At 59.0% G+C, this 115,343-nt stretch carries 49 protein-coding genes and 1 pseudogene (1 of these 50 only partly in view); 22 read left to right on the forward strand and 28 right to left on the reverse strand.

Annotated elements, in window-relative coordinates; genetic code table 11:
• On the reverse strand, positions 1–996 hold the 5' portion of the coding sequence (locus tag J3U88_RS08040; RefSeq protein WP_207858148.1) for a glycosyltransferase family 9 protein. 60 nt of this gene lie to the left of the window's left edge; only the first 996 of its 1,056 coding nucleotides appear in the window; the start codon lies at positions 994–996; its stop codon lies beyond the left edge, outside the window.
• 339 nt (positions 997–1,335) lie between these two features.
• On the opposite strand from J3U88_RS08040, the gene hrcA reads away from it, so the two are divergent.
• The 4 genes from hrcA (at position 1,336) to dnaJ (ending at position 6,340) form a co-directional block, all read left to right on the forward strand.
• Positions 1,336–2,367, forward strand: a complete 1,032-nt coding sequence (gene hrcA, locus J3U88_RS08045) for a heat-inducible transcriptional repressor HrcA (RefSeq protein WP_207858149.1) — start codon at positions 1,336–1,338, stop codon at positions 2,365–2,367.
• A gap of 65 nt (positions 2,368–2,432) precedes the next feature.
• Positions 2,433–3,086 (forward strand): nucleotide exchange factor GrpE, encoded by a 654-nt coding sequence (locus J3U88_RS08050; RefSeq protein ID WP_207858151.1) that lies wholly within the window; start codon positions 2,433–2,435, stop codon positions 3,084–3,086.
• 61 nt (positions 3,087–3,147) lie between these two features.
• Positions 3,148–4,968 carry a molecular chaperone DnaK gene (dnaK, locus tag J3U88_RS08055; RefSeq protein WP_207858152.1) on the forward strand — a complete coding sequence of 607 codons (1,821 nt, stop codon included), beginning with the start codon at positions 3,148–3,150 and terminating at the stop codon, positions 4,966–4,968.
• A 250-nt stretch (positions 4,969–5,218) separates the two neighbouring features.
• Positions 5,219–6,340 (forward strand): molecular chaperone DnaJ, encoded by a 1,122-nt coding sequence (gene dnaJ, locus J3U88_RS08060; RefSeq protein WP_207858154.1) that lies wholly within the window; start codon positions 5,219–5,221, stop codon positions 6,338–6,340.
• Positions 6,341–6,549: 209 nt separating this feature from the next.
• On the opposite strand, the gene J3U88_RS08065 is transcribed toward dnaJ, so the two are convergent.
• Both J3U88_RS08065 and J3U88_RS08070 read right to left on the reverse strand, forming a co-directional pair.
• The gene (locus J3U88_RS08065) at positions 6,550–7,911 is read right to left on the reverse strand and encodes an ankyrin repeat domain-containing protein (protein ID WP_207858156.1); all 1,362 of its coding nucleotides are present in this window, start codon (positions 7,909–7,911) and stop codon (positions 6,550–6,552) included.
• A gap of 189 nt (positions 7,912–8,100) precedes the next feature.
• Positions 8,101–10,890 (reverse strand): sensor domain-containing protein, encoded by a 2,790-nt coding sequence (locus tag J3U88_RS08070; protein WP_207858157.1) that lies wholly within the window; start codon positions 10,888–10,890, stop codon positions 8,101–8,103.
• A gap of 153 nt (positions 10,891–11,043) precedes the next feature.
• Here J3U88_RS08070 and J3U88_RS08075 point away from each other — a divergent pair, with 153 nt between their 5' ends.
• The 7 genes from J3U88_RS08075 to J3U88_RS08105 all read left to right on the forward strand — a co-directional run bounded on the left by J3U88_RS08075 (position 11,044) and on the right by J3U88_RS08105 (position 62,402).
• Entirely contained in the window at positions 11,044–11,541 is a 498-nt protein-coding gene (locus tag J3U88_RS08075; protein ID WP_207858158.1) for a hypothetical protein, read from the forward strand.
• Positions 11,542–11,777: 236 nt separating this feature from the next.
• Positions 11,778–12,020, forward strand: a complete 243-nt coding sequence (locus tag J3U88_RS34600; protein ID WP_207858159.1) for a CDGSH iron-sulfur domain-containing protein — start codon at positions 11,778–11,780, stop codon at positions 12,018–12,020.
• Between the two features lie 153 nt (positions 12,021–12,173).
• Entirely contained in the window at positions 12,174–12,689 is a 516-nt protein-coding gene (locus J3U88_RS08085) for a hypothetical protein (protein WP_207858160.1), read from the forward strand.
• Between the two features lie 92 nt (positions 12,690–12,781).
• Positions 12,782–13,777 (forward strand): GTP 3',8-cyclase MoaA, encoded by a 996-nt coding sequence (gene moaA, locus J3U88_RS08090; protein WP_207858161.1) that lies wholly within the window; start codon positions 12,782–12,784, stop codon positions 13,775–13,777.
• Between the two features lie 449 nt (positions 13,778–14,226).
• Positions 14,227–37,173, forward strand: coding sequence for a LamG-like jellyroll fold domain-containing protein (locus J3U88_RS08095; protein WP_207858162.1), 22,947 nt, complete (start codon positions 14,227–14,229; stop codon positions 37,171–37,173).
• Positions 37,174–37,875: 702 nt separating this feature from the next.
• Positions 37,876–60,774: a LamG-like jellyroll fold domain-containing protein gene (locus J3U88_RS08100; RefSeq protein WP_207858164.1), complete on the forward strand. Its 22,899-nt coding sequence runs from the start codon at positions 37,876–37,878 to the stop codon at positions 60,772–60,774.
• Between the two features lie 680 nt (positions 60,775–61,454).
• Entirely contained in the window at positions 61,455–62,402 is a 948-nt protein-coding gene (locus J3U88_RS08105; RefSeq protein ID WP_207858166.1) for a transposase, read from the forward strand.
• A gap of 841 nt (positions 62,403–63,243) precedes the next feature.
• On the opposite strand, the gene J3U88_RS08110 is transcribed toward J3U88_RS08105, so the two are convergent.
• Together J3U88_RS08110 and J3U88_RS08115 are read right to left on the reverse strand one after the other, a co-directional pair.
• Positions 63,244–65,187, reverse strand: a complete 1,944-nt coding sequence (locus tag J3U88_RS08110; RefSeq protein WP_207858168.1) for a thiamine pyrophosphate-dependent enzyme — start codon at positions 65,185–65,187, stop codon at positions 63,244–63,246.
• A gap of 72 nt (positions 65,188–65,259) precedes the next feature.
• The gene (locus J3U88_RS08115; protein ID WP_207858170.1) at positions 65,260–66,873 is read right to left on the reverse strand and encodes a glutamate synthase-related protein; all 1,614 of its coding nucleotides are present in this window, start codon (positions 66,871–66,873) and stop codon (positions 65,260–65,262) included.
• Between the two features lie 393 nt (positions 66,874–67,266).
• Here J3U88_RS08115 and J3U88_RS08120 point away from each other — a divergent pair, with 393 nt between their 5' ends.
• Positions 67,267–67,806, forward strand: coding sequence for a hypothetical protein (locus J3U88_RS08120; RefSeq protein ID WP_207858172.1), 540 nt, complete (start codon positions 67,267–67,269; stop codon positions 67,804–67,806).
• A gap of 95 nt (positions 67,807–67,901) precedes the next feature.
• Positions 67,902–68,183 carry a hypothetical protein gene (locus J3U88_RS08125; RefSeq protein WP_207858174.1) on the forward strand — a complete coding sequence of 94 codons (282 nt, stop codon included), beginning with the start codon at positions 67,902–67,904 and terminating at the stop codon, positions 68,181–68,183.
• A 9-nt stretch (positions 68,184–68,192) separates the two neighbouring features.
• On the opposite strand, the gene J3U88_RS08130 is transcribed toward J3U88_RS08125, so the two are convergent.
• From J3U88_RS08130 to J3U88_RS08140, 3 genes are all read right to left on the reverse strand, one after another.
• Positions 68,193–69,281 carry a fructosamine kinase family protein gene (locus J3U88_RS08130; RefSeq protein WP_207858176.1) on the reverse strand — a complete coding sequence of 363 codons (1,089 nt, stop codon included), beginning with the start codon at positions 69,279–69,281 and terminating at the stop codon, positions 68,193–68,195.
• Positions 69,282–69,289: 8 nt separating this feature from the next.
• On the reverse strand, positions 69,290–69,892 hold the full coding sequence (locus J3U88_RS08135; protein ID WP_207858178.1) for a DJ-1/PfpI family protein: 603 nt from the start codon (positions 69,890–69,892) through the stop codon (positions 69,290–69,292).
• Between the two features lie 87 nt (positions 69,893–69,979).
• Positions 69,980–71,386 carry a M20/M25/M40 family metallo-hydrolase gene (locus J3U88_RS08140; protein ID WP_207858180.1) on the reverse strand — a complete coding sequence of 469 codons (1,407 nt, stop codon included), beginning with the start codon at positions 71,384–71,386 and terminating at the stop codon, positions 69,980–69,982.
• A gap of 259 nt (positions 71,387–71,645) precedes the next feature.
• Here J3U88_RS08140 and J3U88_RS08145 point away from each other — a divergent pair, with 259 nt between their 5' ends.
• On the forward strand, positions 71,646–73,151 hold the full coding sequence (locus J3U88_RS08145; RefSeq protein WP_207858182.1) for a cobyric acid synthase: 1,506 nt from the start codon (positions 71,646–71,648) through the stop codon (positions 73,149–73,151).
• Between the two features lie 74 nt (positions 73,152–73,225).
• A complete protein-coding gene (locus J3U88_RS08150; RefSeq protein WP_207858183.1) occupies positions 73,226–74,581 on the forward strand; it encodes a PQQ-dependent sugar dehydrogenase in 1,356 nt (451 codons plus the stop codon).
• Between the two features lie 73 nt (positions 74,582–74,654).
• Here J3U88_RS08150 and J3U88_RS08155 read toward each other — a convergent pair whose 3' ends face one another.
• The 4 genes from J3U88_RS08155 to J3U88_RS08170 all read right to left on the reverse strand — a co-directional run bounded on the left by J3U88_RS08155 (position 74,655) and on the right by J3U88_RS08170 (position 79,909).
• The gene (locus J3U88_RS08155; protein ID WP_207858184.1) at positions 74,655–75,869 is read right to left on the reverse strand and encodes a hypothetical protein; all 1,215 of its coding nucleotides are present in this window, start codon (positions 75,867–75,869) and stop codon (positions 74,655–74,657) included.
• Positions 75,870–76,313: 444 nt separating this feature from the next.
• Complete coding sequence (locus tag J3U88_RS08160; RefSeq protein WP_243435848.1) at positions 76,314–76,799, reverse strand: acyl-CoA carboxylase biotin carboxyl carrier protein subunit; 486 nt, start codon at positions 76,797–76,799, stop codon at positions 76,314–76,316.
• Complete coding sequence (locus J3U88_RS08165) at positions 76,796–78,274, reverse strand: acetyl-CoA carboxylase biotin carboxylase subunit (protein ID WP_207858186.1); 1,479 nt, start codon at positions 78,272–78,274, stop codon at positions 76,796–76,798. Before J3U88_RS08165 ends, J3U88_RS08160 begins: the two co-directional genes overlap by 4 nt.
• A 27-nt stretch (positions 78,275–78,301) precedes the next feature.
• Positions 78,302–79,909 carry a carboxyl transferase domain-containing protein gene (locus tag J3U88_RS08170; RefSeq protein ID WP_207858187.1) on the reverse strand — a complete coding sequence of 536 codons (1,608 nt, stop codon included), beginning with the start codon at positions 79,907–79,909 and terminating at the stop codon, positions 78,302–78,304.
• 638 nt (positions 79,910–80,547) lie between these two features.
• Here J3U88_RS08170 and J3U88_RS08175 point away from each other — a divergent pair.
• The 3 genes from J3U88_RS08175 to J3U88_RS08185 all read left to right on the forward strand — a co-directional run bounded on the left by J3U88_RS08175 (position 80,548) and on the right by J3U88_RS08185 (position 85,212).
• The gene (locus tag J3U88_RS08175; RefSeq protein ID WP_207858188.1) at positions 80,548–81,399 is read left to right on the forward strand and encodes a prohibitin family protein; all 852 of its coding nucleotides are present in this window, start codon (positions 80,548–80,550) and stop codon (positions 81,397–81,399) included.
• Positions 81,400–81,407: 8 nt separating this feature from the next.
• Positions 81,408–81,626 carry a hypothetical protein gene (locus J3U88_RS08180; RefSeq protein ID WP_207858189.1) on the forward strand — a complete coding sequence of 73 codons (219 nt, stop codon included), beginning with the start codon at positions 81,408–81,410 and terminating at the stop codon, positions 81,624–81,626.
• A 292-nt stretch (positions 81,627–81,918) separates the two neighbouring features.
• Positions 81,919–85,212 (forward strand): sensor histidine kinase, encoded by a 3,294-nt coding sequence (locus tag J3U88_RS08185; RefSeq protein WP_207858191.1) that lies wholly within the window; start codon positions 81,919–81,921, stop codon positions 85,210–85,212.
• A gap of 961 nt (positions 85,213–86,173) precedes the next feature.
• Here the strand turns inward: J3U88_RS08185 and J3U88_RS08190 are convergent.
• From J3U88_RS08190 to J3U88_RS08230, 9 genes are all read right to left on the reverse strand, one after another.
• The gene (locus J3U88_RS08190; protein WP_207858194.1) at positions 86,174–86,809 is read right to left on the reverse strand and encodes an alpha/beta family hydrolase; all 636 of its coding nucleotides are present in this window, start codon (positions 86,807–86,809) and stop codon (positions 86,174–86,176) included.
• Positions 86,810–86,895: 86 nt separating this feature from the next.
• Positions 86,896–89,724: a protein kinase domain-containing protein gene (locus J3U88_RS34605; protein ID WP_207858196.1), complete on the reverse strand. Its 2,829-nt coding sequence runs from the start codon at positions 89,722–89,724 to the stop codon at positions 86,896–86,898.
• A 149-nt stretch (positions 89,725–89,873) separates the two neighbouring features.
• Positions 89,874–90,902: an HPr(Ser) kinase/phosphatase gene (gene hprK, locus J3U88_RS08200; protein WP_207858197.1), complete on the reverse strand. Its 1,029-nt coding sequence runs from the start codon at positions 90,900–90,902 to the stop codon at positions 89,874–89,876.
• A gap of 13 nt (positions 90,903–90,915) precedes the next feature.
• Complete coding sequence (hpf, locus tag J3U88_RS08205; protein ID WP_207858198.1) at positions 90,916–91,461, reverse strand: ribosome hibernation-promoting factor, HPF/YfiA family; 546 nt, start codon at positions 91,459–91,461, stop codon at positions 90,916–90,918.
• Positions 91,462–91,477: 16 nt separating this feature from the next.
• Positions 91,478–92,908: an RNA polymerase factor sigma-54 gene (rpoN, locus tag J3U88_RS08210; protein WP_207858199.1), complete on the reverse strand. Its 1,431-nt coding sequence runs from the start codon at positions 92,906–92,908 to the stop codon at positions 91,478–91,480.
• A gap of 15 nt (positions 92,909–92,923) precedes the next feature.
• Positions 92,924–93,655 (reverse strand): LPS export ABC transporter ATP-binding protein, encoded by a 732-nt coding sequence (lptB, locus tag J3U88_RS08215; RefSeq protein WP_207858200.1) that lies wholly within the window; start codon positions 93,653–93,655, stop codon positions 92,924–92,926.
• Between the two features lie 54 nt (positions 93,656–93,709).
• Positions 93,710–95,656 (reverse strand): LptA/OstA family protein, encoded by a 1,947-nt coding sequence (locus J3U88_RS08220; RefSeq protein WP_207858201.1) that lies wholly within the window; start codon positions 95,654–95,656, stop codon positions 93,710–93,712.
• 54 nt (positions 95,657–95,710) lie between these two features.
• Positions 95,711–97,390 carry a single-stranded-DNA-specific exonuclease RecJ gene (recJ, locus tag J3U88_RS08225; protein ID WP_207858202.1) on the reverse strand — a complete coding sequence of 560 codons (1,680 nt, stop codon included), beginning with the start codon at positions 97,388–97,390 and terminating at the stop codon, positions 95,711–95,713.
• A 2-nt stretch (positions 97,391–97,392) separates the two neighbouring features.
• Positions 97,393–98,349: an acetyl-CoA carboxylase carboxyltransferase subunit alpha gene (locus J3U88_RS08230; protein WP_207858203.1), complete on the reverse strand. Its 957-nt coding sequence runs from the start codon at positions 98,347–98,349 to the stop codon at positions 97,393–97,395.
• A gap of 327 nt (positions 98,350–98,676) precedes the next feature.
• Here J3U88_RS08230 and J3U88_RS08235 point away from each other — a divergent pair, with 327 nt between their 5' ends.
• The gene (locus J3U88_RS08235; protein ID WP_207858204.1) at positions 98,677–100,011 is read left to right on the forward strand and encodes a 3-deoxy-D-manno-octulosonic acid transferase; all 1,335 of its coding nucleotides are present in this window, start codon (positions 98,677–98,679) and stop codon (positions 100,009–100,011) included.
• A 705-nt stretch (positions 100,012–100,716) separates the two neighbouring features.
• Here J3U88_RS08235 and J3U88_RS08240 read toward each other — a convergent pair.
• The 6 genes and pseudogenes from J3U88_RS08240 to J3U88_RS08265 all read right to left on the reverse strand — a co-directional run bounded on the left by J3U88_RS08240 (position 100,717) and on the right by J3U88_RS08265 (position 107,901).
• The gene (locus tag J3U88_RS08240; RefSeq protein ID WP_207858206.1) at positions 100,717–101,283 is read right to left on the reverse strand and encodes an outer membrane beta-barrel protein; all 567 of its coding nucleotides are present in this window, start codon (positions 101,281–101,283) and stop codon (positions 100,717–100,719) included.
• Positions 101,284–101,570: 287 nt separating this feature from the next.
• Positions 101,571–102,938 (reverse strand): chorismate-binding protein, encoded by a 1,368-nt coding sequence (locus tag J3U88_RS08245; protein ID WP_207858208.1) that lies wholly within the window; start codon positions 102,936–102,938, stop codon positions 101,571–101,573.
• 19 nt (positions 102,939–102,957) lie between these two features.
• Complete coding sequence (locus J3U88_RS08250) at positions 102,958–103,926, reverse strand: polyprenyl synthetase family protein (protein WP_207858210.1); 969 nt, start codon at positions 103,924–103,926, stop codon at positions 102,958–102,960.
• 233 nt (positions 103,927–104,159) lie between these two features.
• The gene (locus J3U88_RS08255; protein ID WP_207858211.1) at positions 104,160–104,753 is read right to left on the reverse strand and encodes a LolA family protein; all 594 of its coding nucleotides are present in this window, start codon (positions 104,751–104,753) and stop codon (positions 104,160–104,162) included.
• Positions 104,754–106,713: 1,960 nt separating this feature from the next.
• Positions 106,714–107,289 (reverse strand): annotated as a pseudogene (locus J3U88_RS35265) (GTP-binding protein); the annotation flags it as partial.
• A 180-nt stretch (positions 107,290–107,469) separates the two neighbouring features.
• Positions 107,470–107,901, reverse strand: a complete 432-nt coding sequence (locus J3U88_RS08265; RefSeq protein ID WP_207858213.1) for a hypothetical protein — start codon at positions 107,899–107,901, stop codon at positions 107,470–107,472.
• A gap of 622 nt (positions 107,902–108,523) precedes the next feature.
• Here J3U88_RS08265 and trxB point away from each other — a divergent pair.
• Positions 108,524–109,459, forward strand: coding sequence for a thioredoxin-disulfide reductase (trxB, locus tag J3U88_RS08270; RefSeq protein ID WP_207858214.1), 936 nt, complete (start codon positions 108,524–108,526; stop codon positions 109,457–109,459).
• A 143-nt stretch (positions 109,460–109,602) separates the two neighbouring features.
• Here the strand turns inward: trxB and J3U88_RS08275 are convergent, their stop codons facing one another.
• Complete coding sequence (locus J3U88_RS08275; protein WP_207858215.1) at positions 109,603–110,469, reverse strand: hypothetical protein; 867 nt, start codon at positions 110,467–110,469, stop codon at positions 109,603–109,605.
• 33 nt (positions 110,470–110,502) lie between these two features.
• Between J3U88_RS08275 and J3U88_RS08280 the strand changes: the two genes are divergently transcribed.
• Together J3U88_RS08280 and J3U88_RS08285 are read left to right on the forward strand one after the other, a co-directional pair.
• Positions 110,503–110,691 (forward strand): hypothetical protein, encoded by a 189-nt coding sequence (locus tag J3U88_RS08280; RefSeq protein ID WP_207858216.1) that lies wholly within the window; start codon positions 110,503–110,505, stop codon positions 110,689–110,691.
• A gap of 70 nt (positions 110,692–110,761) precedes the next feature.
• Complete coding sequence (locus tag J3U88_RS08285) at positions 110,762–115,108, forward strand: DEAD/DEAH box helicase (protein ID WP_207858217.1); 4,347 nt, start codon at positions 110,762–110,764, stop codon at positions 115,106–115,108.
• Positions 115,109–115,343: the final 235 nt, after the last annotated feature.

Raw genomic sequence — 115,343 nt, forward strand, 5'->3', positions numbered from 1 at the left:
GGTGGTCAAATCCTGGCAGATCAGGCTTTGGCAGCTTCGGTTGCGGCACGGGGCGCAAGGTGTCTCGGGGATGATCATCCGTCGGTTGCCTGGCTGAGGTTGATTGAGCACGGGGTCGGAGGGGCCCATCAGCGCCACAATCGGTACGCCGAGGATCGAGGCCAGGTGCATCGGGCCCGTGTCACAGGAAACCAACAGGTGGGCGCGCTGTAGGGCGGCACCCAGTTCCACCAAATTCAAGGGTGGTAATTCGTCGGGGGGTTCGCCCAGGTGCTCGCACAATTGGTCGCGGTAGGCGCCGTCGGCCGGGCCGAACACAAAACGAACCGGTCGGTTTTGGCCGCGTGTCAGGTTGCGGTACAGCCAGGCCCAGTATTTCGCCGGCCAGCGTTTGTTGCGCCCGTGGTCGGAAGTACCCGGGAAAAGGAGCAAGGCGGGGGCGGGCATGGCCGCTTCGACCTTGGCCGACGCGGTTTCGTTGAGTTCGATCTGGGGCTGTACCGGTGTTAACTCCGGGTCGAAGGCGCGGGCCAGCGCCAAATTGCGGTCGTAACGGGAAATGTGGGGGGAGGGGAGCTGCAGGCGGTCGTTAATCAGCCAGCGTGCGCCTTCCTTACTGCCGCCGCGTTCGTAGCCGACCCGATGCGGGATGCCCGCCAACAAAGGGAAGAGGGCGCTTTTGGCGACGCCGTGAAAATCAATAGAGATGTCGAATTGTTCGGCAGTAATCCGTTGCTTAACCGCCTGCCAGGCTTTGAAACGTGCCGCGGGCCCGCCGCGGCGCAGGGCCGCGCGTTCAATTTGGACCAGGCGGGGGCCGCGCACCGCTTTGAGAAAACCGGCCGAGCTGTCTTCGACCAGCCAAGAGAATTCGGCGTCGGGAAACCGGTTCATCAGGGCCAGGACGCTCGGCATGGTGCGAATCACGTCGCCCAGGGCGGAGAGGCGCACGATGAGGACTTTGCGACCGTCGAGGTTGGTGGGGGAGGATGGCATAAGCGGCTTCCGAGTGAGACTGCGTCCGGCGCACGGGCGCCGGCAAAAACGGCTCAAATTGTACCGAATTGGTGGGCATGTGTCGCTTTTTTTTGCGGGATGCGGTGATGTAACGGGTTTTGGCGCGGTTCGGCGGGTCGCGGCAATTGACAAACGGGAGACGGCTTCCGATAATGTGGGTTGGCCCCTTACGCCGGGGTGGCATGGGACCCACCGCCGGTTGGCCGCCCTTCCACCGCTTCTCTCGGTGGCATGCGAAACGAAGCGATCCGACCCTCCATGCGACGGCCGTCGGCTTCTCGCGGATTCGCTTGTCTTCAATCACGGGTGACACTTAGCATGACGATAAATGATCGCGCGCGCAAGGTTCTCAGTCAGGTGGTCAAGTTACACTATCAGACCTGTGAGCCGGTGGGTTCTTCCTCGATTTGTAAAACCAAAACACTGTCCGTTTCGCCGGCGACCATCCGCAACATCATGGGCCGCCTCGAGCAGTCCGGTTACCTGCACCAACCTCACGCCAGTGCCGGCCGCTTGCCGACGGATCGCGGTTACCGCGCCTATGTCGACGATCTTTCTTTATTTGAAGAGCCCTTGCAGGACAGCGAACGGCGGGAGTTAGAGGCCTTGCTGGCGGAGACGCCCTTGGGCCCCGACTATCTGGAAGCGGTTGCCGAATTTATTCAAAACAAAACGGGTTCTCTGGCTTTTTCGATCCCCTTCCGCCAATCGGGCTTGCGCTGGGACCACGTTCATTTTCAACGGATCGATACCAAGCGGGTGCTGGTACTGATGGTGGCCGAGGGTGGTTACACCCAGCACACGTTTTTAGAAATTCCCGGCCATGAATTAACGCCCCATTTGGCGGAAAAAATTGCCAACTACATCAACCAGCACTTCCGCCGCACCAGCGTTGCCGAAATTGAACGGCGGCTGGAAAGCGCGGCTTGGGACAGTGCCGGTCGCTACGATTTGCTGACCAACAAGGTGGCCGCGGTGGCCAACCAATTGAGCCGCCAACTGAGCCGGCTGGGGACGCTGCGTTTTCGCGGTTACTCCGCGCTGTTGGCGATGCCCGAGTTTCGCGATGCGGCGCTGCTGCGCAACGTGATTGCGCTGTTGGAGGATCAGCAGGAGATTAAGCAGGTGATTCACCGCGCTTTTACCGCGGAAACCCCGTGGATAACGGTGTACATCGGCAAAGAAATGGCAACGCCGGCGATGGAAGCGCTGACGTTGATTCTGGCGCGATTCCGCAACCAGCAGGACTGGATGGGCGGGGTCGGTGTGTTGGGGCCGAAACGAATGGCGTACCGACGCATATTGCAAATTCTGTCTCTGGCCAATGATCGTGTGGGGCAAAGGGCCTGACGGCTGCTTAAGGGCAATGCTTTTTGTGCTATGATTTACGGCTGGTTGAATAAGAGGAGTTTTTCATGAACGATGGACAGGAAGTACAAGAGAATCAGGAAGGTGAAGTGAAAAACGACGAGACCAAAGACACCCCTCCTGAGGCCGTTGCCGAGGCTGAGGAAGTGACCGGTATTGAAGTCGTGAATCCGGCCGAAACCGAGCCCACCGAGGAAGACCGCGTTGCCGAATTGGAAGCGCAGGTTAAAGATTTTCAAAACAAATTCCTGCGCGCGCGCGCCGACTTGGAAAATTTTCGCAAGCGGAGTGAGCGCGAGAAACAAGACGCGGTCAAACGTGCCAATCGCGGCTTGCTGACGGACTTGTTGGACGTTAACGACAATTTCGAGCGCGCCACCACCAGCATCACTGATGAAAAGGACCCCTTTGTGGTGGGTGTGCTGATGATCCGCAAGCAGTTGCAGGACACCTTGACCCAAAACGGTTTGGAAGAGGTGGAAGCGCTGGAACGTCCGTTCGACCCTTATTTGCACGAGGCTTTTGCCTACGAACCCTCGGCCGAGTATCCCGAAAACACGGTGATCCAGGTCTTCCAGAAAGGCTACAAGCACCAGGGCCAGTTGCTGCGTGCCGCCAAGGTCAAAGTATCGGCCGCCCCGGCTGAACCGGTTGAGGAAGCCGCCGCGGGTGATGCCGAAACCACCGACGAAACCGCATAATGTCCTTTATATACAGTTGTTAAACCTGATCAATCCAGCCTGACCAAAACGGAGTGCTTTTATGGGTAAAACTATAGGTATCGACCTCGGCACCACGAACTGTTGTGTGGCGTTTTCAGAAGCGGGAACACCTAAGGTGATTCCCAATAAAGAAGGGAGTCGCACAACCCCCTCGGTGGTGGCGTTTACGGATTCGGGGGAACGCCTGATCGGCCATATCGCCAAACGCCAAGCCGTGACCAATCCCAAAAACACCATCTATGCGGTGAAACGGTTGATTGGTCAAAAGTACTCTGGTCAGGAGATTGAGGCGGTCCGCGAGCACTTGGCCTATGAGGTGATTCAAGCCTCCAACGGCGATGCCTGGGTGAAGTCCCACGATGAAACCTACTCACCCCAAGAGATTTCAGGCATTATCCTGCGCGAACTCAAGGAATCGGCCGAAGAGTTTTTGGGCGAAGAGGTGACCGAGGCGGTCATTACCGTGCCGGCCTATTTCGACGACGCCCAGCGGCAGGCCACCAAGGACGCCGGCACCATTGCCGGTTTGGAAGTGAAACGCATCATCAACGAGCCCACCGCCGCGGCGCTGGCTTACGGTTTAGAGTCCGGTTACAACGGCCGAATCGTTGTCTACGATATCGGCGGGGGCACCTTCGATGTCAGTATCCTCGAGGTTCAGGACGGTGTGTTTGAGGTCCAATCCACCGCCGGCGATTCCTTCCTGGGTGGCGAAGATTTCGACAACGCCATCATCAACTGGATGATCGAGTGTTTTCAGGACGAAACCGGTATCAACCTGCGTTTTGACAAAATGGCGCTGCAGCGCTTGAAAGAAGCCGCTGAAAAAGCCAAATGCGAACTGTCGGCGGTCGAAACGGCCGATATTTCGCTGCCGTTTATTTCCTCGGACGCGACCGGCGCCAAACACCTTAACCTCAAGTTGGAACGGCCCGTATTTAACGACCTGATCCGCGACTTGGTCGAACGCACCCGCGCCCCTTGTTTGGAAGCGGTGCAAGCGGCGGGTTTGACCCCCAAGGATGTCGGTCGGGTCTTGTTGGTTGGCGGTCAGTCGCGCACGCCTTTGTTTCACGAGATGGTTAGCGATATTTTTGGCCAAGAACCCAACACCGATCTCAACCCGGACGAGGTGGTTGGGCTCGGTGCGGCGCTGCAGGGTTCCATCCTCAAAGGCGAGGTTAAGGATATCGTCCTTCTGGACGTTACCCCGCTGAGCCTGGGTATTGAAACCCAGGGTGGATTGGTCTACCGCATGATCGAGAAAAACGCCAACATTCCGACTGCCTACAGTCAAATCTTTACCACGGTTACCGAAAACCAGACGACGGTGAGCGTCCACGTCCTCCAGGGCGAAAGCGATATCTCCTCCAACAACCGCTCGCTCGCCAAGTTTGAGTTGGTCGATATTCCGCCCGCCCCACGCGGCGTGCCGCAAATCGAGGTTACCTTCGAAATCGATACCAACGGAATCGTGAAGGTTTCCGCAACCGACCTGCAAACCAAAAAAGAACAGTCGATTAACATCTCCCCGTCCAGTGGTTTGTCCTCCGGTGAAATCGACGACATCATCCAGCGCGCCGAGGACAACCGCAACCAGGATGCGGCACGCAAGGAAACCATTCGCAAGATGAACAAGCTGGAAAGCATGCTTACCACCTTGGATAAAACCTTCAAAGAGTACGGTCACTTCCTGAGTGATGCCGAGAAGGAAAAAATCAACGCCCAAATTGCCGACGCCCGCAAGGCCGTGAAAACCGAAGACGGCCCGGGGATTGATCAGTGTTTGGAAGGGATCAACCGCGTTTCCAAGGTCCTTTCCGAGGCGATCATGTTCGGCGGCACCCAAAAAGGCGAGTGAGTTTTTTCTTGTGAACTGTTTTTTATCGCTTTAGACCTTTCTCAAATCGTGTTGCACCGCGGTGCAACACGATTTTTTACTTCCCGAACCGGGATTTTTTCTTTTAGCATGTGGACCGGACCCCGCTTCCCGTGGGTCGGGTCCCAAAGCCGGCCGAAGGGTCGGGGTAAAAAATCGGCGGGATTACCCTTTGCCTCAAATGACAACGCCCTGTTTGGGAAACCAATCACCAACGAGGAAAACGTAGCTTATGGCTGAACAAGACTATTACCAAACCCTAGGTGTGGCGAAAGACGCATCGGATCAGGAAATCAAAAAAGCCTACCGAAAGTTAGCGCTGAAATACCATCCCGACAAGAACCCGGACGATAAAGAAGCCGAGGAAAAGTTCAAGCAAGCGGCCGAGGCCTACCAAATCCTTTCAGACAAGGAGAAACGGCAGGTATACGACCAATACGGCCACGCCGGTTTGCGTGGTAGCGGTGGGTTCGGCGGATTTAACGCCGATGCCTTTTCCGGGTTTGAAGATATTTTGGGTGATTTTTTCGGCTTCGGTCGCGGTGGCGGCGGTTCGCGGTCACGTACACGTGCGCGCCAGGGCCGCAGCTTGGAGCAAGTGCTGGAATTGGGTTTCATGGAAGCCTTCGAAGGTGTCGACAAAACCGTGAAGGTTGTCAAAAACGAAAACTGTGACACCTGTGAGGGGTCCGGCCTGCGCGCCGGTGCGAGTCGTAAAACCTGTGGCACCTGCGGCGGTCACGGCCAAGTCCAGGTCCAGAGTGGGTTCTTCGCCATTAGCCGTACCTGTCCAACCTGTCGGGGTACCGGCCAAATTGTTGATCCCAGTGATCGCTGTCGCACCTGTTACGGCAAAGGTGTTGTTGAAAAAGAAACCGAGATCAAGGTTCACATCCAGCCGGGTGTCGACACGGGCATGCAACTCCGCGTTTCGGGGAAAGGCGAGCCTGGCCAACACGGCGGACCCCCGGGCGATCTCTACCTCCACCTCAAGGTTGAGGAACACGAGTATTTCCACCGCAAGGGCGACGATCTTTACGCCTCCGTGCCGATCAGTTTTAGCCAAGCGGCCTTGGGCACCGAGTTGCCGATCCCCACGTTGAAGGGTGAGGAGCAGCTTGCCATTCCCGAGGGAACCCAGTCCGGCAAGCGCTTCCGTATTCCCGGTGCCGGTTTCTCGATTGTGGGGCGGCCCCATCGTTTCGGCGATCTGTACGTGGAAGTGGTGGTGCAAACCCCGACCAAGCTCAGCAAAAAAGAGCGCGAGCTTTATAAGGAACTGGCGGCGTTAAACGACGAATCGGCGCAAGAGGAGAAGTCCGTATTCCAGAAGGTGGTCGACTTCTTTAACTAGGATGGATTGAGGATAGGTGCCGGATGGGCTTGGCTTGGAATTCGGTATCTCTTAGGATTTTTGGATGGAATGAGGATGGGCGCCGGATGGGCGCTCCCTTGTTTGCTTTTCGGCGCATGCGGATGATGCGGTTGCTTCGGTGTTAGCGTGACCTTTGTTTGTAGGTGACGCGCTCCGGTGTGGGTGCCGCCGTTGAATCTCGGCCTGCCTCAATTGGTTTCGGATTTGAGCAGAATCTTGACCAGGTTGGTGTGCCCGTTTTCGCGCGCTAAATCCAACACGGTATGACCGTCGTTGTTCCTTAAATGGAGCGGGGCGTCGGCGGCGATCAGGCGTCGGACCATGGCCTCGTGGTTCTGGATAACCGCTAAGTGGAGCGCGGTGTTGCCGCTGCGTGGATAGGCCGCGCTCAGGTCTGGTTTGTAACGGAGCAGGAGGGCAAGCACCTCGGGACGGTCTTGGCGAACCGCCGCGCAGACGGGTGTTTCTCCCTGCTTGTTGGGATGGTTGATGTCCGCACCACGCTTCACCAACATGCGCACCACATCGGTGTCGCCCGCTTGGATCGCCATCAACAGTGGCGTGTGTGTTTGGTATGGTTTGGGATTAAGCTTCACGTGGGGCTGTTGAAGCAGCAGCGAAACGCACTTCTTGCGGCCTAGGCGAACCGCGTAGGTCAGGCTGGAGTTACCGGTACGGTCGATGGCGTTGGTTTCGGCGCCCGCGTTGATTAACAGCAGACAAATGTCTTCAAAGCCGAAACCGGCCGCAAACATCAGCGGCGTTTTTCCCAGCGGTGAACGAAGGTTCACATTGGCTCGGAATGCCAACATTTGCGCCACCATTTGCCGGTCCCCCGTCACAATCGCCCAGAACAGCGGCGAGATCCCACCCGCGTTGAGGCTATTGATGTCGGCGCCTTCTTGGACCAGGATGTCGAGGATGTCGCGTTGGTTGCGCAGCACCGCGATCATCAGGGTGTTTAGGTGGAAAAAGTTCTTGAATTGGGCGTTATCACCCAAGGCGCGGTATTCCGCGACCAAACGTTCGAGGAAGTCGATGCCCGTGTTGGTGCGTTTCCCAACCACAAAATCACTTTTGACGTAAGCCGCGCGCGTCAGATCGGCGCCCTGTTGGAGCAGGAACAAAACGGCCTGCTCATGGCCTTGGTAGACGGCCAGCATGAGGGAACTCCAGCCCTCGTCGCTCACGTCTTCCACGTTGGCACCAAGCCCGAGTAAGTGCTCGAGGATGGTGACGTTGCCGCGGGTGGCCGCCACCATCAGCGGCGTCCAACCGCCGTTGCCGCGGAAGTTGATATCGGCTTCACGGGCGATGCAGCGGTCGATCAGAGCCACATCTTCTTCCATGATGGCGCGGATCAGGCATTGGTCCGCCTCGCGCGCCGGGCGTGTTTGCTGGACCTTGGGAATAAAGGTCTGTTGACTGTCTTGAGTCGCGCACCATACCGCGCCGGTGGTAACCCCGACCCAGGCGGGCGCGGCCAACGCCGGCATCACCCATCCTGTTAGCAGGATCGCTAGGTACCACAAACGTTTATCCAACAGCACGGTGACTCCCTCATGGTTTGCTGTTCCCGAGCCCGGAAATGATGCATCACGGATAAAAATGATCGCTCTCCATCATATCCGATTCACCGGCGCTTAAAAAGTTATGAAACGGAGATTATTCGTGTGTTATCGGGAAGATGTGACTCCTTATCTAGAATTGTCCGAAAAAGCAAAATTAGAGGTTGTGCGTCAGGTTGAGCCCTTTTCCGGGTTAGGTGGGGTTTCCTTGAAATGGTCGGCGAGGAAGGCGTCCATTTGGGTGACGGGAAGCGGGCGCGAGAAATAAAAGCCCTGCATGAAGTCGCAGTCGCATTCTTTGAGGAAATCCCATTGGGCAAGCGTTTCGACGCCCTCCGCGACCACCGTCATGTTGAGTTTGTGGGCCAGCGAGATCATTGCCTCGACCAGGGCCGCGTCGTCGCGACGGTGGACCACTTCCTGCAAAAAGGAACGTTCGATTTTGAGCATTTTTGCGGGAAAGCGGCGCAGGTAACTCAGCGAGGAATAACCCGTCCCGAAATCGTCGACCGAAAAGCGCAGCCCTTTGGCCGTGAGAAGTTTAAGGTCTTCCATCAATTGTTCCGTTTCTTCCAAAACCAAACTTTCCGTGATTTCAAGTACCAGACTTTGCGGGGGGAGGCCCGATTCGGACAGAACCGATTCGACGACCTGACGGAAATCCTGTTCGCGGAATTGACGGGTCGAGATGTTGACGCTGATGTGCAGGTCGTAGCCTTGGTCGAGCCAGCGTCGTGCTTGGTAGCAGCTTTGCCGCAGGACCCATTCGCCGATGGGAATGATTAGCCCCGTTTCCTCGGCCAGCGAGATGAACTGGCCGGGAGGGACGATGTTGCGGGTGGGATGGCACCAACGCAGCAAGGCCTCGCAGCCGACAACGCGGCGTTCGTTCGTGGCCAGAATCGGCTGAAAATACAGCATGAGTTCGCCCAGGTCCATCGAACGGCGCAGCTCGCCTTCCAAGCGCAGTCGGTCCTGGGCGGCCAAGTTCATCGCCGGGGTGAAGAAGCGAAAGGCGTTGCGGCCCGCTTCCTTGGCGCCGTACATCGCCGTGTCGGCCTGTTTCAGTAAATCGCGGATGGAATCGCCGTCGTCGGGGTACAGTGTGATGCCGATGCTGCCGGAAATGTACAGTTGATGCCCCTCGATGTTAAAGGGTTTCGCCAGTTCGGCAAGCGCCTTTCGCGCGACCACCTCCGCGTGGTGTGATTCTTTGAGGTTGGGTAGGATAATGGTAAATTCGTCGCCGCCAAGGCGTGCCACCGTATCCGAACTACGGGCACAATCGCGCAGGCGGACCGCCGCTTCTTGCAAGAGGATGTCGCCGACCGCATGGCCCAGGCTGTCGTTGACCAGCTTGAAGCGGTCCAGGTCGATAAACAGCAGGGCGGCCTTGGTTTTCATGCGTTTTGCCAATTCGAGCGCTTGACCGAGGCGGTCCATAAACAAAATGCGGTTGGGGAGTTCCGTGAGGGGGTCGAAATTGGCTTGACGGCGGATGATGGCTTCCGACTCATTGCGTTTGGTGATGTCGGCAAACACCATCACGTAGCGAAATTGGGTGGATTGCCCGTGATGGTAGGTGGCCGTGATCGAGCACCAACTGGGAAAGTTCTCGCCACTTTTGCGCTGAAACCACAGTTCGCCTTCCCATTTGCCGGTCTGTTCCAAATGGGGCAGGATGTTTTCGGCAAAGCCATGGCGCTGATGGGGTGCGATGAGTTTTTCGGGGGCGGCATCGTTAATCGCCTCCGATTGGTAACCCGTCATCGAACAAAAAGCCGGGTTAACCGCTTGAATCGTGTTGTGGTTGTTGATGACCACAATCGCCTCACCGGTTGCGTCAAACACCACCGAGGTCAGGTAACTCTGCGATTCCATTTGCAACAAACTGGTGATGTCCACCACCACCGCAAAGGCTTGGCGGACCGCGCCGTGGTTGTCGCGGTCCACGGTTACCTCAAGCACGCACTGCAGGGTGGTTTTGGCCGCCGTCATGACCGAGATTTCCAGGTGGAACCGGCGCTGGTCGCTGTTGCGGCGCAGGGGATCGAGCAGAAAGGCTTGTTGGTCTGGAAGCAGCAGGTCACCTAGCGGCCGGCCGATCAATTCTTCTTTGCGGAAGCCCAGCCATTCGCACAGGGTGTGGTTCACCGCGGTGAGGTTCAGCCGGCGATCACACAGCCACATGCCGGCCGCGTTTTCCTCGAAAGGGATCGTTGTTAGGGCGGCATCGGCGGGCGTGTTTTTCTCGGCGGCGGTTTCCATCAACTGGGGAATGAAGACCAGGCGGCGCCCATTGGGGCCTTCTAAGGTGCTTAGGTAGAAGCTGACCGGGATGGATCGGCCGGTGCGGGTAAGCAGCTCGGTGGTTTGGTACACCGTGGTTTTTTTCTCAATGACGTGGCCGATCCATTGATCCATCAGGGCGGGGTCGGCGACCCGGTCGGCCAGCCATTGACCGCACAGCGCGGTCGTTTCGCCGTATTCGAGGAGTTCGCAGGCGGCAGGGTTGGCAAAGAGGATATGGCTCTGGTCGAGGGTCATCACCGGGACCGGCAGTTTCTGCACAAAATCAACCACATCGCTGAAGCCGTCGCTGGGGAACATTTCGAGAAAAGCCAGCGCGTGTTCTTCAAATTGAAAGGGACCGACGCGAACTTGGAAACCGGGCTGATCGCTGATGTGGAGGGCACTTTCGCGAAAACCGCTTTGTATATGGGGTCCGCGAAAGGTGTGCGAGATGCGGCTTTCGAGCGCGGCCGCAACGGCTTCGGCAAGCGGCGAGTTCGACCAACGGGGCACCAGGTCCTCAAGCGAACTGCCAAACAGGTGGTGGTTTGGTAACTGCAGGATTTGACGGCAGCGTTCATTGATAAAACGAACGACCCCGTGTTTGTCGACAAGAAGGTACCCTGCATGGGTGTGTCGCAACATCTCTTCGAGAAAAACTGCCGTCAAAAAAGAACTCCCATGCGCCTCGGGGCGGATTAGACTGGAGAGACGCGGGTGATGGGGGAATGGGTTTCGATACCGAAAAAAGGTCCCTTTGCTGTATGGTTGAAAAGCTTTTCGGTAGCAATGCCCAAAAAGTTGAAGAAGGGAGCGGGAAAGTTGACAGAAAGCGTCACATCGGTCCTGTGGCGGGCCTGGCTCGCCTGCGCCGAATGGCTGGCGGCCGATCCGCTGCGTCCCTTGTTCGTGGCGGCCGTGCTGATGCTCGCTGTTTTTTTCGCCACGCGATTCTTCACCGCCAGGTGGCGGCGTTGGACCGGTTTTTGGCTGAACCGACGCGGGTCGCGGGCCGAACGCGCCGCCTTACGCCTGCTCAAAAAAGCGGGTTACGATTTGGTGGACGACGAACCGAGGCTTGTGTACCACCTGCTGATTGACGGCGAACGGCAGGCGTTCAGCATCACCCCGGATTACGTGGTCCGCCGCGACGGTTGCGACTACATCGTCGAAGTCAAGCGCAAGGACAAGGCGGGCACCATCCGCAACGGCCAGGTACGCCGCCAGGTGGTGGAATACGCGCTGGCGTCGCAACAGCCCTGTTTGTTGGTCGACATGAACGCCCGCGAAATCACCGAGGTCGCCTTGGCGCGGCACTAAACTCTCGTCGACGGGTTGCGACGGTGGGGAGGAGCAACGGTGTGGTTTCCCTAAGCCGTCTCGATGTCGCGTTGGCTTGAGCCGGGCGGTTTTTCTGAGAATCCTTGGACAGAACCTTGGGCACGAGCGCAACGGGCTATAATGGTGTCCACCCATCAAAACCAAATCCGTCGGATCCTTTAGAGATCGACATCTACCGGTGTTTCGTCAAGCGCCGTGTGTTCGGGAGGGCGACCGTGTCGGAGAAGATTCAGATCAACAAAACCGGGCCGAGTACCATTGAGTTGGAAGAGGGGAAAACCTATTGGTGGTGTCGCTGTGGGCGCAGCAAAGAGCAACCGTTTTGTGACGGTTCCCATGGCGGTACCGGCATCGAACCCATGGAATACAAAGCGCGGTCGTCGCGTAAGTTCCGTTTTTGCGCGTGTAAAGCAACGAAGAAACCGCCGTTTTGCGACGGGGGTCATCTCGAATTGTAAATTCGCGAGCTCGCTGCTACCCCTTCACGGGTTTGCCGCCCAGGCCTTCGCCCGCCTTGGTCGTCGCCGTTTTCCTTCATTTTGGCTACAATGGCCGAACGACCTGTGCGCCGGTGGTGTGTGCGTTGGGTTCTCGCGTGGGGTGGCAGGGATTTGGTTAAAGGAAAAGTTGGGCGTCGCAAAGTGAAACGGGCTCCGGTTGTGCTGTTGTTGCACGGCCACATGGTGGACCATCCCGAAGCCTTACTCCATTGGTTCCAGCAAGATCAGGAGAAAACCCGGCACCAAATCCGCTATCTCTACAGCTTGTTCGCCTTCAAAAGCGAAGAAGGGTCCTTTGCCCGCGATTTGGTGCTGGGCAAACCCAACTTCTGGGTGTTTCGCTGCAATCAAAAAGCGTTCTGCGGCGACTTCCTCGTGATCGATATGTCGCCGCCCAAGGTCGCCGACCGACCCGTTTGGTTGCTTGACCTCAAGGAAGGCTGTCCCGTGTCGGACGGGGCCGGCTCGGCCGGCGCGCAAATGATTCACGCGGATCGCGCCCTGGCCGCGATTTACGCGGAACACGGCGCGGTGGAACCCAATCAGCCGTTCGAGAAACGGGTGGGGAGTGCCGCCGCCCTGCTCGAATTTTTTGGCTGTCCGGTAGCGACGCTTCCCTCGGGTTAACTCGGCGTCTATACTCGGCCGCGTCACTTATTCCGCCCGGCTTCTCCCGTCGCCTGGGTTACAATGGGCTTCTTGAAGACCGGGGAGGCGCCTTGATTCGGGACCAACGCAAACGGCCGCTGCGCGATTTACGGATTTCCGTGACGGACCGCTGTAATTTTCGCTGTGGGTACTGCATGCCCAGCGATCGCACCTACACTTTTTTGCCAAAAAACCAGTTGCTCAGCTTTGAAGAGATCACCCGCATCGCGCGCGCCTTTGCCGCGCTCGGGGTCACCAAGCTGCGCCTGACCGGCGGTGAACCGCTGCTGCGCCGCGATCTGCCGCTGCTGATCGCCATGCTCAAAGAGATCGACGGCATCGAGGACATCGCCCTCACCACCAACGGCTCGCGGCTCGGCACCTTTGCCGCCGACCTGGTTGCGGCCGGGCTCAGCCGTGCCACCGTCAGCCTCGACAGCCTGCGACCCGAGGTCTTCACCCGGCTTGCCGATACCAAGGTCCCGCTCGAATCGGTGCTGGCGCAAATCGACACCGCCCTCGCCGCGGGTCTGCCACTCAAAACCAATACGGTGGTTCAAAAAGGCGTTAACCAGGGTGAATGTGCCGAGATCGTCGCCTATTTCCGTGCGCGTGGTGTCACACCCCGCTTCATCGAATTTATGGATGTCGGCAACCTCAACGCCTGGCAACGGGACCACGTCTTTGACGCGGCCCAAATCGCGGCCCAAATCGGCACCGTTTTCCCCCACCACCCCTTGCCGCCCCGCGTCCCCGGCGAAACCGCCCGCCGGTTCGGCTTCGACGACGGCCCCGGCGAGTTCGGCATCATCGCCTCGGTGACCCAGCCCTTCTGCGGCGCCTGTTCCCGCGTCCGCCTCTCCGCCCAGGGTCGTGTTTACCATTGCCTGTTTGCGGCCGAAGGTTACGATCTCAAAAGCCTGGTTCGCGACGGCGCCGATCAGGAAACTTTGGTTGCTGCGATTGCGACGGCCTGGCGTGCGCGTACGGATCGCTATTCGGAAGAACGCGGCGCGGTCGCCCCGGCCGAACGAACCAAGGTCGAGATGTACCATATCGGCGGTTAACCAGGCCGCGCCGAAACCCCGCGAAAATGCCCACGGGGCTTGTCCCTCAAGCCTTTTCCGCCGTTCATTCTTTGCTTTTTTCGAACCATACCTGGCTTATGATGTGAGGGGCGCCGCGGTTTTCCACCGAGGGCGGCGTTTCAGTGTTTCTAAATTATTGTCCCACGGCGCCGCGGCGCCTTGATTTGTTTTTTAAGCTGTTTGCGCCTGATGTTGTTCTTGGTTTGCGGTTTTTTTTTCGCCGTCGACGCCCACTTTTTGCGCGGACCCTATTAAGGGCCGTTTTCCAAACTTTGTCGGCCGGTTTCCCACGTGGCGGTTTCGCCGGGTTTTCCCGACCGTGAATCCACCCTTTCCTCAACCTTGAGACCCAGCTTTTTCATCCATTCGTTTTTGTGACCTTTTATAAACCATCGACCCGACGATGGTTTGCCAACCTTGGAGGACCTATGTTCCGGTTTTTGGGCCTATTCTTGGCATGCCTGCCCGCGGTTGCCTTTCAAATCCCGACCTCGGTCGGCAGCACGACCGATCTGCCCTCGGCCGTGTTCCGCATCGAACAGCAGGGGTTCCGCATTTCACCGGAACGGCGTATTTTGCTCATGGAAGAACCCGAGGGTTCGGTGGTCTTCGACTATTTTTACGACGCGCCCAATCAATCGGGTTGGCGCCTGCAAGGGTTACTCATTTCGCCGTCGGGTGGCGAACAAACCCTTTCTCAAGATTTTAGCCTCGGCCGTCTGGTCCTCACCCGTGACCAAATCACGGAGGAAGGCACCTGGCAAATCACCAACCTCCAAATCCTGGACGGCGACACGCTGGTGGCCGAAAGTTCGCCCGCGGTGGTTTCCATCGACGCGGTTGCCGAATTGTTGGTAGCCCGCGCCACGGTCGAAGAAATGACGCCGGAAGAATTGGCCGAACTGGGCCATGTGTTTAACCCCAACGACTACCGCTCGATAAAGTTCAACCTGGCCTTGGTCATGGGCTCCACCGAGGTGCCGGTCAACATTCCGGTGCTGCTGCCCAGGGATCCGGCCTCGCGTTTGAAAGCCCTGATGCCGATTTCCGATCCCTTTTTGGAAGGGATTGTTGTCGCGGGCGAACCCCGGTTTGGCGGCGTGCCCAGCCTGTTTTTTGTGGGCGAGGAAACCGTTTCGCCCATTAAAGCCGAGGGTTACGTGATGAGTCTGGTGGTCATTCCCGGAAAAATTCACCACCTTAAAACCATGTTCCGCGCGGCCGTGCTGGTGGTCAACGCCGCACCCGACGGCCTGGAAGTGCGCGTCAACAACCTGCAGGCCAAAATTGAATTTCCCACGCCGACCAAGTACGGCCATCCGCTGGGCTTGAGCGACACCCAAAACGGCGGTTTGGAACGGCCGATGGTGAACCTGGGCGCCGACGGTGAAAGCGGGACCAGCGACGACCGCGATTTCATCGATCCCGCCGAGGAAGCGGTTGCCGAATACATTCTGCGTGGCAATGTGCCCGGCATGTACGATGTGCGTTTTGACATCTCCGGCCAAGCCAATCTGGGCGATGACGATCCTTTTCGCGTCACCTCCACCGCGGAGGCGCGCGTGTATGTGCGCAGCCCCGACTTTACCGTAACCTTCGAACATCCCGACACGGTCGCCACCGGTGAACCCTACGACCTAACCATGCACATTAACAACGTGGGTGAGGTGCCGCTCAACGATTTCAACATTGAAATCGATCCCTTTCGATTGGTGGGGGTCACCATGGAGGCCGGGACCGATCCCCGCCAGGCCGCCGGTACCATTGCGCCCGGCGGCGAAGCATCGCTGACCTGGCGCCTGCGCGCGGATACGACGGGTCAGGTGGTCGCTTCCTATTACCGCGTCGAGGACGGCATTTCCAGCGACCTGCAACTTTCGATTGGGATCGCGCCGAGCGGTGAACGCCTGACCAACCGCGTGCTGATTTTCCCGCCTGAATTTGAGGCCGGCTTCGAGGACCCGCTCAAGGCAAACGTCAAACGCTTCGCCAAAAAGGTGTACGACCTCTCCCACATGGTTGAGGAAGAAGTCCCCACCCATTTGCTGCCCATTGCCGGTCGCGACGCGGGCCGCCTCAACAAACGTTTTGGTTTCTCCGCTGTATCGCTCGGCTTGGGTGCGAATTCAGATCAAGCCCACCTGTCACTGCTGCGCAACGTGATCGGCGCGATGGACGGGCACGAAGCGATTGATCGCTTCCGCCGTGAAATGACGCGCATCAGCGAACCCAACATGACGGCCGCGTTTGAACCGCTGCTGCAAAACTGGGTCGCCTCGCGCGGGCATCGCGACTTGCTGACCTGGATGGCGGAAGAAAGCCGCACCATCGACAACCTCGCCTTGGTTTTGGTGGAAGGGGACCCGGGTTTGTCCCTGGCGGTGACCGACCCGGAAGGCCGCGTCAGCAGCGACAGCGGCGCGCTCGACATACCTTTTAGCGCGGTGTTTAACCTGGGGCCGGGCCGGCGTTTGGCCTGGCTGGGCGGCTTGAGCGGGGCGCCGCAAATCACGGTTTCCGGCGCGGTGGGCGGCCCGCTGCGCGTCCAGGCCGTCTTCAATCCCAACCCCGCCACCGCCATGACCTTCCTCGACACCGGATCGTGGACCCCGACCGTGGATCCCACCTTGACCCTGCAACCGGTCGGCGGCCGGTGGGATATCGAAGAAAACCGGGTTGTGCGCCAGGTGCAGGGCGAAATCGTGCCGTCCCGGGCGTTCGGTGTGGTCGGCGTCAAACACATGTCACCCCTCGACGGCCAAGACGTGGACATCAACGGCCGCCACGTCGCCTTCCAATTCTCGCGGCCGCTTGATCTGAGTGCGATTGCGCAACTCGGTGATCACATCCAAATCGAAGGCGCGCCGGTGGTTTTGGGCAAGTTGCAAAACAATCCTCACTTCCTGGTGGTGAAGTCGCGCCACACCCACGGCCCTTATCGGCCGATAAACTACCGTCTGGAAGGGTTGACCGCGCTCGACGGCACGGTGATGGCCCCGCAAACCGGTAGTTTTGACGGCGATCCGTTTTTCAGCGGCGTCAGCGTGACCGGTCGCATTGTGGACCAGAGCGGGACGGATATCCAAGCGGCCAAGGTCTATCTGGAAGTTCGCGGCGGGTGGTCGGATGTGATTGAAGGCGACTTTATTATTGAGGATGTCAAAACGCCGGATGCCAACGGCGGTTACCGCTTCGACTTTGTGCCCTTCATCAAAGACGGCGTTCAGGTGCCCAGCGAAGACACCAACCCCTACGAATACGACCGTCATTTTTACGAACGTTTGGCGCGCCACCTGGACCGTAAAAAAGATTTCCGCATCACGGTCGAACTGGCCGACGGCCGGCGTGAATCCCGCAAATTCACCCCGCAAGCGCCGGGACAAAACATCGTGGCGGAATTCAGCTTCCTCGACAAAGGCACCATTTTTGGGCGACTCGTTGACCCGGATGGTTTGCCGATCGCCAATGCACCGATTTACGCGAGCAACCAGGAACGGTTGAACGGCTACGCCCAGCTCACCACCACCGACGGCGACGGAAATTACCGTTTCGACGGCCTGGAGGTGGGTCAGGTTGTGGTGAAAACGGCCAAACCGGGCGGCGAGCTGGCCTGGCGTTCGGTGTTTTTGACCAAACAAAACAGCCCCTACCGGCTCGACATTAGCTTCGACTCGATATTCGGCCGCGTCGAAGGCCAGGTGGTGCGCGTGATCGACGGCGAACTGATTCCCCAGCCAAACATGCTGGTGGGCTGGCACGCCTCCAGCACGCGGCCGTTTTACTACTACCGCACGCCCGATGACCTGTATCCCTTGCCCTACAACGGCCTGGCCTACACGGACAGCAACGGCTTTTTCCGGTTGGAGGAGATGCCGGGCGGGATTGGCTCCTTGTGGGCCTGGGGCGTCGGGGGTTACGCCACGCGCAAGCTGACCATGGCCGGCAACGAATTCATTCGCGCCGATCTGCAGATCGTTTACCAGGAACGCCACACCGTGAACCTGAGTGGTCGCGTCGTGGACGGCCAGGATTTTCCCTTGGCCGACATGGATGTGCAGGTTGGCAACCACTACACCAAATCCGCCTCGGACGGCAGCTTCTCTTTTGAAAACGTGCCGATCTCCTTGGGCAACCACCGCGTGAATGCCTACAAAAACCGGGACGTGTGGCCGTGGGACGCGCTCCTGCGCGGTCACGCCACCGTGAACATGGCGCCGGAAATGGACGATATCACCGAACTATTGATCGTGGCCATCCCCGACCCGGTGATCACCGGCCGGTACTTGGATGTGGCGGGCAACCCGATCCCGTTTGCACCGGTGTACAACCCGCCCAACGACGGGCTGAAACCGCCGGTATTCGCCTACACCGACCACGAGGGTATCTTTAAAGGTTCCCTGTTTGACACCAGTAATTTCCCCGGCATGTGGTGGGACCCCCACGTGGGTTTGCAGGTTGGCGGCAACCATTTTACCGGCTTGCGCTATCCCAAGTTGGCCCACACCGAGGTCACGGTCGGGGTGGAAGGTTACGAGAACCTGGTGGTTCAGGAAGAACCGCAATCGCAAATCCGTGTGCGTCTTGTCGACGGCCAAGGTGCGCCGGTCATTGGGACCGTAGAAGTGAGGGGTTACCTGCCCTCCAGCGATGAAGAAACCATGGGCATGCCGGTATTCGGTACCTTGTACCGGCGGGTGACCGACAACGACGGTGGTATTCTGTTCGACCAACTCAATACCCGTGAAACCACCATCCAGGGAACCCACCCCTTGTTGGGTGAAACCGAGGTCTACAGCTACGTGCCCGCGCCTTTGGCGGAAGGTGCCGAAGTGCCTTCCATTACCTTGGCCTTTAATAGCCAAGCGGAACCGACCAATTTGTTCGGCCGCGTTTTTGATTCGGACGGTGTGTCGCCGGCGCCGGAAGGCACGCTGGTCGTTGCCGAGGTTGGCGGGGTGACGGCCAAAACCCGCACCAATCCCGAGGGTTGGTATTGGTTCGAGTCGCTGGTCAACACGGGTTCGCGCCAGTTGGTGGATTTGGTGGTGTACCACCCGAACAGCACCCACTGGGCCGGCGAAAAAATCATGCTGAACCAGGAAATGCGTTTCCGCAACGACCTGATTCTGGCCCAGCGCGGAACCGTGAATGTGCACCTGGTCGACCACGACGGCGTTCCGGTGGAAAGCGGCAACGTGGTGGTTTCCTACCAGGACATCAGTTACCAGGATCCCCAGGTCGTCGGCGAGCTGGGCGAACTGGATTGGGTGAAACAAGAATTTAGCGCCCAGGTTTTGGCGAACACCAATCCCGTTCAATTTACCAACTTACCGGTGGGAGAGGTGCAGTTACGCGCCGCCCACGGCAACGGGTTAAGCGCGCTAAAGTCGGTGTTGTTGCCGCGCGACGGCCGCACCCTCGACATTTACTTACACCTGGAAACACCGGGTTCGATTTCCGGTGTGTTTTTCGATCACGCCAACGAGGTGATCCCTAACGGCGAGGTGCAACTGACCCGCTTTAGCCAACTCCTGGCGCAACGGGTGACGGACGATGCTTCCACGGGCAATCCCGGTTTTTTTAACTTTGAGGCCTTGCCGATGCGGCGTTACCGCTTGCACGGTACGGATCCCGACAGTGGCTTAACCGGAACCACCGAGGTGGAACCCACGCCCTTCCGTCCCGACGCCCAGGTTGATTTGCGTTTGGACCCGGTCGGCCACATTAACGGCGTGGTGCAGTACCAGGGGCAAACGGTGCCCAACGCGCGCATTCGTCTGATGAGTGGTTGGGAAGGCCGACCCGAATTGAATCTGGTGACCGGGGCCGACGAGTACGGCCTGTTCGAGTTGCGCAACTTGCCCTTGGACAGGTACCGATTAATCGTGTCCAGCAATGTCACGGCGGAAAAAGCGCTGGAATTTATTGAAATCAGCGAAAGCGGCGAAACCATTACACCGGTGGTGCGCTTCAGCCCGATGCACGAGTTGTTGCTGAACGTATTGCACGCTGATGGTACGCCCGCGGCCCACGTTTCGGTCAGTGTGAACGGCGGCGGCGAGGGTGTTTTCGACGGCGCCACCGGTTACACGGATGAAAACGGGCAACTCTTGCTGTACAACCTGCGCCCCAACACCTACACGGTATGGGGCAAAGAACCTCGTTACCGCGACGACCTCTACACCCCGATTACGATTTCACCGGATGATCCGCAACGGGTCGAACACAGCGTGCAATTCCCCGGTTGGGGTGTGGTGCGCGGTCAAGTTTTGGATGAACGGGGCGTGCCCATTGATTTCCCGGTGCGGGTGCGAATTCAGGATCCGATCCGTTTCGGCAGCGATGTTTGGACCTACCTCAACACCGACGCCGGTGGCAGCTTCACCTGGTGGCGCGCGCGTTTGGGGCAACGGATGTCGGCGGTCGCGCTCAGCAGCCGCAACTACGAATCAGACACGCAAAGCTTTTATTTGGAAAACCACGGCGACGAGGTCGACCTGGTCCTGACCTTGCGGCAAATGACCACCGCTTCCGGTCAGGTTGTGTTTGAGGACGGAACCCCGGTGCCCTACGCCAAGGTGTGGGTTGACGAGCCGATTCAGATTATTACCCAGGCCGACGAGCAGGGGCGCTACAGCCTCGAGCCGATTCGGGTCGGCGGGATGACCGTGTTTGCCAAGGATCCCTTCTCGCCGCGTACCGGCCAGGCCTTCCGCATCAGTGACAGCACCGGCGAAGGCGCCGTGTTGCCCCATACCGATGTGACCATTCAGCTCGGTGGGGTCGGTACCCTGTCCGGCAACGTCTTCCTCTCGGACGGCAGCCCGGTCACCTACGGCCACCTGATGTTGGAACACCAACAAAGCGGCGCGATGCGCCAGGCCGCCCTGTTCGCCGACGGTGGCTGGTTACAAACCAATATTCCGATGGGGACCTACACCGCGCGGGCCTATGACGCGGAACGCACTATGTGGAGCGAGGATTCGTTTGAACTGGACCTGGTTGAGGACGGTGGTTCGGCCGCGGGCGATCTGACGTTCCAGCCCAGCTTCGAGATTCGCGGGCGCATTTTTGCCGAGGGTGGCACGAACGGTGTGCGCGACGCCATGATCGAATTGTGGCGCCGGCAGAACGGTGTGCGTTGGCAGCGGGTGTACCGCGATGTCAGCCGCGACGACGGTTTCTATTCCTTGGAACATGTTTATCCCGGAACTTACCGCGTGGTGATCGGCGACGAAACCTTGTCCAACACGCTGAAAACGGAATTGGTTGTGGGTGACGCCGACATGCTCGAGATGGATTGGGTACTGCGACCCGCGCGGAGCATTTCCGGCGTGGTGACCAATGCGGACACCATTCCGTTGTATCCCGGCGCGGTGCGAGTTTTCTCGCTCGCGGGTCAGTTGCTCGATTCCGTTTCGTTGAACCAACGGGGCGAGTTTCAGCTCGAGGATTTTGATTTGGACGAGGTTCGTTTACAGATTACCACGCTGAAGGGCTGGTACACCTTCGACCAGGTGGTGCAGTTGCAACCGGGTGCCAACGCCTTTAATTTCACCGGGCCGGCGACCGTGCGTGTGCGCGGTCGTTTGATCGCGCAAGCGGAACAGCGGGTCGGTGTTGCCGCGAGCCTGTCCTATCGCGGTTCGAGCCGCGGCGTGATGGGCGGCAACGACGGGGCCTTTGAAATAAGCCATGTTCCGGTAGGGGAAGTGCTCACCCTTACCGTGACCGGTCAGGGTACCCGTCGCATGACGGTGGGTCCCTTTTCGACCGATACTGATTTGGGTGATATTTATATTGATACCACCCCGCCCGAGTTGGCTGATTTCCCCGACGGGATTCGGGTGACCCAAATGCCGGCGACCCTTCGTATCCCGGTGACCGAGGCCGAACAAGATTCAAACTACCTGCCCGAAAAAACCAAGGTTTGGCTGAACGGACAATCGATGGATGTCTTCCTGGTTGCCGACGCCGATGCGGTGGTGTTGCAGGTGCCGGCCTTCCCCGAGGGCGCCGTGCGTGGCTACAACGTGCTCAAGGTCCAGGTCGAAAACGACGCGGACCGTCGTGCGGTGAAAAACTACGAATTGTACATTGAATCGCCCGGCGCCACCGTGGCGGTGAAGGTCAACGATTACCGTTGGCGCGACGCCGTCGGCCAGGTCGTTCAATTGGAAGACGGCCGTACCTTCACCACCGATGATCGTGGTTTTGTTTATGTTTACAACGTAACCGGCGCGGCACCGCGTTTTTGGGCGCGAAGCGGTGACGACGGCGCCTTCCTCGGCGATGTGGCCCTGTCGCAAACCGCCGCAACCACCTTCGGCGCGATGCGCCTGGTTCCGGCCGGTGGTTATCTGGGTCAGGTCACCGATGTTGACGGCAACCCCTTGGCCGATGTCACCGTCTGGGCCGAAAACCAACCCGCGCGCACCGACGGCGACGGCCGGTACTTCATGCGCGTGGTGCCGATTAACCAAGAAACCGATTTGATCGTGGACGAACCGCGTGGTTTCGGCCTGCGCCAAGCCGGTCGCATCGCGGTGCCGGGCACCTTTGCCGACGGCTACGATATTCAGGTCGAGCCGGTTGGTACCTTGGTGGGGACCGTTTACGACAGCAACGGCACCACCCCGATCAGCGGTGCCTCGGTGAGCTTGGCCTACGACAGCGTATCCGAACGGTTTCATCAAACCGCGACCACCGACAGCGACGGTGCCTACCGCATCGAACGGGTGTTCGCCGAACCCTTGCGTTTGACCGCGCGCCACCCGTCGACCAATCAAGTGGGTTTGGTGGTTTATCCCTCCATGCAGCCGGGACAAACCGCGACCCTGGACATTCACTTGGAGCCGGTGGGAACCTTGGTGGGCCGCTTGTTGCTGCCCGACGGCAATCCCGCGGCGGCGGTGACGCTGAACGTGGTGGACCAGCGCGACATTGTTTACGCCTCGGCCGTGTCCGCCGCGGACGGTGCCTTCCAAATCGATGAGGTACCCTACGGCACGTTCGCGCTTTCTGCCGATGCCCGTGCCGGCTTGGCTTATTTGGACCAAGCGATCACGCTGTCGCAGAACAGTTTGACTCTCGGTGACCTGAGCATGGCCGTTGATTTACCGCCGACCCTGACCGTTGAACTGCCGCCGGTGTACGATCCCGTTTTGCGGCCCCAGATGCGTTTGGTGCTGGAAGACGACCGTGCCTTGGCGTCGATGACGGTTGTTGCGGACGATTACCCCGAACGCGCGGTCACGCGCAACATCGGCGGGGTTCGTTCAACCACGAGCTTTAATCCGCCGCTGCCGGACAGCATTCCCTACGGGCCGTTGCCGCTGACGATTACCGTTCGCGACCATTTCGACCAAGAGGTGGTTTGGACCGGGGCCCTTAACGTTGCCGACGACATCACCCCGCCGGGCTTGACCCTGGTTTCGCCTACCGAAACGCTCACCCTGGAGGAGGGGCGCACGTTTGAGGTGGTTGCCGACACCGTCGACGCCTACAGCGTGACCGTCACCTACGACGGCTTCCTGCTGGGAACCGGTTACCGCGGTCCGTTCGGCAGTGATCGCTTCACCGCCGAGGTGCGCGTGCCACCGGTGGACGCCTCCGGTGTGGTTGAAGTGAACTTGATCGCCCGCGACCGGCGTGGCAACGAAACACGGCTCGGTATCCCCGTGAACGTGTTGAACCGCGACATTAGCGGCGCACCCGATTTGGAAGTGATGAGCCATGTCGACGGCCAGGTGATGCCGCTGAACCTCGACCGCGATTTGAACCTGGACCTGCGTTTGCGCATGAATGATCCCGACGGCTTGGCCGTGGTGACCGTGCGTTTCGAGGGGGAAGAAGTGCTGCGGGCCGGTTTAACCGAAACCAACCACGAGGTGACCCATCGTTTGGTGTTGCCGCCGTCGGCGAGCCGTCGCGAACAGGTGCGCATTGTGGTGGATGTGGATGACCTTGGTTTTAACCGCACCTCGCAAACCATCACGCTCAACAACATTGACGGCGAGGTGTTCGACGCCGACAACCCGCTGAACATCGGCCGTTACACCACCGCTTTTGACAACCGAAGCCTGATTTTGGTCGGCGGAGCGCACGTTATCGACGGTGCCCACGCGCCGCAAGATTTGGTACTGGTCAACGGCGCCGAGGTTACGCTTTCGAAATCTTCCGGTGAATTGTTGGGTGACGCCGCGGTGACCGACCTGGACGTGGGGCTTCACCTCGTCATTGCCGCCGGCAGCGCCATACGCGCCGACAAGGCCGGTTTCCCCGACTTCAGCCTGTACCCCGGGGCAACCGTTTATCCTTCCCACGGCGGTCTGTCCGTGGACGACGATTCGTTGCGCAAAACCCACGGCTCCATGGTTGAGCCGTTGTTGGTCGCCGCCTATTCCGGCGGCGGCGCGATCCGCTTGCAGGCGCCCAACTTATGGTTACAGGGCGAGGTTACCGCGCGCGGTGGTTGGGCTAAGTTCCCGTACCTCGGCGCGGGCGGCAGCATTTGGCTGCAAAGTCCCAACCTACAGGGCCGCGGTTTGGTCAGTGCCGACGCCTACGCCACCCGAAGCGATGAAATCGCCGGGATGCCCGGCGGCGGGGGCGGTCGCATTGCCGTTTACGGCGCCGGTGAAAACCTGAGCTTGCAGGCTTTGGGCCGCGCGGGCGGCGGTCACGGCACCATCTTCTTGAGCCTTCCCGACCCGGCTTATGCCGATGGAACCCGCGACATCCTGCGGGTTGCGGGCCTGGCTACCACCGAGGTCGCCGCGGCCACGCCGATTCCTTACTTTACCGGCATTGTCGGCCAAGATATCCAATTCCTGCCGACGCAACAAGGTCCTGACGGCTACCGCGACCACCTGATTTTGCCCGAACCCGCCGGTTACCACCGTTACCGCGGTCTTTACGTGTGGCGCGAGGGTGAACCGGAGAACCGCAAGCGGATCGACTTCAATTCCGGCACGGAGATCGTCTCTGAAGCCAATGAGGCCTTCCCGGTTTTTGCCGACGGGGACCGGTTGCATATCGGTTACCCGCTGGATGCCGTGGAAGTGGTCGACGGCGGCCGTTTTAGGAGCGAGGCGGGTCTGGTACGTGCCCCGGTTTTCTTTGACGGGGGCTTCCTGCACGCCGGCGATGGGGTTACCCACCTCCTGCGCGACGATGCGGTGATCCGGCGCGGCGGCGGTCTGGAAGGGGCTTTTGAAGGCCCGGCCATGACCCTTCCCACCGGGCTTGCCTTTAGTGTGGACGGCAGCTTGGCCGTGCCGCAAATGGAGCTACCCGACGGTGCCACCCTCCACCTAAACGGCACGCTGATGACCGACCGGCTGGTGGTCGCCGCCGGCGCGACGGTGGACGCTGTGCCTTGGGCATCCGCGCCGATGCTGGACATCCAGGCGACCGAAGCCGTGATCGACGGCACCCTTCAAGTCGCCCCCAAAAAGGTGGACGGCGGAACGGATGGGTATTGGACCCACGCCGGTTTGCGTGGTAACAGTGAGCCGCGCAGCCCGCATACCAGTGGTTCGCTTTACGAGCCCGGTTCCTTCGCGGGCGGACTCGGCGGCGTGGTGCGCCTGCGGTTTGACGAACTGGTCCTCAACGGCACCCTCGATGTGGGTGTCGGTGAGGTTGGTGGCGCGGCCTGGTTACAGGGCTTGCGCCTGACCGGGTCCGGTTCCATTTCAGCCGACGGCAAGGTGGATTACCGTTATGTTCGCGGCGGCGGCCGGATTGCCCTTTGGGTTGACGATCAAAGCGGCTTCAGCGGTAGCCTAAGCGCGCGCGGTTACGACCAGGTGTCTTTTTATGGCTCCGCGGGCGCGGGAACGACCTTCATCAAAACCCCGACTTGGCCGGACGGCCGGTTGATCGTCGACAACGGCGGTCAAACCGCGGGTGTTGACTCAACCGTGTTGCCCATTTTTGGAATCCGTGTTGCCGGCGCGGGCACCACCCCAACGGTGCTAACCGGCGCGTTTCCGGCCCATCGTGAATTCGTGGGTATGTTCCTGGTGCTCGAAGGTCAAGAACCGCAACGTATTACGGAACAAAGCGCCACGGCGTTGACCCTGGCCGGCCCGATAAACGGTTTGGCCGAGGGGGTCTCTGTCACCGCGTTCCACCGCTTCAGCGGCCTGGTCGCCCGCGGCGGTGCGGCCCTGTACACCACCGACCCCATTCAGGTCACCGGTGACGTGGTTCTGGACGGCGGCCAAATCAACGCCCCGGTTACGCGGATCGGCGCCACGGATACCCGCGTGTTTGCCGATGGTTCGGGTGAACTCACCCAGGACGACGGCACACGGATTTACGAGCTGGACAATTTCCACCTCACCGTCCAGTTCCCCTTGGATGTGGCGCGCATCAGCCTGCGCAACGGCGCGAGCCTGACTTATTACCAACCGGTTCGCGTCGAAACCCTGGAAGTCGACGGCGGCTCGCTGTATTCCGGTGTTTCGGACCGTGCCTTCGGTTTGACCGCGACCACCGTTTCCCTAACCAACGGTTCGCTGTGGTCGGCCGCGGCCAACCGCGATGGGTTTGCCCCGGCGCGTATCAATGTGGATGTCGCCGAAACCTTCACCCTCGACGCAACCTCACGCGTGGAAACCAACGGGGAAAACGGCGGCGCTTCGAGCAGTCCCGGCGGTTCCAATGACTACAGCCACGCCGGCTACCACGCCTTACGCGATTCCGATACCGGCACCGCCTCCACCAACCCGATTCACGGTTCGCTGTTCCGACCGGAAGCACAAATCTACCGCGGCGGCGGCGCGATCCACATCCGCTGTGCCGACTTCCAACTGGACGGCACCGTTTCGGCGGCCGGCGTTTCCCAATACGCGGGTGGTTCCATTTGGCTGGAAGCGAACAACTTCCTCGGTAGCGGAACCTTGACCACGGGCAACAACCCGGGCCGGATGGCGCTTTACCACGGGGGCGATGCAGGTTTCTTAAACCGCTACACCATCCTCAGTTCCACCCCGGAAAACGTGCACCAGACCTACGGCGGCGGCACCCTGTTTGTCAAAGGTGCCGACCAAACCCACGGCGAGTTGATCGTCGATCAGGACGCCCTCAACCGCCATAGCGCCTCAGCCTTGTACCAGCGCTACCGGATGACCGGTGTTGTCGGCCCGGCGCGTTTGACCGTGTCCGCGGGTGACAGCGATCCCGATCCGCTCGTGATCGACGACCTGACCTGGAGCGATTTGCCGTCGGGGCTCGGCGGTTTGTGGGTGAAATTCACCGTGGACGGCGTCGACTACGCCGCGCGCATTCGCGACAACGACGCGCGCAAACTGATGCTGGAAGCACCCGCCGAGGGCAATCTGCCCGCGAGCTTGCCCGCCGGTACCGAACTCCGTTTTGAATTGCGTCTCGACCGCCTGCACCTGCGCAACGGTGCCCAGCTCTACTTCGCCGGGGACCTGACCATCGGTGAACTGCTGCTGGATCAAAGCGACAAAATCAATTCGATTTGGGCGCGGAGCCTCAACGGCTTGCCCAATCCAATGTCCTTAAACAACAACCGCTTGCGTTTGGTTCTGGACGCGCCGAACCTGGCCGAGCAGGCCTTCCAATTACAGGACAGCCAACTGTGGTTCGACAAACCGATCACCCTCGACAGCCTGAACCTGGTTAACAGCCAAGTGCTGCATTCGCCGCCCGAACGGAGCGTCGCGGTGAGTCAATACACACCTTGGCTCCACCTGACCGCGCGTTCGGTGACCATGGATGCGACCAGTTGGTTCGGCGGCACCCGCATCGGTGATAGCCGCGGCGAGGACAATTCCGCTGCTTGGTATCACGGCGGCACCCTCGGCAACTTCGCCGGTCCCTACGGGTCCCTGTTTGCACCCGACCGTTTGGGGGTGGGCCTCAACTATACCGGTGCGCGCATTTACCTCAAAGCCGACACCCTCACCGGCGGCACCTTTGATGTGACCAGCGCGAACGGCGCGGCCGGCTCGATCCAACTCGATCTGGGTACCGTCAGCGGCGACATCACGCTGAACGCCGGGAAACACCCCACTTCCCACAACCCCAACGGCGGTGGCCGCATCGCCGTGGTGTACGACACCTTGGTAAACGCGAACTTTATTGCGGATACCCGCGCCGACGGCAGTTCCGGCACCTTCTTCCTCAAAGACCGCGCCGCCGATTACGGTCGCCTGATCATCGACAACGGCGATTTGGGTGTCGCCGGCGAACGGGAAACCGTGCTGCCGAGTTTTGCACCCGTCACCCTCGACGCCAACTTCACCCTGAGCAACGACGGCGTTCGCTCAACCTTGTTTGTGCCAGGCATGAACCTGGCCGACGATTTCCGCGGTTACCAATTGGCCGCCAACGGCGATATGGCCGCCTTGTTCCCCATCGAAGCCACTGAAAATCGCGACGGCGGTACCGCCTTCACCCTGACCGGGGTTTTGAGCGGCCTCCAGGTCGGCGATCTGATCGAACCGGTGGTGCGGGTGAGCGAGGTGCGCTTGTGCGCCGATTGCCGTCTCGGTCCCGCGAGCCTGAAGATCGTCACCGACAGCCAGTTTCCGGTAGGTCACGTCTTTGCTGACGGGGAGGGGTCCTTCATTGAGCCCCCGGCGATGGTCGATGGTCACTTGATCCTCGACGGTTACAGCATGCAAATCGAGCGGCCGGTGAACTACGCCGCGCTGACCTTGCGCAACGGGGCGAGCCTGCGTTTGAACGGCGCGGCCAACCAAATCAACAACGTTCAATTGGACGGTGGCACCTTCATCATCGCCGAGGACGATCAAGAGACGCCTACCCTCAGCGCGGATGCGGTGACCCTCGCCAACAACGCGGTATTATCCGTGCTGTACCTGGCCGCGACCGATCTGACGGTAGATGCCGGTTCAACCCTGCAGGGCGTGGTGTACGCCGGCGAACCGCTGCGTTGGGGGACGGGTTCGGTCAGCCTCACCACCGCCGCACCCGTCAACTACGGCGGCGAAGCGCGAACCTCTTGGCGCGCGGTGCGGTTCGGCGATTTCCGCCGACCCTGGCGGGTAACGACGGGCATGTCTCGCTTGCGCATTGAGGCCGTCAACGCCTCCGTCGACGGCACCCTGTTCCCCGGCCTGAACCCCGACCTCGGCCAAGTCGCCCCCGGTGGTGCTTTGTGGCTGACCGCCGACCAGTTGCAGGGCAACGGCCGCATTCACGCCAACGCGCCGGTTTATACGCGCACCTCGGATTCCGCGGCCGGTGGTGGTTGTGTTGCCGTTTACACCCGCGACCGATCCGCTTGGCAGGGTATGGTGGAAGCACGTGGCGCGGTTTACTCCGGCTCTAGCGTGTTGGATGTCGACCGCGATCACACCGGCTCGGGCACGGTCTTTATGAAATCCGAAACGCAAACCCACGGGGAATTGCACCTGCTCGGCAACGGTCGCTTGACCCTGGCCGGCATGACGCGGGTTCCCTCGCTTGGGCAAATCACCCTCGGTGACGCCGCCGTGATCGACGGCAATCGCATTGACGACCCCGACGCCGATTACCCCATCGACCTGCGCGGGTTGCATCTGGTCGTCGACGAGGACGGCACGCCGCAAACCTTCGAAATCACCGACAACACCAAAACCTCGATTACGGTTGCCGGTAGCCTGCCCGCCTTAAACGCCGGTACCGTGCTGCGAGCCCAGCTTCACTTGGACCGCATTCACGTGACCGACAATGCGCGCTTCTACACGCCGGATCACTTGGTGATCCACGACCAAATCGTTCCGAGCAGCCGCGCGGATGCGGGTGAAATTTGGAGTCGCCGTTTGAGTCTGCCGCAACCTGCTTGGACGCTGGACGGCGGTTCGACCGGCTTACGCGTAGATGAGACAACCAACCTGACCGATCTGGTGGTGCGCAACGGAACGCTGCAAATCAACGGATCGCTGAGTATCGCGCGTGTGACCCTTGGCGACGGCGGTGTCTTGACCCATGGCCAAACCCTGCCGCCGAATAAGGAGCGATTGCCCCATCCGTTCTACGGCATGCGCCTCCAGGTCCAGACCCTCACTATTGCAAGCGGTGGTCACCTCAACCTTGACAACAAAGGCCTTGAGGGCCGACCGGGCATCGCCTCCAACGGCTACGGCCATGCCGGTGATTATCCCCAGGGTTACGCCTACGGTTCCGTGTTTGAGCCCGACTTGCCAGGAGGCAACCTTGGCGGCGGCGTGTTGAAACTGAACGCCGACGTGGTTCAGCTCGACGGCGCCCTCACCGCGCGTGGCCCCGCCGGCGGTTCACTGTGGCTCGACGTGGGCGTGATCCGCGGCAATGGGTTGGTTTCCGCCGACGCCGTGGTTGCCGATTATGGCAGTGCCGGCCGCGTCGCTTTGTACTACGACGACAACCAACTGGTCCGGTTGCCCAGTGCCAAGTCACCCAAACGCGCCGACAGCAACGTGCTGCCCGGTGCCGGCACCGTTTACCTCAAGAAGCGGGGCGCGCGTGACGGCGAGCTGTATGTGCTGAACGATGCCTATGCCGACGTGACCCTTTACCGCACACCCTTGGCCGCGGTTGGGAACCACAGCTTAACCGAAACCCCAAGCGACCCACGCATCATTAGGATGTCCGGCGTTTATTGGCGGCCGGCCTTTGCGGGCATGGAAATCATCGATCTGCAAACCGATCAGGTTTACCGCGTTGTTTCGCACGACTTCTACAGCCTGACCCTTGATCGGCCGATTACACCGGCACCGACCGCGGGCTGGTCGTTCCGCGGCCGCGCCCCGATCAGCCGTGTCTTGCAGGCCAATGCTACCCTGGAAGCCGATGCAACCGAATTGATCGTGCCGATTCTGGACGGTTACGAGGTGAACCCGCCGACCATCGACAGCTTGGTGTTCGATGTGCCTTATCATGATGCGGTTCTGTCCGGTGCGGCTTTTGCCGTCGACTTGGCCGCGAGCGATGTGAGCGGTGTGACCGGGGCGACCCTGTCCTTCAACGGTGGTACCGAAACCGGAACCGGCGCAGGCCCTTGGCGTTTTGCCTTTACCGCGCCGGTCGTTGCGACCGCCGCAACCTACACCCTTGATGTGACCGTGACCGACGCCTTCGACAATGTCCAGCGTCTCAGCCGCAACCTGCAGGTGTTGCCCGCCGATACGGTCGCACCGACTCTGACCGTCAGCCAACCTCTGGAAAACGACGCCGTCGACGCCGAGCAGTCCTTTATCGCGCGGGTTGAGGTTGCCGACAACTATGGTCTGGACCGCATTGCCTACCAATTCAATGACGAAACGCGACCTGTTTCCTTAGCGGGCGCACCAACCGACCATGTCGACGAACAGCACTTCACCACGCCGGTGGTGGTCGGCGACCAAAGCATGGCGCTGACCGTTTCCGTGTACGACGGCGCGGGCCTGTCAACCGCGGTTACCACCAACATCTTGGTTCGCGACAAAACCGCGCCGGAACCGGCCACCGCGCTGACCGCGCTGCCGACTTCCACGGAGGCCGAACTGCGCTGGACCGCCTCGGGCGACAGCGCCGGTGATTTGGCCGGTTATGAAATCAGCCTGGACGGGGGCACGCCGATCCAAGTCGACGGCACAACCTTGACCTATACCTTCACCGGCCTTTCCGCCGAAACAGCCTACCAAGTGACCGTGACCTCCGTCGACGGATCCGGGAACCGAGCCGAGCCGGCTTCCGCCACGTTCACCACCTTGTCGGAAAGCGGAACTTCGTTGATTGCCAAGCCGGATGCCTGGTGGTCCTTCAACCGCGACAGCGCGGACCAAGGCGTGCTTTCGTTCAACCGCGCCGGTCACGTGAACTTCCCCGACAGCGTGGATATCGCCCGGGGAGCCGAGGGGATGACCTTTGCGTTCTGGGCAAAAGGCAACACCTTCAGCGGTAGCCAGGCCGTGCTGACCTTGCGTCACCCAGACAACAGCTACGAGGAGTTGGTGCAACTGTTCTTTTCCTCCACCCAGTTTTACTGCTATGTGGATTACGGCCCGAGTTCCAGGCGGGCGACTGCCTCTACCGGTGGGTTCCAGCCCGATGTTTGGTACCGGATGGTCGCAACCATCGATACCACGCAAAGGCGGATCGCGTTGTACCGCGATGGTCAATTCATCCGCCACGGCACCTTGCAAGGGACGGGTCCCTTGCCGGACTTCAGCATGGGTTACCTGCAACTCGGCGGTGAAGGCGACCGCAACTTTTTCGACGGTGACCTGCGTGACGTCCAAGTGTGGCGTGGTGTCTGGAACGCCGACGACGTGACCGCCGATTACCGGTATCCCGGGAAGGCAACCGATTTGCGCGTTGCCTCACAATACGGTTTCTCCATGAACCCCAATGATTTGGTGGCTGCTTGGCCGTTGGACGGCCGCGAAACTGGGTCCGTGGTTGATACTTCCTATCACCAAAACAACGGGATTCTCGTCGGCACCGCATGGGGGACGAGCAGCCAACACCTGTTTGCCGTGCCCGATCACATCGGCGGTTTGCCGGGCGCCTACGGCCCGCAAACCATCACCGCCAACGGTGTTTTTGGCAACGCCTTAGTTTTCGACGGCACCCAAAGTGCGCGGGAATGGAGCGCGCCGGCCTTCAGCGGATCGTCCTTCGCGAGTTCGCTTATGGTTCGGCTGGACAGCCTGCCGTCACAGGTCGGCCGTACCATGACCTTGTTCGAGGCCGGTGCCGCCCATCTGTACGTGGATAGCCAGGACCAGTTGGTGTGGGAGCCCGGCGACGGCGCAACCTTGACCGCCGCCGGCGCCTTGACCGCGGGGCAATGGCACCACCTGGTGGTTCGCCGTGACGGCGAAACCACGCACCAGTTGCGGGTGGACGGGGTCGCGGTTGCCGAGGCGCCGCTCCTCGCCGTCACCCAGCCCGGCGGGGCTTGGTCGTTGGCGCGTCGCGTCGGCGGGAACGATCCGCTGATAGGGGCTGTTGACGAATGGATGCTGTGGAGTACCCAGCCGGAACCTACCGCGCTGGACAAATTGGGTCGCGAACCTTTGTCCGCGCTGAGCGCCGGTCTGTCCTTGGCGATGGTCGCCGACTTGGCCTGGTCCGGTTCAACCGACCGGATTGACCTTTCCTGGAGCACCCGACCCAACCAACCCGGTCCGGCCGCGTGGCTGGTGTCGGTTGACGGCGGTGCACCTGTCCGTCTGGGACCCACCGCGCGTTCCTATCAAATTACCGGTCTGTCGGCCGGTGCGACCCACCAAGTAACCGTTCAGGCCGAAACCGAAGGGGGTGACCTTAGTCGCGGCGCCACCCGTCAGGTTGCCACCGCGGCCGCCTCGGCGGCGGCCGGCATGGGACCCGCCGCGCGGTTCTACGTGCCCTTCGATCAAGACGGACCGACACTGACCGGTGCGACCTTTGCCGGCAATGACGATCAAATAACCCTTGCGAGCGGCGAAAACCTGTTTGAAGGTGCGCCTGGCATGACCTACGCCGCTTGGGTCAAAATTCCCAACACTACCACCGCCTACCAGCTCTTCTACCTTGGTGACGGAAACAATACGCAGGAACCGCTCCAGGTCTATACCAGCAGCGGGCGGCTTACGCTGGCGACGCGACCGGGACCGGGCTTGAGCTCGGTGTCGGCCAACACCAGCCATTTCCTCAACGACGCTACCTGGCACCGCGTTGCCATGGTGGTCGATTTCGCCAACAACAACTTGCGCCTGTACGTCGACGGGGAACTGTCCTACACGCGAACCTCGATCAGCAACAACCCGGGCGTCTTCCCAGCGGGTCATTACCCCGTGATGGTGTTAGGTGCCAAACCCAAAAGTTCCAGCCGCGGCTTCCACGGCGCCATGGCCGATGTCCAGGTTTGGCGTGCGCCCTGGCGTGAGGAAGATGTTGCCTTCGACTGGGCCAATCCGTTGCGGGATGCCGAACAAACTGCCGACGGCTCGGTCCTTTCCCCGCGCCGTGACCTGTTGTTGCGCGTCCTGTACGGCCAAAATTCAGGGAACACCGTTTATGACCGCTCCGGGAACGGTCAACACGGTTCCGCCGCCAACGTGAACTGGTCCGAGACCCTGCCGCTTCATCGCTTCCCCGAGCGATTCAGCGGCCGTGCCTTGGCGGTTGCCAATCTGACGAGCGTCGCGGGTTACAGTGGACAGGCCGTTGATTTCGCCGCCACCGGTGCCAAGGCTCGTTTGGACGCCGAGGGACTGCAAGGTCACAACGGCGTGACCGCGAGCCTGTGGTTCCAAGCGCCGCCGCTCGGCGTCGACGGGACCCTCATCGCCCAATCCGATCACCACGGTGGGGTAGAGGTCGGCTTCGACCGCGCGCTGCGGCCCTTCCTTGCGACGCGGGCCGACACCCGCCAAACCGCTGCCGCGGCCATGACCCCGGGTCAGTGGCACCATCTCGCCGTGACCTTGGAACCCAATGTCGGGACCCGCCTGTTTTTGGACGGCAACCCCGCCGGGTTTATCGCGGGCAATCCCTCGCTGACGGCGGAGCCCTGGCGTTTCGGCCACCTGGTACGTGGCGGCGGCGCGCTGAACGGGGTGGTTGACGAATTCGCCCTTTGGGAACAGGTGCTTCCCGCCCAACGCCTGCAACAGATGGTTGTGTCCGGGCAGGCGCATACGGCGCTGTTTGAGGTGCCGGTGAACGAGGCCGAGGTGACGAACCTAACCGCGGCGCCCGAAGCCAACCGGATCACTTTCATCTGGCAAGCGCCGTCGCAAAGTTTGGCCACCGTAACCGGTTATCGTGTTTACCGCGACGGAGCCGCCTCCGGCGTGTTTATCGCCGCCCCGCAAACCACGCATCTTTGGGACGGGCTCAGCCCCGACCAACGCGTTACCCTGCGCGTCACCGCCGTGGATGAATGGGGCAACGAAAGTCCCGGCCGTATCCTGGAAGCATGGACCATGTCCGACCCTTCCGCGGCAACCGCCCCTGGCGCTCCGTCTTCCTGGTACGACTATGAATTCCCTGCTTTGAGCCGCCAACTCGCCTCTTTTGCCGACCGCGGGCGTCACGTCGGCGTTTCCGCCAACATTGACGGTTTCTTGGCCGGCGCACGCGGTGCCACCCTTGCCGCCTGGTTCCGCCTCGATCCCAAGACCAGTTATTCCCGGCAAGAACTCATCAAGGTGAGCCGTGGCTTCAACACACTGCTCGCGCTCCAGGTAAACGGCGGGCGCGTTCAATTCCTGGCGCGGCCAACCTCCAGCATTGGAAACCAACAAGTTCAAAGTAATCTCGGTTTTGACGACGGTCGCTGGCACCGCGCCGTGGGGGTTGTGGATGTGGCCGACAAGGTGGTTCGCCTGTATGTCGACGGTGTTTTGGTTCACGAGCGCACCGTTTCTTGGTCGATGGCGAGCTGGCCGGATCCGAGCGAGGTCGACGCGGTCGAGTTAGGCGACGACAGTTATTACTATCCCAACGGCCTGATTTGGAACGCCCAGGTTTGGCGCGCGCCTTTTGACGCCGAGGCCGTGGCGCACGACCTGCGCTTTACCTTCCAAACCGCCGCCGAGCACGATGCCGTTTCCTCGGTGACCGCTGCTGATTTGGCCGCTCACTGGTGGCTCAACGAGGGTGTCAACGGAACCGTCGCCGATAGCTCGGGTAGAGAACGGCATGGGATTGCCACCGACCTGGTGTGGGTCGACGAAACCCATCCCATCAATGTGGTGGCGGATCAGGCGGGAACCCGCCACCTCGATCTGTTTGACGGGGTGCCCATTGATCAAGGTATTTCCGGTCAGGCGCTCTCCGTGAGCGGTTTTGGGGTAGGCTTGCGCGCTGCCGACGCCGCCGACCTGGACGCCGGTTTTGCCGTGAGTTTGTGGTTCAAACCCGAGCGTTTACCTTCTCAGGAGCAAGCCGAGCAAATTCTGGTTCATCAAGCCAATGGCGATTGGGCCCTTGGGCTCACTATCGAGGACCGCCTCATTTTCGATTTAGCCGGGCGCGTGAACGCGACCGCCGCCCCGCCGCTTTCCAGCGGTTCTTGGTACCACTTGGTGGTGACAGGTACGCCGGGCGGTAGCGTCGCGGTTTACCTAAATGGCGTCCGCGTGGCCGATGAAGCCTTGTCCGCCAATGGCGGCCTGACCCCCGGTCTCCAAATCGGGGGTGGCGCGAATGGTTTGAGACCGATTTTCGCGGCTTTGGACCAAACCGGAATCTGGGCGAATACCTTGACGGCGAACCAGGTTTCCCAGCTATGGCAGCACCCGGCCGGTGGGCCACTCGCCAAACGCTCGGGGACCGCGGCGATCCGCCAAAGCGCGCCTGCCTCGGATGGGGCTGGTGCCGTTGAACCCAGCCGAGGCGGTCCGGTTTTGGCCGATGTGGACCCTATCGTGGAAACCGTGCGCGGTGAGAAATGGGTGCGTGAGGTTTACCAAACCGAAAACGCGCTGGTGCTCGACAACACCGAGTTGGAACTCAACGGCAGCCTGATCGCCCGTTCGATTGAGCTGCGCAACGGCGCTCGGTTGACCCATGCCCCGCTCGCCGACGGTCAGCCCGGGGTCTTGTTAATCGCCGCCGCCGAGCGCATTGAAATTGATCGCCGTTCCTTGATCGATCTCAATGGTCGCGGTTGGCGCCAGTCTGAAGCAACCTTTAACCCTGCCCATGGGACCCCGGCCCTGTCCGGTCAGCCAGGCACGGTTTATGGTTCCATCGTCCAACCCAATCTTCCAGGTGGCGGGAAAAGCGGTGGCGGCGCCGTGGTGTTGATTGCACCGGAAATTGTGATTGACGGTCGCATTTTGGCGCGCGGTCTTGGGTTCTCTTCAGGCGGCTCGGTGTTCATTCAGTGTGCCGACCTGTCCGGTGCCGGGCTGGTCGATGTGCGCGGCGGCGAGGATGCCGACGGCCGTGGCGGCGCGGGACGCATTGCGGTTCACAGTGATCGCACCTTCCGGTTCGGTGGTCGCATGGAAACCGGCTCGCCGGAGCGCGCCTTGATTTTCAGCGCGGACAGTCGTGGAGAAAACCGACGTTTGTCGGCAACCTTCCCCGCTGACGAGAAGGGACGAGGGCGGACCAAGGTTGTTTTGCCGCCGGCATTGCGCCTTTCCGCGGATGCCTTCAAAAACGTGCGCCTGGAAGGCCGTCGTTTGGTGGCCGAGGTTTCCAGCGAGCAAGACCTGCAACAGTACCTCGGCTTCACCGCGCGGGGCAACCTGGGCCGGCTTCAATTGACCGAAGTCATGCGTCTCACCGGCGATAGCTGGGTTCTCTGGTTCGATGGTGATCGTCTGGGTACCCGCGTGGGCGACCTTACCTTCGCGTTTGAGGTTGGCAACGCCGAACAACTGGCGGCGGATAAGGGTATGGTCCCCGTGGTTCCCAGGTAACGACCAACAAAAGCGCCGCTTTTTCGAGGCGGCACTTTTGTCTCTTGGCTTGCGGGTTTTCATAAGTGGGTGTTTAGGGGTTTGTGAATAGAGAATTTTGGATTTAAAGTTATATGTATTTTCATGGTTGATAGTGTTTTTTTTGAGTTGGATTAGATCCATCAATCACCATAGCGTTCGCCATCTTATCCTTCAGTGAAAACGAATTTTGGGGTAATATCAGGCTTGGCCTCGTGTGGACCGCGCTCACCGGTTCCTTGAGGCCGTTCAGGATCCCCTTCTCTGTGGCCACCTTTCGGGGTGTCTCGATGGGATCCAACAGTTGTTAACTAATTATTTGTGACGCGCATAGAGAAAAATTGCAATTTTTTTCGACGGAAAAACCCGATTTTTGCGCGATTGATTGTATGCCCGCCTTACGGGCTGTTTTTACCCTGAACCCGTTCGCGGGCTGCGCCTGTCGGCTTACGCGGTTTTTATTGAACAACCCTTAACCCTTTTTACCTTTTCTTTGTTTCGTTTGTTGGAGGTCCTCATGAATCCAGAAACGTTTTCTCGTCTTGGGCTAGATGCCGATTGGCGACCGTCACCTGATTTTTTGACCTGTTGAAGATTCTTTTGCTTATTTAACGCCTTTTTTAAAACTTGCCTACCACCCTTTGAACCGGTGATCCGCACCGCTAACACGTTTCGGAGTTCCTCATGATGCGTTTTTTGGGATTGATCCTTGTCTGCTTGCCGATTTTTGCTTATCAAAGCGAGCCCGAGGCTGAGCCGCTCACGCCGCTTCAGGCCTTGTTCCGTGTCGAACAACAGGGTTTTCAAGTGAGCCCGGAACGGCAAGTCCTGTTGATGGAGGATCCCGAGGGGTCGGTTTTCTTTGAATACTTTTATGACGGGGAGATCCCCGAAGGGTTGCGGCTTGAGGCTTTACTTGTCTCGCCCAATGGCACCCAAACCCCGCTTTCCCAACCCTACGCGCGCGGGCGCCTCGAAATTACCCGCGATCAAATTGATGAGGAAGGGACTTGGCAACTGACGAACCTGCAATTGATGGACGGCGATGCCTTGCTCGCCGAAAGCAACCCCGAGGTATTAACCATTGAGGCTGTTGCCGAGTTGCTGGTTTCCCGCGCCACGGTTGAACAATTGTCCCGTGAGGAATTGGCCGAATTAGGTTACGTCTTCAGCGAGGACGATTACCGCGCCGTCCGTTTTAACCTGTCCCTGCTGATGGGCGCGGTCGAGGTTCCCGTTGAGGTTCCGGTCCTGATTCCCACCGCCAAGTCCGAGATCTTTTCGCGCCCCGAGGTGATTCAAGATCCCTTCGGCACCTTTAAAATCCTCGTAAGTGAACCGCGTTTTCCAGGATACCCGGCCCTGGGTTTCGACCCCGATACCAGTAGCCGCTCCGTGGCGAGCGACAGCTATATGCTTAGTTTGATTGTGATTCCCGGCAAAATTCACCACCTCAAAAGCCTGTTCCGTGTCGCCGTGGTAACCATGAACGCCGCCCCCGAGGGCATTGACGCCCGGGTGGACAACCTCAAAGCCAAAATTGAGTTTCCCGTCCCCACCAAATACGGTCATCCCCTGGGTCTGAGCGATACCCAAAACGGTGGTTTGGAACGCCCCATGGTGTACCTTGGCGCCGATGGTGAAATCGGTACCTGGGATGATCGCGAATACATCGACGCCGCCGAGGAAGCCATGGCGGAATACTACCTGCGCGGCAATGTGCCGGGTATTCACGACGTGCGCTTTGACATCCAGGGTCAAGCGCATTTGGGCAATGACCGCACCATCCCCGTTCGCTCGGAGGCGACCGCCCGGGTTTATGTGCGCAACCCCGATTTCACCGTGACCTTCGAGCACCCTGAAACCGTGGCCGAGGGTGAGCCCTACGACCTCACCATGCACATTAATAATGTAGGCGCGATTCCGCTCAACGATTTCCACATCGAAATCGATCCTTACCGCCTCGTCGGGGTCACCATGGCCGCCGGCACCAATCCGACCCAACGTGCCGGTGACATTCCGCCGGGGGGCGAGGCCGCGCTCACCTGGGGTTTGCGGGCCGATACCACTGGCCAGGTCGTTGCCTCTTATTACCGCGTGGAAGAAGGCATTTCCAGCGCCTTGCAGCTTTCCGTCGGTGTCTCGCCAACCGGGGAAACCCTGACCAACCGGGTGTTGTCCTTCCCCGCCGGTTTCCGCGGCAGCTTCGAACCCGCCTTGCGCGATCCCATCATTCGTTTGGCCAAAAAAGTTTACGACCTTTCCCACATGGAGCCGGAAGAAGTGCCCGGCCACCTGTTGCCGGTTACCGGCGGCGTGGCTACCGCCTTTAACGAGGAACTGGCTTTTGCCGGGGCCACGCTCGGGCTGGGTGCCGATGCCGCCCAAGTGCGATTGGGCCTGATGCGCAGCGTGATTGGCGCCATGGATGGGGTGGAGGCGATTGACCGCATGCGCCGCGAATCCAGCCGCCTCGGTGAACCTGAAATGGAAGCGATTTTCGAACCCTTCCTGCGCGAGGCCGCCGCGACCCGTTCCGCGCGGGAGCTGTTGCTTTGGATGGCGCGCGAAAGTTTCGAATCCGACAACACCGGTGTGGTGCTGGTGGAAGGGCCTGTCGGCATGACCGTTTCCGCCGAGGATGCCTTGGGTCGCGTGGTTGCGACGACCGGCGCCTTGGATTTGCCTTTTAGTGCCTGGTTCGATTTGGGCGACGGCCGTCACTTGGCCTGGCTGGGTGAAATGAGCGGATCGGTGACGCTGAAACCCCGCGCGGTGAACGGGCAACCCCTGCGCGTTCACGCGGTGTTTAACCGCAATGCTGAAACCGAGTTGCTGTATTTCGACAGTGGTTCCTGGAGCCCGAGCACCGATCCCGATTTGGTGCTGCTCCCCGAGAGCGCCCAATGGCACATTCTTGAGGACGGAGTTTCCCGCTTCGTGGCCGCCGAAACGGTACCCAACCAAGCTTTTACCTTGGTCGGCGTCAAACAAATGGCCTCCAACCAAGTGCCCGGTGCCGACCCATACGGCCGTCACATCACCTTTATGTTCTCGAAACCGGTCGATTTGCGGGCCTTCAGTGATCTCGCCGACCACATCACCATTAACGGCCATCCCGTTCAGACCGCCAAGGTTCACCACGATCCCCGTTTTCTGATGGTGAAATCACCGCGACCGGTCGGCCCCTACCAAACCAATGAATTCGAACTTTTTGACATTACCGCCCGTGACGGTACCGTGATTGCCTATGACCGCGGCACCTTTGAAGGCGACGCCTTCTTTAACGGGGTGCGCGTGACCGGCCGGGTGGTGGATCGCTCCGGCAGTGACATTCAAGACGCAACCGTGTACCTTGAGTTGCCCGCCGCCAGTGGTGACGGGGATCAGCGTGGTTTGATCATCGTCGACAAAGCGACCCCGGACGATGCGGGTCGTTATCAGTTCGATTTTGTCCCGGTCCACATGGGCGGTATTCCCGTGCCGCCGACCGAGGACAATCCATTTGAATTCGACGCAAGTTTGCTGGATCGTTTGCGGGGTTTCCTCAACGCGCGCCGCAAGTTTCGTGTGACCGTGCAGTTGGCCGACGGGCGTTTTGAGTTCCGCGAGTTCCATGCCCAGGCACCGGGTCAAGAAGTGATCGCGGAGTTTTCCTTTTTAAACCGCGGCACCATTTACGGACAAGTCACCGACGCCGACGGCTTACCCATCGCCGACTCGCGGGTATTTGCCCAAAGTGAAGGACGCACCGAGGCGGCGCGCTTTTTGGTGCCGACCGATGAAAACGGCATGTACCGCATTGAGGGCATTGAAGTCGGCCGGGTGTTGCTGAAAACCGTCGGTCGCAACGGTGCCATCGGCATGCGCAGCCTGTTTTTGACCCGTGCCGACAGCCCGATGCGGGCCGATATCGGATTTACCGGGGTCGCCTCGCGTTTGAGCGGCCGGGTGTTGCGCATGGTGGACGGCCAGGCCGAGCCCGTTGCCAACGCCGTGGTGGGCTGGGCCGCCGAGGGCACCCAACCTTTGCAATGGCGACCGCACCCCTTGTCCTCTTTTATCGCGCCTTACAACGGCATCACCGAAGCTGACACCGCTGGTTTTTACAATCTGGAAGATATTCCCGCCGGGACCGGTATTCTGTGGGCCTTTGCGGACGGCTACTACCAGCAACTCTATTTGAACCTTGCCGGGGTTGAGGGCATGACCCAGGATCTGCTCCAACGCGAGGCGGATGCGATGGTTTACGGGACCGTGCGTGGTCGCGTGGTGGACATTCAGAACTTCCCCCTCCAGGGACTTGAGGTTCGCGTCGGCGGTTTTGAGACCTTGAGTGCGAGTGACGGCAGCTTTGAATTGGCCGGCCTTCCCTTGTACCAGTCCCTTAACGGAACCATTGAAATTCAGGCGACCTTGCGCGACGCCATGAACCAAACCCTGCTGCGCGGTAAGGCCTCCGTGGGTTTGTCGCCGGAAAACCCCTTGGTCGAAAATGTGTTGATTACCGCGATCAGTGATCCCAAGGTGTCCGGCGAGTATTTGGACAACGCCGGCAACCCCATTCCTTTTGCGCCGATTTACAATCCACCGGACGACGGGCTGAAGGGCGGCGCCTTTGCGTATACCGACCACCAGGGTCGTTTTACCGGCTCGTTGTTTGATACCAGTCGTTTCCCCGGTATGTACTGGGACCCACACCAAGGTGTGCAAACCGGCAACAACCTGTTTAGCGGCTACCGTTTCCCGAAAATCGCCATCACCGAGGTAACCGTTGGTCTCGCCGGTTACGAGAACGTGGTTGTTCAGGAAGAACCCCAATCGCAGGTTCGCGTGCGCCTCGTCGACGGCCAAGGTGCGCCCGTGATCGGCCGCATCCAGGTTCATGGCTATTTGCCTTCCAACCACAAAGAGTCCCTCGGCATGCCGGTTTGGGGTCAGATGTACAGCGTGACCACCGAACAAGACGGCAGTTACCTGTTTACCCAACTCAACGTGCGCGACACCACCATTCACGGGACCCATCCTTTGTTGGGTGAGACCAACCGCTATGAATATGTGCCGCAACCCTTGGCCGAGGGGGACGAGATTCCCGTGATCACCTTGGCGTTTTCTTCCCAAAACGAACCCACCAACCTCTACGGTCGTTTGATGGGCACCGACGGGGTCACGCCCGCGCCCGAGGGCACCCTGGTGATTGCCCGGGTCGGCGGTGTGATTGCCAAAACCCGCACCAATCCCGAGGGTTGGTATTGGTTCGATACCTTGGTGTCGACCGCGGCCAAACAACGGGTAAACGTCGCCGCCTACCATCCTGACTCCCGCGAGTGGGTTGCCGAAATCGTGGAGATCGACGGCGAAATGCGTTTTCGTCACGACATGACCTTATCCGGTCGCGGCAGTGTGCAGGTGCGTTTGGTTGATGCCGAGGGCAACTTGCTGGATACAGGTTCGGTCAGCGTTCACTACACCGACGGGACCTACCAAGAACCGAGCGCCGACGATTTGTTCGGCGAACTTCAGATCAACGAAATTGTTTTGAGCGACCAGGTCTTGCCTGGCCAAGAAGCGGTGCTTTTTGAGAACCTGCCCGTGGGCGAGGTGACGGTGAAGGGTGTTCACGGCAACGGTTTAACCGGTATGAGCCGCGTGAGCATTCCCCGCGACGGCCGCTATTTGGAAGTCTTTGTTCGGGTGGAAACACCCGCCTCGATTTCCGGTATCTTTACCGGTTTGGACGAGGTGCCCGTCGCCGAGGGCGAAGTGCAACTGCGCCACCGGTCGGAGTTGATGCTGCAAAAGGTAACCGCCGGCGAAACCGATCCCGAACCGGGTTTGTTTGTCTTTGAGGCATTGCCGATGCGCAAGTACAGCCTGCACGGCCGCGATCCCGATACCGGGCTCAAGGGTTCTCTTGAGGTGCAGCCGACCCCATTTAATCCCGATCCGCGTGTCAATCTGCGCATTGATCCCGTCGGTCATATCGACGGGGTGGTTCAGTACGAGGGCCAAGTTGTTGCCAACGCCAAAATTTTGGTGATGGATGACCGCGGCGAGGTGAGCGGTCGCAAGGTCAAGTTTTATACCGGTACCGATGAATTCGGCCGATTTGAGATTCGCAATTTGCCGCTGGACCGCTACGTTTTGAAAGTGGAAACCCATCTGACGCCGGCCCGCGGCCTGGGTTATGCCCATTTGCTGGAAAGCAATCAAAACGTGACCGCGGAGGTCGCTTTCCGCTCATTGCACGAGGTTGCCCTGAGCGTCACCTTGCCCGACGGGCAACCCGCGCGTTTTATGCGGGTTTCGATGAACCGCGGTGTGTACAAAAGCTTTAGCGGTGCCATCGGGTATACCGACGAGAACGGTTTGGTGGTGATGCGCAACCTGCCGCCGGGCGCCTACCAAATTTGGATTCAAGAACAGCGTTATTTGGATCAACTGGTTCGCCATCTCAACATTGGCGCCGAGGATCCGCAACGCATCGACCACGCCGTTCAGTTCGACGGCTGGGGTTCCGTATACGGCCAGGTTACCGATGAAGTGGGTGTCCCCCTGGACTTTCCCGTGATCGTCCAGTTCCTCCAAAACAGCGCCTCCGCGCAGATCTGGACCAAAATCTCCACCGACGCCGCCGGTTTCTTCCGCTGGGACCGGGTTCCCTTGAATACCACCCTGCGATTGATCGCCGTGAGCAACCAGAGCTTCGAATCAGAGTCGGCCACCGTGTTGGTGACCGAGCACGGCGACGCTCAGGAAGTTAATGTGCGCATGCGGCGCATGACCCGTGCTTCCGGTCAAGTTCAGTTTGCAGACGGCACCCCCGCGCCTTATGCCAAGGTTTGGGTGGAAGAACCGATGGAAATTATCGGACAGGCCGACGCCCAGGGCCGTTTTACCCTGGAACCGGTGCGTTCCGGTCAAATTACCCTGTTCGCCAAAGACGCCTTGTCGCCGCGTTCGACGCAGGTCGGCTTGGTGAGCGAAAACCAGGGTGACGGCACCGTGCAACCGCACACCGACGTCACCCTGCGTTTGGCCGGGGTCGGGAGCGCTTCCGGCCGGGTGACCTTGTCCGACGGTACCGGGGTCAACCACGGTTACGCCTATCTTGAGAACGTAGAAACCGGGGCTGTCACCGAGGTGGCTTTGTTCGCCGACGGTTCCTGGTTGCGCAATTTACTTCCGCTCGGTAACTACCGCTACCGTGCCTTTGACGCGGAGCGTTTGGAATGGGCCGCCGACGAACCCGAATTTTCCCTGGCCGCGGACGGCGGTTCGGTCACCGCGGACCTGAGCTTCCATCCCAGTTACGAGGTGCGTGGACGCGTGTTGGCGCCCGGCGGGCTAAACGGTATTGAAAACGCGCTGGTTGAGCTGCAACGAGCGCCGGCCACCGCGGGCGGTCGTTGGCAACGGGTGTTCCGCACCACCAGTCGGGACGACGGTTTTTACTTTATGGAACACGTGTACCCCGGCGCCTATCGCGTGGTGGTTACCGACGAACTTTCGGAAAACGTACTCACCGCCGAACTCTTGGTTCGCGACGGCGATGTCGTTGATTTCGACCTTGAATTACGCGCCGCCCGCAACCTGAGCGGTGTCGTGGTGAACGCCGCCAACCAAGCGCTGTACCCCGGTACGGTTCGCGCCTTTGCACCCAACGGCCGGGTGATTGCCGACGCCCGTTTGAACGCCCTCGGCGAATTCCGTATGGAAGACCTTTCCTACGATCAAGTACACCTGGCCGTCTCCGCCTTGGGCGGTTGGTACACCTTTGAGCGCACGGTCGGCTTGCAGTCCGGTGACAACGCCGTTTCTTTTGTCGGACCGGCCACGGTGACTGTTACCGGTCGCGTGGTGGTACAACAAAACGAACCGGCACCGGCCAACGTCGCCGTGATTTACGGCGGGATCTCTCGTGGATCGAAGGTGCCTGATAACGGTTTGTTCCAATTCTCGCTCGTGCCTGCCGGCCAGGTGATGGACCTCTGGGTTGGCTCCTCGCGGGGGACCCGCACCGTCCAGGTCGGTCCTTTTGATGCGGATACCGACTTGGGCGATATCTTGCTCGACAATACGCCGCCCCAATTGGCCGAGTTCCCGAACGGTATCGACCTGACCGCGATGCCCGCCACGGTGACCATCCCCGTTGTTGAAACCGACGCCACTTCCGGTTTTGATCCCACCCGCACCAAGGTTTGGCTCAATGGGAATCCCATTGCTGCTTATCTGGTGCCTGACAACAACGCGGTGGTCCTGCGTTTTAACGATTTCCCCAGTTGGGCGGTACGCGGCCACAACGTGCTGAAGGTTCAAGCCGGTAACCTGGCCGGGGTGTTCACAACCCGGACCTACGCGCTGAACATTAATGTTCCCGGCACCGCCTTGGCGGTTCGGGTGATTGATGCTGGTGACGGGGTTGTCGCCGGCACCGAGGTTTGGCTTGAAAACGGCAGTCGCCGGGTTGTTGACGAAAACGGCCGGGTTTACTTCTATGGTTTGGCCAATGGCGAACACCGCGTTTGGTCGATGAACACGCTCAAGGGTGTTTTTACGACCGTGACCATGAACAACACCGAACTGCTGAGCGTTGCTCAGGATCTCTACCTGCAACCCGCCGGTGCCTTTCAGGGAAGGGTCACCGATTTGGAGGGGTTGCCGCTGTCGGGCGTTACCGTTTGGGCCGGGAACCAACCCGCGCAGTCCGATGAAAACGGACTTTACCGTCTGGCGCCTTACCCCATCGGGGTACCCATTGATCTGCGCGTGGAAGACCCTGTCCACGGTTTCGGGTACCTTGAGCCCAACAGCTTAAGCGTTGCCGGCAGTACCTCGTTTAACCAAGATATTCAGGTGACCCCGACCGGTACCTTGGTGGGTGTGGTCACCGATCAGGACGGTGCCACCCCGATTACCGATGTCACGGTGATCCTCGATTTTGACAGCTTACCCGACGCCTTTGGACAGGCTGTTCAGGTGGATGCCGACGGGGCGTTTCGCATGGAGAACGTACCGCCGCGGCCTTTACAGTTGACCGCCCGTCAAAACAACGGTGACCGTGCCGGCTTCGTTACTTTCGACGCGATGCAGCCCGGCCAAACGGTCACCTTAAACATCGCGCTTGAACCGGTTGGCCGCGTCCAAGGTCGCTTGCTCGGTCGCGACGGCAGTCCGCTTGCCGGCATTTCCCTCGAGGTCCACGATGCCCGCAAACGCGCGTTTGCCCAAGCCGTAAGCGCCGGCGACGGTACCTTTACCTTGGATACCGTGCCTTACGGTGACTTCTCGTTGTTTGCCGAGGATCAGAACACCTTGGCTTATGTCACACATGCCTTCACCTTATCGGAAAACACCCTGAGCTTGGGTGATGTAACCATGGTCGCCGACTTGGCCCCGCAAGTGGTGATCCAGGTTCCGTCCATCTTCGACCCCACTTTGCTCCGTTCGCTTTCCTACAACGTGACGGATGACCGACAACTTGCATCGATTACCCTCGTGGCCGACGACTATCCCGAGCACGGTGTCTCGGGCGAACTCGACGGGATTGGCGGCGGCGGCGGTTTGCCGGTACCCCTACCGGAACCCACCCCGCACGGTACCTTTGCATTAACCGCAACCGTTGTGGATCATTTTGGGCAAACCGGCACCTGGCGCGGGCAGTTGGTTGTGGGCGAGGATCTGACCCCGCCCACTTTGACCATCACCGAACCCACCGACACACCGACCGTGACCGAGGGTGAAACCCTGCGGGTTCGCTTCACCAGCGATTCGGTACGTACCGTCATTTCCTACCAAGGCGTGGACCTGAGGTTGGCTTCCGGCGGCGCCTACAACGACCGCTACCAAGATGTGCGCGTCCCGCCCGTCAGTGCGAGCGGCGTGATTGCGTTGGATGTGGCCGCCTACGATCAAAAAGGGAATGTGGCGCGGGCATCCGTGCCCATCAACGTGCAAGACGTCAGCTACAGCGGTGCCCCGGCCTTGCAGGTGATCAGCCATCGCGACGGTCAACCCATGCCGCTGAATCTGGACCGTGATCTGACCTTAACCCTGCGGGCCCGTATGAGTGATCCCGACGGCTTGTTGCGCCAAGAAATTTTTGTCGACGGTGTGTCCGTTTTTGCCGATTCGGTTTTCGCTGAAAGTCGGGTGGTGACCTATCGCCATGTCCTTCCACCCGCCGCGACCGCCCGCGAGCAGCTCGAAATTCGTTGGGTGGCCGAGGATGTTGGCTTTAACCAAAGCGAGCAAACGATTACTTTGGTCAATATCAACGGCACCCTGTTTGATGCAGATAACCCGCTGCAAGCCAATCGCTTGAGTTCACCCTATGACGGGCAAACCTTGATCCTGGCCGGTGGGACCCACCTCATCGACGGCCGTCATGCCCCGCGCGACCTGATTCTGGTGAACGAGGCCGAGGTTCGGCAAACCCCATCCTCGCCCGATTTATTAAGCAATGCCGCGGTAACCGAGCTGGATGTAACCGGGAATTTGGTGGTGGATGTCGGTTCCTGGATTTCCGCCGACCAAACCGGCTTCCCCGAGTTGGCGTTGTACCCCGATGCTTCTGCATTCCCAACCCACGGTGGTTTGTCCCAGAACGAAACCGACAGCCGACTTGCGCCGGGTTCCTTGATTGAACCCATGACCGTGGGCAATGAGCGTGGCGGCGGCGCTTTGCGCTTGCATGCCGCCAACTTTTATCTGTTTGGTACCGTTTCGGCCGACGGCGGAAACTGGGGCCAAAAATACGGGCCGGGTGGTTCTATCTGGTTACAGAGTCCGAACTTGATTGGGTTTGGTGACGTTCGCGCCAACGCATTCCGTCCCGGCGATTCGGTTATGAGCGGCGACGCCGGCGGTGGTCGTATCGCCGTCCACGGGGCCGGCGCCGATTTGACCCTCTCCGCCGCCGGTCGGCGTTCTTCCGGTCATGGCACCGTCTTCATGAAATTCCCGGACGCGTCCATGGCCGACGGGACTCGCGACACCCTGCGGATCGCGGGTCGCGATGCCGCGCGCATGGGCCACATCACGCCGTTGCCCTGGTTTACCGGGGTCGTGGGCGAAGATGTGACCTTCCTGCCTACCCAGCAAGGTCCCGACGGGTATCGCGACAAGCTGATCCTGCCTTTTGATTTCGGGATCGATCACTACCGCGGCCTTTACGTGTGGCGTGACGGCGCGCCGGAGCAGCGCGCCCGGATCGACCGATCCGTCGCCAATGAATTGGTGTCCGAGGTCAATCAGGCATTCCCCGTGTTCCAAGCGGGGGACCGCATTCGCATCGGTTACCCCCTGGATGAGATTGAGTTGATCGATGGCGGCCGTTTGATGACGGAATCCGGTGTCCTCGATGAACGGCTGGTTTTCCAGGGCGGTTACCTCCAGACCGAACAGACGCTCACCTTGCGTGAGGAACAGATCACCGGCAATGGGATCAACCTGTTGGGTGACTTCCAAATCAACCGCTTGCAGCTGAACGCGGGCCAAGAACTCCATGCTTCCGGTTCCTTGACCTTAACGGAACTGACTTTGGCCGAGGGGGCCGTGCTGCGCGGCGCTCAGGTCGTGGATGCGCCCAGCCTTTACATCCAGGCCGATCAAATGGTCATTGACGGGGAGATCATCCTCGCCGCCAAGCTTGGCAACTTGCCGCATCTCGGGCGCCACGGCGGCCTGATTCGCGGCGACGCCGCGGCTTCCGCTTTGACCAGTGGTTCCTTGTACCGACCCGGGGTCTTTGCCGGCGGTGTTGGTGGCTTCCTCCACCTTGGTTTCGACACCTTGACACTGAATGGTTCCCTTTCCGTGCGTGATCAAGATGTTGCCGGCGCCCTGCTGCTGGAAGGGCGCTTGTTACAAGGTTCCGGTTCGCTGAATGCCTCGGGTGGACGCAACGCTATTGCGCCCGCTTATCCCGGCGGACGGCTGGCCGTATGGGTCGACGACGTCAGTGGCTTTAGCGGTGACATGGCCGCCTTTGGCTATACCGACCCGGTTGGTGACAATCAAATTTCCGGTGCGGGTACGCTGTTTATCAAAACCGCCGCCGATGTCCAGGGTCGCCTGATTGTCGACAACGGTGGCCGTCAGGCCCTGGTGGATTCAACGCTGCTACCTATTTTTGGGACGCGTTCCGCCGGCGCCGGCACAACCACAACCACGTTGGCCGGTAACTTCCCGGCCTATAACGAATTTGTCGGGATGTACCTCAGCTTGGAAGGTCAAGAGCCGCAAGCGATTGTGGCCCAAACGGAAACGACCCTGACCCTGGCCGGCGAAATCCCGACCTTGGCCGCGGGTCAGACCGTGACCGCCTTGCACCGCTTTGATGAACTCGTCGCCCGCGGCGGCGCCGCGCTCTATACGACCGACCGAATCGAGGTCTCCGGTGAGGTGGTGCTTGACGGCGGCACCGTCAACGCCCCGGTCGAACGCACCAATGCCGGTACCACCCGTTTGTTTCGCGACGGTGCCGGCGAATTGAGCCAGGATGACGGCACCCGTGTTTACGAGGTTGATAATTTTCACCTCACCGTGCGCTTCCCCATGGACGTCGAACGCATCAGCCTGCGCAATGGTGCAACCCTGACCTATTACGAACCCATCCGGGTCGGTTTGCTTGAAGCGGATCAGGCGACCCTGCGTTCGGGCTTGAGCGATGCCGGATTCGGGGTCACCTCGGAGACCGTGACCCTGATCAACAACAGTGTGTGGACCGCGGTGGACAACGATCCCGATTTGGTACCCGCCCGGATTAACATCGACGTTCGCGGGACCTTGAGCCTGGATGCCGGCTCGACCATCATTGCTGATCAGCTACGCGGCGGCGGGTTGTCGGCGGGGACCCTTGGTTACGACCATGGCGGCTACGATTTCAACGTTAATGGGGACAAGAACAACGCCATTTATGGTTCGGCCATACGCCCGGTTTATCGACCGCGCAGCGGTGGCGGCGCAATTCGGTTGCGCTGTGGTGTTTTGGATTTGTCTGGGACTGTTTCCGCACCCGGCGCATCCAGTAGCACCCTCAGCCACGGCGGCTCCATTTGGATTGAGGCCTTGCAATGGCTGGGTTCCGGGCGCATCGATACCGGCGACAGGCCGGGTCGGATTGCCCTTTACCACGGTGGCGATACCTCGTTTTTGAACCGCTACCAAATCGTGACCTACCCCGCCGATACCGGGCGTTTATACTCGGCCGGTACCCTCTACCTCAAGGGGCCCGACCAGGCTCACGGCGAACTGATCATTAACCAGGAACAATTGCAGAACAATACCGAGGAACGCATGGCGCGATCTCTGCGCTTGACCGGGGTCACCGGTCCGGCGGAAATCACACTCGCCGGCAACGATACGGATCCCGACCCGCTGGTGATCCATGATCCCAGTTGGACGGAATTACCGGACGGCTTGGACGGGCTGTGGGTGCGCTTCACCGTCGACGGGACCGCCTATGAAACGCAAATCCTGACCAACCAAGGTGGACGGCTTGAACTGGCACCCCCCGCGAGTGGTGTCCTCCCCGACGTGGTTCCTGTCGATACCACCTTGCGCTTCCGTCTCAAGTTGGATCGCCTGCACCTGTTAAATGGTGCTCAGCTGTACTTCGCCGGGGATCTCGAGCTTGGCGAATTGGTGTTGGACGACAGCGGGCGCTTTGGTTCGATTTGGGCACGTGATCTACACGGGATGCCTGAAAACTGGACGCTCACCGATTCCCGTCTGCGTTTGACTTTAGATGAGCCCACCTGGGACGCCGTGTCCATCAGTTTACAGAATAGTGAACTCTGGCTCGACAAACCCATCGTGTTGAATCGCTTGAGTTTGGTCAACAGTGCTGTCAAACACTCTGCTTCGATGAGCGGAATGGCGGCACCGCTTTACCAACCTTGGCTTCATGTGACCGCTCAAGAGGTCACCATGGATGCCCAGAGCCGGTTTGCCCACGGTGGTTTTGGCCAATGGTGGTTGAGTGGTAATTCATCACGAAACCACGGTGGGACCTATAACCTTTCGAGTGGCGAGACTTATGGCGCCCTTTTCCAGCCTAATTTGCCCGGCTCCTCCGGCTCCCAACCCGGTGGGCGGATCTACCTCAAGACGGAAGTACTCAACGCCGGCGTGTTTGACGTCGTGAGTCGATCCGGTGCTTCCGGTTCCATTTGGGTGGACGCCGGCACCGTGACCGGCCGGGTGGAACTTAAAGCCGGCATGACGCCGGAGGCGCAGAGTAACCACGGCGGTGGTCGCGTTGCGTTCTACTACGACCATATTGACCAAGCTGAAATCATCGCCGATACCTCGGCTACCTACAGTTCGGGAACCTTCCTTTTGCAGAACCGGGCCGATGCCTATGGCACCTTGGTGATCGATAACAAAGGTGTGGGTGACGAAAATACCCGTTTGACCACGCTGCCTACCTTTGCGCCGCTCACCGTGGATGCCAACCGCATCCAGGAAACGGGTGCCGGCACCTCTACCCTGTGGTTGCCGGGCGTCGATCTCCCCGACTTTTTCCGTGGCTACCAACTCGTGGTGAACGGTGACGAAAGTGCTTTGTTCCCCATCACCGCGATGACCGTTCGCGATGGTGGTCTTGAGATTCGTGTAACCGGGGACCTGCCGACCCTTCAAGTCGGCGATATTCTTTCACCTGTGTTGCGATTGGCACGTTTGGACTTGTGTCTGGGTTGTCAGCTTGGACCTGCCGGCCTGCGCATCATGACCGGGGAGACCTATCCTGCCGGGCATGTGTTCAACGGTGGCACCGAGAACTTCGTCGATGCACCCAATGTGGCCGACGGCCACCTCATTCTCGATAACTTCACCATGGAAATTCAAGGACCGGTGGACTACAGCGCCGTAACCTTGCGCAATGGGGCCACCTTGCGTCTCAAAAATTCGCACAACCAAATAGGTCAGTTGGTGGTGGACGGTGGTTCTGTTTTCGTCGAGCCCTACGATGCATCCGAACCCACGCTGATTGCGGATGATCTCCACCTCCGTGACGGCGCCGAATTGGCCGTGTTGTTCTTGGAAGTCCGTAACGAACTTAAGGTTTATTCGGGGGCCGTTCTGAAGGGAATGGTGTTTGAAGGCGAGAACATCCATTGGGGGAGTGATTGGCTTGATTATGCTGAGCACCCCATTTTTGGTGGTGCGGGCTCCCGTGATTCTAATAAGCGTTCCTTCGGTGATTTCCGACAACCTTGGGAAGTGATGAACGGTTTTGCCCGCCTGCGCATCAAGGCCGGTACCGCGGACATAAACGGCACGGTTTTTCCGGGCTTCGATCCCGAGGCAGGAGACCCCAAAGCCGGCGGCGCGCTGTGGGCGGAAATCACGACGTTGCGGGGCGCGGGTCGCATTCATTCCGACGCACCGCCCACTTCGAATCCTATGGTTGCTTTTCCCGGTGGCGGCCGTATCGCCGTGTACTACGGGGACATGTCGCAATGGCATGGCGGTATTTCCGCCAATGGGGCCCTGTTCCAAGAGAACAGCAACACCATTGTTTCCGGCTCGGGGACGGTTTTCATGAAATCCGATCTCCAGACTTATGGTGAACTGTGGGTGCACGGGATTGACGATCCAAGCTTCCCCGGCAGCACGCGGGTTTCCGGTTTGGGGCGTCACCGGTTGAGCGACGGATTTCAGGTCGACGGCACGGTTCTGACGGATCCCGGCGCTGAATTCCTCCACAGCTTGCGGGGGCTTACCCTTGTCATTGATGAGGAAGGCACGCCGCAACGTTTTGAGATCGTGGACAATACCCATGACACCCTTACCGTGGATCGGCCCTTGCCGGCCTTGACCGCGGGGACCTTGATCACCGCCGAGCTCCACTTAGATCGCGTGTGGCTGACCGGTGGTGCGCGTTTACACACCCCGGACCATGTCGTGCTTCACGGTGGCTTCCAGCCGGCACCCAATGGCGCCGACCGGGGCGACCTGTGGTGTCGCCGCCTGAGCTTCCCTTCCGATGAGCTGACCTTAACCACCGGCTCGCTTGGGCTTCGTGTGGAAGAGAGTACCAACTTGACATCGGTTACCGTTTCCGACGCGACCCTTGTTGTCAATGGTGACCTGAACCTGACCCGGCTCACGCTGAACGCGGGTGGGACCTTAACCCATACCAAGATCTTTCCTGCAGGACAGCGACCCTATGCCGTGCCAAGTGAGGGCCTGCATTTGACGCTTGATCAGTTGGTCATTGCCGCCGGTGCCCGTGTGGATGTCGACGGTTTAGGTCCTAACAGTGATGTAGCCGGGCAAACCAGTTCTACCCACGCCGGCCGGGTCCGCATTAGCGATAGGACCTATGGTTCCCTATTTGAGCCCAACCTTCCCGGGGGTCGCAACGGCGGCGGTTTGGTGGACATTCGCGCGCGGATCATCCAACACGACGGCGAAGTGACCGCGCGTGGTTACCTCGGCGGTTCCATTCGTTTGGAGGCTGAAACCCTTACCGGCAACGGTTTGATCAGCGTCGACTCGACCCCGCCCGCCTCGGGGATATTGGGTTCCGCCGGTCGCGTCGCCCTCTACTACGACGAAAACCAGTTAACCCGTCTGCCCAGCGCCGCCAGTTATGGCGATCCCAACGCAATTGTGGCCCAGCCCGGTGCCGGTACGGTTTACCTACGCCGTCGTCAGGACGAGCACGGTGATTTGTACTTGGTCAATGGTGCGCGTGGCGACGCCGGCAGCTATGCGACCCCGCTCAACGCCGTGGGCTCCTTTACCTTGCCCGCCCCATTGGCGGATCCCCGTGTGATTGTTCAGCCCGATGCCGACTGGCGTACGGGGTACGAAGGTATGGAGATTATCGACCTTCAAACACAGGCGCGGTATCGAATCGTTGCTTTTGATCGGACCAGCCTCACCTTGGACCGACCGATTTCGCCCGTGCCGGGTGCCGGTTGGGCTTATCGTGGTCAAGCGCCGATTCGTCGGGTTTACACGGGCAACGCCGTTTTTGAAGCCCTGGACCCCAACGAAGTTCAAGCCGAGGTGGTCGATGGGTTTGAAACCACGCCGCCGACCATTAACAGCGTCACCCTGGATCTTCCCCTGGCCGATGCCGCCCTTTCGGGTCAGCCGTTCCGCGTGACCGTGGACGCCTCCGATAACAGCACTTTGGCCGAAGTGGTTGCCACTTTTGCCGGCGAAACTCAAACCCGTACCGGTTCCGGGCCTTTTGTGTTTGCCTTCAATGCGCCGACCGTTTCCGAGGTGACCGGCTACCCTTTGCAGGTAACCGCGCGCGACGCCGTTGGCAACCAAAGCCAAAGCGAGCAAACCTTGAACGTGTTCCCGGCGGATCAGGAAGCCCCGGCTTTGACCCTTGAGGCGCCGCTTGTCGACGCCGAGGTTGATGCCGGCGTCTCCATGACCGTGCGTGTTTCCGCCACGGATAACTATGGGCTTGATCAGATCATCATCCGGTTCGGCAATCGTACCGAAACCGTGGTGATTGCCGACAAAGCAACCGCGGTGACCGAGGAACGGCTGATTACCGTGCCCGAGGTGGTCGGGGACCAGGCCTTGCTGCTTCAGGTTGAAGTGCTGGACGCCAGTGGGTTAAGCCAAACCATGGATCGGTCGGTTCAGGTGCGCGACACCACGCCGCCGCCACCGCCGATCTCACCTTCGTTCACCCCGGAATCCGACGCGCTTGTGGTGCGTTGGGCCGCGCCGGTTGACGCGCCGGCCGATTTGGCCGGCTTTGAATTGGCGCTGGACGGTGTCGGCGATCCCGTGACCCTTGCCGCCGAGGTGACTGAATACCGCTTTTCCGGGTTGACCCCGGATACCACCTACGCGTTCAGCCTGCGTTCGCTCGATGCTTCGGGTAACCGCTCCGAGCCGCTGCTGGAATCCCTGAGTACCCTGACTGAAAGTGGGGCCGCTTTGCTGGCCGCGCCGGATGCCTGGTGGTCGTTTGATCGCAACCTCGAGGCGCAGAACGCGATGTCCATGAGTGGTTCCGCCGCCGGCATGGCGGTGGCCCCGATGCAGGATGTGATGCGCAATGCCGACGGGCTTACCGTGGCGACCTGGTTCCGAGCCGACGTGGTTTCCGGTAGCCAATCTCTGTTTGAGGTTGTCGGTTCAGGGACTTCTGAGCGCTTGTTTGAGCTTTACCTTAGTGGTGACCGTCTCTACTTCCACACGGACCAAGGTACAGGGAGCAGTGGCCAGGTCACCAATGTGGCCGGCATTGAGGCCGGACGCTGGTACCGTACCGTGGCGACCGTCGACTACAACAGCAGGCAAATGCACCTCTATTTGGACGGTGTTCAAGTTGCGAGCCGCTCTGTTTCCGGCAGCGGTTTGACGGAAGATTCCCCGCACGCTTCAATGACACTCGGCGGAAGAGCTTCCAACAGCCGGCACTTCCTAGGTGATTTGCGCGATACCCAGGTGTGGCGTACGCCTTGGCCCGCCGGCGACGTTGCCAAAGACTGGGCCTATCCCGGGGCTGTTGTCGACGGCGCCGCCGCGGCACGGGCCGGATTTCTGATTCGCCCCGATTACCAGATGGTGGCGGCTTGGTCATTGGACGGTCGCAACACCACCCTTGCCGTGGACCGTTCCGGTAACCAAAACCACGGTACCTTTAATGCGGTCACCTGGGAGAGCACGGGTGCGCACCTCTTTGCCGTACCCGATCACATTGCCGGCTTGCCCGGTGCATCCGGTCCCCAACAGGTGATCGACCATGGGCTCTTCGGGCGGGCATTGGTTTTTGACGGCACCCAGACAGAGCTTGTTTGGACCGCGCCCGTGTGGCAGGACACCGGTTTTGCGACCGCCATTATGGTGCGCTTGGATGCGCTGCCTTCCGACCTCGCTCGTGACATGGTGGTGTTCCAATTAGGTAACGCACAACTGAAAATCGATACGCAAAACCGCCCTGTGTGGCAAACGCGGGACGGCACCCTTGTGACCGGAACCGATCCCCTGCAAAGCGGGCGCTGGTACCATCTGGGTGTGAACCGGGATCAGGGCACGACCCACCAGTTGATTGTGGACGGCGTTGTTGTCGCCAGTGCCCCGGTCACCGACAGCACGCGACCCGACGGGGCTTGGACTTTGGCTGCCGGTGTCGGCGGCACCGAGCCGCTGGTGGGTGCCTTGGATGAGTGGTTGCTGTGGAGTCGACCCGTTTCCGCCGCCGATCTCGGCCGCCTCGCTACCCAGCCTCTGAGCGAGGCTAACACCGGGGCCGCCTTCCGCATGGTTGAAGCTGTTCAGTGGCAAGGTGACGCAACCGGCTTGGATGTCTCCTGGCAACCCGTTGTCGACGGGCCGCCGGCCGCGGGATGGTTGCTCACCCTGGACGGCGGCACACCCATTCGGTTGAGTGCCGCAACCCGTTCTTACCGGTTCTCCGGTTTGATCCCTGAGCGCGGCTACCAACTCCAGGTTCAGGCCGAAACCGCCGGCGGCGATGTCAGTCGTGGTGTGATCCATGCTGTCGCGACCGCCGCCGTTTCCGCCGCGACCGATTTGGGGCCCACCGCGCGGGTTTACCTGCCGTTTGATGCCGCGCAAGGGCAACAGCAGAGTTTGTCCTTCACCCACGATGACGGAAAAATTCGCATGCCGACGCCGGGCACTTTGCTGGATGGTGCCGAGGGCTTCACCTTTGCTGCTTGGATCAAAACCCCATCCAATAGTGGAACTCGCCAGATCCTTGAAGTTGTGGGGAATACGACCTCGGAAATCCCCTTTGATATCTACCTTTCCAGTGGTCGCATTTATTTGCGGGCCGAGCGCGATCTTGCGCAATCGACAACCACCCTCTCCAGCTCTTCGAGTTTGAATGTCGCCAACAACCAATGGCACCGTTTGGTTGCCGTGGTCGATTACGTGGGCAACACTCTGAAAATCTACCTAAATGGTGAAGAAGTGGCTTCGCGCTCAAGTATTCAGACTGGCGCCGGACCCTTGATCGCACCTTGGATCAAAACCATAGTCATCGGCGGGCATTCAACCAGCGCGGGCCGGATTTTTGGTGGCTCGATGGGCGACGTCCAACTGTGGCGCAAGCCCTGGCAGGCGGCCGATGTTGCCCATGACTGGGACCTGCCCGGGCGTTCTGCCGATCAACTGACTTCTGGAACTCAGTTACAGGCAACTCGGGACTTGGTGTTCCACCTCATTTCCCAACAGAGCGAGGGTTCGACCATTTTTGATCGTTCTGGTAGTGGGATGCATGGTGTGGTTGCCCAGCCATCGTGGGACGCGCCGCCGCCGATCAATTGGTTCAAAGATCCCTTGGGTGACCTGGTCTTGGCGCACAACGGTCTTTCTACCGACCCCAATGGGAAAATCGGCGCCGCCGGTGATTTTGGTTTCGGTATGACCCATGCCCATCTGGATGTTCCCAACCTGCAAACCCAACAAGGGGTCAGCGTCGCTTGGTGGCTTAAAGTTGCCGCTGCCGGCCAAGATGCCACCGTCCTTACGCGGTCGAACCAAAACGAGGGTCTTGCAGTAGGGCTTGACACCGACTTGCGACCCTGGCTGTTGACCGCGGCCGGCAATCGCCAAACCGCCGGTGCCGCGCTGACGCCCGGTGTTTGGCACCAACTCACCCTAACCCTGCACCCGTCCGAGGGGTCCCGGCTCTATTTGGACGGCAGACCCGTGGTCGCCTCGACGGAGCCCGCGACCTTGACCGCGGGACCTTGGCGTTTTGCCCATGGTCTTTATCAAATCGGCCGCCTCAACGGCGCCGTGGATGAGTTCACCTTGTGGGAAACCCGGCTGACGCCCGCCCAGATCCTCCGGGCAAGCAGCCAGACCGAGATGCAACAACACGGCGATCTGTTTGAGGTTGCTGTAAACCATGCCGAGGTGGTTGATTGGGTCGTTTCCTCCGAGCGCAATGCGTTGCGCTTCACCTGGCAACCCCCGGCGGGAACCCTGGCCGAAATCAGTGGTTACCGCGTTTACCGCGACGGCGTTGCGACCGGGATTTTTGTTGCCGCGCCGCAGACGACCCATTATTGGGACGGTTTGGACGCCAACGGTCGTCATACCTTGCGCGTCACGACCGTGGATACCTTTGGCAATGAAAGTACCGGGGTGACCATGGTTGGTTGGACCGGCGGCGACCCCGCCGCGGCGTCCGCACCCGCGACCCCAACCGCTTGGTATGACTTCAACCAACCCGGTCTCAGTGCCACCATTGCCAACTTCCCGGCGCGTGGTGCCCTGGTCCGGGTGGATGATGCCGCCGGCGATGCGTTTGCCGGTGCCGGCGGGGTGACTTTGGCTTGCTGGTTCCGTACCGACGCCACCTCGCCCTCCAGCCAGAACCTGGTCCAAATCTGGAGCGGGAACAACACCATGATGCGCATCAACCTTAGCTCGGGACGTTTGCGGGCTTACGCAAGGGCCTCGGGGAGTGGCTCGTCCTACTCGCTGACCACCACGCCGGTGTTTAACGACGGTCTTTGGCACCGCGCCGTGGTTGCCGCTGATTTCACCGGGCAGACCTTGAAAATTTTCGTGGACGGTGCCTTGGTGGCGGAACGTACCGTGAGTTATGGTGTTTCCGCCGTGGCTGAAACCACTCAGGTAACCCGATTTGAGGTCAGCCAGGATTCGAGTAACTACTTTGTAGGGTCCCTGTGGGATGCGCAAATCTGGCGTGCGCCCTTTGACGCCGCCGCCGTGGTTGCCGACTTCTCAGACGTCTATCAAACTGCCGACCAGCATCCCAACGTGACCAACGTGACCGCTGCCGACAAAGTCGTTCACTGGCGCTTGGACGCCGGGACCAACGGCACCGCCAATGATGGGTCGGGGAATGAGCGTCACGGCGTTGCTTCCGACATTAATTGGCTTTCCGAGTTCAACCCGGTAACCGGGCTGCGTGATCAGATTGGCAGCCGCGACCTGATGCTGGACGGCGGTGGCATCTTGTCGCCGAGCCTGTTGGGAGAGGGGCTGGCGTTGCATCCCGGCCAAGCCGGCGCGCGTGTGGCCGCAAGTCAAATGGCCGGCCTGAGTGGCGCCTTCTCGTGGAGTTTCTGGGTTCAACCCAACCAAAGTGGTGCGTCACTGGGTGGTGTTCAGCGACTGCTGACCGTCGCCGGAGAGCGCTTGGGCGTCAGCATTGGTGAAGATGATCGCCTGCTTTTGGTGGCCGACGGCGTTGTTCAGGGTACCTCTGCCGCCGCCCTCGCCCTCGATCAATGGGTCCATGTGGCGCTTGTGGCTGAACCGGGCCAAAACGCCGCGTTGTACCTGAATGGAAATCGAGTGGCCGAAGTTGGTCTGGCCGCCGATTTGACCCTTGCCGACGGTCCCGTGGTATTCGGTGGCCGGGACGACGGTCTCAAAGGCGCCGACGCCGGCTTTGACCAAGCCGGCTTGTGGCTGACGCCGCTGACACCCGCCCAGATTCACTGGTTACACCAAAACCCCGCCGGTGCGAGCTGGGCCAAACAGCCGCGTTCCGTCACCAAGGTAGGTGAACCTGAAACGACAACCGCGGCGCCGCCCGTTGAAACGACAGCCCCCGCCGCGGTGGTGGTTTCTACCGGTACCGAGATCTTGCGGAACCGCAATCTTTCCGAGGAGCTTTATCAAACCGAGCAAGACCTGGTTCTCGACGCCACCACCCTGGAGCTGAACGGAAGCCTGATTGCGCGTTCTATTGAGTTGCGTAACGGCAGTCGTTTAACCCACCCTGTCCTTGCCGACGGCCAACCGGGTGTCTTGCTCATCGCCGCCGCCGAGCGGATCGAGATCGACCGAAGTTCGTTGATTGACCTCGACGGCCGTGGTTGGCATCAGCAGGGTGAGGCCGTGAATCCCGCGCATGCCGTGACCGCTACCGGCGACCATGTCGGTACGCCTTACGGCTCCGTGTTTAAACCCGACACCCCGGGCGGTGGCGAGCAGGGCGGCGGCAGCGTCGTCTTGATCGCGCCCGAGATCATTCTGGATGGTCGGATCCTAGCCCGTGGGGTCGGCACCAGTTCCGGTGGTTCGATTCTCATTCAAGCCGCCGATGTGTCGGGTGACGGGACCATGGATGTCTCCGGCGGCAGTGGCGAAAATGGTCGAGGTGGTGCCGGTCGTCTGGCTGTCCATGCCGACCAAACCTTCCGTTTTGGCGGTACCATGATCACCGGTCTCACCAACCGAGCCGCGATTCTGATCGCGGACAGCCGTGGCGAGAACCGTCGCCTGATAGCCCGTTGGCCTGAGCCGGAGCGCCTCGCACAACCCCTGCGTCCCGTGTTACCGCCGCCGCTGCACCTGGTCCAGTCGGACTTTAGCAACGTGCGCGTCTTTGCCGGTCGCCTGGTTGCCGAGGTCCAAACAGAGGTCGACTTGAGTGCCTACCTCGGCTTCTCCGCTCAGAGCCCACAAGGTGTGGTTCGTTTGGGTGAGGCAAGCCGTATCGAGGCCGACCGTTGGTTGATCCAGTTGGATGGGGAGCGCCTCAGCCCACGCTTGGAAACGCTTGATTTCATCTTCGAGGTCGTCAATCGCGAGCAGTTACTCATCGATCCGAGCACCGTGCCGGTCCGCGAGCCCTAGACAAAAAAAGAAGGAAGCGCCTGGAAACCGGCTCTTCCTTCTCTTTTGCTTTTTCTTTTTTTGGCGGTCGGGAAACGTTCTATGGGAGGGGACTCACCTTCTTAACCCGCATTTCTCACAAGGATTCGTCGCGAGAAGCTGAAAGCCTTGTGAGTACGAAGATTACGATCAAGTAATGCGGAAGGCCGCCCCCTCGTAATCGCATGGCTTGCCCCGTACCAGAATCCCTTGTGAGAAATGCGGGTTAGGTTAAATCAGGGAAGCCATTTCCCCTTAATCGGTTTGATTTTGTCCGTGAGGGTGAAGATGGGGGTGATGTAAAAAAACGGTTAAGATAATTTTGTTCTGTTGCTAGAATTGTCTTTGCCAAACCTCGCATGGAGAAAAATGAAAAATATCTCTTTGCGATTCAAAAATACGCACCAAAGACACGGGCTTATCTGGCGCGATTCGATAAAGGAATCTGTCCAGAGCGCCCGACCCAAATTCGTTCAAGAATGCGGCTACCGGTTTCTTGGCAGTTCCAACCGGCGAACCTTTGACGTGACAGTCCCCACCTGTCCGTTTGAAGAGGTCCTAATCGTCGGTAGGAATTTTTTTAGCCAAAAGACGGGTCACGCCCCTAGATTTGGTAAATGCAACGGTAATACGGTTGGTTTTCCTATCGGGGGAGGTTCGACATGAGTCGACGCCCTCGAATTAAACTTGAGAAACCCATTGCTCATTACCATGTGATGACGCGAACCGCACAACAAGAATTTTACCTTGGCGATGACTACGTGCCAGGTTTTAAGCAGGTTATGCTGGATATTTTCCAGGACGTTGCCTCCGTTTTTTACGTGGACATCCTTGCGTGGGTGATTATGGACAACCATTATCATCTCTGTCTTGAGGTGCAGAAACCGCCGAAGGATGCAGAAGACCTCAGACGTCGGTTTGAGCGCCTCCAGGAGATCAATGTAGGAAAAAGGCGATGGCAACCTAACCTAGCTGATGCTTGTTATAAGCGATTTACCGATCTTTCTGAATTCATGAAATCGGTAAATTATCGAACCGCAATTGCGTTCAACGGTGCGAGAGGTACCAAAGGCCATTTGTGGGGTGCCCGATACAAAAGCAAAATCGTCGAGGATGAAAACGGCCTGCTAAAAGTCATGTGCTACATCGAGCATAATCCCGTGACTGCAGGTTTGTGCAGAACGTCGTCCGCATACCCGTGGTGTTCTGCCGGTTATCTTAAGCGGGGGCTTGCTAGGGGGGAGGCGATTGACTTTCCTGCAATCGATTTCCTTAAGAACCAACCCCGCAAACGTCGTGCGCGAAATTATATCGAACTGGTAGACGAACTCGCGTTAAGGCTCCAGGGCTTGCCCTCAGATCCCGAGATAGGCATTAAATCATACGCGTTGCCTATTTCTGATGCGGAGCTTGAAGCGTGGCGGAAAGAGTTTGCGTCCAAGGCTCCTGAGGATTGGTCGCATCAGGCGTTTGGGTCCGAAGCTTTTCAAAGAGAGATCGCACTTCAAGAACAGACCAAGATGCAGAAGGTCACCAAAGTCCGCCGAGAGGCGGTCAAACGAAGGCGATGCGAATCTGACGATCAAGGTGCAAAAAACAAGCACATGTAAGCGTAACTGAAATAAAAAAAGAAACTTAGAAACAAGGTCTGCTTGTTTGAATGCCCGTGGTGCGCCTGCTCAAAGTTTGAAATCCAAAAAACAAAAAGAAAAGAGACTAAGTCTACCTGCTTCAGGCAATTTGGCAAAAGGAGAACGGCCAAAGGTCCCCGCATCACCGAAATCCACGGGTGACCGGGCGTCAAGTGAGACCATATCCCTAATAAATAAAGTTGCTTAAACCTGCCTGTCACCTGTTCGCGGTCCTCATGCTTAAGTGCTTAAACCTGCCTGTCACCTGTTCGCGGTCCTCAGGCAATTCGGTTGTTCCCCGGACATAGAATGGCGGTTTACTCGAATCACCGGGAATTTGGCAAAAGGAGAACGGCCAAAAGTCCCCGCATCAACGAAATCCATGGGTGACAGGGGGCTGAGCTAGGTCGTATCTCTATTAAATGCAGTTGTTTCAATCTGCCTGTCACATGTTCGAGATGGTGCTTGTTTTTTCGCCTAGTTGCATCGCTCTTAAACCTACCTGTCACCAGTTCGCGTTAGGCAATTCGGTTGTTCCCCGGACATAGAATGGCGGTTTACTCGACTCACCGGGAATTTGGCAAAAGGAGAACGGCCAAAAGTCCCCGAATCACCGAAATTCATGGGTGACAAGGGGCTGAGCTAGGTCGTATCTCTATTAAATGCAGTTGTTTCAATCTGCCTGTCACCTGCTCGAGATGGTGCTTGCTTTTTCGCCTAGCTGCATCGCTCGGTATTTTTTGGGCAGGGTAGACGGGGATCTTAATCCGGCCTGGTTCCTACCAAACCGGATCTTGGCTCATTCTTAGCAAACCGGGAATTAAATCAGGTGGACGTCGGTTTTTACTTCGACCAGCGCCGGACCTTTGTGGTCGAGGGCCCGTTGAATGGCGTCGTCCAGTTGATCTTTGGTCGTTACTTGGATACCGAACGCGCCGCAGTTTTCCGCGAATTGGGCGAAGTTGGGGTTAACCAGCGAGGTTTGCCACACGTCGAGGTCGTCGGCGCGTTGTTCCTTGGAGATTTTGCCCAGTTCGTTGTTGTTCAGCAGGATGTGGGTGATGTCCATGTTGTACTTAACCGCGGTGAGGATCTCGGCCAAATATTGCCCGAAACCGCCGTCGCCGCTAACGCAAATGGTTTTGCGCTCCGGGGCCGCGCAGTGGGCGCCGATGGCGGCCGGGTACCCAAACCCAATGGAACCCAGGTAACCCGACATCAGCACGGACTGACGGCGGCACTCGAAGTAACGGCCGAACGAATAGGTATTGTTGCCGACGTCGCACGCAATCACCGCGTCTTCCGGGATCAGCCGGGTCATGGCCTCAAATACCGACGCCGAATTGACGCCGTTGCCGCGATCATCGGCGAGACGGCGCCGCTTTTCCTCGCGCCAAATGCTCCAGCGTTGTTTGACTTCTTGGCGCTGATCTTCCGATTGGCCGGCCGCGACCTGTTCGATCAGGTGCCGTGCGACCACCCCGATTTCACCCCAAACCGGGAGTTCGACCTTGTGGAACTTGCCCAGCGCCATGGGATCGAAATCCACCTGGATGATGGGTTTTTTGGGGGTGATGCCGGTGTGGTTGGAAAACGAGGCGCCGAAGACGAGCAGCAGGTCGCATTCGTTCATAAACCAGCTTGCCACGGGGGTACCGGAGCGGCCCAGTACCCCGCAGCCCAAGGGGTGGCTGTCGGAAATTTGGCCCTTGGCTTTGAAGGTGGTTACCACCGGCGCATTGAGTTTTTCCGCGAGTTGCGTGATCGTGTCCATGTTAAAGCGCGCGCCGTGGCCGACGATGATCACGGGCCGTTTGGCGGCCTGAACTTTTTCGACGGCGGCCTGCAAGGCATCCGCCGGGGGTGTGATCTGCAATTCGGTTATGCGACCTTGCGGGCCGGAGGCCGGCCGTTCCCCTGCGGGTAATTCCTGGACCTCGTTGGGGAGGATCAGATGGGCGACGTCGCGTTTAAGCAGGGCGTTTTTGAGGGCGAGGTTCATGAGTTCGGCGGGTTTTGAGGTGTGAAGCACGGTTTGCGACCAGGCAGCGACGCCGCGGAAGGCGGTCGAGAGGTCCACTTCCTGGAAGGCGCCCGGTCCCAAAACCTGGGTATCGACCTGGCCGGTGAGGGCGAGTACGGGGGCGCGGTCAACCTTGGCGTCCCAGAGGCCGGTCAACAGGTTGGTGGCGCCGGGGCCGGCGATGGCGAAACAGGCGGCGGGTTTACCGGTGAGTTTGGCGTAGGCGGAGGCGGCGAAGGCGGCGGCGCCCTCGTGGCGGATACCGATGAAGGTGAGTTTGCCGGCTTCCTCGGCCTCGCGCATGGCGTCGGCAAAACCGAGATTGGAGTGACCGACCATACCGAAGACATGGCGCACGCCCCAGTTGGTCATGGTTTCGACCATGACGTCAGAGACGGTGCGGACGCGGGGCGCCTCGGGTTCGAGGCCGACATAAACGCCGTCCTCGCGGATCTCGGTGGTGAAGACGGCCACGCCGTCTTCGAAGCCGCCGGGCGGTTTGCCGGTGTGGGGGCAGTAATCCCAGCCGTGCCAGGGACAGCGTAGCCAGCCTTTTTCAATCGAACCTTCGCCGAGCGGGCCGCCTTGGTGGGGGCAGCGGTTTTCCAGTGCCGTGTATTTTCCTTGGTAATGGGTCATGGCCAGGCTGGTGTGGCCGGCCGTCACGGTTTTGACGCGACCTTCCGGTAATTCATCGAGATCGAGTACTTTACTCCATACGAGCTGAGACGAATCAGACATGGGGGTCCTCTTTTTGGGAAGCGGCGACCGGCCCCGCGGCCGGCCGGAACAATAGGCGTTCGGGGAGAAACGTTAGAGCGGAACCACGCCGCCGTAGGCGACGCCGGTCAGGTAGGCGACGTCGCGTTTCCAGGTGGTTAAATCCCGCTGGTTGAACTGGTTGAAGTGATCGTGGCCGCAGGCGCGTGCCAACACCTTCATCAGTTCGACGGAGGAATCAAAGAAACGGGCCAGGCGTTTGGCGGCAATGGCGACTTCCAGCCGGGCACGCAGGTTTTCCTTCTGGGTGGCGATGCCGACGGGACAGTTGTTGGTATGGCAGGCACGCATGCCGAGGCAGCCAATGGCCTGCAGGGCGGCGTTGGAAACGGCGATGCCGTCGGCACCGAGCGCCAGTGCTTTGACGAAATCGGCGGGAGTGCGTAAGCCGCCGGTGACGATGAGGGTCACGTCGCTGTTGCCGGAGCTGTCCAGAAAACGACGAGCACGGGCCAGGGCCGGCATGGTGGGAACAGAAATGTGGTCGCGGAAAATGAGGGGAGCGGCGCCGGTACCGCCACCGCGACCGTCGAGGATGACGTAATCGCAGCCGACTTCCAGCGCGGCTTCGAGATCGCGTTCTACATGCTGGGCAGAGAGCTTGTAACCGATGGGAATGCCGCCGGTACGTTCCTTGACCTGATCGGCGAATTCACGAATTTGCGAGAGCTGAGTCCACTCGGGAAAACGGGCGGGCGAAATGGCGGGCTGACCTTCTTTCAAACCGCGAACTTGGGCAATTTTGCCTTTGACCTTTTCGCCCGGCAAATGGCCGCCGGTCCCGGTTTTGGCGCCTTGACCGCCTTTGAAGTGAAAGGCCTGCACTTTTTCCAAAAGGTCCCACTGGAAGCCGAAGCGCGCGGAGGCCAGTTCGTAGAAGTAGCGGCTATTTTCGGCTTGTTCCTCGGGCAACATGCCGCCTTCGCCGGAGCAGATCCCGGTGCCGGCCAGTTCCGCGCCGCGGGCCAGAGCGACCTTGGATTCCTCGGATAAAGCGCCGAAACTCATGTCGGAAACAAAGATGGGGATGTTCAGCGTGAGCGGTTTTTTGGCGCGGGGGCCGATCACCAAATCGGTGCCGACGGGGTTGTCGTCCAGCAGAGGCATGCGATGGAGCTGGGCGGTAAGCACTTGCAGATCGTCCCAGCCGGGTAACGCGCGGCGGTCGACACCCATGGCGGATGAGGGACCGTGGTGACCCCACTTGGACAAACCGTTTTCGGCCAATTCGCGGATTAACCCGACGTGGGGTTCCTCCGGTGCGCCGTGGTGGTCCTGGAAATGTCCTTGGTAGGCTTCGTGGTTGTAGGGTTGTGGGTTCTTGACGGCCCAAGCTTTGATTTCGTCCTCGTCGACCCAGACGGCGTCGTCCTCAATCCAGTGGGTGAACTTGTTCAAAACCTCGTGGTTGTTGTATTCGCTGACGCCGGTATCGTAACGGTAATCCCAATCGTGCAAACCACAGATCAAATTGTGGCCGTCGATGTGGCCGTCGGCGAGCAGGGCGCCGCGGTGCAGGCAGCGGCCGTAGAGGACAGAGAGCTGATCGTCGTAACGAACCAAGACAAGGTCAACGTCGGCGACCAAAGCATGGGCGGGCTGACGATCCGCTAAGTCGGCAAGCGGCATCACGTTAACTTTTTTCATGTGGGGGTCTCCTGATAGGGTGGGTGTCCATGGATGAAAACAATTCAGGGGTGGTAACGATTCCCAAGCGTTGCCGCAAAACGGCCGAATGTTTTTTTCAGCCGAGTCTCGTTCCAACCAAACGAGATACGCTGTTTGCTTTTAGGCAAAAGCGTTTTTGGGCCGAAAAGTATGAGAAAGGCTTGGGTTTTTGTACAAGGTGGTAACCCGGTTATCATACCATTCTCAGGCCATGAAACATATGAATGGCAAAAGGGAACGATGGTGGTTTTGTTCTTGTGGCGCGGTTTTAATGGGTGGGTGGCTTGCCGGTTTTTTGCCCAAAATACGCGTTTCCTATTAGCGGCTGCGTGAGGAAAAACCAACAGTCGGTCGATGTTTTGGAGCCTTATCATGCATATTGAAATACAAACCAAAAACACGGAGGTGGTTACCTGGTTTAGCGGTCATACTTGGTCCCCGAGACCCTTTGGGGAATATTTCTTCGGGCCGGATCCCAATACGGAACTGTTGGGCTATTTTTCCGAAATTCATGTCAATACCGGAGGCAGACCTTTTCGGCGTTGGATGGTCAGGCATGCATTGGATGAAACCGAAAAACTTGCGGATTATGGAAAGGGTGTTTTCTTCATTCAAGATGATGAAGAGCGGGTGCATCCTTTCCAGTTTTGGGGTGTTCGCCACGAGCTGCGTGCCGAGTGTGGTTTCCCGCTTTCATCCCTTACCGGAGACAAAGAATGTGCGCTTTCGATTGGTGGCGAAAAGTGGTCTGGATTGAGTGTTTCCGACGCTCGCTACTTTATGACCCCGGAATTACTGATTTACCTTGGTGAAGAAGCCCACGATGTCATCAAAGCTCTTTGCCTGGTGAGTTCTTATGAAGTCCAAATTACGATCCCGCGGGAAGAACAACTGAATGGGAACCTTTTCTAAATGAACAAATCGTCTCGTGTCTATTCCACGGTAGAACTTTTGGTGAGAATTGATGGTTGATCTTCTGTGTCGGTATGTTGATGTTGAGGTTGGAAATGGCTGGCGATCCTTTGGATGAAATTATTCGGTTCCATGGTGAAGGTCTGCTAACGGACCGAGAAGTGGTGTTGAAAATACAGCTCGCTTTTCCATTGGATGCGCGGCAAGCACCTTTGTTTTGGGAACGCGTGCCCGAATGGATGAAAGAAGCGGTGGTTACTTATTTTGCGTTCGACGGGGAGCAATCCGATCTTTTTCATTGGCGTGTAGCGAGAAACATTCAAAAAGAGGCGGATATCAAGGCGTGGCTAGTCAAAGAAGGGTATTTGCTTCAGTAAACGCTTGGGTTAACAGCCGGAGTTCAATTCGGTGATCATGTTTTGGGCTTGGCACGCGTAACCGCCGCCGAACAACAAGGCGTGGTTGAGGATGTGGTACAGGTTGTAAAGCGTGCGCCGTCGAGGGTAGCCGGGTGCGATGGGTAAGACCTCGCGGTAGCCCTCGAAAAAGGCCGGGCCGAAGCCGCCGAAGAGTTCGCTCATGGCCAGGTCGACCTCGCCGTCGCCGCGGTAGGCCGCGCAATCAAAGATAATCGGGGTACCGTCGCGGAGGAAGCCCGCGTTGCCCGTCCAAAGGTCACCGTGCACCAGGGAAACCCGCGGCTGGTGATCGCCGAATCGGTGCGCTAGTTGGTCGAGGAGGGAAGTCGCGCCACGAAAGGTGACACCCCTTCGTTCCAGGGCATCGAACATCGGGGCCAAGCGTTGCTCGCGGTAGAAAACCCACCAATCGGTGTGTTCACGGTTTGCTTGCGGGGTGGTGCCGATGTAGTTGTCGCGGGAAGCGCCGAAGGATTCGCCGCTTGGAGAGCCGAAAGATCCGCCGCTTGGAGCGCCGAAAGATTCGCCGCTTGGAGCGCCGAAGGATTCGCCGCTTGGAGCGCCGAAGGATTCGCCGCTTGGAGCGCCGAAGGATTCGCCGCTTGGAGCGCCGAAGGATTCGCCGCTTGGAGCGCCGAAAGATTCGCCGCTTGGAGCGCCGAAAGATTCGCCGCTTGGAGCGCCGACGCGGTTGCCGACGGGCGCGGCGTGGAGACGGGCTAAATCGGCGCCGAGTCGACGTGGATCGCCGCGTCCCTGCATATCGCACCAGTTCAGGATCAAATAGGCACCGTCGGGGGTGGCGCCGTGGGCAATGGTATGCGGGACGGTGATGGTGTTGGTGACGGCGATGGCTTGAAGGCCCTCGGCCTCGGCGGCGAACATGTCCGCTGAGGCGGCGTCGTTGGTTTTGACAAAATAGCGCCGCGATCCCTGGCTGAAACACCAGCCGCGATGAATACAACCGCCGCTCACCGGTGTTACCCTCGGGGCGTCGAACGGTTCGCCGGTTTCAGCCGTGATGCGTTCCGCGACGGCCTGCGTTAAGGGATTCACGGCCGACCCTACCCGGCGAGGCCGTGCGGTTTCCAGTCGTACTCCAGGTAACGCGCTACATCCAGCGCAAAAGCGGAACCCAGCTTCTTCTGAAGAAAGTACAGCGACATATCGATACCGGCCGAAACCCCGGCGGCGGTGATGATTTTGCCGTTGTCGGTGACGCGCGCGTCTTCCACCACGGTATTGGTTCCCGCCAGCGTGCGCAACTTCTCGAAATCGGTGTGGTGGGTGGTTAAGCGGTCGCCGTCGGCCAGCTTGGTTTTGGCAAGGAACAAGGCGCCGTTGCACACGCTCATCACATGGTCGGCGTCTTGGCCGCGGCTGCTGATCCAATCTAAAAACGGGGGGTTTTCCAGCTCGCGGTAAACACCACGGCCGCCTGGTAACAGTAGGATCTCGGGGTAAGGTGCCTCATCCCAAAGAAAATCGGGGTGAACCAGCAACCCGTTGAAGGTGCGCACGGGGGCGCGGTCGGCGATGGTCACGGGCGCGGCCACCGCGCGGGGGTCGATGCGGTGGGCGACGGAAAACACTTCGAGCGGGCCGGCAAAATCAAGGAGTTCAACATCCTCAAACAACAACACGCCGATGCGGGGGATTTCGGTCATGGCATACCTCTATCGGGGAACGGGGTTGGTGTGGTGGGTTAGCACGGGATGGAACGGGCGGATTCAAGGGGGAACCCGCCGTTTGGGTTAAGGTGAACCGGCGGTGACCGGGATGCGGCCGAATCCGTCGGGTGACTCCGCCGCCAAGAAGGCAAACACGGCATAGGCCGCGACGTTTTGCGCCATTTTCTTGGGATCAATCTTGTCAAAAGTATCGTCGGCGGTGTGGTGAAAGTCAAAATAATCTGTACCGTCTTGCAACAAGCTGACAACCGGCACACCCATCATGCGGAACGGGGTCATGTCCGGGCCGCCGAATGCTCGGTTAGAGCCGCGAGCGATACCTAATGGTTCCAAGGCTTTGTGGATTGCGTCGGCAACGGGCAGATAGGCTTCATCGATGCGGGTATCGAAACGCCAGATCACATCGGCGCCAAAATCGGACTCAACCCCGATGATCATGTTTTGCAGTTTATCCTGGTGCGTGGTCACGTAATGGCGCGAACCCTCGAGCCCGCTTTCCTCGTTGGCGAACAGAATCACACGGACGGTGCGCTTGGGGCGCACCCCGGCCTCGGCGATCAGTTTTGCGGCGGCCATGGTGATGGCGACCCCGGCCCCGTCGTCAAGCGCGCCGGTACCCAGGTCCCAGGAATCCAGGTGGGCGCTAATGATGACGGCTTCGTCCGGTAACGCGCTGCCTTTGATTTCACCGACGACGTTGGCGGACATGACGGTTCCCAACAATTTACAGTCGAGTTTCATTTTGATGCGCACGGGTTTGCCGCGTTCCAACTGAGCCTGGACCATGTCGGCGTCGGGATTGGAAATGGCGCCCGCGGGGATGCGTTTCACGTCTTCCTCGTAGCGCATGACCCCGGTGTGCGCGAAGCGGTGGCTGTCGGTACCGATGGAGCGAATGACAACGCCGACGGCGCCCAGTTTGGCGGCTTCGGCGGCACCCGCTGCCCGGCCGGGTACGGTTTTCCCGTAGGTGTTCCCGTCGCGGGATTTCTCTGTGCGGTGGTTGATAAACACGATTTTGCCGCGCACATCTTCCGCTTTGGACTTTTTGAGCGTGGCCAGGTCCGGGACCATAAAGACCTCGGCCTCCAGACCCTCGGGCGGGGTGCCGATGGAGTGGCCCAGCGCGGTAATGTGCAGCACCTGGGGATAGGGGGCGGTGATCCAAGCGTGTTCGGGACCGCGCACCCAATGGGTGACGGGCACGGGTTCGGCGGCCACGTGGTCAAACCCCATTTCGCGGAACTTCTTTTCGGCCCATGCGACGGCCAGTTTGTCGGCGGGCGTGCCGGCCATGCGGGGGCCGACTTCCACGGTGAGCGATTCAACCAGGCTGTAGGCGCGGGTGTCTTTCAAACCCAATTCGCGAAGTTTGGCAGCGTGGTCCAAGGTCTTTTGGCTAAAAGGGCCGTCGGCGGCGAGGTGTATCGCGGCGGTGAAGCAGGTCAAAACAGCAAAAAGCAAGCGCATGAGGTACTCCAGGATAATTCGCGCCGGCTCGGGGACACACAACCGAAAGAACGAGAAACCCGATTGAGAGCTGGGTGTAACCCACTGACAAATATCGGCGCGGCGCATTCTATGATGGGTTTCATCATACACGAGATTGGGGTGACTCGGCGTGTTCAAACGGGCGGTGAACCATCAATCGGGAGATCGACCTTGTCGGTTTGGCGTGCTTTGGCGGCTTGGGTTAGACTGGGCTGTCACTTGTTTACAGGAGTTTTTTATGGCAATCGCCCCCGCGCTGGCCGTCCTTGGGACGGCGTCTGATGTCGGAAAAAGTGTGATCACGACCGGGCTGTGTCGGATTTTCCAGCAACGTGGATTCAGGCCGGCGCCGTTTAAAGCGCAAAACATGTCCAATAATGCGGGGGTGACCCCCGACGGGCTCGAAATCGGTCGGGCCCAGCTTGTTCAGGCGGAAGCGGCCCGCGCGGTGCCCCATCCCGATATGAACCCGATCCTGCTCAAACCCAATACGGATACAGGCGCCCAGGTGGTGCTGCACGGCCGCGCGGTTGGTAACCAAGAGGCGGGCTCCTACTTCCGCGATACGGCGACTTATCGGGCTGAATCGGTTGCGGCACTGGAACGCTTGCGGCGCCGTTACGGTTCGGTTGTGATCGAAGGGGCCGGATCCTGCGCCGAGGTCAACTTGCGCCGCAATGACTTTGTGAATTTCGACATGGCCCACGCTTGCGATGCGCCGGTGGTGATTGTCGCGGACATTGATCGGGGCGGGGTGTTTGCACAAATCCTCGGCACCATGGACGTGCTCCCGGCCAAGGACCGCGAGCGGGTGGCCGGATTCATCATCAACCGCTTCCGCGGCGATGCGAGCCTGTTCGAGGACGGGCTGACGTATTTGCGGGGACGCCTGTCGGTACCGCTGCTGGGCGTGGTGCCCTGGTGTTACGATTTCGAAATCGATGCGGAGGATGCGATTGCGCTGCCCAAACGCAAGGGCCCGAAAACCCCGCTGGACCACGACAAGGTGCGCATCGCGGTGATCCGCCTACCACACATCGCCAACTTTACCGATTTCGCGGCGCCGGCACGAGAGCCCGAGATCGATCTGCGCTACCTGGCCAACCCACGCGCGCTCGACGATTACCACCTGGTGTTGCTGCCCGGCAGTAAAAATGTGCGTTTTGATTTGGACTGGTTGAAACGGACGGGCTGGGCCGCGCCGATCCTGGATTTTTCGGCCGCCGGTGGGATGATCGGCGGCATTTGCGGCGGTTACCAAATGTTAGGGCGCTCGGTAAGCGATCCCCACGGCGTCGAAGGGGCGCCCGGTACATCCGACGGCTTGGGGCTGCTGCCGGTGCGCACCCAGCTTGCGCGTGACAAACATCTGTCCCTCAGCCACGGGCGCTGTCGGCTTACGGGTCAAATGGTGCGCGGCTACGAAATCCACATGGGCCGCACGGTGTTGGACGACGACGGCGAACCTTTGCTCGATTTGACCTCGGGTGATCAGGCGCAACACGGCGACGGCGCGATGATTGAGGACGGGCGCATTTGGGGCACCTATTTGCACGGCCTGTTCGACGAGCCCGCGTTTTTGGCGGCGCTCCTGCGGCGGTTCAAGCCGGATTTCACCCCGACCCAACAGCTGTCGGCTTTTGCCTTCCGCCAACAACAGTACGATTTGCTCGCCGACCACCTGGCGCAACACCTCGATCTGGACGCCTTGTTTCAGTTTGGGGGTCTGTCTTCGCTTTCGTAAAAAGCCTCACGCGCGCGGGCGCGTCTTCTTTCTAAAATGAAGGGGACGTTTCCAAACCATTGCTCGGAGGACTGATGATGTTCGTTCCGCCCCCGCACGGGCGCCGCACCGCCGGCCGCCTTTTTTTCGCGATCCCTCGTGTGTGTTTGACTTTTTGGGTATCCGCCCTTTTTATTTGCCTGCCCACCTTCGGCCAATTTGAAGATTTGCGGTTGGTGCCCGTGGTTGATTTGGCCGGGGTGGTCGATATCAGCCATGCCGGTGACGAACGGCTGTTTCTCACCACCCAATCCGGTACCATTCACATCCTTGAAAACGACCAACTGTTAACCACGCCCTTTTTGGACCTTACCCAAACGGTGAGTTCGGTGGGTTTTGAGCAGGGCTTGTTGGGCGTGGCTTTTCACCCGAACTACGCCCAAAACGGTTTTTTCTTTGTGAATTACACGAACGGCGACAACGCCACGGTGATCGCCCGTTACGCGGTAGACGCCCAGGATCCCAACCGTGCCGATCCCCAGAGTGCGCGCATCTTGCTGACGATTACGCAGCCTTTTGACAACCACAACGGTGGCCAGGTGAAGTTTGGGCCCGACGGTTTTTTGTACATTGGTATGGGTGACGGTGGCAGTGCCAACGATCCCGGTTGCCGCTCGCAGAAACCCGACGAACTTTTGGGGAAAATGCTGCGCATTGATGTCGACCAAAATGTGGCGACCCCCCCTTATTATGGGATTCCCGTGAGCAATCCCTTTGTGAACGATCAAAGCTACCGGGCCGAAATTTGGGCCACCGGGTTGCGGAACCCTTGGCGTTTCAGTTTTGACCGGGTGACGGGCGACCTGTACATCGCGGATGTGGGTCAGAACGCACGGGAGGAAATCAATTTCCAAGCGGCGGCGAGTAACGGCGGAGAAAACTACGGCTGGGATCGCATGGAAGGCCTTTTGTGTTTCGAGGAAGACGCGGATTGTCCCGTGGACACCCCGGCTTGCGACACGGTGGACCTTACCAACCCGATTCTCGATTACGCCCACACAACGGTTGATAGTTTCTGTGCCTCGGTAACCGGCGGTTTTGTGTACCGCGGCCCCGATGCGCCCAGTTTGTTGGGTTATTACCTGTACGCGGATTATTGTGGTGGGGAGCTATGGGCCGCGCGTCGGCTTCAGGATCAGTGGACGACCACCTTGTTGACCGGGGCGGGGGGGCCGTTTGAAGCGCTGGCCGGACCGGCGACTTTTGGCGAGGATGTGAACGGACGTTTGTACGTGCGCAACGGCCGGGTCATCCAGCGTTTCGAGGAGGAATGTTTGGTCACCGTAGCCGATCTGCGTGCGAATTGGCTGCAAAACGTGGAAACCGAGTGTTTCAACGGGTTTGTGAACGTATTGACCTTGGTGTCGTTTGTGCCTCCGGCGGTAAATTAAGCCGGGGTATGAAGGAACATCACGCGGTCGGGGAAAGGTTGCCCCCGGCCGCGGCGCTTGTGGCGGCCGTTCCTTATTTGGCGAATTCGACCGTTTTTATGTCGTTCCATGCCACGTATTCCGGGTTGGCTTGGTCGTTGGTCATAATTAACAGACCCAGATTTCGGTGGTCGATGTCGTGACCCTCGGAAAAGGTGAGTTTGGTGCCGTCGTGCAGAATAACCAAGCACCGGCGGTCATCCCTGGGTTCCAGGGTTTTGACCAGGCCCAACGGAATGGTGTAGTGCATGCCTTTGTTGCCGGCGTTCAGGAAGGCCCACTGCTCGTTGGCGTCCATGTTAAACACGATATTGCCCGTGCTGGTGGTGCCGTTTTTGAGGGTGACCGTGCCGTTGAGTTTGCCTTGGTGTTCGAAGGTGTCAAAGCTGGGCCCGGTATGGTTTACATCTTGGAAGGTGACCTTTTTGAATCGGGACCATGAAATCCTGACGCGGCCGAAGGTGGCGTTTTCAACCATAATGCCGCGGTTCTCCGAGTTGACGTCGTTGGTACCGTACATATCGAAGGTGACGCCGTCTTTAAGGGTAATGGTGACGCCGGGATCTTTGCGTTCGATCACACTGATCTCACCCATTTTGAGGTCTTTGTCCTTGCCCTGTACCTCGCCGTTGAGTTCGTCGGTGTGCAGGCATTCCTCCAGGTCCCATTGGATGTAACCTTCAAGGTCGCCCTGATCGGTACTGACAACCCCGTAAAGCCGTTTCTGGTGGAAGGCTTTTTTCTTGGTTTCGGAGGGGATGAACTCAATTTTGGCGATTTCCATCCAGCGCATCTCAATTTCGCCCTGTTCCTCGTCCCAAATGCGTAACTTGCTGCCGACGTCGTTGGCGTAACCGCGAACCTGGAACATGGAACCGGATTTCATATGGACGATGGCGTCTTCTGTTCCGTTGACGATGATCTGTTCAATATCGCCAAACCGACAGGCAAAGGAGCGTTTGCCGGGTGAGCGTTTTTCCGGCATGTGTTTGAGGAAGGGGAGTTGTTCCTTGCGGGAGTTAAAGTGGTCGCCCCAAAAAGCTTCCTCGCGACCCCAACGCATGGCGCCGCGGTAGTTGCCGCCGGAAATCATGGTTACCTCGGCGTAGAGGTACCCGGCGGGGTCCACGTTTTTTTCCGCGGCGGAAACCCAACCGCCGGCGGTGGTGATCAGGACCAGGAGGAGGACGGCGCCAAAGATGCGGCTGAAAAAGGTTCCCCTAAAAGATGATCGGTCCAGATGTGTCATGCTCCCTCTCCCCTCGGACATTCGGCCGGCGATGCCGCGCAAACGGATCGCAAAAACAAAGGTTATGGATGTGTAAGTACCATTAGGGCGTTCGTGATAGGACAAGCGAAGGTGAGGTACGTCGTCGTCGGTTCTTTCATGAAAAACGGGCCCTGGGTTTGGTTTAAGCAAACATTATGCACAAGAAGCGGTTGGGTCGTCCACCGCGGCGCTGCCGAGATCCGGGATACCGAGCCAATCCGTGCAGGCTGCCATTGTGTCATTCTTTACGGAACTAATCGACAAAAAGTCGTCTCGGCTAAAGCCGATTTTTCCAAAACGTGCCGCGACACGAATGCAATTCCAAACGGGACTTTTGGCCAAAATGTTTACTGAAAAACAAAAAACCGAACGAAGTCGGGGCTTCGTTCGGTTTTGGGTGGGTGGGTATTGGGGCTGGATGGGTTAACCGTCGGCCTCGAAATCGAGGAGGTGGGCGCCGTGATCCACCAGATCGCCTTCACCAAAGTGGAGTTTGGTGACGGTTCCGGCCGCGGGTGCTTCGATGCGGTGTTCCATTTTCATGGCTTCCATCACCATCAACACCTGGCCGGCCTCGACTTGGTCGCCTTCCGCGACCGCGACTTGCAAGACCTTGCCCGGCATGGGCGCCGCGAAGCCGTCGTGCTGATCGTCGCCGCCGGCGCCGCCTTTGGTTTTTTCGAAGTAAAAGGTTTCACCGGCGAGGGTGACCCAGACACCGCCCGCGACCGCTTTCACGAAGTAAGGTTCGCTGCGATCACCGACCTGAATGCGGCCGGCCCCGTCGTTGAGGGCGGCGAGTTCGAAGGCGCGGCGTTCCTCGTCTTGAGCGATGGTGCCCTTTAACGGGGTGCGCTGTTCCAGATCGACCTGGTAGCGTTGACCGTTCCACTTGAATTGCTGTCTCATTGGTCGGCCCTCCATCCTGAAAGCTGTTGCCATGGTTCTTGGAACGTCGGCCCGGCGCCGCCTGCCGCTTGGGTTTCCGGTTCCGCCAAACAGGTCAAGGCCAGGGCCGTGTCGACGGTTGCCGTGGGGACCGCCAGGTCCGGTGCGTAGTGGCTTAGGTAGGCCGTGGTGGTGTTGCCCGCGCGGAACTCGGCTTCTTGCAGGATCTTGCGCAGGAACGCCACGTTGGTATGCACGCCTTGGATGCAGTATTCGGCCAAAGCGTTGACCAATTTGTCGCAGGCGATGTCGCGGGTTTCGCCCCAGGCGATTAGCTTGGCGATCATGGGATCGTAGTAAATGCTGATCGCATCACCGGTTTCCACGCCGCTGTCGACACGGACATTGAGGCCGATGGGTTCGGCGTAGTTGACGATGGTCCCGGTTTGCGGCAGGAAATCGTGGGCCGGGTCCTCGGCGTAAATACGCACCTCAACCGCGTGGCCGCGGCGGGTGAGCTGTTCCTGGGTGAGCGGCATTTTGTTGCCGCGCGCGACCTCAATTTGCCAACGCACCAGGTCTTGGCCGGTCAAACACTCGGTGACCGGGTGTTCGACCTGAAGGCGGGTGTTCATTTCGAGGAAATAAAAGGATTCGTCCTCGTCGAGCATGAATTCCACCGTGCCCGCGTTGGTGTAATTGACCGCGCGCGCCGCGGTGAGGGCGGCCTCGGCCATGCGTGCGCGCAAGGCTTCGCCCATCGCGGTTGACGGCGTTTCCTCGACAATTTTTTGGTGGCGCCGTTGAATCGAACACTCCCGTTCAAAGAGGTGAACCAGTTGGCCGTGTTCGTCGCCGAACACTTGGTACTCGATGTGGCGCGGTCGGGTCAGGTACTTTTCCAACAACACCGTATCGTCGCCGAAGGCGGCTTTGGCCTCGCGTTTGGCGGCGCCGAGCGCGTCGTTAAAGTTTTTGGCCTCGTTGACGACACGCATGCCTTTGCCGCCGCCGCCCGCTGAGGCTTTGATCAACAGCGGGAAACCGATTTTTTCCGCCTCGGCGGCCAAGTGGTCGGGTTCTTGATTGTCGCCGTTGTAACCGGGAACCACCGGGACGCCCGCTTTTTTCATCACCCGTTTGGATTCTTGTTTGGAACCCATCAACTGAATGACGTCCGCTTGGGGACCGATAAACATCAGGCCCGCCTCACGGACGGCGGCGGCGAAACCGGCGTTTTCGGACAAAAAACCAAAGCCGGGGTGGATGCCCTCGGCGCCACTTTGTTTGGCGGCTTCGATGATCACGTCGCCGCGTAGGTAACTTTCGACGGCCGGGGCCGCGCCGATGGGGATGACCTCGTCGGCCAAACGGGCGTGTTTGGCGCCAAGGTCGGCCTCGGATGCAACGGCCACGGTGGCGATGCCCATCTCGCGACAGGTTTTGATGATGCGCACGGCGATTTCACCGCGATTGGCAATCAGAATCTTTTTCATGCTGGTGCTCCTTTCGCGTGGGAATCGTTACATGCGGAAAATGCCGTATTTGGGTTGAGGGATGGCTTGGTTGTAGGCGGCGCTAAGCGCCAACCCCAAAACCTCGCGGGTATGGCGGGGATCGATGACACCGTCGTCCCACAGGCGGGCCGAGCTGTACCAAGCGCTGCTTTCGCGGGCGTATTTGTCGAGAATCGGTTGCTTGAATTCGGCCTGTTGGCCCGCGTCCATGGTTTCACCCTTGCGCTGTTTTTGGTCCATTTTGACCTGGCACAACACGTTGGCGGCCTGTTCGCCGCCCATCACCGAAATGGTGGCGTTGGGCCACATCCACAAGAAACGGGGATCGTAGGCGCGTCCGCACATGCCGTAGTTACCCGCGCCGTTGGAGGCGCCGATGATGACGGTGAATTTGGGTACCTGGGCGTTGGAAACCGCGTGAACCATTTTCGCGCCGTCCTTGGCTATTCCGCCCGCCTCGTACTTGCGGCCGACCATAAAGCCGGTGATGTTTTGCAGGAACAACAGCGGGATTTTGCGTTCGTTGCAGAGTTCAATGAAGTGGGTCGCCTTGAGCGCGGATTCGCTGAACAGAACGCCGTTGTTGGCGATAATGCCGATGGGCATGCCCCAGATGTGGGCGAAACAGGTGACAACGGAGGTGCCGTACAGGGTTTTGAACTCGTGAAATTCGGAGCCGTCGACGATGCGCACGATGATTTCGCGCACGTCGAAGGGAATGCGCGAATCGCTGGGCATCACCCCCAAAATCTCGTCGCGTTCGTAGACGGGTTCAACCACCGGCTTTTGGACCGGGGTTTGTTTGGCGGGCAAGTTGAGGTGGGCGAAGATTTCGCGCACCGTGTCGAGTGCCTCGCGGTCGTCGTTGGCGAAGTGATCGGCCACGCCCGATTCGCGGGTGTGGACGTCGGCACCGCCCAGGTCCTCTGCTGAAACCACCTCACCGGTGGCGGCTTTGACCAGGGGCGGACCGGCCAAGAAAATGGTGCCGGTGCCTTTGACAATCACGGTTTCGTCGGACATGGCGGGGACGTAAGCGCCGCCCGCGGTGCAGGAGCCCATGACCGCGGCGACTTGGGGAATGCCTTTGGCCGACATGCGTGCCTGGTTAAAGAAGATGCGACCGAAATGTTCGCGGTCGGGAAAGACCTCGTCCTGTTTGGGCAAAAAGGCGCCGCCGCTGTCGACCAGGTACAAGCAGGGTAGGTGGTTCTCCTCCGCGATTTTCTGGGCGCGCAGGTGTTTTTTACAGGTAATCGGCAGGTAGGTGCCGCCTTTGACGGTGGCGTCGTTGGCGACAATCACCACCTCGCGGCCGGCGATGCGGCCGATCCCGGTCACAATGGCCCCGGACGGATGGGGAAAATCGTAAAGATCCCAACCGGCCAGCGCCGAAAATTCGAGAAATGGGCTGCCGGGATCGAGGACGTAATCGATGCGCTCCCGCGCGGTCATTTTGCCGCGTTGCTTGTGCAAGTCCAGCGCTTTGCTGCCGCCGCCCTGCTTGACCAAGGCCAAGTTCTCATTGAGCTGCTGGATTTTGGCTTCCATAAACGCTTTGTTTTCTTGGAATGTTGCCGAGCTAGGGCTTACCTTAGAGACAAAGGTGGCCATGGTTCCCCCCGAAATAAACGCTCTCAGAATAAAAAAACGGCCCGCGTCGACCCATTTCGGCCGAGGAAACTCGCGGGAGCCCGTCGCGTGCACCGAGCCATGCGGTTTGCTCGGATTGAGTGGGTGCGCTTCGAGGCGCGCCCGAACCCGTCGGCACGTCCGTCGGACGGTTACGGGTCGCTGATACGGGCTGTTTCTAACGAGGCCTTCATCATACCTGAGCGGGTCGGGATGGGCGAGGTCTTTTCGGTCGCCTAGGAGGGCAAGCGCTTGCGGTTGGACAGGCGGCGCGACATGGCGTCCCGCGGCAAAACAATTCGCGGTTGAGCGGATTTTCCGACGCGAGCTGCTTTCAGTAAAGTGGTGAATTGTGCTTTAATGGCGCCTACGCGTCTTCCTTGAATCACGGCCCTCGGTTTCGCCGCGGCCCGTCCGATTTTATTCGATCAACGCACCTCTTGAGGCAACGGTTTCCCAACAAGGCCCTCGGCCGCCGAATCGCACGACACCCTTATAAGGGTTCGGTTCGGTAATAAACCGTTGTTTCGATGGTTGCGCGCCGCGCCGGCGTCCTTCCCGGCCGCAACGGGGTGTTCCGCGATTGATCATTTTTTGCAAGATCCCACGAGGTTCGCACCATGTTGTCCAACCTACGCGCGAAGATCTACAAATGGGTCCTCCACTTTTGGACCCTGCACCAGCAACAGATTATCATCGGTAGCCTGATTATGGCGTTTCTGCTGGCTTATTTTTCGCCCAACATTTTTATCCATATTTACCCCGGTGAACGCGGGGTGCTGTGGCGCCGTTTTCTTGGTGGAACCCAACTGACCCGGACCTACAACGAGGGCATCAGCATCCTTTTCCCCTGGGACAAGATGTACATCTACGACACCCGCCTCCAGGAAATCAAAGACACGGTCACCATGATCAACCGCAGCGGCATGGTGATTGATGTGTCGATTTCGGCGCGATTTCATCCCATCCCAGACCGGTTACCCTTGTTGCACCAAAAGGTGGGTCCCGACTACAAAGAAAAAATGCTGCACCCCGAGCTGATCTCCGCCATTCGTCAGGTGTTGGGTGATTACGAGGCCGAACAAATTTATTCGAGTGATGAAAACGGCCTTTTACAGGCCATTTTGCAGCGTTTGCGTCACGAACTGGGCGACCGATACGTTAGAATTGACGACGTACTCATTACCAAACTGACCTTACCCGATGAAATTCAGCACTCGATTCAGGAGAAGTTGACCAAGGAACAAAACGCCCTGGCTCACGATTACATTCTGGATCGGGAGAAGAAAGAACGGGAACGCCGTGAGATTGAAGCAGCGGGGATCGCCGAGTTCGAGCGGATCTCGGGGATACCGATCCTTCAATGGCGGGGCTTGGAAGTCACCAAAGAGCTCGCCACCTCACCCAACGCCAAAATCATTGTGATCGGAACGGACGAAAAAAGTCTGCCGATCATCTTAAACAGTCAGTAGAGGGAACCATGAATTTTCTGGCCTACGCCATTCTGTGTGTCATTGTGGGGATGCTGGGGAACCGAACGCAGATCGGATTTTGGGGATTCTTTTTCCTGTCGTTTCTGTTTACCCCGTTTGTTGGTCTCGTCTTGGTGATGGTTGGCCGACCCCGCGGCGTGCCCAAAACGACGATCCAAAACAAGGTGGTACATGTTCACCTGGAAGAAGAGCCTGATCTAAAGTAATTATTGGGTAAGGGTTTGTGTTCTAGTGAGCGGGCTCCTAACCCTGCTGGGTGACGGTGCGAATCCCCGCGGCCTTGCGCCGCGAGGCGCCCTGGTGTTTGCGCGCGATGTTTACCCACCGACACAACTCGATTTCAGTTACGTGCGATCCCCCTTGTGAGCATTGCGGGTTAAGATTCTCCGACAAACGGGCGATTTTTTAAAAGAGCACCCCCAACCCGTTGTGCCCAGACGCTCGGCCCTATGTTGGTACCTCGCCCTTCGTGACTTTTTCGCTCAGGCTGTGACGCTTTTGAACCAACTCTTTCGTTTCTGCTCCTTTTGCCGTACCCCGGTCCTGTTATTGGGGATGCTGTTTCTCGGTCGGCTTCTCGCCCATCCGCCGGGTTTGCCCGTGATTCGCAACATTGCGAGCGAAACCACGGCCGCGCACGGTCAAAATTGGATGGTGATTACCGGACCCGGGGGGTGGTTGTACTTTGCCAACAGCGACGGCTTGTTGGTTTACGATGGGGCGGGTTGGCACTTGCACCGAACCCCGAACGGTTCCATTTTGCGCTGTCTGACCCGGGCCCCGGACGGCACGGTTTATTATGGGGCCGAGGGGGATCTCGGTTTTTTTCGACCTGACCAGGGTGCTCAAATCAAAATGGTTTCGCTGGTAGATAAATTACCGGAACGCGAACGCAGCTTGCGGCATGTGTGGAACGTCCACTACTTCGAGGGCCGCGTCGTGTTTGTTTCTTCGGGAAAAATCCTGATCTACCATCCTGAACGCGACCTTTTTACCGTGGTTCGTGCCGAGGATGAATTCCACGCTTCGTTCCTTTTGGAAGGCCGTCTTTGGGTGCGGGTTTTTAACCAGGGCTTGTTTCATTTGGTAGGGGATCGTTTGATGTCGATTCCCGGCGGCGAATTTTTTGCCGATAAACGGGTGCACGGTCTGCTCTCCTATGACGACGACACCTTTTTGGTCGTAACCTTGAACCAGGGCTGTTTCCTGTTACGCCCCGGTTACCCGGACCCAAGCCGGCGCATTCAGCCGATGACGGGATCGGTCAACGAATTCCTTAAAACGAACCAGGCTTATCGCGCGGTTTGGCTGGATGAACATCGCCTCGCGCTGGCCACTTTGTTGGACGGGATGATGATTGTCGACCGCGAATTGAACCTGCTTTCCCACATTAATAAGGACGCGGGTCTGGTGGACAACAGCGTGTTTGATCTCTACCTCGATCCGCACCGGACCCTCTGGGTAACGACCAACAATGGTATCAGCATGCTGGCCGTTAACGAACCCTTGCGTGTTTTGCCAGGCTGGCTGGGTTTTGATTCCTCGCCGCAGGTGGTTCAGTACCATCAGGGCAAGTTGTATGTCGGCACGTTTCGCGGGGTGTTCGTGCGTGATTGGCCCTCGGCAACCCATGCCTTAGCGCCTTTTGAGCGGGTCGCGGCGGAACGGGACGTGGCCTGGTGTATCGCCGTCGACGGGGACGACTTGCTTGTCGGCAGTAAATCCCATGTTCGGCGGATTCGCGGTCGGCAGATGGAAAATGTGTTTGCCATTGATTCGCCCGTATTCGCCATGGCACCCATGCCGGGTAAACCGGACACCATGGTGCTCGGTGCGCGCAACGGCCTGCATCTCATGGATCGGCGTGAGGATGATTGGGCCTATCGCGGTCGTTTGAACGAATTTGACCACAGTGTTGAGTACATGGTGATCGACCGCGCGGGCTGGTTTTGGGTGAACTACACCGGGCAAGGGATGTGGCGCGTCCGTTTGGATGCGGCGCGAGGCGCGGTTGAGACGGTGGTCACCTTGGGTGCGGCCCAAGGTTTGCCCTCGGACCTCGGAAACCGACCCTTTCTCATTGGCGACGCGGTCTGGGTGACGACCGAGGCGGGCCTGTACCGCTATGTGCCCGAGGGTGATCGTTTTGAGCCGATCACCGCGGTGAACCATCAACTACCGCGGCCTTTGCCGGCGGTGTTGCACTTGGCCCAAGACACGAACGAGAACCTTTGGTTGCAAATCCGTCGAAAAGGCAATGTCGGCGGCGCCCAGCACCAGGTGCTTCGCTTGGATGGGGCGAGCTCGGAAGGGGTTGCCGCGCCCAAACAATTGGCCTTGTTGGCCGACCAGCGCCTTACCGCCTTGTTGCCTGTCCCTACCGGTGAGGTGCTGTTCCTTGAAAACGACCGCATCACCTTATTTGAGCCGGAGCTGGAAGCAACTGAGGAAGAGGAACCTTTTCGCGCGTTTCTCACCGCCGTTCGTGATCCCGGCGATCATCAGTTGATTCTGACGCCTCAATTGGATCGATTCCCGCCCGAGCATCGATTCCCGCCCAACCGCACCGGGTTCCGCTTTAACTTTACCCAGAACTACTTGGCTTTTGGCGAGTTGGTTGATTATCAATTTTATTTGGAAGGGTTTGACTCGGATTGGTTGCCCTGGACGGATGCGCGGGCCCGCGATTACACCAACATGCCTCCTGGCCGTTACCGCTTCCATTTGCGGGCGCGTAACCACGAGGGACGCATCAGCGAAGAGACGGTGTTCCCCTTTGTGATTCAGGCTTATTTCTGGCAGACGACCGGCTTCCGGTTGGTGCTGGTGGTGGCGGTCTTTGGTTTGCTTTGGTTGGGGCAACGCTTGGCCAACCGTTGGTGGATCCGGCGCACCGAGGCCTTGGAGCGTTTGGTGGCCGCGCGCACCGACGCCCTGCGGCAGGCCCAATCGGAATTGACGGAAAGCGCGCGGATGGCGGGCATGGCGGATATGGCCGTGAGTGTCCTGCACAATGTGGGTAACACGCTCAATTCGGTGGTGACCTCGACCACGCTCATCAAGGAAACGGTTAAAAACTCCAAGCTGGCGGGATTGGCCAAGGCCAATCACGTGCTGGCCGAGGTTTTGGCCGAGGAGGGATCGTTTCCAATTGATCCCGATGTTCATGAGCGGCGGCGGATGCTGCGCGCTTACTATGAAAAATTGGGGAACGCGCATGTGAAGGAGCGTGAACGGTCCCTGGACCATTTGGCGAGGTTGGATGAGTTGGTGACGGTGATGCGCGATATTGTTGCCAGCCAAGAGCAGTTGTTGGAGCATGACAGCTTGCGGGAGTCCTTGGATTTGACCGCGGTGTTGGAGCAGATATTGGTGATGGAAGCCTCCGCGTTCCATCGGCACGGCATTGTGGTGACGCGGAAGACGCGGCCGATGCCGCCGGTGCCGATGGAGAAATGGAAAATTTTGCATGTGTTGACGGCGCTGTTTCAGAACGCGATGGATTCGATGTTGCAGGTTCCGGCGGGGGATCGGCGGTTGCAGGTGGTGACCTTCCAAGACGAGGATGGGGTTGGGGTTTCGATAACGGATAGCGGTGTCGGGTTCGAGGCGTCGATGCGGGAGAAGTTGTTTCAGGCCGGTTATTCAACCAAAGCAGGCCGATCAGGCTTTGATTTACACCACTGCGCAAACTTTATGCGGCAGATGGAGGGCGACCTACGACTGGAGAGCGAGGGCGTGGGGAAAGGCGCGTGCGCAACCTTGGTGCTCCCGCTGGAGGCGGATGGTTAGGCTCCCAACGCGGCGCGCAAACCAATCCGAAACCCTCCATGGACGGCCGGGGTGGCAACGCGGCGGGCACATCGAGACGAAACCCTCCATGGATGGGCGACGATCAGGTGCACCCTAACGAGGCGGGTACACCGAGATGAAACCCTGCACGGATGGGCGATGATCCGGTGCACCCCAACGCGGCGGGCACACCGAGATGAAACCCTGCACGGATGGGCGATGATCCGGTGCACCCCAACGCGGCGGGCACACCGATACGAAACCCTGCATGGAACGCCAGGGTGCCAACTGGGCGCGCAAACCGAGACGAAACCCTGCGTGGATGGGTAATGATCCGGCGCACCCCAGGGGGGCGCGCACACCGCCATACATGGCCCACAATTGATTTAAACGGTGAACCAGAGGTGAACCACGTCTGGTTAGGCTGAAGGCCTTACGGATTTCAGCCCTGGGTAAACGGTTGTGAAGCAACCGTTTACCCAGGGTCCCCGGGAGTTCCCGTCGTGTAGGCCGCCGGAGGCGCCGGCACCCCAACCAAAACCCCAACCAAAACCCCAACCAAAACCCCAACCAAAACCCCAACCAAAACCCCACCCTTGATTCATTCCAGGGAATTTATTATGCGTGGCCTCTGGTGCCAACGCCTTCAGCGTTTTCCCATTCGTGAACTCCCTGCACCCAGGGTACGGCCATTTTCAATGGCCGTACCCTGGGCTAAATTATGGCCCCCCTTCAGGGGGCGTCCAAAGAGGCCGGGTTCCACCCGGCATTCATTCGAAGCATGGTCCATCGATGGGGTTGTGCGGCCCGCTCCGGGGCGCGCCGGGTCAATACCCATCCAATCAGGACCCACGCCGTGACAGGCCCTCTGGTGGCAAAACCTTCATCGTCTGCTCGTCTCTACACGCCCACCCGGGAATTAATGATGGCCCCGCTCCGGGGCGCGCCGGGTCAATACCCATCAGCCGCGATCCTTCAATCTTCGCAGCAGGAAACCCGCCGCCACCGTCGCCGCGATCTGCAAATGGCCTTCCTCGGTGAAGCCGGACTTCTTGCGGGGCTTAAACGAATGGTCGCCGTCCTCCAGCCACGAGATCTCTATCGCCGGGGAAAGCGGGTAACCCGCCACCTCTTCTTGGTTACCGAGCGTGTCGCGGGTGCCTTGCACGATCAGGGTCGGGGTTTTCAAGTCGGTCAGATGCGCCGTGCGCAATTTTTCCGGTTTTCCTGGCGGGTGGAAGGGGTAACCTAAGCAAATTAAGCCGGTTATGTCGTGTTTGTCGGCAATCAGGGAGGCCATGCGCCCGCCCATGGATTTGCCGCCAATGGCGACTGGGCCGCGCGCCTGTACCGCCGTGATTTGTTGCGCCCACGCCTCGAGCAGTACCGCTTCTTGGTTCGGTGGGGCTTTGACGCCTTCCGTGCGGCGCCGTTGCATGTAGGGGAACTCGAATCGGATAACTTGGATACCAAAGCTCGCGACACCCGCGGCAAAGTGGTTCATGAAATCGGAATCCATCGGCGCGCCGGCACCGTGGGCCAGGATGAGGCGGAGTGGCGCCTCGTCGGGTCCGTCGATAAGCGGGGTTTGGGTCATGGGCGGTGGTTCCTCCGTGTTGGGTTAGCCCGCATTGCTTACAAGGCTTTCAGCTTCTCGCTACGAATCCTTGTGAGCAATGCGGGTTAATTGGGGTTCATGGCTGGGTCGGGGATCGGCATGAGGGCCAAGAGATCGGCGCGCATCGGGAGTGGAACCCGTTGCTTTTCTTGGAGCCGGCGCCGCATCCATTCGAGCAAGGCGACCTCTTCCGGGGCAAACACGTTCGGCTCGGATGCTTCGAGGGCGAGCAGTCCCTCAAAGGCGGCTTGACGCTGGTCGCGTTGGTAGGCCAGCAAGAGGCGTAGGAATTTCAATCGGGGCAATTCGGGATCGTCTTCTGACAAGGCCTCAAGCAAGGTTTCGGCTTCTTGAAGGCGGTTGCGGCCGATGAACAGTTCCGCCAGCAGGAGGCGGCTGTTGCGAACGCCGGCGGCGTTGTCGATTTTTTTGAAGATGGTAAGGGCCTGGGTCAATTCGTTTTCGGCAGTGTCCAGTTGGTTGCGTTTTAGGGCGATGACCCCGCTGAGTTGGTGGATATGGGCGCGGAGAAAAGGCTCTTGGAGCTTGCGGTGTTTGACCAGTGCCTGCATGTTGAGGTGTTCCGATTCGTCCAAGCGGTTGCGGCTCTCGGCGCCGCGGGCCAGGTTAAACAGGAGGTAAGCCGCGTATTGGTCGTGGCCGACCTCCTCATAGATGGCCAAGGCTTGATGGAAAAGGCGGTCGGCCTGTTGGTAATCGTATGCTTTCAAGGCCAAGGATCCCAAGTTGTTGTAGTTGGCTGCTTCTACATCGCGATCCTGAATTTCGACCGCGATATCAAGTGCCTCTTGGTAGTAACGGCGGGCTTCTTCGTTGTCATCGCGTGCCGCCGCGATCAGGCCCAGGTTCTGGATACATTGGACCCCGTCGACCTGGTTGTTTTCTTTTCGGAAAATGGCGAGGGCTTGCATGAAATAGGACTCGGCTTTGTCCAGTTCGCCTTTACCCCAAAAAATGATGCCTAGACGGTTCAGCGCATTGGCGAAACCGGAGGGGTCCTCGTTTTTGAGGTAAAGATCCTTGGCCAGTTGGTAGTAGTAATGGGTTTTTTCCCAATTGCCGTCGTGTTTGGCGAGGTCGCCGAGCAGGGTGTAGACGTTGGCTTTGAGGGTTAGGTCGGGGTCTTCGTCCTCGCGTTCCAGCAGGTTGTTGCACAGCTTGCGCATTTCCTCGTAGTTGCCGAGTTGGTAATGGGTGGCGGCCAGTGAATAAATCGCCTTGAGGAAACCGGGATCGCGTTCCACGCAGATTTCAAAATAGTGGCGGGCCGAGGCGGCATTGCCGGTGGTGAGTTGGTGGAATCCCATCGACCAAATCATCAGCGCGTAGGGGTCCTCGGAAAAGACCTCGCCGTGGTTGGGTGTCATCTTGCTTTCCGGGTGGAGTCGGTTGTTGATTTGGGCGACGACCGCGCGGATTGCGAAGGTTGGGTTCTGGGCGATGATGTTGCGGCTTTTGTAGTGTTTATCGTCGCGGTAAAGGTGGTAAACCAGGTGGTATTGGCCGGTGACTGGGTCTTTGTCGACCACGGCTTGGATAAGCAGGTCGGCGCCCAAGCGTTGGGTCAGTTGGTCGACCCCTGGGCGGTCGAGCAGCTGGTCGTCGGGCTGGTTGCCGAGGGCGCGCTGCACCGAATCGCTGGGTAACATGGTGAGGCTGGGAATGTCGTCCAGCTTTTCTTGCAGCAGCTCGGCCAAGCCGATTTTCATCCATTCCGAGCCTTTTTCGTCGGTTTCGTTGAGCAAGGGGAGCAAGGCCGCGGAAAGGGTTTCGTCGCGCATAATTAACGGGCTTTGGCGGTTGAACCAGGCCGTTACCAGCGCGGTGATCACCAGCAATGCGACGAGGGTGCCCAGCGCGGCGATGCGACGGCGGCCCCGGCGTTTCAGGCTGGGTTTGCCCCGTATTTGTTGAAGGCGGAGTAGGGTTTCGACGGCCGTGATGCGGGTGCTGGGATCAAGCCGGGTCAAATCGTTGATGAGTCGGACGAGGTCGGGGTCGAGGTTGTCGCCTTGAGGATCCAAGGGGAACTTTTCGCCCTTGCCGACCTTCATTAACAGGGCATGGTAGGGCAGGTTCTTTTTGTAGGCGGGTCGACCCGTCAGCATTTCCTGCAAAATAATGCCGAAGGCGTACATGTCGCTGGCCGCGGTGGCTTCTTCGCCGCGCGCTTGTTCCGGGCTCATGTAACGGGGGGTTCCGACGACGGTCCCGTGGGTGGTGCGGTCACTGCGCAAGTTTGCGGAATCGGAGGCGGCAAGAGACAGCGTTGGTTGCTCGCAGATATCGTTGAGGCCGTCCAAGGTGGCGGCCTCGGACAGGTCGCCGCGAGGGGCGGGCGCGACAAAAGCAACCGCGGCATCGGTGTCTTCGACCTGGGGCTCGGTCGGGCGTGCCAGGCCGAAATCCAACACCTTGACGTCGCCCTCCGCGGAAATCATGACGTTGTCGGGCTTGAGGTCGCGATGCACGATACGCGCCTGGTGGGCGACCTGTAATACCGTCGCCACGGTTTCCGCAACGGCCAGTTTGTCCCAATCGTCCTCTTCATTGCGCATCAACGCGCGCAAGGTTTGGCCGTCCAGATATTCCAAAACCAGAATATCGTAATCCTCTTGTTCGATCAGATCGTAAATCCCGCAAATGTTGGGGTGCGCCAGTTTCGAGAGGATTTGTGCCTCGCGGAAGAACCGTGTTTTGGTCAGGGGGCTCATTCGCTGGCGGTGGCTGATGGTTTTGAGTGCCACGGAACGGCCCAGCAGTTGGTCGGTGCCGCGGTAAACTTCACCCATGCCGCCTTTGCCTAGCAGCTCTTCAACTTTAAATCGACCGAGTTCGGTGCCCGTCAGGCCGGCGTGGCCGTTCGCGGTCATACCGGAACCCCCTTCAACAAAATGGGGTGGTGGGACGGCTCACCAGAAGGCCGACCCGTGCGAGGAAGGAGCATGGGAGGAGCAAGAAGGCGGGATCAAGCCCGCGTTAAAAAGCGCCGGGCGACTGAAGGAACCCCGGCGTGAAAGGGTCAGTCGGCTTGCGCGGCGGCCTGATCGCGGGCCCGCTTGAGGGCGAGGCGATCAGCGAGGACTTTTTCGGTATTGTAACCCTTGATACTCAAAAGGTAATGCTTAACCGCGATTTCAATTAAATTTTCCAAACTGCGGCCGGGCGCCACGGACAACCGCATCAGCGGACGCGCCACATCGAGGATGCGCATCGACTCGATTTCGGGAAAACAACTTTTGACCGTGTTAGGTGTAAAAGTCTCTAAATAAAGGATTAGTTCGATGGGGTGTTTGTCCAGAACGCTGGAGATGCCGTAGATCTCTTTGATGTTCACAATGCCGAGACCGCGAATCTCCATATGATCTTGGATCAGCTCGTCGGCACGGCCGATCAGGGATCCTTCCGGGGTGCGGGAAACCAAAACGATGTCGTCGGCCACCAACTGGTGGCCGTGTTTGATCAGGTCCAGCGAATCGTCGCTTTTTCCAATGCCGCTTTTGCCTAAAATCAGAACGCCTAAGCCGTTGATAACGAGAAGATTGCCGTGAATATTCAGGCAAGGTGCAAGGTTCTCAACCAAAATGCGGCCTAGGCGTACGATGATGTCGATGTCGTTGCATTGCGAGGCCAACACGGGAATACCCGCGGCCGCACAGCATTGAACGAGAGAGGCGTGTAACGGCAATCCGTAACTGACCAGCAGCGCGCCCGGCTCCCGGTCCAGTACTGTTTGGAGTCGCGACGCCTCCAGGTTTTGCCCTTGTTCCGTGAGGTAGGCGTGTTCCGCGCGACCGACGAGAAACAAACTGTGGGGTTCCAGATCGTGGCAATACCCACAGAGTGCCAGCCCAAGTCGTTGAATGACGGGCGAGCGTATTTCCCGATTTAGGTCGCCGAGTTCCCCCATTTGGACCAAATCGAGATGGTCCTCGGCTTCCAGCAGCTCCTTAACGGTTAACGATTGGCGGCAGCGACGGCCGCGTTCTTCAATCGAATCCGAAAGGATTTGCCAGTAATCTCCGTCGGGGGCGCGGTCCGCTTCGGACATCGGGCACCGTCGGCTAGGCGTCCGGCTCGATGTAGCCGATGTTGCCGTCGTTGCGACGGTAAACCACGTTGACGCGATCCGTTTCGTGATTGCGGAAGATGATGAACTCCTGGTCGAGTTTGGTGAGCTCGTCCACTGCTTCGTCGAGGCTCATGGGTTTCACCACCGAGTTGTCGGTGCGGATAATCTTGAGCTCAGCTTCTCCGGCGGTTTCCTCTTCGCGGTCCGGCGGTGTGATGACGTGGTGACGGATCGATTCCGTGGTGTTGCGTTTCAGCGTGGTTTTCTTCTCTTTGAATTTCTTCACTTGGGTTTCGAGTTTCTCGACCGCGCGGTCAATCGAACCGAACATGTCGCTGGTTTCTTCCGTGCAGTGGAAGGCACGTTTTTTGGACAGAAACTTGACCTCGGCTTTTTGCCGATACTTTTCCACAGAGAGGACCACGGTAACATCTTGGATGTCGTCTAGGTGCTTGGCCAATCGCTCGAGTTTTCCTTTGGTAAAGGTTCGAATCCGATCAGTGATATCGACTCCGCGTCCTGTGAAATCTATTCTCATAGCGCCTCCTATTGGATCAGATCTTCTTTCTGCGTTTGGAAGAGGAGGGGATCCCCAACTCTTCGCGGTACTTAGCTACGGTACGCCTGGCGATTTGAATGCCCTCGCGGGTGAGGATCTTAACAATCGTGGCGTCACTGTAAGGTTTGGCCGGCGATTCCTCGCTACACAGCTTGCGGATCTTTTCTTTGACCGCCAATGAGGAAACGTCGTCTCCGTTGGCCGAGGCAAGACCGGAACGGAAGAAATATTTCAGTTCGAAGACCCCGCGCGGGGTATGAACGTACTTGTTGTTGACCACGCGCGACACGGTCGATTCGTGCATGCCGATATCGTCGGCAACTTCACGAAGAACCAGCGGCTTCATGTGCTCGACGCCTTTGTCGAAGAAATCGCGCTGGTGGCGGACGAGCGATTCGGCCACCTTGTAGATGGTGCGGTTGCGTTGGTCCAAGCTACGGATCAACCACATGGCCGATTTGAATTTGTCTTTAATGTAATCGGAGGCTTCTTTGTCGTTGCCTTTGGTTTGCTCCAGGATTTTGGGGTAATGGGCCGAAACCCGCAGGCGCGGCGTGCCCTCGTCGTTGAGCTGGATGACGTACTCGTCATCGACCTTGACGATGTAGACATCGGGCTGAATGTACTGGGGCGGCAGCGGGGCAAAAGCGCGACCCGGCTCGGGATCGAACTCTTTAATTGCTTCCAGGTACTCCTTCAGCGTTTCCTTGTCGATGTCGTAGATCTGCATGATCTCTTTGTATTTCTGTTTGTAAATCAGGTCGAAGTGGTCCAGCAGCAGGGCTTCTAATTCGGTGCCGCTCCATTCGGAGTAGGCCAACTGGATTTCGAGGCATTCGCGCAGGTTGCGCGCACCGACGCCGAGGGGGTCAAATTCGCGAATTGCTTTCCAAACCTCGGTCACTTCTTCTTCTTGCCAATCGCCAAGTTCGGCGATTTCGGACAACTCGGCGACCAAACGGCCCGCGTCGTTGATATTGCCGATAATCTCAACGCCGATTTCAAAACCGCGTTCGTTGATCGGCAGCAGTCCGAGCTGGTGTTCCAAATGCTCGTGTAAGGTCTCCCGGGAGGAAACCATGTTTTCAAACTGGGGGTAATCACTGGGATCGCGAAACTCGCGGTCGCGGTTTTTGGGCTGGTGATCGGTGAGGTATTCCTGGAAGTAGGCGTCCATGTCGATGTTGTCGAGATGGTTGTCCATGCCCGTGTCCGCGTTTTCGGCACCTTCCCGCTCCGCCCCGGCTTGTTCTTCTTCGCCGTGATCGCGCTGGTCTTCTAAGACAGGATTCTCCAACAATTCATTTTGAATGGTGTCGGACAATTCCAACCGCGACATCTGCAACAATTTGATTGCCTGTTGCAGACTCTGGGTCATGACCAGTTTTTGAGAAAGTTTTAACGATAAACGTTGTTCGAGTGCCATCGTCGCTCCCGATAGTTAATCAAGCGTGAATCCATCACCAAGATAGGTTTTCCGTACTAGCTCGTCTTGAGCTAACATCTCCGGGGAGCCCTCCTTCAGAATGACACCTTCGCTTAAAACGTAGACGCGTTGGGTGATTTTCAGGGTCTCTCTCGCGCTGTGGTCGGTGATCAGGACACCGATGTTTCTAGCTCGTAGCTTTTCAATGATCAATTGTATATCCCCGACTACTTTGGGGTCAATCCCTGCAAAGGGCTCGTCGAGCAGGATAAACGATGGGTTATTCGTCAGTGCTCTCGCGATTTCCACCCGACGTCGCTCGCCGCCGCTCAGCGCGTAGCCGACACTGCGGCGAATATGCTCCACATTAAAGTCCAGCAGGAGCTGTTCCATGCGCTCGACCCGTTCGGAAGAGGTTAAATCCAAAAGCTCTAGCGTGGCTAACAGGTTCTCTTCAACCGTCATGCGTCGGAAGATGCTGGCTTCCTGGGGCAGGTAGGAGACACCCTCGCGGGCGCGCTGGTACATCGGCATGTTGGTCAAATCGCGGCCGTTGAGGTGAATATTGCCCGCGTCGGGTTTGATCAAACCCACGATCATGTAAAAAGTTGTTGTCTTTCCCGCGCCGTTGGGACCGAGTAATCCGACCACCTCGCCCGCGCGCACCGTTAGGCTGATGTCCTTGACCACCTCGCGGCCCTTATAAGACTTGGCTAAATGCGTGGCTTCTAAAAGGGATTCGGTCATCCAACCTTCCTAATCCAACTCAGCGGTACCGGTGCGCCGAGAATGGACTTTAACTTAGTTTTGAGAATTTTCAACGATTTTAGAGTTTATGCGTGTGGTTCCCGGACCGGACCGCATCGTAGCATCCTTTAAGTTGTAGGTCAATTCTGGGCCCACGAATTCACCCGAGGGGTGATTGAAGACAACATCTTTATTGTTTCCAAGGAATTGGAGGGTGTCCTCCGCGCGCGTGTAAATCATGGTCTCGCTCTGCCCACTCACCGGGCTCGCTTTGCCTTCTTTATCCGTTACGCTGCCCTGGAACAAAACATCGCCGGTTGCCGTCAAGCGTTCGACCACCTGCTGGTCATTCTCTTTCTTGACCTCTACTTCCATCAGATCGCAGCTCAGTTTCCCCCGACCCGGCAGCACGGCCTCGGTGACATTCTGGAACACGAGCAGGCCCGTACCTTGGGACAGCTTCATGGTTTTGGCTTCCAATTGGAACAGGCCCTCTTCCGTCTGGAGATTGAGACTCACGCGGTCGTCCGTTTCCAATTCAAACAGGTCCTCGTCGATTTTGCGCAAATTGATTTCCGGGGCCTTAATCGTGTGTTCCTCGTGCTGGAGCTTGGCCGGGTTACCGGTGATTTTAAAGGTGTGGCTCGGTAGCTTTAGTTCCAATTGGTCGCCCCAGCAACGGGTTGGCGTCGGTTCCGAGAGGCGGTAGGTGATGGTGACAAACCGGAAGGCGAAAATCTCGCGCTCTTCCTGGTCCCAATTGGTCAACAAAATACGGTCGCCGTAGATGCTGATATCCTCGTCCTTGTCCAAGAGTTCGCTGCCGGAACTGAAAATAATGTTGCGTTCGCGGTGAGAAATACGCAATTCCCCGGCTTTACCGGCCTGGCCGCCGTAGGTGAAGGTCGGGTTGCCGGTGATAAAGGTATTCACCGCGCGGCCCGCTTCAAATTGGGTTTCGAGGCCTTTTTCGCCCACCAGGTGGAGGGTGGCCGGCGTATCCCGTTGGGCGTTAAGGGTGAGGGGGTCGTCGCTGGTGAGTTTGCTGGGGAGCGAGCCGTCTAGGGTTAAGGTGAGTGCCCCGGTGTCGGCGTTCATCCTGTAGCCGTCTTCCGCGGCCATATCAAACCTGGCCTGGGCGCCGGTGCGTATATCGCGCAGCAAACGCCCGTTTTCATCGAAACGAATATCCAGGCGCGGCGATTGCAACGCGCCTTGGTTCCACTGGAAACGACCGGGTTCACCGATCACGGTGGCTTGTTCCATGATGATGTTGTGGTTCTTGCGGGTGCGGAACGAAAATTCGATGGTTTCAGATTGTAACTTGGCCAAATTGCCCGCTTCATCAACGCAATCGACCACGCCGCGCTGGATGATACCCCGTGCTTTGCTTTGGTCCAGTTTGAGGTGTTCCGCTTCAATGGAAACAGCACCCTGGTCGCCCCGGCTCACGTCAAACTTCACCGCATTTTGTAATTCCACAAAGGCGTAGGGTTGATAGCGCAAGCCTTTGCATGTACCCCGTGATTCGCCCAAAAAGAAGGCGACCTCGGCGTCGCTGGTGTAGGTGCCGTCGGGGTGAGCAACCACGGGACCGGGTGTCTCCAGGCGCAAGCCGTCGCTTTCGGCCAAAATCACCACACTGCCCTTGGCCGCTTCAAGGACCTGGGACTTGTCTTTGTTGTTGCGGTACCGGTCCGCTTTGATATGGTACCTGCGCCCGTTTTCCGTGGCTTCCAGTTCTAGGCCGCCTTCCAGCTCCAATTGGTCCTCGCCGATGAGGGTGACCTGCGACGAGGTACCGGATTGGATCAGGTTGCCTTCCGCGTCAAAGGCGGCGTGGCGCACGTCGCGTCCGCGCAGACCTTGGGGGAGGTCGGCTTTGCTGGGATCCGTTTTTTCAATCGGGACCGTTTCTGTTTTCGTCGACAAATAGACGAAATAACCACAGATGACGATCATGAGGAAGATCAGTCCCCGACTGAGCCATTTTTTGATCATGAAGCGGGTTCCTGTTGCGCGAACAGCGGGCGCGGACGCTGCCGCGCACGCTGTTTAGTTTTCCGAGGGACGCATTTCGATGATCTGTACTTGATAATCATCGCGGAAAGGCGTCAAAGAATACACCAAATCGACTGAATCGAACCGTTCAAATTCAAAATTCAAGTCGTTGGGATGGTAGAAGGTGCATTTTCTTGCGACGTGGCCGTCGCTGGCCTCGAAGTGGAACCAAGGGCCTTTGCGTACGGGTTCGGATTCCAAAATGAGGCCGCCGGTCATGAAGGTGGGCATTTGGTTGCCGATACCGAAGGGTTCCATTTTGGAGATGGTGGAAAACAGTTTGCGATCCAGGTCTTGCCATTCGACGACCGCATCCACGAAAAACACCAGTTTGCAGGCATCGTTGCGGCTGTCGATGAGTTCGTTCATGCGTTCGCGGAATTGCGGGATATTGGTGACAGGAAGCGAGACGCCGGCGGCCTCGGGGTGCCCGCCGTAGCTATTGAGCAGCGAGGCGATGCCGTCGAGCGGTTCCAGGATGTTGAGACCGGGAATGCTGCGAATGGAACCGTGCGCCTCGTTGTGGTCAAAAGAGAGCACGCAGGTGGGGCGGCCGTAACGGCGCAGGATTTTACAGGCCATGATGCCGAGAATGCCGCGGTGCCAGTGACGTCCGGCAACCACGATAAATGAGGGGATTTTGTTGCGGTACATGTGACGCAGTTGGCGGTTGATCTTCTGTTCCAACTCGCGTTCCAGCATTTGGCGCACGGTGTTCATGCCGTCCATGATTTCGACAATCCGATGGGCTTCCTTAGGGGTGCCCGCCTTAAAAAAGGCAATCGAGGTGTCGGGATCGCCGAGACGACCGGGCGCATTGATACGCGGCGCCACCTTGAAGCTGATGTCGAGTGCGTTGGGCATGCCGCGCACACCCAGTTTGCGCAACAAACAGCGAATCGGACCTTGCTCGTCCCTTGCTAATTCACGCAAACCACTGGCGACAATCCAACGGTTTTCCTCGCGCAGGGGGACCATGTCGGCGATGGTGCCGATGGCCGCGATTTTCACGTGGCGGCCGAGGTCGACCCGGTTGGGGTAGACCTTGGCCAGGGCTTGGGCAAGCTTGAACGCGACGCCCGCGCCGCACAGTTCTTTAAAGGGATAAACCGAGCCGCGTTCCTTGGGGTTGAGGACCGCCAGGGCCGGGGGGCGTTCCGTATCCGGGGTGTGGTGATCGGTAATGATCACGTCGAGATCCAGTTGGCGCGCGTATTCCAGTTCCTCGAATGCACGGGCTCCGGTGTCCACCGTAATAATGAGGCTGACGTTTTCTTCCTCTGCCAGCAAACGCATGCGGTTGCACTGCAGGCCGACGCCTTCGAAAAACCGGTCGGGGATGTAGTAAAACACATCGCCGCCGAGTTCTTCCAAGGCCTGGGTCAGGATGGCGATGGCGGTGACGCCGTCGGCATCGTAATCCCCATAGATACAGATGCGTTCACCCTGTTCGAGCGCGCGTTGGATGCGCGTGACGGCGATCGCCATATCGGGGATTTGGAAGGGATCGGGCGGTTGATAACTGCAGGGTTCCAGAAAATCTTCAACCGTTTGGTGTTCGAGCACCTTGCGATTAATCAGACATTTCGCGAGCAGTGGGTCGATTTGGTGGCATTCGGTGAGTTGGGTGATTTGGTCTGGATCCGGCTCCATGAGCTGCCATTCCTTTGCCATCCTCAACCAACCTGTGCATATTTGCCCATGTTACGAAATTTGCGGTAGCGTTGATCGAGCAATTGATCAACCGGCCGCTGACGAAGATCGTCAAGCTGCTGCTGGAGGTGCCCGGCCAGATACTTGAGCATCGCGGGTGGGTCGGCGTGGGCGCCGCCCAGGGGTTCCTCGCAAATGGAATCAACCAGGTCAAGTTTCTTCAGCTTGGAAGCGGTGAGGTGAAGGGCCTCGGCCGCCTTGGGTGCCTGTTCGGCGTCTTTCCACAGAATCGAAGCACAACCCTCGGGTGAAATGACCGAGTAAACGCTATTTTGTAGAATGCTGACGTGGTCGCCGACGCCAATGGCAAGGGCCCCGCCGGAACCGCCTTCACCGATCACATAAATAATGATGGGGACGCGAAGGACCGCCATCTCGCGCAGGTTTAACGCAATGGCTTCGGCTTGGCCGCGTTCTTCGGCGTCAATGCCGGGGTAGGCGCCGGGTGTGTCGATGAAACAAACCACGGGTCGGTTGAATTTTTCGGCCAGTTTCATAATGCGCAGGGCTTTGCGGTAACCCTCGGGGCGCGGCATGCCGAAATTGCGGTGTAACTTTTGTTTGATGTCACGGCCTTTTTGGTGGCCGATCAAGCACACGACTTGCCCGTTGAAGGTACCGAATCCGCCCATGATCGCCGCGTCGTCGGCAAAACGACGGTCCCCGTGTAGCTCCTCAAAATCGGGACACAGGTACTGGATGTAATCGCGGGTGTAGGGTCGTTTGGGGTGGCGGGCGACTTGGCAAATCTGCCATTCGGTTAGGTTTTTGTAGATGTCCCGTTGGAGTTTGGTGAGTTTTTGGGTCTGTTTTTCTATTTCCCGATCCCGTTTCGAGGAGGGCGGTTGGGCCTTTAAACCTTCGAGCTTGGCTCTAAGCTCGACGATGGGGGCCTCTATGGTGCTGAGATCTTTACTCATGGCTGCCATCACCTTATTCTTTTTTTTGTCTTTGCCAGGATACATTCTCGCCCGCGCCCCCGTCAAGAAACACGGCGACCGCGTTTTCTTTCCCGCCGCCCGCCTCGGGAAGCCGGACTTGGGGTAACATCCCTGTTGGTCGGCCTCCTCGCGCGCCCCTCCTCGAATGCCGTGCCGCCGAGGTCCATTCTCTCAAGCGCCCCTTGCGGCGGGTTTGTCCGGGATGCGTTTGATTGGTTCGGCGTGGCTTTTTCGTTCTCAAAAAACGCGGGGATCTGCTAACGTACGGCTTCGCATCATTGGCCGTGTCGCGGGTGGGAGGAAAATTTGGGTAAGAAACAATCGGCGTCGCGCGGCGGGTTCGCATCGACCGCATGGCGTTTGGTTTATCAGGGACTGGCGAGCGCGGTTTTTGTGATTGCCCTGGTTGTTTACCCGTTGTTGCGTCTTTTTAAGCCGGCGACCGCGGCCTGGATCATCCAACGACTCCTGCCGCAACCGCTTTCCTTTCAGCCCGTTCTTTGGCTGCATGCCGTGAGCCTCGGCGAAGCCAAGCTCGCCCTCTCGCTGCTCCAGCGTTTGCCGGAAGCCGCTCGGGAACAGGTGCTCCTTACCGCCACGACCCAAACCGGTTACGACTTTTTCGCGGCGCGCGCCGCCCCGCACCAACTCCGCTACCTTCCCTGGGATCTCGCCTGGTGTTACCGGCGATTGTTTTCCGGCTGGACCCGACCCGACGTGGTTTTGGTGGAAACCGAGATTTGGCCGAACCTGTTTTTCTCAACCCGAAAAGCGGACGCCCGTTTGTTCATTGTTAACGGTCGGCTTGGTCCCAAAACCTTGCGTTACCGCCACAACGCCCTGCTGCGCCGGGTGATGACCCATTGCACCGGTGTCGCCGCGCGCGGGAAGCTGGACGTCGCGCGCTTTGCCGCTTTCGGGTTGCCCGCCGCGCGTATGTGCGTGACCGGCAACATGAAATTTGACCTCAAAGCGCCGCCGCTCGCCAAGGCCGGTGTCCTGCACCAATGGTTACAGCAGCCCGGCCCCTTGTTTGTGTTCGCCTCGATCAGCACCGATGAGGCCGCCATGCTGGCACCGGCCGTCTCCTTTCTTTTGCACCGCTTCCCCGAGGCCCGCGTGCTTTGGGCACCGCGACATCTCGAAGATTTACCGCAACACCTGACGGCGCTTGCGGCCGATGCGCCCCGCCCGCGCGGTTCCTTAACCGAGCAAACGGTTGCCGAGCCGCGTTTGTTGGTGCTCGATACCTTTGGTGAATTGGCGTCCTGCTACCGTTTTGCCACGCTCAGTTTAATCGGCGGCAGTTTTAACCGCCGCGGCGGCCAAAATTTTCTTGAGTCGCTTCAAGCCGGCACCCCGGCGCTGATGGGACCTTCCACGGAAAATTTTCGCCATGAGGTCGCGGAAGCGCTGGCGGTCCACGCGATTCAAATAATTCCTAGGGCGGATCTGGTCGGCGAGACCTTGGCCGGTTTGGTGCGTGATCCGGCGCGTTTGCAAGCCATGGCCACCCAGGGCATGGATTTCCTCGCCAAACACCAAGGCGCGGTCGACCGCACCCTGGCTTTCCTGGAAGCCTCCTTGCGCGAGCGACCCGCGGCGATCCTCTTTAAGGATGAAGGCACGCCGGCGCCTTAATCCGCATCTAGGGTGTTTGGATGGGGTTGGCATTCGTTATTCATCAGGATGGGGCGAGGGTGTGCGATTGTACGTGGTGTTGGTATCCGGTTATTTCTTAGGATATTAGGATAAAATGAGGATGGGCGATAGCGGGTAGCCTGCTTGGTGGTGTGAATTGCGCCTTTGATGAGGTACGGGCGTTTGAGCCTTAGTGTATGTTGCATGCAGGCGACCGCCGCGGTTGAGAACGTGCCGTTGGCAGAAAATGATACCTAAACCCGAACGGGGCCGCGGTTACGCCAAACATTAAATCCCCAACCAGACCAACGAAGTGACGGCACCATCCGCGGCGGAAACCTTTCAAAAAAGGGGAGACAGGCAGCATCGCCCATCTTCATGGCATCCCAATATCATGTGAAAAAAACAGGCGAAGTGACGGTGCCATCCGCGGCGAACCCTGTCAAAAAGGGAATCTTCGCCAAATCGCCCCCCAGAAGCAGCGTGAGAAACCCCGTCTGTTATTTAACCTGTGAAGCACTGAAGCCAATAGGTTTGGCTCAAATTAGCGCGCGTTATCGTGCTTTTTAGGTCTAACCCGCATTTCTCGCGGCGAATCCTTGTGCGCAGTGCGGGCTAGCCAAAAAACGACGGCGGGTTGGGGGGGACCTTGTTGTGGTCCCATCCCAACCCGCCGTTGTTGTTTATTGTGGTGAAAAAAGGAGGCTAGAAATGCCAGCCCGCGGTTACCAGAAACGACATTAAATCCGTGTCGTCGAGGTTGTCGAGCGTGTCAACCGCGCTGCTTTCCAGTGCATCCGGGGTATAAAGGATTTTGCCCTGAATGCTGAGTTTGTCAAAAAACATCGCACCCGCGCCCACCTCGAAGCCGGTTTCGTTATCCACGATTTCCAGTTCGATGTTGTCCTTGTCCATATTGGTGCGGTTGAGGCCGACCTGTAGGAAGAAGGTGGTGCCGAGGGGGTAAAACAGCAGGTCGGCCGAAATGATGTTTTCCACATCAATGTCGGTACCACCGAAGCGGTCTTCGCCCAGGATATCGTTGTAGCGACCGGAACTGTCGATAATCAGGCCTTCCAGCTTTACCGCCACCGCGGTGAATTTAAATTGAATGTTGGCGCCGAACGCCAAGCCATTGTCGTTGTCGTCCAAACCTTTGTTCGGTGAGTACATGCCGCCCAACACCCCGAAGGTGAGACCACCCGCCTGAAGCGGCGCGGCCGAAAACGCGAATAACAAGCCCAGCATGCAGATAAGGGCTGATCGTGACATAGATGCCTCCATCCTAGATCGTGTCTTGAGTCCATAAACGAAAATAAGCATTCACGGGCCGCATCGCCCAAAACACGGGCTGAGGCGATGCGGATGGGTCGCCCATACCGCCGTGGGTTTCCGGTTGGAACCTCGCGGATCGCACCCTCGCGGGCGCACCTAAGCAAGTGGTGGGGGACCCTGACCGGGACGGGAAGAGCGGACGGCTCTTACAGCGACCCCGTGCCGAAGAAACAGCAGCGTTTTCAAATCGCGCTCATTCTAGCGCACATCGGCGCGGCTCGGGATTAAACCTCGATGTTGAGTGCTTCCATCAGCGCCGCGCATTTGTGCCGGGTTTCCAAGTACTCCGCGGTTTGGTGGGAGTCGGCGACAATGCCGCCGCCCGCGTGGAAGCAAATGTGGCGGTCTACCTGGATAATGGTGCGAATCAAAATGTTGAGATCGAGGTTGCCGTCGCCGCCGATGTAACCCATTGCACCAGTGTAGGGGCCGCGCTTTTCTCGCTCCAATTCGGCCAAGGTCTGCATGCAGGAGATTTTGGGGGCGCCCGTGATGGTGCCGCCGGGAAAAACCGAGGCGATGAGTTCCCAAACGTCGGCGGTTTCGGCAAGGTTCGCCTCGACTTGGGAGACCAAGTGGTGAACGTGGGAGTAGGTTTCAATCACCGCGAACTCTCGTACCTGTACGCTGCCCGCGCGGGCGACGCGGCCCAAATCGTTGCGAATCAAGTCCACCAGCATCAAGTGTTCCGCCTGTTCCTTGGCGCAGCTGGTCAGGTGATCCCGTGCTTTTTGATCCGCGGCGGGGTCGTGGGGATAGCGGGGTTGGGTGCCCGCGATGGGGCGCGCGCTGATGAAATTACCGCGTTTCTCCACCAGCCGTTCGGGTGAACCCGAGAGGACCCAGTAATCAAAGAAACGAAAAATCCCCATGAAGGGACTGGGGTTGCGTGCGCGCAGCAGGCGGTAGGTTTCCGTCGGGGCTTGGTTGGTGGGCCTGCAAAAACGTTGGGAAAGATTGGCTTGGTAAAAGTTGCCCTCGTAAATATGGTGTTGTACCGTTTTAATTTTTTCGCCGTAGCGTTGTTCCGATTCGCGCCAGCCGGTGGGGACCTCGTTGTTGTGGAAGGCGGTGAAGCGCCCCTGGATCCTGAAGGTCTTTTCGGGCGATAGTGCCTGAGCCGAAAGGGTTTGGGTGGTGCGGTCGTACGTTTGCAGATGATCGCAAAGCAGCCACACCGCCTGAGCCTCGTGCCAAAGGGGGTGGGGCAGGTCGGGTCGAATGTCGGGGTTAAAGGCCTCGTAGGTGATGAGGGGGAGGAGCGCCGCGTGGCCCCAGTCGTCCTTGCCGTGAAACGCGGCCAGCCAATCGGCAAAAGCGCCAGGGGTGATTTGGCGCGGGGTTTCATCGGGTAAATAAAGGTAAAAGTGGTCGGCGAACTGGAGAAAAACGGCTAGGGTGTTGCCGCTTAAATAACTGAAGCGACCGCGTTCGTGGCGGGGCCCGGCCGAGTCGAGAAATGCGGCCGCGGCGCGTTGTTCCACCTGTTGCAGCGCGTAGGCGGTGAAGGCGGCCTCGGGGAGTTGGGTCGGTTGCAGCGGCTCGCGGGCGGCGCGAAGGCAGGCCGCACGACAGGCATCGAGAACGTTCACACGATGGTCCGGGTTGCGATTATTTATGGCGTTGCAAGAGTTGCAGCGGCATGGTGGTCAGAATATGCCAAATGGGGTTGGGTTCGAAACCCTGGAGCGCGGTGACGGCTTTTTCGGCGTAGTCGCGGGCCAGTTCCCAGGATTGTTTGAGGTGATCGCTTTCCTGAATCCGGGTAACCAGTTCGGGCGGAAGGGTTTCTTCCTTTTCCTCCCAGAATTGGTGGATTTGGTCGCGAATCGTGCCGTCGTCTTCCGCCAACATGCGGATCAGCGGCAGGGTGACCTTGCCCTCGCGCAGGTCTTGCAGGACCGGCTTGCCCAGCACATCCTCGCTGCCGGTGTAGTCCAGCAGGTCGTCGATAAGTTGGAACGAAACGCCCAGGTTGAAACCGTATTCAAACAGCTTTTCGGTTTCCTCGGGGGTTCGTTCGGCGATCATGCCGGCCGCTTTGGTGGTGCCGGCGAACAGGTAGGCCGTTTTGCGTTTGAGGACGTCGAAGTAGGTGTCTTCGCTGATGGTGCTGTCGTAGTTAATTTTGTACTGGAGCAGTTCGCCTTCGATCATGCGTTCGGAAACCCAGGTGATGGTGTGCAGTACGTCCAAACGGCCCGTTTCAATCGCGGTTGAGTGGGCTTTGGTGTAGAGCAAATCGCCGTACAGGACGGTGATGGTGTTGTCCATCACATGGTTCAGCGTATTCCGGCCGCGACGGGTTTGGGCCTCGTCGATGATGTCATCGTGAATCAGGGTCGCCGTATGGATCAGTTCGAAAACCGCGCCAAAAAGGGGCGCATCGTCGCCCGCGTAATTCAGCATTTTACAACACAAGACTAAAAGCTTTGGTCTCAGGCGTTTGCCAGGACTGGCCATGATCCGTTCGTTTAATTCGGCAAGGAAAGGATGATCGGTTCCCAGAATTCGGGTCATCTCGCGATCCAACCCTTCCATCTCAGGAGCAACCAATTCAGCAATGTGTGACCCGTTCAAGTTATCGCACCAACCTGGTTTGTTACCACTTCTTATCGGACGCGAGCATATTAGCACACCTCGCGGATAACGAGCACATTATTCAGAACAAAGGGGGAGCGGTGGTCTTTGGGATCGATTTTTTAGCGTTTAAAGGTCATGCTTTAATGGGTTTGTGGATAGGTGTGGCGGACGGGGGCTAATTCCTGTTTTCCCCGACTGCTGCTTAACACGTTCAATTTATAAGGGGGTTGCTAAGGGACCACAAAGGTTGTTGCCGGGAAACTGTCGCGTTTCTCAATTTGCTTGAACCAAAAACGGGTGCCTTCGCCGTCTTCAAACAAAATATCGAGGTACTTGGGACGGCAATCGGCGCCCAATTCCAATTCAATGAGGTAGTCACCGCCGCCGCGCGGCGCCAGTTGGTAGCTTTTGCTGTCGAGGCTGTTGCCGTTGCGCACGATGAAGTAGGTGGTGAGCTTTTCTCCGTAAAGTAACAAGCGTACCAGCGGCTGACTTTGGATATCGCTTTGCGGGGTGCGGGTTTCGGTGTCGGCCATTTCATCGCGTTCGTAGCAGGTGACCCCGTCCCAAATCACGTGTTTGCGTTCGCCCTGCCGGTAATCCATGCGCATTTTGCCGGGGCGTTCTACCTTGAGCATGCCGGTTGCCAAGGTGGGGTCGAAAAAATCGCTGTAGGTCTCCTGTTTGAACTCCGTTTCGAAACGGTTGAGTTCAGACAGGGCTTGCTGCAAACACTGCATTTTTTTGGGGCTGACTTGTGCCGTGGCGGCCGCCGAACCGAACACCAATGCGACGAGAAGACACAACAGACGTGCCGTGTTCATGCCGGGCTCCTTTTCCAAGTGACGAAAATATAAGGGTTTGTGTCGTTGGCGAACGGAGATGTCCACCGCGACCGGTTAGACTGTAGCAAGCATCATACCGGCCGCATGAGCACCCTTATTTGGTTTTGATGTCCAGCGTCATACGGACTTGGAAGGTGCCGGGCTCCAGCTCCATGGCGTTTACTTTCAACAGCTCGGTGTGAATGACGTTTTCGTCTTCATCCAGAAAGACACAGTTGAGTTGAGCGTTGGTGAAATCGGCGGGCACTTCCACCTGGAACTTCTCCAGCTTGGCTTTTTTCTTTTCGCCGCCGCCGGTGCTGCCCAGACCGCCCAGCAAACTGTCGACCGATTTGCGTTTGCTTTTGCCCTTGGTGCGGATGCCGGCGGTGAGCGAGTTGAGATCGTCCAGACCGGAACTTTTGCTTTTTTTCTTTTTCGATTTGGTGGTGAGGTCCGGTTCCGCGGCGGGCGCGGGTGTGGGCTCGCTTGGAGGTTCCGGCTCGGGAGCGGTTTCCGCCGCCGCGGCCGGTTCTTCGGGTGCGGCTTCCGCGACGGGAGCGGGTTCGGGTTGCGTGGGAGCGGTTTCTGTAACCGGTTCGACGGGTGTGGCTTCTGCAGCCGGTTCAGCTTCTGCCATCGGCTCTGGCTCTGTGACGTTCGCGCCGGCTTGAATATCGACCGAACCGCCATCGGCGGAAGCCATGTTGCTTGCTTCCTCGGTTGGTGCCGCGACGGTTTCTACCGGATCGGCTTCAACGGCCGCGCTGAAATCGCCGTCTTCAACGACCATGGGTTCGGGATCCGCGTCGGGTTCCCGTTCGGTCACCGTGGGGAGGGCGTCTTCTTCGCCGGCCAACCCAGGTGGTTCTTCCTCGTTCGAGGTAAAGGTGCTTACCTCGATGGTTGCGCTGGGATCACTGAGTTCACCGAATTGGTCTTTCGAGAAGGTGTCGGGATGAACGTCGGCGTCGAGTTGAATGGTGTCGGCCGCGGAGGGGTTCACCGGGTTTTCCTCAATGGAAATCGAGGCTTCACTGCTCATATCGTGACTGGGAAAGGCGTCCAGTTCGTTGTGAACGAGCGGTGGTGGATCGCCATCCTTCAGATCGGGGTGAACGTCTGCAAACGAGGGTGGGCCGAGATTGACTTCCATTTCCAGCGGAGTCCCGCCGGCGCCGGCTGTTTCGTGTTCCTCGAAGACCGATTCGTCGAAGGTGAGTTCGGCGTCGTCCTCGGGGGGCATGAGTTCGCCGTTATCGTCGGGAGACGGCGTCAGTTCGGCACGAATGGTTTCGAGATCGTCCTCGCCGGCGAATTCGTCTTCAAATTCAATGGACTGATCCTCGTAGGGATCATCACCGAGCAGGTCGTTGTTTTGGTTTTTGGCGGCGACCGCGGCTTCGGCCTCGGCCGCGACATTGTCCAATTCGGCGAAATCGCTGTCGGACAGATCGCCGTCCACCGCGGCGGCGAGGGGATCGGCCGCGTCTTGGCTGTCGCCCGCGCTCACTTCAAGCGGACCGCTGGTTTCCAGTAGGGCGTCGTTGCCGCCTGTATCCAAGAGGGCTTCACTGCCGCTCAGCGAGGCGTCGTCGATGTCGATATCGTTGAATTCGTCGAGGTCGAGTGATTCATCCGCGAGGCTGTCGTCCTCCGGGAAATCCAAATCAAAGCTGTCCAGCGTGTTTTCCCGAACCGTTTGGATTTGGCCTTCCTGATCGGGGCGTAACACTTCCGCGCCGTGCAGGCTAACATCCGGCAGGCTTTCGCTTGTTTCCGGGTGGGCGTCGGGGGTTGGCGCGGGGACCGAGGTGGGTTTTACTTCCTCGTTGGGTGTGCCCGGGTAGGTGTCAAAGGACACGTTTTTGGGCATTTCGTTTTTGGGCGCGGGTTCGCTACCGCGCACCTGCAATTTGGGTTTCTCTTTTTTGACCGGCTCTTGACCGGTGGCTTTGTCGCGCAATTTGAGCAGCGTTTGTTTGGAAACCTCTTTCAGCGTCTCAAAAACGCCGACCCCTTGCAGCGCGGCGGCTTGTACGTAGGGCCGGCCCAGCGGGTTAAGCGATTCATTCAACTCCTCGACCGAGGCAATGTTGGGTAGATCCCGTTTGTTGTACTGGTAAACCAGGGGGATGTCGTCGAGGTCGAGGCCCATCTCGGCCAAATTTTCCTGAAGGTTCTCGAAGCTGTCCACATTGGCGTCGAACATGGGTTTCTGAGAGTCGGCCACGAACACGATGCCGTCAACACCGCGCAAAACCAACTTCCGCGTTGAGTTGTAAAAAACCTGACCGGGTACCGTGTAAAGTTGAAATTTTGTTTTAAAACCGCCGACCACACCGACGTCCATCGGCAACAAGTCAAAGAAAAGGGTACGGTCGGTTTCTGTCTCCAGGCTCACCATTTCGCCACGCGATTTGGGGGACGTTTTCTTGTAAATCTCTTTTAGGTTCGTCGTTTTACCGCAGAGGCCTGGGCCGTAAAATACGATTTTGGCAACCATTTGCATGGTAGAGTAGTTCAAGAATACCATTCAGAAAGCTCCTCTATGGACCTGGGGACAATGATTGCCACAGCATAGCATAGGCATTCCGCTAGAACCAATCACGGGATACAAAAAAGGCGCCCAAAAGAAACCGGTCGCCGTGTTGCTAAAACCCTGGGAGCGTTAGGCCCCGAGCCGACCGGGCCTCGACCGCAACCGCGCACTGATTCAACGCCGATTGCGGTTTTCCTCGACGTGAATGCGCACCGGACGCGATTTGTATTTTCCGTTGTTTATGCTTGCTTTGACCCGGTAATTCCCGGCTTTGAGAAAATCATAGGTAAAGTGGAAAAAAGCGTCGTTGTTGGCTTCTTCATCCTGGTAGTTGTAGCTTTCCTGGGCGATTTCCTTGTGGTACGAGCCGGGGCCGTCGATGATCCACACCACCTCGCGCACTTCTTCCGCGATCGTGGTTTCTTCCGTTTCCAGATAACCCGAGAACTCCACATAGAGGGGTTCGATGCCCCGTCGCACGTCGGCGGTGATGATCAACTGGACCGGTGATTGGTCGAAGACATCCGCATCCGTTTTTTTCTGGTTACACGCCCAGGTGGCGAGGACCGCGGTCAGGATCGCGGTCCGCAAGATCGCACGTTTCATGATTCCCCCTTGAACCGTCACCGGTGTTGTTCGCAAAAAGGTGTCGCGGCGCGCAACGACCGGCGGTCGCTACGGCATGGGCCCCTCACTCGGGGCGCGGCGAACACGTTTAGGTGACAAACCCATTAAAACCCAAAAAACGCCGAGCCGGGACCGGATATTCCCCGAATGCCACGCTGCGCCGGCGCTGGGTCTCCTTTTTATACGCGTGAAGGCGGGCGGTCGCCCATCCCGCAAGGGTTTTTCACCGCTGGATGTGTCCACGACCGAACCACCGCCCAAGGGCATTAAACCTAAGAAGCGCGATAACTCGCGGCGATTTTGGCTAAACCTCTGGGCTACAACGGCCTGTAAAAATGCTCACCGCACCTAACGGGTGCGGTCGTGCGCGACCCCGGTCCGCTTTTTCCAAGCCATTTCGCTCCAGATCTTTAGCCAAAATCCCTCGCTTCAGCGCTTCTTAGGTTAAATCCGTCGTAAAACCTTTGTCCCACCCGTTTCTTGCTTCCTTCCACCCGCTGTCTGGTATTCGCCCGTGCTTTTCGTCATAATAAGCCCCTTACGACAGGCCCGCGCTTCACCGAAGGCCGGGCCGACCACCAACCAACTTTAGGAGATGGCAATGACGACGCATCGCAAAGTGATCATCGTAGGATCCGGGCCCGCCGGATTAACCGCGGCCTTGTACGCGGCTCGCGCGGATTTGGAACCTCTCGTGTTCGAAGGTCTGCAACCTGGCGGCCAGCTCACCATTACGACCGATGTCGAGAATTATCCCGGTTTCCCCGACGGCGTGATGGGACCGGAAATGATGGAACTGTTCCGCAAGCAAGCACAGCGCTTTGGTGCACAGTGCGAGGTTGAGTTTGTCGAAAAAGTTGAAATGAATGCAGCCCCGCCACACCGCGTTTGGGTCGGTGACGACGAATACACCTGCGATGCGCTGATTTTGGCGACCGGTGCCACGGCCAAGCTGTTGGGTCTGGAAAATGAGACGGCCTTGATGGGGCGCGGGGTTTCGGCCTGTGCCACCTGCGACGGCTTTTTCTTCCGCGGCAAAGAAGTCGCCGTGGTCGGTGGCGGTGATACCGCCATGGAAGAAGCTTCCTTCCTGACCAAGTTCGCCAAAAAAGTGACCGTCATCCACCGCCGCGAGGAATTGCGGGCCTCCAAGGTCATGCAACAACGCGCCTTTGACAATCCCAAAATCGACTTCATTTGGAACGCCCAGGTGGCCGATGTGAAGGGCACCGTGGAAACCGGTATCCAGGGATTGGTTTTAGAAGACACCCAAAACGGCGAAACCCGCGACATGCCGATTGAAGGTTTGTTTGTCGCCATCGGCCACAAACCGAACAGCGAGTTGTTCCAGGGCCAACTGGAAATGGACGACGTGGGTTATGTGATTACCAAACCCGATTCAACCGCGACCGCCATCCCCGGCGTTTTTGCCTGTGGCGACCTGCAGGACGCCGTTTATCGCCAAGCCGTCACCGCGGCCGGCACCGGTTGTATGGCCGCCATCGAAGCCGAGCGTTTCCTCGCCGAGCACGAGTAGGGTCGTCTAACCCAAACACCGGTTTGTTTTGAAACAAAAAAAGCCCCGAGATTGCGGTTCTGATCTCGGGGCTTTTTTTCTTTAGCTCGCATTTTTCACGAGGATTTGTTGCGAGAAGCAGAAAACCTTGTGAGAGATGCGGGTTAGGAATGCTGCTCACCGTGGCGCAATGCCGGCAGCCAGGCCAGGCGTCGTGCCGTGTGTTCCAGGAATTTTTTGAGCTTGCTCTGACTGTGGCGTGGGGGATGGGTGCTTTCTAAAAGCAGGAGCGCCACGCATTTGCGGCTGACGGGATCGCGGACGCGCAAGCAGGCGAACAGGCGCGGTTGCATGCGGCCGGGTTGGGTTTCGGCGCGGGCGCGGTAGCGTTGGTGCAGCGTCGTGCGGTAGGCCGCGGTGTGCGCGGCCGGCAAGTCGCCGTCGAAATGCCAGCCGTGTTGCCAGGCCGCGAGCAATAGCGTCGCCGGCGGTTGTACCGGCGATAGGTGGGCCTGGCGGCTGTAAACCGGGTTGCTGCTGTTGCTGTAAAGCGCGGTAAAGGAGGCGGGTTCTCCCTCGATAAAGCGCGGTTCGAGGAGCGTGACACGGTGATGAATGTGGCCGTGTTCGTCGTGGCCGAGGGCTTCCATCAGTTCATGCCGACAGTGCTCCAGGAAACCCAAGATGAACTGTTGTCGTCGGGTCTCCCGTTGTTCCCGTTGTTGCTGTGCGTGGGTTGTGGTGGCGAGCTGCTTGCGAAGCCTTTGGTTTTCAAGGGTGAGGCGGTGCTGTTCGCGGATTTCCACCGCGATGCCGACAAAACCGGCCAGCAACAGCCAGGATGTGAGCGTGGCGAGGTCATTGGGGAGGAAGGCCGGCCACCAGCTTTGCTGGGGGAAGGCACGGCTTTGCGCCCAAAACACGGGCAGCGCCGAGATCAGCACACCCGCGCCGTAGCTGAGGAACACCGCCGCGCGGCGCAGGGGTTTGTGGGTTAGGAAAAGGAGCAATCGGAGCAGGGGTCGGACCATCGCATTCACCAGTCATCAATCAATGACCCAGCGATGGACCAACGCTCGGAAACTTTCGTCTGGGTGGGCGATGATCAAGGTGCGCCGGATCAGAGCTTGGCCGGGCTCTGGTTTTATGGATCGAAGTTTGATCTTGGTTCGTTTGCGATGCCGGGTTTCTTCCTCTGCATCGGGGAATCGGCTACATCCACCAAGTGGTATGATGAAATTCCGAATTTTTAACACCTCGGGTTTCCCGCCCATTAATTAAGGATAGCGATCCGTTTTCGGGGAACTCCCAAGGAGGCCGGTGATGTCTGAATCCAACGTGGTTTCCGATCCCACGACAGCCGCCTTCCATCCGGCTGTTGCCGCCTGGTTCGCGCGGGCGTTTGATGGGCCGACCGCCATCCAGCAACGCGGCTGGCCCCTGATTCGCGACCGTGCCAATGTGCTGATGGCCGCGCCGACTGGGTCCGGCAAAACGCTGGCCGCTTTTTTGGCCGTGATCGACCGTTTGTTCCGCGACCAAGCGGAGGGCCGCCTCGAAAACGAAACGCGTGTGGTCTATGTCTCGCCCCTGCGCGCCCTCAGCCACGACATCCACCGCAACCTCACCGAACCCTTGGCCGGCATTCAAGCCGCCGCTGCATCAGCGGGGCTGGATGTGGCCGCCCTAACCAAAGCGGTGAGGACTGGTGATACCTCCGCCCGCGAGCGCCGGCTGATGGTGCAAAAGCCGCCGCACATCCTCGTCACCACGCCGGAATCACTGTATCTGCTGCTCACCGCCAAGTCCGGTCGCAATATGTTGCACACCGTGGACACCGTGATTGTGGATGAGATCCACGCCCTCGCCGACAACCGCCGCGGCAGCCATCTCACTCTCAGCCTCGAACGCCTGGCCCATCTGTGCGCACGGCCGTTGCAGCGCATCGGTTTGTCCGCCACGCAAAATCCCATGTCCGAGGTGGCGCGGTTCCTGGTCGGGCCCAACCGCGATTGCCGCATTATCGACGAGGGCCACCTGCGTCGCCTCGATTTGGCCTTGTGCTTGCCCGATTCACCGCTTGAGGCCGTGATGTCGGCCGAGGTGTGGATGGAAATCTACCGCCAACTCGCCGAACTGATTGAGGACCACCGCACCACCCTGATTTTTGTGAATACGCGCCGTTTGGCCGAGCGGGTGACCTTCAATTTAAAGAACTTGCTCGGTGGCGAGGCGGTTGCCGCGCACCACGGCAGCATGGCCGCGGAGAAACGGCTGTCCGCCGAGGCGCGGCTCAAAGAAGGATCGCTCAAGGCGCTGGTGGCCACGGCTTCTTTGGAGCTCGGCATCGACATTGGCTCCGTGGACCTCGTTTGCCAACTGGGCACGCCCCGAACCATTTCGGCTTTTTTACAGCGTATCGGTCGTTCCGGTCACCACCTGGGCGGGGTGCCCAAGGGGCGTTTGTTCCCGCTGAGTCGCGATGAACTGGTTGAAGGTGTCGCCATGTTGGCCGCCGTGAAGCGCGGTGAGCTGGACAAACTCATCATGCCGCCGCACCCGCTGGACGTGTTGTCGCAACAAATTGTCGCCACCTGTGCCGACGGCGAATGGGACGCCGACGCCTTGTTTGCCCTCTGTCGCGAGGCATACCCCTACCGCGATTTGGATCGCCGCGATTTTGAGAAGGTAGTGGTGATGCTGGCCGACGGGATTACCACCAAACGCGGCCGCCGCGGGGCCCACATTTTTTATGATCGGGTCAACGGGACCTTGCGCGCCCGCAAAGGCGCGCGGCTCGCGGCCATCACCTCCGGCGGCGCCATCCCCGACCTCGCCGATTACCAGGTCGTGCTCGAGCCCGGCAACACCATCATCGGTACCCTCAACGAAGATTTCGCCGTGGAAAGCATGCCCGGCGACGTGTTCCAACTGGGCAATCAATCCTGGCGTATCCGCAAGGTGGATATCGGCAAAGTCTTTGTGGAGGATGCCCAAGGCGCACCACCTTCCATCCCGTTTTGGTTTGGTGAAGCGCCCAGTCGCGGGATTGAATTTTCCGCCGCCGTCGCCCGGCTGCGCCGCGAAGCCCAGACCCACCTGGAAAACCCTGAAGCTTTCGCCGCTTGGTTGTCGCCGCTCCATGTGCCGCAACCCGCGCTGGACCAGTTGTTTGCTTACTTCGCCGCGACCTACAAAGCGCTTGGGGTGATTCCTTCGCAGGATCAGTTGGTGATCGAACGATTTTTTGACGCCTCGGGTGGCATGCAGCTCGTCATTCACGCACCCTTCGGCTCGCGCTTGAACCGGGCCTGGGGTTTGGCCCTGCGCAAACGATTCTGTCGCAGCTTTAACTTCGAGTTGCAAGCCGCCGCAACCGAGGACGCCATCGTGTTGTCCCTGGGCCCCAAACACGCTTTCCCGCTCGACGGCGTCTTCGATTACCTCAGCCCCAAAAGCGCGCGCACCGTGTTGGTGCAGGCCTTACTCGACGCGCCCATGTTCCAAACCCGCTGGCGCTGGAACGCCACCCGTGCCCTGGCCATGCTGCGCATGCGTGGCGGCAGACGGGTGCCCGCGCAGCTCCAGCGCATGGAAGCCGAGGATTTGATTGCCATCGTGTTTCCCGATCAATTGGCATGCCTGGAGAACATCGCCGGGGATCGCGAGGTGCCGGACCACCCGCTGGTCAGCCAGACCATCGAAGATTGTTTGTTTGAGGTGATGGACGTCGGCGGCTTGGAGCAGTTGCTCATCAAACTCCAAAACAACGAGATCGAAAAAATTGCCGTCGACGTGCCCGAACCCTCGCCCATGGCGCACGAGGTGCTCAACGCCAAACCCTACGCCTTTTTGGACGACGCCCCGCTGGAAGAACGCCGCACCCAGGCCGTGCAATTGCGGCGCGGTCTCGACCTAACCCAAATCATTCCCGCCGGTTTCATGGACGAAAGCGCCGTGGACGCCGTGGTGGAGCAGGTTTGGCCGCAACCGGAATCAACCGATGAAATGCACGAGGCCTTGGTGATGCTCGGCGCCCTGGGCGACGACGAAATCGCGGAACAACCCGAGGCCGGTCGGTGGCGGGCTTTTCTCGACGATTTGGTGGCGACCGGACGTGTCACTCGCGCTCGGATCGACGGACCCGACCGACCGTGGGAACCGTGGACCGCCGTGGAACGCCTCCCGCTGTGGCGTACGCTCTTCCCAGACATGACCTGCACCCCGGCGCTCGATTTGCCGGAAATTTTGGCGCAAGACTGGGAAAGCCACGACGCGCGCGTGGACTTACTGCGCGGTCGCCTCGAACTATGCGGCCCCGTGACCGTCGCCCTGTTGCAGCGCCGTTTCCCTTTTAGCGCGGACGATTTGGACGCGGCCTTCCTCGCCCTGGAAGGGGAGGGCATGGTCCTGCGCGGTGCTTTCGACCCACGCCTCGAGGGCGGCCAATGGTGCAACCGCCGCATCTTGGCCCGCATCCACCAGCGCACCCTGCAACGCTTGCGCGCCGAGATCCAACCCGTCGGGGTCGCCGACCTAATGCGCTTCCTGTTCGACTGGCAACACCTGAGCCGCGAACACAAGGTGCGTGATCTAGAGGGTTTGGAAGACGTTCTGCTGCAACTGGAAGGGTTTGAAGCCGCGGCCGGCGCCTGGGAAAAACACATCCTGCGAACCCGCGCGGCGACCTACCTCCCCTCCTGGCTGGACCAATTGAGCCTGGGCGGCAAGGTGAGTTGGGGGCGCCTCAAAGGCCCGCAAACCGCCGGCGACAAACCCTTTCGTTCCGGCCCGCTGCGCACCACGCCGATCACCTTTTTCTACCGCGGCAACGAGGACATTTGGCGCGCCCCACCCCGCCACGACCTCAAACTGTCCGGCTATGCCCGCGAGGTCCATGAAATCCTCGAACGGAGCGGCGCCGTCTTTTTCAACGACCTCGTCAAGCAGGCGGGCCTGCTGGCGACCCAGGTCGAAATGGGCCTGGGCGAGCTGGTCGCACTGGGAATGGTAACCTCAGACAGCTTCGCGGGTCTGCGCGCGCTCATTTCGCCCGCCAAGGACAAACCCAGCCTCACCACCACCGGCAATCCCGGATTCCGACGCCGTTACGGCGCCCGGCGTGCGCGCGGCGGCGGGGTGCAGGGCATCCAATTCGCGGGCCGTTGGACCCTACTGGCCGAACCCATGGGCGACGAGGGCGGTTTCGAGGAACGCGAGGAAGTGCTGGAATACCAAGCGCGTACGCTGCTACGCCGCTACGGCGTCGTCTTTCGAAAACTGCTTGAGCGCGAGAAGTTCGCCCCCAAGTGGCGCGACTTGCTCACCGTCTACCGCCGCATGGAGGCCGTGGGCGAATTACGTGGCGGCCATTTCGTTACCGGTTGCAGCGGCGAACATTTCGCCTTGCCGGAAGCGTTGGGCGGCCTGCGCGCCGTGCGCCGCCGCGACCCGGACGAGGAACTGGTGGTGGTCAACGCCTGCGATCCCCTCAACCTGTGCGGCATCCTGTTGCCGGGCGACGCGGTGGAGCGCCACCCCAAAAACCGCATCGTCTTCAAAAACGGCGAACCGGTGGCGGCCTGGGTCGGCGGCGAAAAAAGAAGTTTCGCCCACACCCAAACCATCGACGAAACCCAAGTGGATGCCCTAATCACCCCCCGAAAATAACGCGAACGCGGACGGTGCCGGGCGGCAACAGCAGGGTAAATTGCGCGACGCATCGATTCCATCGCATGGTGTTTCACGCCAAACACCGCCTATTCTCATGCCTTGGCCGCGCAAGATGACGCAAAATCCGGCGAAAGCGGGAACACGGCCTGTCCCCGCTTTCGCCGGATTGGTCTCTTTTTTATTAGCCGCATTCTTGTTATCCGCCCACCACCGAAGTGGGTGGCGGCACACC

Source organism: Acanthopleuribacter pedis, assembly GCF_017377855.1.
In the GTDB taxonomy this organism is placed as follows: Bacteria; Acidobacteriota; Holophagae; order Acanthopleuribacterales; family Acanthopleuribacteraceae; genus Acanthopleuribacter; species Acanthopleuribacter pedis.

Bases quoted from the DNA above. Each gene is read 5' to 3' on its own strand.
- J3U88_RS08155 (WP_207858184.1), bottom strand. From the start codon at position 75,869: ATGACACATCTGGACCGATCATCTTTTAGGGGAACCTTTTTCAGCCGC.
- J3U88_RS08110 (WP_207858168.1), bottom strand. From the start codon at position 65,187: ATGTCTGATTCGTCTCAGCTCGTATGGAGTAAAGTACTCGATCTCGAT.
- lptB (WP_207858200.1), bottom strand. From the start codon at position 93,655: ATGACCGAATCCCTTTTAGAAGCCACGCATTTAGCCAAGTCTTATAAG.
- hpf (WP_207858198.1), bottom strand. From the start codon at position 91,461: ATGAGAATAGATTTCACAGGACGCGGAGTCGATATCACTGATCGGATT.
- dnaK (WP_207858152.1), top strand. From the start codon at position 3,148: ATGGGTAAAACTATAGGTATCGACCTCGGCACCACGAACTGTTGTGTG.
- J3U88_RS08160 (WP_243435848.1), bottom strand. From the start codon at position 76,799: ATGAGACAGCAATTCAAGTGGAACGGTCAACGCTACCAGGTCGATCTG.
- rpoN (WP_207858199.1), bottom strand. From the start codon at position 92,908: ATGGCACTCGAACAACGTTTATCGTTAAAACTTTCTCAAAAACTGGTC.
- hrcA (WP_207858149.1), top strand. From the start codon at position 1,336: ATGACGATAAATGATCGCGCGCGCAAGGTTCTCAGTCAGGTGGTCAAG.
- J3U88_RS08175 (WP_207858188.1), top strand. From the start codon at position 80,548: ATGTTGTCCAACCTACGCGCGAAGATCTACAAATGGGTCCTCCACTTT.
- J3U88_RS08265 (WP_207858213.1), bottom strand. From the start codon at position 107,901: ATGAAACGTGCGATCTTGCGGACCGCGATCCTGACCGCGGTCCTCGCC.
- J3U88_RS34605 (WP_207858196.1), bottom strand. From the start codon at position 89,724: ATGACCGCGAACGGCCACGCCGGCCTGACGGGCACCGAACTCGGTCGA.
- J3U88_RS08190 (WP_207858194.1), bottom strand. From the start codon at position 86,809: ATGACCCAAACCCCGCTTATCGACGGACCCGACGAGGCGCCACTCCGC.
- J3U88_RS08275 (WP_207858215.1), bottom strand. From the start codon at position 110,469: ATGGTCCGACCCCTGCTCCGATTGCTCCTTTTCCTAACCCACAAACCC.
- J3U88_RS08115 (WP_207858170.1), bottom strand. From the start codon at position 66,873: ATGAAAAAAGTTAACGTGATGCCGCTTGCCGACTTAGCGGATCGTCAG.
- dnaJ (WP_207858154.1), top strand. From the start codon at position 5,219: ATGGCTGAACAAGACTATTACCAAACCCTAGGTGTGGCGAAAGACGCA.
- J3U88_RS08240 (WP_207858206.1), bottom strand. From the start codon at position 101,283: ATGTCACGATCAGCCCTTATCTGCATGCTGGGCTTGTTATTCGCGTTT.
- J3U88_RS08050 (WP_207858151.1), top strand. From the start codon at position 2,433: ATGAACGATGGACAGGAAGTACAAGAGAATCAGGAAGGTGAAGTGAAA.
- J3U88_RS08220 (WP_207858201.1), bottom strand. From the start codon at position 95,656: ATGATCAAAAAATGGCTCAGTCGGGGACTGATCTTCCTCATGATCGTC.
- J3U88_RS08280 (WP_207858216.1), top strand. From the start codon at position 110,503: ATGGACCAACGCTCGGAAACTTTCGTCTGGGTGGGCGATGATCAAGGT.
- J3U88_RS08255 (WP_207858211.1), bottom strand. From the start codon at position 104,753: ATGAACACGGCACGTCTGTTGTGTCTTCTCGTCGCATTGGTGTTCGGT.
- J3U88_RS08135 (WP_207858178.1), bottom strand. From the start codon at position 69,892: ATGACCGAAATCCCCCGCATCGGCGTGTTGTTGTTTGAGGATGTTGAA.
- J3U88_RS08105 (WP_207858166.1), top strand. From the start codon at position 61,455: ATGAGTCGACGCCCTCGAATTAAACTTGAGAAACCCATTGCTCATTAC.
- trxB (WP_207858214.1), top strand. From the start codon at position 108,524: ATGACGACGCATCGCAAAGTGATCATCGTAGGATCCGGGCCCGCCGGA.
- J3U88_RS08125 (WP_207858174.1), top strand. From the start codon at position 67,902: ATGGCTGGCGATCCTTTGGATGAAATTATTCGGTTCCATGGTGAAGGT.
- J3U88_RS08230 (WP_207858203.1), bottom strand. From the start codon at position 98,349: ATGAGTAAAGATCTCAGCACCATAGAGGCCCCCATCGTCGAGCTTAGA.
- J3U88_RS08120 (WP_207858172.1), top strand. From the start codon at position 67,267: ATGCATATTGAAATACAAACCAAAAACACGGAGGTGGTTACCTGGTTT.
- J3U88_RS08100 (WP_207858164.1), top strand. From the start codon at position 37,876: ATGATGCGTTTTTTGGGATTGATCCTTGTCTGCTTGCCGATTTTTGCT.
- J3U88_RS08145 (WP_207858182.1), top strand. From the start codon at position 71,646: ATGGCAATCGCCCCCGCGCTGGCCGTCCTTGGGACGGCGTCTGATGTC.
- J3U88_RS08170 (WP_207858187.1), bottom strand. From the start codon at position 79,909: ATGGCCACCTTTGTCTCTAAGGTAAGCCCTAGCTCGGCAACATTCCAA.
- J3U88_RS08095 (WP_207858162.1), top strand. From the start codon at position 14,227: ATGTTCCGGTTTTTGGGCCTATTCTTGGCATGCCTGCCCGCGGTTGCC.
- J3U88_RS08180 (WP_207858189.1), top strand. From the start codon at position 81,408: ATGAATTTTCTGGCCTACGCCATTCTGTGTGTCATTGTGGGGATGCTG.
- J3U88_RS08285 (WP_207858217.1), top strand. From the start codon at position 110,762: ATGTCTGAATCCAACGTGGTTTCCGATCCCACGACAGCCGCCTTCCAT.
- hprK (WP_207858197.1), bottom strand. From the start codon at position 90,902: ATGTCCGAAGCGGACCGCGCCCCCGACGGAGATTACTGGCAAATCCTT.
- J3U88_RS08150 (WP_207858183.1), top strand. From the start codon at position 73,226: ATGATGTTCGTTCCGCCCCCGCACGGGCGCCGCACCGCCGGCCGCCTT.
- J3U88_RS08165 (WP_207858186.1), bottom strand. From the start codon at position 78,274: ATGAAAAAGATTCTGATTGCCAATCGCGGTGAAATCGCCGTGCGCATC.
- J3U88_RS08140 (WP_207858180.1), bottom strand. From the start codon at position 71,386: ATGCGCTTGCTTTTTGCTGTTTTGACCTGCTTCACCGCCGCGATACAC.
- recJ (WP_207858202.1), bottom strand. From the start codon at position 97,390: ATGGCAAAGGAATGGCAGCTCATGGAGCCGGATCCAGACCAAATCACC.